Source organism: Spirosoma endophyticum (genome assembly GCF_900112365.1).
Classification (GTDB): Bacteria; Bacteroidota; Bacteroidia; order Cytophagales; family Spirosomataceae; genus Spirosoma; species Spirosoma endophyticum.
This window is the reverse complement of the sequence record NZ_FOLQ01000001.1, coordinates 461,373-576,715: the sequence shown is the minus strand read 5'-3', so window position 1 is coordinate 576,715 and position 115,343 is coordinate 461,373. Positions and strand designations below refer to the sequence as shown.

At 49.5% G+C, this 115,343-nt stretch carries 89 protein-coding genes and 4 riboswitches (2 of these 93 cut by a window edge); of the genes, 48 read left to right on the top strand and 41 right to left on the bottom strand.

All coding sequences use genetic code 11. The annotated features are described in order from the left end of the window. Positions 1–962, bottom strand: partial view of a GntR family transcriptional regulator gene (locus BM202_RS02195; RefSeq protein WP_093822823.1) — the 5' portion only. It extends 55 nt beyond the left edge of the window; 962 of the gene's 1,017 nt are visible here — the first part of the coding sequence; it begins with the start codon at positions 960–962; the stop codon falls past the left edge of the window. Positions 963–1,282: 320 nt separating this feature from the next. Here BM202_RS02195 and BM202_RS02190 point away from each other — a divergent pair, with 320 nt between their 5' ends. From BM202_RS02190 to BM202_RS02130, 13 genes are all read left to right on the top strand, one after another. Beyond that, on the top strand, positions 1,283–3,697 hold the full coding sequence (locus tag BM202_RS02190) for a DUF1549 domain-containing protein (RefSeq protein ID WP_093822822.1): 2,415 nt from the start codon (positions 1,283–1,285) through the stop codon (positions 3,695–3,697). Positions 3,698–3,813: 116 nt separating this feature from the next. Next, complete coding sequence (locus BM202_RS02185) at positions 3,814–5,262, top strand: DUF1501 domain-containing protein (RefSeq protein ID WP_093822821.1); 1,449 nt, start codon at positions 3,814–3,816, stop codon at positions 5,260–5,262. Positions 5,263–5,347: 85 nt separating this feature from the next. After that, a complete protein-coding gene (locus BM202_RS02180) occupies positions 5,348–7,711 on the top strand; it encodes a PSD1 and planctomycete cytochrome C domain-containing protein (RefSeq protein ID WP_093822820.1) in 2,364 nt (787 codons plus the stop codon). A 94-nt stretch (positions 7,712–7,805) separates the two neighbouring features. After that, positions 7,806–9,260, top strand: coding sequence for a DUF1501 domain-containing protein (locus tag BM202_RS02175; RefSeq protein WP_093822819.1), 1,455 nt, complete (start codon positions 7,806–7,808; stop codon positions 9,258–9,260). A 103-nt stretch (positions 9,261–9,363) separates the two neighbouring features. Continuing rightward, on the top strand, positions 9,364–11,592 hold the full coding sequence (locus BM202_RS02170; protein WP_093822818.1) for an FN3 associated domain-containing protein: 2,229 nt from the start codon (positions 9,364–9,366) through the stop codon (positions 11,590–11,592). A gap of 262 nt (positions 11,593–11,854) precedes the next feature. After that, complete coding sequence (locus tag BM202_RS02165; protein ID WP_093822817.1) at positions 11,855–15,100, top strand: SusC/RagA family TonB-linked outer membrane protein; 3,246 nt, start codon at positions 11,855–11,857, stop codon at positions 15,098–15,100. Positions 15,101–15,150: 50 nt separating this feature from the next. After that, entirely contained in the window at positions 15,151–16,668 is a 1,518-nt protein-coding gene (locus BM202_RS02160) for a RagB/SusD family nutrient uptake outer membrane protein (RefSeq protein ID WP_093822816.1), read from the top strand. A 254-nt stretch (positions 16,669–16,922) separates the two neighbouring features. After that, a complete protein-coding gene (locus BM202_RS02155; protein WP_093822815.1) occupies positions 16,923–19,598 on the top strand; it encodes a c-type cytochrome in 2,676 nt (891 codons plus the stop codon). A 78-nt stretch (positions 19,599–19,676) separates the two neighbouring features. Further along, positions 19,677–20,462 carry a 3-keto-disaccharide hydrolase gene (locus BM202_RS02150; protein WP_093822814.1) on the top strand — a complete coding sequence of 262 codons (786 nt, stop codon included), beginning with the start codon at positions 19,677–19,679 and terminating at the stop codon, positions 20,460–20,462. 110 nt (positions 20,463–20,572) lie between these two features. Further along, the gene (locus BM202_RS02145; protein ID WP_093822813.1) at positions 20,573–21,634 is read left to right on the top strand and encodes an aldose 1-epimerase family protein; all 1,062 of its coding nucleotides are present in this window, start codon (positions 20,573–20,575) and stop codon (positions 21,632–21,634) included. Positions 21,635–21,655: 21 nt separating this feature from the next. After that, positions 21,656–22,882 (top strand): cupin domain-containing protein, encoded by a 1,227-nt coding sequence (locus BM202_RS02140; RefSeq protein WP_093822812.1) that lies wholly within the window; start codon positions 21,656–21,658, stop codon positions 22,880–22,882. Between the two features lie 133 nt (positions 22,883–23,015). Continuing rightward, positions 23,016–24,044, top strand: coding sequence for a sugar phosphate isomerase/epimerase family protein (locus tag BM202_RS02135; protein WP_093822811.1), 1,029 nt, complete (start codon positions 23,016–23,018; stop codon positions 24,042–24,044). A gap of 97 nt (positions 24,045–24,141) precedes the next feature. Then, positions 24,142–25,308 (top strand): Gfo/Idh/MocA family protein, encoded by a 1,167-nt coding sequence (locus BM202_RS02130; RefSeq protein WP_093822810.1) that lies wholly within the window; start codon positions 24,142–24,144, stop codon positions 25,306–25,308. An 89-nt stretch (positions 25,309–25,397) separates the two neighbouring features. Here the strand turns inward: BM202_RS02130 and BM202_RS02125 are convergent, their stop codons facing one another. The 10 genes from BM202_RS02125 to BM202_RS02080 all read right to left on the bottom strand — a co-directional run bounded on the left by BM202_RS02125 (position 25,398) and on the right by BM202_RS02080 (position 33,715). Beyond that, entirely contained in the window at positions 25,398–25,853 is a 456-nt protein-coding gene (locus tag BM202_RS02125) for a hypothetical protein (protein ID WP_093822809.1), read from the bottom strand. Positions 25,854–25,862: 9 nt separating this feature from the next. After that, positions 25,863–26,327 carry a hypothetical protein gene (locus BM202_RS02120; RefSeq protein WP_093822808.1) on the bottom strand — a complete coding sequence of 155 codons (465 nt, stop codon included), beginning with the start codon at positions 26,325–26,327 and terminating at the stop codon, positions 25,863–25,865. 73 nt (positions 26,328–26,400) lie between these two features. Next, on the bottom strand, positions 26,401–26,973 hold the full coding sequence (locus tag BM202_RS02115) for an RNA polymerase sigma factor (protein WP_093822807.1): 573 nt from the start codon (positions 26,971–26,973) through the stop codon (positions 26,401–26,403). A gap of 70 nt (positions 26,974–27,043) precedes the next feature. Beyond that, on the bottom strand, positions 27,044–27,997 hold the full coding sequence (locus tag BM202_RS02110) for a transketolase family protein (RefSeq protein ID WP_093822806.1): 954 nt from the start codon (positions 27,995–27,997) through the stop codon (positions 27,044–27,046). A gap of 21 nt (positions 27,998–28,018) precedes the next feature. Continuing rightward, complete coding sequence (locus BM202_RS02105; RefSeq protein WP_245776489.1) at positions 28,019–28,585, bottom strand: DUF4276 family protein; 567 nt, start codon at positions 28,583–28,585, stop codon at positions 28,019–28,021. Beyond that, positions 28,582–29,544, bottom strand: coding sequence for an AAA family ATPase (locus BM202_RS02100; RefSeq protein WP_093822804.1), 963 nt, complete (start codon positions 29,542–29,544; stop codon positions 28,582–28,584). Before BM202_RS02100 ends, BM202_RS02105 begins: the two co-directional genes overlap by 4 nt. A 38-nt stretch (positions 29,545–29,582) precedes the next feature. Then, complete coding sequence (locus BM202_RS02095) at positions 29,583–30,440, bottom strand: transketolase (protein WP_093822803.1); 858 nt, start codon at positions 30,438–30,440, stop codon at positions 29,583–29,585. Between the two features lie 66 nt (positions 30,441–30,506). Beyond that, positions 30,507–30,956, bottom strand: a complete 450-nt coding sequence (gene bcp / locus BM202_RS02090; RefSeq protein WP_093822802.1) for a thioredoxin-dependent thiol peroxidase — start codon at positions 30,954–30,956, stop codon at positions 30,507–30,509. A gap of 71 nt (positions 30,957–31,027) precedes the next feature. Then, positions 31,028–33,070 (bottom strand): M23 family metallopeptidase, encoded by a 2,043-nt coding sequence (locus BM202_RS02085; protein WP_394333771.1) that lies wholly within the window; start codon positions 33,068–33,070, stop codon positions 31,028–31,030. 33 nt (positions 33,071–33,103) lie between these two features. After that, entirely contained in the window at positions 33,104–33,715 is a 612-nt protein-coding gene (locus BM202_RS02080; protein ID WP_093822800.1) for a fumarylacetoacetate hydrolase family protein, read from the bottom strand. A gap of 215 nt (positions 33,716–33,930) precedes the next feature. Here BM202_RS02080 and BM202_RS02075 point away from each other — a divergent pair, with 215 nt between their 5' ends. Next, complete coding sequence (locus BM202_RS02075) at positions 33,931–34,761, top strand: M48 family metallopeptidase (protein ID WP_093822799.1); 831 nt, start codon at positions 33,931–33,933, stop codon at positions 34,759–34,761. Positions 34,762–34,831: 70 nt separating this feature from the next. On the opposite strand, the gene sucC is transcribed toward BM202_RS02075, so the two are convergent. Then, positions 34,832–36,052 (bottom strand): ADP-forming succinate--CoA ligase subunit beta, encoded by a 1,221-nt coding sequence (gene sucC, locus BM202_RS02070; protein WP_093822798.1) that lies wholly within the window; start codon positions 36,050–36,052, stop codon positions 34,832–34,834. A 158-nt stretch (positions 36,053–36,210) separates the two neighbouring features. Between sucC and BM202_RS02065 the strand changes: the two genes are divergently transcribed. Further along, a complete protein-coding gene (locus tag BM202_RS02065) occupies positions 36,211–36,873 on the top strand; it encodes an ABC transporter ATP-binding protein (RefSeq protein WP_093822797.1) in 663 nt (220 codons plus the stop codon). 474 nt (positions 36,874–37,347) lie between these two features. Here the strand turns inward: BM202_RS02065 and groL are convergent, their stop codons facing one another. Further along, complete coding sequence (gene groL, locus BM202_RS02060) at positions 37,348–38,988, bottom strand: chaperonin GroEL (RefSeq protein ID WP_093822796.1); 1,641 nt, start codon at positions 38,986–38,988, stop codon at positions 37,348–37,350. Positions 38,989–39,095: 107 nt separating this feature from the next. Further along, positions 39,096–39,392, bottom strand: a complete 297-nt coding sequence (locus tag BM202_RS02055) for a co-chaperone GroES (RefSeq protein ID WP_012925587.1) — start codon at positions 39,390–39,392, stop codon at positions 39,096–39,098. A 250-nt stretch (positions 39,393–39,642) separates the two neighbouring features. Between BM202_RS02055 and BM202_RS02050 the strand changes: the two genes are divergently transcribed. Beyond that, positions 39,643–40,350, top strand: a complete 708-nt coding sequence (locus BM202_RS02050) for a hypothetical protein (RefSeq protein WP_093822795.1) — start codon at positions 39,643–39,645, stop codon at positions 40,348–40,350. Positions 40,351–40,413: 63 nt separating this feature from the next. Here the strand turns inward: BM202_RS02050 and secG are convergent, their stop codons facing one another. The 6 genes from secG to tamL all read right to left on the bottom strand — a co-directional run bounded on the left by secG (position 40,414) and on the right by tamL (position 48,282). Next, on the bottom strand, positions 40,414–40,803 hold the full coding sequence (gene secG, locus BM202_RS02045) for a preprotein translocase subunit SecG (protein WP_093822794.1): 390 nt from the start codon (positions 40,801–40,803) through the stop codon (positions 40,414–40,416). A 69-nt stretch (positions 40,804–40,872) separates the two neighbouring features. Further along, complete coding sequence (locus BM202_RS02040) at positions 40,873–41,709, bottom strand: hypothetical protein (protein WP_093823589.1); 837 nt, start codon at positions 41,707–41,709, stop codon at positions 40,873–40,875. 96 nt (positions 41,710–41,805) lie between these two features. Beyond that, a complete protein-coding gene (lptE, locus tag BM202_RS02035; RefSeq protein ID WP_093822793.1) occupies positions 41,806–42,363 on the bottom strand; it encodes an LPS assembly lipoprotein LptE in 558 nt (185 codons plus the stop codon). After that, positions 42,353–43,741 carry a sigma-54 interaction domain-containing protein gene (locus BM202_RS02030; RefSeq protein WP_093822792.1) on the bottom strand — a complete coding sequence of 463 codons (1,389 nt, stop codon included), beginning with the start codon at positions 43,739–43,741 and terminating at the stop codon, positions 42,353–42,355. Before BM202_RS02030 ends, lptE begins: the two co-directional genes overlap by 11 nt. A 91-nt stretch (positions 43,742–43,832) precedes the next feature. Beyond that, positions 43,833–45,323: a tRNA (N6-isopentenyl adenosine(37)-C2)-methylthiotransferase MiaB gene (miaB, locus tag BM202_RS02025; RefSeq protein ID WP_093822791.1), complete on the bottom strand. Its 1,491-nt coding sequence runs from the start codon at positions 45,321–45,323 to the stop codon at positions 43,833–43,835. Positions 45,324–45,618: 295 nt separating this feature from the next. Then, positions 45,619–48,282, bottom strand: a complete 2,664-nt coding sequence (gene tamL, locus BM202_RS02020; protein WP_093822790.1) for a translocation and assembly module lipoprotein TamL — start codon at positions 48,280–48,282, stop codon at positions 45,619–45,621. Here tamL and BM202_RS02015 point away from each other — a divergent pair. Together BM202_RS02015 and BM202_RS02010 are read left to right on the top strand one after the other, a co-directional pair. Then, complete coding sequence (locus BM202_RS02015) at positions 48,281–49,045, top strand: TrmH family RNA methyltransferase (RefSeq protein ID WP_093822789.1); 765 nt, start codon at positions 48,281–48,283, stop codon at positions 49,043–49,045. The two genes, tamL and BM202_RS02015, sit on opposite strands and share 2 nt — an antisense overlap. Positions 49,046–49,135: 90 nt before the next feature. Then, entirely contained in the window at positions 49,136–51,013 is a 1,878-nt protein-coding gene (locus BM202_RS02010) for a cytochrome c peroxidase (RefSeq protein ID WP_093822788.1), read from the top strand. A 140-nt stretch (positions 51,014–51,153) separates the two neighbouring features. On the opposite strand, the gene BM202_RS02005 is transcribed toward BM202_RS02010, so the two are convergent. The 3 genes from BM202_RS02005 to BM202_RS01995 all read right to left on the bottom strand — a co-directional run bounded on the left by BM202_RS02005 (position 51,154) and on the right by BM202_RS01995 (position 54,732). Next, positions 51,154–53,334 carry a TonB-dependent receptor gene (locus tag BM202_RS02005; protein WP_093822787.1) on the bottom strand — a complete coding sequence of 727 codons (2,181 nt, stop codon included), beginning with the start codon at positions 53,332–53,334 and terminating at the stop codon, positions 51,154–51,156. Between the two features lie 38 nt (positions 53,335–53,372). Then, the gene (locus BM202_RS02000) at positions 53,373–54,020 is read right to left on the bottom strand and encodes a hypothetical protein (protein ID WP_093822786.1); all 648 of its coding nucleotides are present in this window, start codon (positions 54,018–54,020) and stop codon (positions 53,373–53,375) included. 134 nt (positions 54,021–54,154) lie between these two features. Beyond that, positions 54,155–54,365, bottom strand: a riboswitch (cobalamin riboswitch). A 37-nt stretch (positions 54,366–54,402) separates the two neighbouring features. Continuing rightward, entirely contained in the window at positions 54,403–54,732 is a 330-nt protein-coding gene (locus tag BM202_RS01995; protein ID WP_093822785.1) for an ArsR/SmtB family transcription factor, read from the bottom strand. A 211-nt stretch (positions 54,733–54,943) separates the two neighbouring features. Between BM202_RS01995 and BM202_RS01990 the strand changes: the two genes are divergently transcribed. The 4 genes from BM202_RS01990 (at position 54,944) to BM202_RS01975 (ending at position 61,005) form a co-directional block, all read left to right on the top strand. Next, positions 54,944–56,044, top strand: a complete 1,101-nt coding sequence (locus tag BM202_RS01990) for an efflux RND transporter periplasmic adaptor subunit (RefSeq protein ID WP_093822784.1) — start codon at positions 54,944–54,946, stop codon at positions 56,042–56,044. Positions 56,045–56,080: 36 nt separating this feature from the next. Next, on the top strand, positions 56,081–59,152 hold the full coding sequence (locus tag BM202_RS01985; protein WP_093822783.1) for an efflux RND transporter permease subunit: 3,072 nt from the start codon (positions 56,081–56,083) through the stop codon (positions 59,150–59,152). A 22-nt stretch (positions 59,153–59,174) separates the two neighbouring features. After that, a complete protein-coding gene (locus BM202_RS01980; RefSeq protein ID WP_093822782.1) occupies positions 59,175–60,515 on the top strand; it encodes a TolC family protein in 1,341 nt (446 codons plus the stop codon). Positions 60,516–60,600: 85 nt separating this feature from the next. Next, the gene (locus BM202_RS01975; RefSeq protein ID WP_093822781.1) at positions 60,601–61,005 is read left to right on the top strand and encodes a VOC family protein; all 405 of its coding nucleotides are present in this window, start codon (positions 60,601–60,603) and stop codon (positions 61,003–61,005) included. Between the two features lie 58 nt (positions 61,006–61,063). Here BM202_RS01975 and BM202_RS01970 read toward each other — a convergent pair whose 3' ends face one another. The 3 genes from BM202_RS01970 to BM202_RS01960 form a co-directional block, all read right to left on the bottom strand. Next, the gene (locus BM202_RS01970) at positions 61,064–61,279 is read right to left on the bottom strand and encodes a hypothetical protein (RefSeq protein WP_218160498.1); all 216 of its coding nucleotides are present in this window, start codon (positions 61,277–61,279) and stop codon (positions 61,064–61,066) included. After that, a complete protein-coding gene (locus BM202_RS01965; protein WP_093822780.1) occupies positions 61,263–62,471 on the bottom strand; it encodes a PepSY-associated TM helix domain-containing protein in 1,209 nt (402 codons plus the stop codon). The genes BM202_RS01970 and BM202_RS01965 overlap by 17 nt, the downstream gene beginning before the upstream one ends. 151 nt (positions 62,472–62,622) lie before the next feature. Beyond that, positions 62,623–65,085, bottom strand: a complete 2,463-nt coding sequence (locus BM202_RS01960) for a TonB-dependent receptor (RefSeq protein WP_093822779.1) — start codon at positions 65,083–65,085, stop codon at positions 62,623–62,625. Between the two features lie 302 nt (positions 65,086–65,387). Next, a riboswitch (cobalamin riboswitch) is annotated at positions 65,388–65,592 on the top strand. Between the two features lie 141 nt (positions 65,593–65,733). On the opposite strand from BM202_RS01960, the gene BM202_RS01955 reads away from it, so the two are divergent. From BM202_RS01955 to BM202_RS01935, 5 genes are all read left to right on the top strand, one after another. Beyond that, positions 65,734–67,092, top strand: coding sequence for a cobyrinic acid a,c-diamide synthase CobB (locus BM202_RS01955; protein WP_245776488.1), 1,359 nt, complete (start codon positions 65,734–65,736; stop codon positions 67,090–67,092). A gap of 4 nt (positions 67,093–67,096) precedes the next feature. Continuing rightward, entirely contained in the window at positions 67,097–71,386 is a 4,290-nt protein-coding gene (cobN, locus tag BM202_RS01950) for a cobaltochelatase subunit CobN (RefSeq protein WP_093822778.1), read from the top strand. Between the two features lie 255 nt (positions 71,387–71,641). Beyond that, positions 71,642–71,905 carry a VOC family protein gene (locus BM202_RS01945; RefSeq protein ID WP_143100619.1) on the top strand — a complete coding sequence of 88 codons (264 nt, stop codon included), beginning with the start codon at positions 71,642–71,644 and terminating at the stop codon, positions 71,903–71,905. A 24-nt stretch (positions 71,906–71,929) separates the two neighbouring features. Further along, complete coding sequence (locus BM202_RS01940; protein ID WP_093822776.1) at positions 71,930–72,316, top strand: VOC family protein; 387 nt, start codon at positions 71,930–71,932, stop codon at positions 72,314–72,316. A 36-nt stretch (positions 72,317–72,352) separates the two neighbouring features. After that, positions 72,353–74,290 (top strand): putative cobaltochelatase, encoded by a 1,938-nt coding sequence (locus tag BM202_RS01935; RefSeq protein WP_093822775.1) that lies wholly within the window; start codon positions 72,353–72,355, stop codon positions 74,288–74,290. Here BM202_RS01935 and tenA read toward each other — a convergent pair. The 4 genes from tenA to thiM all read right to left on the bottom strand — a co-directional run bounded on the left by tenA (position 74,287) and on the right by thiM (position 77,307). After that, positions 74,287–74,937 carry a thiaminase II gene (tenA, locus tag BM202_RS01930; protein WP_093822774.1) on the bottom strand — a complete coding sequence of 217 codons (651 nt, stop codon included), beginning with the start codon at positions 74,935–74,937 and terminating at the stop codon, positions 74,287–74,289. The two genes, BM202_RS01935 and tenA, sit on opposite strands and share 4 nt — an antisense overlap. 137 nt (positions 74,938–75,074) lie before the next feature. Then, positions 75,075–75,881, bottom strand: coding sequence for a bifunctional hydroxymethylpyrimidine kinase/phosphomethylpyrimidine kinase (gene thiD, locus BM202_RS01925; protein ID WP_093822773.1), 807 nt, complete (start codon positions 75,879–75,881; stop codon positions 75,075–75,077). Next, positions 75,878–76,504 carry a thiamine phosphate synthase gene (gene thiE, locus BM202_RS01920; protein WP_093822772.1) on the bottom strand — a complete coding sequence of 209 codons (627 nt, stop codon included), beginning with the start codon at positions 76,502–76,504 and terminating at the stop codon, positions 75,878–75,880. Before thiE ends, thiD begins: the two co-directional genes overlap by 4 nt. Then, the gene (gene thiM / locus BM202_RS01915; protein WP_093822771.1) at positions 76,501–77,307 is read right to left on the bottom strand and encodes a hydroxyethylthiazole kinase; all 807 of its coding nucleotides are present in this window, start codon (positions 77,305–77,307) and stop codon (positions 76,501–76,503) included. Before thiM ends, thiE begins: the two co-directional genes overlap by 4 nt. Before the next feature lie 66 nt (positions 77,308–77,373). Beyond that, positions 77,374–77,476, bottom strand: a riboswitch (TPP riboswitch). Between the two features lie 96 nt (positions 77,477–77,572). Here thiM and BM202_RS01910 point away from each other — a divergent pair. The 15 genes from BM202_RS01910 to cobC all read left to right on the top strand — a co-directional run bounded on the left by BM202_RS01910 (position 77,573) and on the right by cobC (position 90,215). Next, positions 77,573–79,045: a cobyric acid synthase gene (locus BM202_RS01910; RefSeq protein WP_093822770.1), complete on the top strand. Its 1,473-nt coding sequence runs from the start codon at positions 77,573–77,575 to the stop codon at positions 79,043–79,045. A 59-nt stretch (positions 79,046–79,104) separates the two neighbouring features. Then, positions 79,105–79,329 carry a hypothetical protein gene (locus BM202_RS01905; RefSeq protein WP_093822769.1) on the top strand — a complete coding sequence of 75 codons (225 nt, stop codon included), beginning with the start codon at positions 79,105–79,107 and terminating at the stop codon, positions 79,327–79,329. Continuing rightward, on the top strand, positions 79,329–79,724 hold the full coding sequence (locus BM202_RS01900; RefSeq protein WP_093822768.1) for a type II toxin-antitoxin system VapC family toxin: 396 nt from the start codon (positions 79,329–79,331) through the stop codon (positions 79,722–79,724). Before BM202_RS01905 ends, BM202_RS01900 begins: the two co-directional genes overlap by 1 nt. Before the next feature lie 12 nt (positions 79,725–79,736). Further along, positions 79,737–80,756, top strand: a complete 1,020-nt coding sequence (locus tag BM202_RS01895) for a pyridoxal phosphate-dependent aminotransferase (protein ID WP_093822767.1) — start codon at positions 79,737–79,739, stop codon at positions 80,754–80,756. Further along, positions 80,738–81,679 carry an adenosylcobinamide-phosphate synthase CbiB gene (gene cbiB, locus BM202_RS01890; RefSeq protein ID WP_093822766.1) on the top strand — a complete coding sequence of 314 codons (942 nt, stop codon included), beginning with the start codon at positions 80,738–80,740 and terminating at the stop codon, positions 81,677–81,679. Before BM202_RS01895 ends, cbiB begins: the two co-directional genes overlap by 19 nt. Beyond that, the gene (locus tag BM202_RS01885) at positions 81,679–82,254 is read left to right on the top strand and encodes an AAA family ATPase (RefSeq protein WP_093822765.1); all 576 of its coding nucleotides are present in this window, start codon (positions 81,679–81,681) and stop codon (positions 82,252–82,254) included. Before cbiB ends, BM202_RS01885 begins: the two co-directional genes overlap by 1 nt. A gap of 129 nt (positions 82,255–82,383) precedes the next feature. Continuing rightward, a complete protein-coding gene (locus BM202_RS01880) occupies positions 82,384–83,124 on the top strand; it encodes an alpha/beta hydrolase (RefSeq protein ID WP_245776487.1) in 741 nt (246 codons plus the stop codon). Positions 83,125–83,177: 53 nt separating this feature from the next. Further along, a riboswitch (cobalamin riboswitch) is annotated at positions 83,178–83,380 on the top strand. A 30-nt stretch (positions 83,381–83,410) separates the two neighbouring features. After that, positions 83,411–84,637, top strand: a complete 1,227-nt coding sequence (locus BM202_RS01875; RefSeq protein ID WP_245776486.1) for an ABC transporter substrate-binding protein — start codon at positions 83,411–83,413, stop codon at positions 84,635–84,637. Between the two features lie 5 nt (positions 84,638–84,642). Continuing rightward, positions 84,643–85,731: an iron ABC transporter permease gene (locus BM202_RS01870; RefSeq protein WP_317039665.1), complete on the top strand. Its 1,089-nt coding sequence runs from the start codon at positions 84,643–84,645 to the stop codon at positions 85,729–85,731. After that, positions 85,728–86,768 carry an ABC transporter ATP-binding protein gene (locus BM202_RS01865; RefSeq protein ID WP_093822763.1) on the top strand — a complete coding sequence of 347 codons (1,041 nt, stop codon included), beginning with the start codon at positions 85,728–85,730 and terminating at the stop codon, positions 86,766–86,768. The genes BM202_RS01870 and BM202_RS01865 overlap by 4 nt, the downstream gene beginning before the upstream one ends. A gap of 26 nt (positions 86,769–86,794) precedes the next feature. After that, the gene (locus BM202_RS01860) at positions 86,795–87,379 is read left to right on the top strand and encodes a cob(I)yrinic acid a,c-diamide adenosyltransferase (protein ID WP_093822762.1); all 585 of its coding nucleotides are present in this window, start codon (positions 86,795–86,797) and stop codon (positions 87,377–87,379) included. Beyond that, a complete protein-coding gene (locus tag BM202_RS01855; protein ID WP_093822761.1) occupies positions 87,376–87,888 on the top strand; it encodes a bifunctional adenosylcobinamide kinase/adenosylcobinamide-phosphate guanylyltransferase in 513 nt (170 codons plus the stop codon). Before BM202_RS01860 ends, BM202_RS01855 begins: the two co-directional genes overlap by 4 nt. After that, positions 87,885–88,916, top strand: coding sequence for a nicotinate-nucleotide--dimethylbenzimidazole phosphoribosyltransferase (cobT, locus tag BM202_RS01850; RefSeq protein WP_093822760.1), 1,032 nt, complete (start codon positions 87,885–87,887; stop codon positions 88,914–88,916). Before BM202_RS01855 ends, cobT begins: the two co-directional genes overlap by 4 nt. 1 nt (position 88,917) lies before the next feature. Further along, entirely contained in the window at positions 88,918–89,709 is a 792-nt protein-coding gene (locus tag BM202_RS01845; protein WP_093822759.1) for an adenosylcobinamide-GDP ribazoletransferase, read from the top strand. Then, positions 89,694–90,215 carry an alpha-ribazole phosphatase gene (gene cobC, locus BM202_RS01840; protein WP_093822758.1) on the top strand — a complete coding sequence of 174 codons (522 nt, stop codon included), beginning with the start codon at positions 89,694–89,696 and terminating at the stop codon, positions 90,213–90,215. Before BM202_RS01845 ends, cobC begins: the two co-directional genes overlap by 16 nt. Positions 90,216–90,254: 39 nt before the next feature. On the opposite strand, the gene BM202_RS01835 is transcribed toward cobC, so the two are convergent. From BM202_RS01835 to BM202_RS01790, 10 genes are all read right to left on the bottom strand, one after another. After that, positions 90,255–90,833 (bottom strand): nitroreductase family protein, encoded by a 579-nt coding sequence (locus BM202_RS01835; RefSeq protein WP_093822757.1) that lies wholly within the window; start codon positions 90,831–90,833, stop codon positions 90,255–90,257. A 340-nt stretch (positions 90,834–91,173) separates the two neighbouring features. Further along, on the bottom strand, positions 91,174–94,722 hold the full coding sequence (locus BM202_RS01830; RefSeq protein WP_177236482.1) for a GEVED domain-containing protein: 3,549 nt from the start codon (positions 94,720–94,722) through the stop codon (positions 91,174–91,176). A 918-nt stretch (positions 94,723–95,640) separates the two neighbouring features. After that, the gene (locus BM202_RS01825) at positions 95,641–96,249 is read right to left on the bottom strand and encodes a LutC/YkgG family protein (protein ID WP_093822755.1); all 609 of its coding nucleotides are present in this window, start codon (positions 96,247–96,249) and stop codon (positions 95,641–95,643) included. Next, complete coding sequence (locus BM202_RS01820; RefSeq protein WP_093822754.1) at positions 96,246–97,625, bottom strand: lactate utilization protein B; 1,380 nt, start codon at positions 97,623–97,625, stop codon at positions 96,246–96,248. The genes BM202_RS01825 and BM202_RS01820 overlap by 4 nt, the downstream gene beginning before the upstream one ends. Further along, complete coding sequence (locus BM202_RS01815) at positions 97,622–98,365, bottom strand: (Fe-S)-binding protein (protein WP_093822753.1); 744 nt, start codon at positions 98,363–98,365, stop codon at positions 97,622–97,624. Before BM202_RS01815 ends, BM202_RS01820 begins: the two co-directional genes overlap by 4 nt. Beyond that, a complete protein-coding gene (locus BM202_RS01810) occupies positions 98,362–99,786 on the bottom strand; it encodes an FGGY-family carbohydrate kinase (protein ID WP_093822752.1) in 1,425 nt (474 codons plus the stop codon). The genes BM202_RS01815 and BM202_RS01810 overlap by 4 nt, the downstream gene beginning before the upstream one ends. A 101-nt stretch (positions 99,787–99,887) precedes the next feature. Beyond that, complete coding sequence (locus BM202_RS01805) at positions 99,888–101,162, bottom strand: sugar isomerase (RefSeq protein WP_093822751.1); 1,275 nt, start codon at positions 101,160–101,162, stop codon at positions 99,888–99,890. Between the two features lie 69 nt (positions 101,163–101,231). After that, a complete protein-coding gene (locus BM202_RS01800) occupies positions 101,232–103,367 on the bottom strand; it encodes a bifunctional aldolase/short-chain dehydrogenase (protein ID WP_093822750.1) in 2,136 nt (711 codons plus the stop codon). Between the two features lie 285 nt (positions 103,368–103,652). Continuing rightward, positions 103,653–104,042 (bottom strand): LytR/AlgR family response regulator transcription factor, encoded by a 390-nt coding sequence (locus tag BM202_RS01795; protein ID WP_093822749.1) that lies wholly within the window; start codon positions 104,040–104,042, stop codon positions 103,653–103,655. A 244-nt stretch (positions 104,043–104,286) separates the two neighbouring features. Further along, positions 104,287–108,315, bottom strand: a complete 4,029-nt coding sequence (locus BM202_RS01790; protein ID WP_093822748.1) for a hybrid sensor histidine kinase/response regulator transcription factor — start codon at positions 108,313–108,315, stop codon at positions 104,287–104,289. Positions 108,316–108,471: 156 nt separating this feature from the next. Between BM202_RS01790 and BM202_RS01785 the strand changes: the two genes are divergently transcribed. From BM202_RS01785 to BM202_RS01775, 3 genes are all read left to right on the top strand, one after another. Beyond that, entirely contained in the window at positions 108,472–108,927 is a 456-nt protein-coding gene (locus BM202_RS01785) for an SRPBCC family protein (RefSeq protein ID WP_093822747.1), read from the top strand. A 191-nt stretch (positions 108,928–109,118) separates the two neighbouring features. Continuing rightward, complete coding sequence (locus tag BM202_RS01780) at positions 109,119–110,366, top strand: dicarboxylate/amino acid:cation symporter (protein WP_093822746.1); 1,248 nt, start codon at positions 109,119–109,121, stop codon at positions 110,364–110,366. A gap of 101 nt (positions 110,367–110,467) precedes the next feature. Next, entirely contained in the window at positions 110,468–110,887 is a 420-nt protein-coding gene (locus BM202_RS01775; RefSeq protein WP_245776485.1) for an RDD family protein, read from the top strand. 128 nt (positions 110,888–111,015) lie between these two features. On the opposite strand, the gene BM202_RS01770 is transcribed toward BM202_RS01775, so the two are convergent. After that, entirely contained in the window at positions 111,016–112,446 is a 1,431-nt protein-coding gene (locus BM202_RS01770) for an aldehyde dehydrogenase family protein (RefSeq protein ID WP_093822744.1), read from the bottom strand. Positions 112,447–112,564: 118 nt separating this feature from the next. Here BM202_RS01770 and BM202_RS01765 point away from each other — a divergent pair, with 118 nt between their 5' ends. From BM202_RS01765 to BM202_RS01755, 3 genes are all read left to right on the top strand, one after another. Then, positions 112,565–113,749 carry a helix-turn-helix domain-containing protein gene (locus BM202_RS01765; RefSeq protein ID WP_093822743.1) on the top strand — a complete coding sequence of 395 codons (1,185 nt, stop codon included), beginning with the start codon at positions 112,565–112,567 and terminating at the stop codon, positions 113,747–113,749. Positions 113,750–114,041: 292 nt separating this feature from the next. Continuing rightward, positions 114,042–114,803 carry a tRNA pseudouridine(38-40) synthase TruA gene (truA, locus tag BM202_RS01760; protein WP_093822742.1) on the top strand — a complete coding sequence of 254 codons (762 nt, stop codon included), beginning with the start codon at positions 114,042–114,044 and terminating at the stop codon, positions 114,801–114,803. A gap of 74 nt (positions 114,804–114,877) precedes the next feature. Then, positions 114,878–115,343, top strand: partial view of a nucleotidyltransferase family protein gene (locus tag BM202_RS01755; RefSeq protein ID WP_093822741.1) — the 5' portion only. It continues 140 nt past the right edge of the window; the window shows 466 of its 606 coding nt (coding positions 1–466); the start codon lies at positions 114,878–114,880; its stop codon lies beyond the right edge, outside the window.

Sequence of the window (115,343 nt, the reverse complement as noted above, 5' to 3'; positions counted from 1 at the left end):
GCGTTAAGCACCAATTGAGCCGCTGTTCGACCCATCTGGGCAAAATCGGTGGACATCACGGTAATACCTTCCAGCAGAAATTCCTTCAGGGGCGTCTCATTATACGACAGAATACCAACCTCCTGACCAACCACATACGGTGTTGTTTTGATCCGCTTGATCAACTCCACCAGATCTTCTTCCATCAGATTGATGTAGGCATGTTGCGCCTGGATCACCTCCTGCTGAATATTATGAATCACGCGGGCGATGAAATTATGTTCGTAGCAGAATTTATAGAATCCATTCAGTATCGCCTTTGGGTGATACGTATAGGACGGGAAAAGCATATTCAACGTTGTGTATTTCTGTAGGAGCGGAAGTGCTTCGGTTAATGCCTGATAGAGATCTTTCTCAAAATTCTGAAAAACGGCCGCGTAGTTGCCGGTTACGCCCTCCAGCAGCTTATCCAGCATAACTAATTTGTGCTTTGGCAAGCTGTTGATAAGCTCGTCCGCTTTTTCCCCCCCCTCATAAAAATGACCAATAATGACGTAGTGCGTGTGGTTGCGGGCCTGGCGCTGAATTAAATCCCGAAACAGTCGGAAGTCATTATTGTAGATAAAAAAATCAATGGCAACACCGGGGCCAAGCCCCTCAACAAAAGAATCATAAATGATTTTCTTGTGTGCACTTAACTTGTTGAACAGCAGGAATATTTTAAGGTTATTGCCTGTCTGCGTATAGTTGATGTAAAAGCCTTTTCCTTTAACCGCCCCGATAATTTCTTTCTCTTTTAAGAGTTCATAGGCGCGTTCAATCGTCCCCTTCGATACGTCGAATTCAGCACATAATTCATGGATAGACGGTAGTTTGTCGCCCGGAAGAATGTCCCGATTTTCAATCCCCTCTACAATAGAATTATAAATCTGCTGATACTTCGGCGTGTTGGAATAGTCATTGATTTTAATGTGGTAAAGCATAATGTAGTACAAGATTCAGAATTGATCACAAAGCAAATCAGTATCAAAACACCAACTTACCCAAGGGTACTTCACTCAGTGCATCTTTTCTGATTTAGATAGCACGAGTCCCCATAAAGCGTGATTCAGTTATTAAAATTTCTAATAAAATTAGTCGAATAATGCCAAAAATAGGAAGGTGTAGGAAAGTTATCAGTCAGTAGATAGTAATATTGGGATACTAGATTGTCTTTTTTGGAGGGACGTTCACCATTTTTTCCTTAACTTGACGTAACGGTATATAACAAACACACTGGATCGACTAGCGCGCTTGTTTATAAATGCTTTCAGGAATCACTCTTGATCGTTTACTGACTTATTTCTTTACCTACACAGTGATAGTAACAGCAGAATCATTTTGGCTTTGGCAGTTTCTAGGACGCTTACATCCGCTGATTGTTCACTTTCCGGTTGGCTTACTTTGCATTGCTTTATTCCTGGAAGTCATTAGCTGGTTTCGCAAATCGACGGAACTAAGAGCGGGTATAAACGCTATGCTCTGGATTGGTGCCATTAGTTCAGTCGTGGCGGCTGTGTTTGGGTTGATGCTGGTCAATCAGGAGGACTATGAAGGCAAGGGCGTTGCTATCCACCAATGGTCTGGACTGGCTACCATGTTACTGGCCATTCTGACAATCATTGCGCTACGTTCGGGTCAGGTCATGCTCTATCGAAGTTTGCTGGTTTTAACAGTCGTTGGTGTGAGTGTAGCGGGTCATTTTGGTGCTTTGCTGACCCACGGCGAAGATTATTTAACTAGTGTGCTACCGGTTGGCGGTAAACCTAACGCGCCCGGTCTGAGCGGTTCCAATTTTGCCTTTGCCAGTATGGGTAGTAATGGGCAGCTCACGACCAAACAAATTCAGGATTTGACTGTAGAAGTTAGATCCATTCTGGCGCACAACTGCTACAGTTGCCACAGTGCCACCAAAACCAAAGGCGACCTGCGGCTCGACCAAAAGGCGCTGGTCATGAAAGGTGGTAAGCATGGTTTTATTCTAAAAGCCGGTCATCCGGAAGCCAGCGAAATAATACGTCGGATTAGGCTGCCAGCCGACGATAAAGAAGCTATGCCGACCAAAGGGAATCGGCTCACAGAAAAAGAAATAGGGCTGCTTTCCTTCTGGATAAAAGCGGGGGCTCCGTGGCCAGGCGGTGCTGAAAAAAGCATTTATCGGGTGGCCGCCCTGGAGCCCCGTTTACCAGTACTTCCAGCCGCTACGGTTGACATTACGAACCCAATTGACCGGCTGGTCAATGTCTATTTTCACAAGAATAAAATTGAGTGGAAGAGCGTGGTAGACGATCGAACCTACATGCGCCGGGTATATCTCGATATCATTGGTTTGCTGCCCACACCCACGCAGATGCAGGCATTTGAGACTAGTGATAAACCTGACAAACGGGAGGCTTTGGTCAAAGAATTACTTAGCCGAAATAGCGATTATGCCCAGCATTGGCTCACCTTCTGGAACGATGCGTTACGTAATGATTATTCTGGGACGGGCTACATCACCGGCGGACGCTACGACATTACGAAATGGCTATACGGATCACTGCGAAAGAATAAACCCTATAACTGGTTTGTCCGAGAACTCATTAGCCCGAACAAAGAATCGGCTGGGTTTATTAAAGGCATAAAATGGCGCGGCACGATCAATTCGAGCCAGCGGACAGAAATGCAGGCGGCTCAGAACGTAGCGCAGGTGCTGCTGGGGCTGAATCTCAAATGTGCTTCCTGCCATGATAGTTTTGTCAGCGACTGGAAACTGGCTGATGCGTACGCGTTTGCGAACGTATTTGCGGATAGTACACTGGAAATAAACCGCTGCGACAAGCCTACCGGAAAGATGGCCGGACGTAGCGTTTTGTACAAAGAACTGGGTACGATCAGTGTGGATGCGCCCACCGAAAAACGCCTTCGTGAACTGGCCGACTTTCTGGTACAACCCAAAGATGGCCGACTTTACCGGACGCTTGTCAACCGGATCTGGGCGCAACTGATGGGTCGCGGCATTGTCGAACCTGTCGATGTGATGGACAACGAACCCTGGAGTCAGGATTTACTGGATTGGCTGGCCTATGATTTTGTGCAAAACGGGTATGATATCAAAAAGCTGATTTACACGATCACTACGTCTAAAACGTATCAATTGCCATCGGTGGGTATTAAGGATGCGGACTTGGTGAAAGCGTCCACTTACGTGTTTGAAGGCATGGTACGTCGGCGGCTCACGGCCGAGCAGTTTGCCGACGCGGTTAGTCTGGCGTTCAATCCCATCTATCAGGATACGTCGGTGGTGAAGATGCTACCGAAGACGATCCAGAAAGAGATTGTCTTCCCACGCGCATCGCTGGTTAAAAACGACCCATTCCTGACCGCCCTGGGTCGCCCGAATCGCGAAACGGTCAGCACCAGCCGAACATCACAAGCCAATCTGTTGCAGGCACTCGAACTGACGAATGGCACTACGTTCAATGAAGCGCTGAAACGGGGCGCGGAGCGCTGGAAGGCAAAATACCCCTCGTCGGATTTGTTGGTGAAAGAGCTTTATCGAAAATCCTTAGGTCGCGATCCGATGCCAAAAGAAATGGCTGTGGCGCAGAAGATTGTAGGGGCTCAACCGAGTGTGGAAGGTATAGAAGATCTGGTTTGGGCGATTGCCCTTCATCCGGAGTTTCAGTTGATTTATTAGCCTGATGTAATGCGGGCGGTCCGCTGTTTCGGTGGAAACCAGCAATTGTATAGTAGCATCGAGGGTTTCCGCTGAAACAGCGGACCGCCCACATTACGAAAAAACGACGTAACGCTATGATAAATAGATGGAATCGAAGGGAGTTTCTACAGAAAACCAGTGCTGCTACGTTGGCGGCTTTAGGGGCTGGGGCACCCATGGCAAGTTTGCTGCAGGGCTGTTCAAGCGCTGACAAAGGCAAGCCAAAACTGGTTGGCCAGCGCGGAACGGCCGATACGGTTATTCTTCTCTGGATGGCGGGTGGCATGGCCCATACCGAAACATTTGACCCCAAACGATACACACCCTTTGAAACGGGGATGGAAGGCAATCGCGTACTCAGTACCTTTAAATCAATGCCGACGGCCCTGGATGGGATTCATTTTTCGGAGGGACTTCAATCCATTGGCAACGTGATGGATAGGGGCACGCTGATCCGCTCCTACGTAGCGGCTGATATGGGCCATATCCTGCACTCGCGCCATCAGTACCACTGGCATACGTGTTACGAACCGCCCCAGACCGTGGCCGCTCCGCACATCGGCTCCTGGATTGCCAGGGAATTAGGGCCAAAAAATCAGGTCATTCCGGCCTTCATCGACATTGGGCAGCGGTTTACGGTAGGGGAGGCCGAAGAGTTAAAAGCCTTCCACACATCGGGTTTTCTGGGCAATGAGTTTGGCCCTTTTTTTATTCCTGATCCTAGCCAGGGATTGGAGAGCGTTCGCCCACCGATTGGTATGGATGCCCGCCGATTTGAGCGCAGGAATCAGCTTTACAATGAGTTGATCAGCAACAGTCCGGTAGGCGAGTTTGGTAGCGATTATCAGAAAGAATCGCTACGTCGGTCGATGGAACAGGCGTATCGGTTATTGAATTCGCCCGAAGCAAAAGCGTTTGACCTGAGCACCGAGCCTGCCCATATCTACGAACGCTATAACACCGGGCGCTTTGGGTTAGGTTGCCTACTGGCCCGCCGACTTACCGAACAGGGCGCGCGGTTTATCAGCGTAACGACTGAATACGAGCCGTTTAAAGGCTGGGATACGCACGAAAATGGACACACACGTCTGGAAGATATGAAATGCCAGATTGATGGCCCGATTGCGCAACTGATTCTGGATTTGGAGAAAACCGGGCATCTGGACCGTACCCTGATCATTCTGGCGAGCGAATTCAGTCGAGACATGATGGTAGAGGGTCGTCCGGATGCGAAAGTGCTGGAACAGGTGAACCAACCCGATATTCTGTCTGACCTGAAGTTCTACGGCATGCACCGTCACTTCACGGATGGCTGCTCGGTTCTGATGTTTGGCGGAGGTATTAAAAAAGGATTCGTGTACGGCAAAACGGCCGATGAACGCCCTTGTAAGACCATTGAAAATCCGGTACGTATTGAGGGAATTCACCAGACGATCTACCACGCGCTGGGTATTGCGCCCGATACACAGTATGAAGTTGAAAAACGGCCCTTTTATACAACACCCGATGGGAAAGGAAAACCCGTAATGGAGTTGTTGGCATAAAACAGCATTTTCTGTCATTCCGACGAAGGAGGAATGACAAAAGCACTAAATTACAGACAGGTTCGCGTTTTTGAAAAGCATTTCGATGAGACAGCCATTCAATACGTTCAGCAAACTCCGATACCTGATCGCTATGATCGTTGGTTTTGTGTGGGTTGTTCAAGCCTGTACGAACCATGCATCTAATACGGCGGACGAAGAGAGTCTGCCGGATGTGGTGAGCTATAATTTTGATATCCGGCCCATTCTGTCAGATAAATGCTCCGCTTGCCACGGTCCGGATGCCAACAAACGAGAAGCGGGGTTGCGGCTCGATGTGCCCGAAAGTGCGTTTAAAGCCCTGAAAGAACATCCCGGAGCACATGCACTAGTCGCCGGGAAACCCGAATTGTCTCAGGTGTTTTTGCGCATTTCATCGCAGGATACATCGACGCTGATGCCGCCCGTTAATTCAGGTCTGAAACTATCCACGCGCGAAATTAAGCTGATTGAAAAGTGGATCAAGCAGGGCGCTACGTATGAAAAGCACTGGGCGTTTGTTGCGCCCAAGAAACCCGCTCTACCTGAGATTAGCCAAAAAGACTGGCCGAAAAATGAGATCGATTATTTCATTTTACAGAAGCAGGAACAGAAGGGAGTAGCTCCGAATGACGAAGCCGACAAAGAACGGTTATTGAAGCGGCTCAGTCTGGACCTGACCGGGTTGCCGCCCAGCTTAGCCATGATGGATCAATTTCTAGCTGACAAAAGCGCCAACGCCTACGAAACGGCTGTTGATAAACTTTTGAAGAATCCGGCTTATGGCGAAAAAATGGCGCTTCACTGGTTGGATCTGGCTCGCTATGCCGATTCGCATGGCTATCAGGACGATGGCTACCGCACACAGTGGCCCTGGCGTGATTGGGTGATTCATGCGTTCAACAAAAACATGCATTACAACGATTTCGTGACCTGGCAACTGGCGGGCGATTTTCTGTCGAGTCCCAAAGGCTGGGGCGGTCCCGGAACGCCTGACAAAGAGCAGCTACTGGCAACGGGCTTCAACCGAAACCATAAAATAACGGAAGAAGGGGGCGTCATTCCCGAAGAATACCGGACGATGTACGTAACAGATCGGACAGATTTATTTGGGAAAGGCTTGCTGGGCGTTACGATGGAATGCGCGCACTGCCACGATCATAAATACGACCCGTTCTCGCAGAAAGAGTATTACAAGCTTTTCGCTTTTTTCAATAACGTAAAAGAAATCGGAATCGAGTCCGTGATTGGCGGACCTGATACGTATGCCAAAAAGCCATTGATGGAAATTTGCGATGAGGACGTAAAGGATCTTTTGTCATTCGTCAATAAGCTGGATACCAATAAATTAATTGTCTCGGTCATGACTGACCTGGACACCGCCCGGAAAACTTTTATCCTAAAACGAGGGGTTTATGACGCTCCCGGTGACGAAGTGCAACCCGGCACACCGAATGCGATTCTGCCGTTCAATGAAAGCTACCCTAAAAACCGGCTAGGGCTGGCCAAGTGGATGTTCGACAAGCAAAATCCGCTGACGGCACGGGTCTATGTTAATCAATTATGGCAGGAATTCTTCGGGAAAGGTATCGTCAAAACCCCCGGCGACTTTGGTATGCAGGGCGAGTTGCCATCCCACCCCGAATTGCTGGACTGGCTGGCGGTCGATTTTATGGAGCACGGCTGGGACATCAAGCGGCTGGTGAAGCAGATGGTCACATCCGCTACGTATCGGCAGTCGGCGGTGATCAGTCAAGAGAAACTGCGAACGGACCCGGATAATAAATACCTGGCTCGTGGTCCGCGCTATCGTATTGAGGCTGAATTTGTTAGAGATCTGATTTTGTCAAGCAGTGGACTCCTGAACCGAACCATTGGCGGGCCTAGCGTAAAACCTTATCAGCCACCGGGTTTGTGGGAAGGCGCTACGTCGGGTCGAGGTTTGTTGTCCATGTACGTGCAGGATCACGGTGACAAACTATATCGACGGGGCATGTATACGCTCATTAAACGTACCGTGCCGCCCCCGTCGATGGCTATTTTCGATGCCAGTAACCGCGATCTCTGTGAAGTACGACGCTTGAAAACCAATACGCCCTTGCAGGCACTGGTGATGCTGAACGACCCAACCGTGCTGGAAGCATCGCGTGTGCTGGCGGCCAATCTGCTACGTGAAAACAGCGGTGTAACCGACAAAATTAACAAAGCGTTTCGGCTGATTGTAAGTCGAAAACCAAGTGAAAAGGAAACAGCTGTTCTGACTACGTATTATGAGAACGAGTTGAAGAAACTCGATAAGGCGCATGCTGAAAAAGCCCTGGCCGTCGGTGAATATCCCATTCCCAAAGAAGTGGATAAGGTGAAACTGGCAGCCATGATGCGGATTGTTTCAACTATTTATAACCTGGAAGAAACAATTACGAAGACATGACGGATCGTAAACCCCTAAATCCCCTGAAGGGGACTTTGTTCATTCTGGACCCAAGTCCCCTTCAGGGGATTTAGGGGTAAAAACTTGATCATTTATGGAAAAGGAAATAGTAGAACACGGACTGAATTTTAACCGGCGTCGCTTCCTGTCCCGACTGAGCCTGGGGCTGGGGAGTGCCGCTTTAGGATCGTTGTTGATACCCGATCTTTTCCGGGGAAGCGGTGCCGAGGAAGACGGTTTTATACCCGGTATTCCGCACTTTGCCCCTAAAGCCAAGCGGGTCATTTATCTATTCCAGAACGGTGCACCTTCGCAGCAGGAATTGTTTGACTATAAGCCCAAACTGCGGGAAATGATGGGGCAGGAGATACCCCCTTCGGTGCGTGGTACCCAGCGTTTAACCGGCATGACGGCCAATCAGAAGGAGTTTCCGCTGGTGGGTTCGTTCGTGGATTTCAAGCAGTACGGTCAGTCAGGGGCCTGGGTGAGTGATCTATTCCCCTACACGGCTAAAATTGTGGATGATCTGTGTATAGTGAAATCCATGTTTACCGAAGCCATCAACCACGATCCCGCTCTTACGTTTTTGCAAACGGGTTCGCAACAGGGAAACCGACCAAGTATGGGTTCCTGGCTGAGTTATGGGCTTGGGAATGAAAACAAAAACCTGCCCAACTTCACGGTGCTGCTTTCGCGCGGCATTGGCAACGGTCAGGGCGTGTATTCTAAGTTATGGTCCAACGGATTTCTGGATTCCATTCACCAGGGCGTTCAGTTCAGCAAGGGCGAAGACCCCGTGCTTTACCTGCGGGACCCTGAAGGCATGAATCGGGAGGAGCGTCGGGCAATGCTCGATAATCTGGCTCAACTGAATGACCTTTCGTATCAGGAGTTTGGTGATCCCGAAATAACGGCCAAAGTTAAGCAGTACGAAATGGCCTACCGGATGCAGACCGCCGTTCCCGAAGTCATGGACCTGTCGAAAGAGCCGGACGACATTATTAAACTCTACGGGCCGGATTGTCTGGTGCCCGGTACGTTTGCTGCTAACTGTCTGCTGGCTCGTAAATTATCGGAAAACGGTGTGCGGTTTGTTCAGTTATATCATCAGGGTTGGGATCAGCATGGGAACCTGCCGTTTGAAATTGCGAAGCAGGCCAAAGACGTCGATCAGGCATCGGCGGCACTCGTCACCGATCTCAAACAACGGGGCTTGCTGGACGATACGTTGGTGATCTGGGGTGGTGAATTCGGACGTACCAGCTACACACAAGGCAAGCTGACCAAAGACAATTATGGTAGAGATCACCACCCTCGCTGCTTTACGATCTGGATGGCAGGCGGTGGCATCAAGCCCGGTATCGTGTATGGCGAAACGGATGAAATGGGCTACAACATCGCCCGGAATCCGGTTCACGTTCATGATTTTCAGGCTACCGTTCTGAACCAGTTAGGGCTCAATCATGAGAAGCTGATTTTCAAGCATCTGGGTCGTCGGTATCGCTTAACGGACGTATCGGGGAAAGTGGTTCACGATATAATTGCTTAAATATATTTACCCCTAAATCCCCTGAAGGGGACTTTGTTTGCAAGCGAGTTAAGTCCCCTTCAGGGGATTTAGGGGTAAGTGCAATCTATTTCCTCTCTTCCAGATGCAAAAAAAGTTAATCGGAATAGCAGAGCAGGGGTTATTTGCTTCGGCGGTATTCATTTCGTTTTTGCTCGTGTTCGAAAGCAAAATCGCTATACCTGTCTGGTTGCAACCCATCGGGCGAATGCATCCATTGATTCTTCATTTTCCGATTGTTATTCTGCTGCTGGCGGTAGTAATGGAAGTTTTTCGCTTCAACAAGGCGAACTCGATGGCCCAATCGGAAGGCCGCACCCCCGAAAGTCCAGCCGTAACCGCCAGCCTACCAGAGTTTTATAGGACTTTTTTGACGAACCTGCTACTCGTTGGTGCTCTTTTGGCTGCCATTACGGTTATTATGGGCTTGTTTTTGTCTAAAGAAGATGGCTACACTGGCTCTGTGGTACAGTGGCATAAGTGGACGGGAATCGGTGTTTTTTACGTAGCAACACTTATTTACTGGAGCCGAAAAAAGTCCTGGTATTCACCAGCAATTGCCCAATTGGGAGCAGCTTTTATGGGGTTGATGCTGATCGTTGCGGGGCACTACGGTTCAGCTATTACGCATGGTTCCGATTTTATTCTTGGACCAATAGCAAAAAACAAAACAACTGAACCCGTCGATCTACAGCAGGCACTCGTTTTCAATGACGTGATCAGGCCCATTTTTGAGCAGAAATGCACCAGTTGCCATAATCCCGACAAACTAAAAGGAGAATTAGCGCTGACAGATGTCGAGTCGATCAGACAGGGTGGTAAAACGGGTAAACTATTCATTGCGGGCCAGCCAGAAATCAGTTTATTGGTAAAACGTATACACCTACCGGTAGAAGACAAAAAACACATGCCTCCGTTGGGAAAAGCTCAGCTTACGGAGGATGAAGCCAAACTTTTATCATTGTGGGTGAAAGGTCGAGCTGAATTCAACAGGAAAGTAATTGAGCTGCCCGTTACCGATTCGCTACGTATCATGGCAGTCGCTATGTTCAAACCGGCAGAACAGGTTGAGCCGGAATACGCGTTTGATGCAGCTGACGAAGAGACGGTTAAAAAACTGAATACGGATTACCGAACCATTGCCCCACTAGCCAAAGAGTCGCCTGCCCTGGCAGTTAACCTGTATAATAAAGCGATGTATTCACCAGAGCAATTGAAGGAGCTGAGCCCAATTAAAGGCCAGATCGTATCCCTGAACCTGAACAAGTTACCCGTAAAAGATGCGGATTTGAGGTACGTTGGCCAGTTGGAAAATCTGCAAAAGCTAGACATTAACTTTACTGACATCACCGGCAAAGGGTTAAGCGAACTAACACCTCTCAAACAACTGCAAAGCCTGGCGCTTTCGGGTACAAAGACAACCTATGCAGATTTACGGAGCCAGATTGGCGGCTTCAAAAACCTGAAAACGCTGGCCCTTTGGGAGACGGAACTAACTGATAATGAGATTCAGCAGTTGAAGAAAGCGAATCCGAATATCCAGTTCCTTGCGGGATTCGACGGCGATAAGAGCGAGCCTATCCGGCTCAATATACCACAGGTAAAAAATAGTTCTACCATTTTTAATCAGTCAATTATACCGCAAATAAAGCACCCGATAAAAGGCGTTGAGATACGGTATACAACTGATGGAACTGAGCCCGACAGCCTTAAATCACCGGTATTTGGTGATAAAATTGTACTGACCGAAAACACCAGAATTAAAGCTAAAGCCTACAAATCGGGTTGGTTGAGCAGCCCTGTTGCTACGTTCAGTTTTTACAAGAGTACCCACAAACCCGACAGTGTCAATCTGTTGATGCCGCTCAATCAGGTTCATCAGGCGGATGGTGCTAATACGTTTTTTGATCACAAATTGGGCACATTTAGCCCCAACAGTCCGGCCTGGGCCAACAATTGGGCGGGTGTCCGAAAAAACGATATGGTGCTGGTTTCGGAGTTTAAAAAGCCAGTCAGTGTTACGTCGGTTGCGGTGCGAACGATGATCGAGCCGGAAACGGGTATCTTTCCGCCGGAAGCTATTGAAATCTGGGGAGGCAATAGCCGGGATCAGATGAAGTTGATTGGTACGACCAAACCCAGTTTGCCCACGAAAAAAAGCGATCCTACCCTGACCGAGATCGAATGTAAGTTCAAGCCTCAGACAGTCTCCTTTCTAAAAATTGTGGCAAAACCAGTAGTAAGGCTTCCCGAATGGCACAGCAATAAAGGGAACCGGGCACTCCTGCTGGTTGACGAGGTGTTCATAAATTAAGCTTCAAATTTTTATAGTTTAATTACATATTGCCATCTTCCTCAGATTGCTGAATAGAGGTAAGGCTGGATTTTATTAGTGGTTGGTATACAGGTACTTATGAGATTGAAGGATTAAAATTTTCAAGAAATTTAATTGAATACTAATAGTGCTGGGTAGGTGTAGGAAAGTTACGGGCCTGTAACTGGTAATATTTGAGTAATGAATTGACTTTTTCTTAAGTCGAGACATACAAAAAGTCCTAATCCTTATTCTGAAATCCATGAAAAGACTCTATCAGGTCGCAGCGCTCAGTATGATAGCAGGCTCTTTTAGCAGCTTTGCTCAGCAGCCCAATCCAATTTTACCCGTAAGGAGCTTATCTGCCAGGGGGCAGTTGATAGCTCTGAATGCGCCAAAACCGGAGCCACTTAAGGCAAACGCCAGTTTGGCAGACGTAACGATATCTGGCAAAGTAGTCGATGAGAAAGGTTCCGGGTTACCGGGCGTAAGTGTGATCGTAAAGGGCTCTACGCAGGGCACGAATACCGATGGTACGGGAAGTTTTAAAATTATAGCACCCAATACCAGTTCAACACTGGTATTTAGCTTCGTTGGCTATGCGAAGCAGGAGGTTGTCATTGGGAATCGAACGTCGCTTAATGTTACACTCGTCCCTGACGATCAAACGCTGAACGAGGTGGTAGTAGTAGGCTATGGTAGCCAGTTGAAAAAAGAAATTACGGGGGCCGTTCAAACGGTAAGTGCGGCCGAAATCAAAGATCTACCTGTTTCGCAGATCGGCCAGAAATTGCAGGGCCGCTTAGCGGGTGTTCAGATAAATCAAACGACGGGTAAGCCGGGTCAGGGAATATCCATCCGGATTCGCGGACAGGTATCGGTTACGGCGGGTAGTGATCCCCTGTACGTTGTCGATGGCTTCCCCATTACGGGAAATATTGCCCAGCTGAACCCCGATGAAATTGAGGATTTGACCGTGCTGAAAGATGCGGCTTCTACGTCGCTCTATGGTTCGCGGGCGGCTAACGGCGTTGTACTGATTACAACCAAAAAAGGCAAACCTGGCCAGACAAACGTGAGCTTCAATACGTATGCGGGTGTGCAGCAGGTGCCGATGAAAGGTCGGGTTAAAATGCTGAATGCCGTTCAGTTTGCGCAGTTCAAGAAAGAGTTTTACGAAGATCAGTTGCAGCCCGTACCGGATATATTTCAAAATCCTGCGCAGTACGAAGGTAAAAACAACGACTGGTACGACGCCTTACTTCGGGTAGCGCCTATTCAGAGCTATAATTTGAGTGTGTCAAATAATACAGAACGGTCGAATACGTCCTTAGTCGCGGGTGTATTTAGTCAGGATGGCGTTGTGCTGAATAACAAGTACAAGCGGTATTCCCTGCGGATGAACTCGAACTATAATTTATCGAAGAGCGTAGCGGTTGGCTTTAACGCAGCGCCATCCTACGTGTTCGATAATACACCCCGAACAGATGGCGACCGGGGAACGGGGATTCTGTTCAACGCGCTGCACACCTGGCCGATCATGCCCATTTATGATGCGAATGGCCAACTGACTAAATACAACACATTGCCAAGCAGCACGGGTAACATCTTCAATTATCCAAACTGGGTACGTGCCGCGAATGAACTGATCAATGAAACCAAGAACACGAATTTGCTGGCAAACGCGTACGTTCAATACCGGCCGATCGATGGGTTGACATTGAAATCGACCATCAACATTGAATACCAGAGCTCCAAGTTCTTTTACTTCAATCCGTCGACCGCTACGAGTTCCATAAACGTTCCCATACCCACAACGGCCTCGTCGACGCGGCAGAGCCTGGAAAATGTATCCTGGCTGAACGAAAACCTGGCGACGTACGCAAAAAGTTTTAACGATCACAATTTTGAACTTCTGGCTGGATTTACCAACCAGAAGTACAGGCAGGAATTTACCCGGATTTCGGCGAATACCTACGCCGATGACCGGCTTCCAACCATTCAGGGTGCGCTTAATATCGATCGCGCGGGCAATCCACCCAATACACGTAACGATATTCAGCAGTGGACCCTGAGGTCTTACCTTTCCCGGTTAACGTATAATTATAAAGGAAAATACCTGTTTACCGCAGCTATACGTAGCGATGGTTCTTCACGTTTTGGGGCTAATAATCAGTATGGTACGTTCCCATCGGCGTCGGTTGGCTGGGTTTTGTCGGATGAAAACTTCCTCAAGCCTATTCAGCAGGTTTCGTTTGCCAAAATCCGGGCGAGCTACGGGGTGATCGGTAACAACAATATCGGTAACTACACCTCATACGCCCTGGTCAATAATACGACGAATGCGGTATTTGGCAGCAACGTAGCTACGGGAGCGGTTGTGACCTCCTTAGCTAATCCTAACTTAGGCTGGGAAACGACCAAGCAATTTGACATGGGCCTTGATCTGGGTTTGTTTAACGATCGTATCCAGTTCATCTATGATTTTTATACAAAGCGTACTACCAACCTGCTCTATAATGTGCAGATTCCGCAGGAGTCCGGGTTTACGTTCTTCTCCGATAACATCGGCGAAATTAAATTCTGGGGCCATGAATTCTCGCTGACGAGCAAAAACACCGTGGGTAAGCTGAAATGGACAACCAATGCCAACATCTCCTTTAACCGGAACCAGGTGGTTGCGCTGGCACCGGGTATTGACCGGGTATATGGTGGTACGGGCTTTCACATTACGCAGGTCGGTAAGCCGTTTGGCCAGTTCTACGGTCTGGTGAAGGAAGGGTATTATCAGAGCGCTGAAGAACTCAAATCATCACCTGTCATTCCAGGACGTTCGGCCATTGGTACGATCAAGTTCAAGGACATAAACGGTGATGGCGTCATTACGAACGGCGGTGATCAGGACGACCGGACTATTCTTGGTAGCCCATTTCCGAAATTTACCTATGGGATTACAAACGACCTGAAATACGGCAATTTCGACTTATCAATCACTGGTTCGGGTTCCTACGGCAACCAGCTATGGGTTCGCCACTTGTATAGCACCGCTAACCTGGATGGTGTTTTCAACATGGTTGAGGGCGTAAAAGACCGCTTCCGGGTTCAGAATGCTATTGTAGACGTTAATGGTGTTAAGACTGGTGTAGCCACCAACGTGATTTCGAAAGGTGCCGGTGTATTCGGGGCAACGAACAATGGGGGAAACTTTACGGGTATCGAGCGCGACTGGCATAGTTCGCAATTCCTGGCCGATGCGTCGTTTTTTACCATTAAAAATATAACCGTCGGCTATAGTTTCGGTCCGTTGAACAAGTTCTTCAAATCGGCCCGGCTCTATGCGTCTATACAGCAGGTATACGTATTTACTAAATACTGGGGTGGACCAAACCCGGAGACCAGTGGTAATGGAGCTGGTGATGGCCCCGGAGACAATTTGAGCCAGGGGGTTGACTTTTCCAACTACCCGGTTCCACGTACGTATACGGCGGGCATCAACCTGAATTTCTAAGCCAGCACGCTAACCAAACTCATTTTCAACATTCTTATTTCCTATATAGAATGAAAACAAGACTTATAGCCACCTGGTTGCTAGGCATTGCGCTGACCGGTTGCCAGAAAGATTTTTTGACCGTAATACCCGAAACGGCGTTGAGTTCGGCTACCTTCTTCAAAACCGAAGCTGACTTTCAGCAGGCCGTCAATGGCGCCTACGTTCCGTTTCGGCAAATGTATAACGAACGCGCCTGGGTGCTGGAGGAAATGCACTCCGACAATACGTATTATGCTCGTAATACGTTGTATGGAGCAGTTGACCCAACGGAGAACGTAGCTGATTTTGCCGTTCCTACAGCAAACGGCGTCACGGCAAATGACAACGTACTCGTGCAGTTTCGACTGAATTATGTGATCATTTCCCGGGCCAATCAAATTCTGGCGCTTGCCGACGGTGCCGGCATAACGTACACGAACGAGGCTACCAAAAATAATATAAAGGGGCAGGCTCAATTTCTCAGAGCGTTTGCCTACTTTGATCTGGTACGTCTGTTCGGAAAAGTACCTCTGCATTTAACGCCAGTTACGGGTCGCGAAGATGCCGCATTACCGTTGTCGACAACGGACGAAATCTATGCACAGATTGAGAAAGATGCGTTGGCTGCCAGTACAAACTTACAGAGCAAAGCCGCACAAGCCGCAACGGACATTGGTCGTGCTACGTCGGGGGCCGCTAAAACACTGCTGGCGAACCTGTACATCACGCAGAAAAAATGGCCTCAGGCTGAAACGGTGCTGAAGTCGATTGATGGTTACTCACTGATGCCGGACTATAACAACGCCTTTTCGTTCACCAGTGACAACAAGAACAATCAGGAGTCGATATTCGAGATTCAGTATATGGAAGGGGCAGCAGGCTACAATGGTAACCAGATTTACCGTTTTCTGCCGTCTCCTATAACCGCTGATGAAATTAAACCAATCGTGGGTACGTCGAATCCGCAGCCTACCTCTCAGGAGAGCAATAACATTCCGACGCCGGATCTTATTGCTGCTTATGAAGCGGGCGATAAACGGAAAGATATTTCGATTGGCACCGTTACGTTGAGTACCAGTCTCCGGGCTGAGAAGAAGTATCCGTATATCAAAAAATACGCCCGGCCGCATTCGCTAAACAACAATACGGGTCAAAACTGGCCAGTGTATCGTTACGCTGAGGTGCTTCTATTTATGGCTGAAGCCTTAAATGAACAAGGCAAAACCGGCGAGGCTGCTACCTACATTAATCAGGTGCGTGCTCGTGCGGGACTGGCCGCTACAACGGCATCTTCACAAGCAACCATGCGCGAAGCGATCTTTAAAGAACGACGTGTTGAACTGGCCTTCGAAAATAAACGCTGGTTCGATCTGACCCGAACGGGACGCGTGAAGGAGATCATTGGAGCCTACGGCGCTAAGGTGAAAGCCGACCCAGCCGCTTACTATTTCCCGGCTGGAGCCGTTCCGCCACCGAACGCATTCACCGTACTGGATGACTACTACGGTCTGCCTTCCGTTGAGTCTGCGTTGACACCTTATTTCTGATTAAATTAAAACCTATAACACAGAGATGCGCTGAGTTTTCTTTGTACATCTCTGTGTTATAATTATTACCTCATCCTTCGTTAGGAGAAAAATACGTAGATCAACTTCGTTAATGGCCTAATCGCTCCGTTTCATCAGTAGAAAATGCTACGTACCCGTCTCTTATTAAGTGAATACAACCAGAAACTGAAAACCGGCTAGCGTCAATCTGACACCTATCGGTAACAATCATCAAACCTTATCTATGAAATACTATGCTTTCTAAATTCAACAAGGCTAAACTCGGATTGGCCGTCTCAGGACTTGTTCTGCTTGGAGCATCCTGGATCAGCCTGAACTATCCGGAAAATAACCGACAGGGCGCTGAAAACCCTAAGGTCGATAAACTAAAACTCCAGCCCGGTTTTAAGGCGGAACATCTGTACAGCATTTCAGAAAATCATGAAGGGTCCTGGGTATCCATGACCTTCGACGATAAGGGACGTATCATTGCTTCCGATCAGTATGGGGGCCTCTATCGGTTGAAAATCCCGGCTATCGGTGCTGGCTCGACTCAGCCTACGGTTGAAAAACTGGTGATCAGCAAGGATACCAGTGCCAAAATGGGCTATGCGCATGGCTTGTTGTATGCATTCAATAGTCTGTACGTAATGGTCAATAACCGGCCCAGCAAGCAGTTTCCCAAGACCAGCGGCTTGTATCGGTTACAGGATACCGATGGTGATGATCAGTTCGATAAAGTAACGATGATCCGGGAACTGAAAGGCGAAGGAGAGCACGGGCCGCACAGTATCGTGCTGTCGCCTGATAAACAATCGCTTTACGTATGCTCGGGTAATCACACCGACGTACCACCGATGGATGCCTATCGGTTGCCATCGAACTGGAAAGAAGATAACCTTTTTCCGCTGATTAAAGACCCACGCGGCCATGCAAACGACCGCTACGCGCCGGGGGGCTGGATTGCTAAAATTGATCCCGAAGGAAAGCGCTGGGAGTTGATGGGAGCAGGCTTTCGAAACGAATTTGATATTGCGTTCAACGAAGCAGGCGATCTGTTTACCTACGATTCGGATATGGAGTGGGACTTTGGTCTTCCCTGGTACCGTCCAACCCGCATTTGCCACGTTCCCAGTGGAGCTGAATTTGGCTGGCGTACGGGCAATAGCAAATGGCTACCCGGTAATCCGGATAACCTGCCGCCCGTCGTGAACATTGGCCAGGGGTCGCCTACGAACGTAATGTCTGGCATGACCGCTAAATTTCCGCAAAAATATCGTCAGTCTATCTTCGCTTTCGACTGGAGTTTTGGGATCATTTATTCCATCCATATGAAGCCCAAAGGTGCTACGTATGAAGGAGAACGCGAAGAGTTTATTTCGGGTACACCACTGCCATTGACCGACGGAGTTATTGGTCCGGATGGAGCGATGTATTTCATGACGGGCGGGCGTCGCCTGGAATCGGACATGTATCGGGTTTATTACACCGGTAACGAAGCGACTACCGCGCCAGCGCCCGCACTCACGGCCGAGCACAAGCTCAGAACCAGCCTGGAAAAATTTCATGAAGGAGCCAATCCTGCCGCTATTGCCGCTGCCTGGCCGAACCTGAATCACCCGGACCGTTTTGTTCGCTATGCAGCCCGGATTGCCGTTGAACATCAGCCGGTGGCGCAATGGCAGGAGAAAGCACTGGCCGAAACCGATCCACAACGGGCAACGCAGGCCATCGTGGCCCTGGCCCGGCAGGGGAGTGCTGATCTGAAAAGTAAAGCCATTGCTACGTTGCTGAAAATTAACTACGACAAATTACCTGAGTCGCAGCAGTTCGATTTGTTACGTGCCTTCGAGCTTATTTTCCTGCGCATGGGTGCGCCTGAAGCGGCTGACAAAGCAAAAATTGTTGCCTATCTGAATCCGCATTATCCGGCAAAAAGTGCGCTGTTGAACCGGGGCCTGAGCAAGGATCTGATTTATCTGGAAGCGCCCGATGTGGTCAATAAAACGCTGGCGCTGATGGATCTGAAAGAAGAGCCCGGCATGAAAAATCTGGGCCTGGAAAACACTACGGCTTCTAGTGACCTTATTCTGCGTAACCCACAGTATGGTATGGATATTGCCAAAATGCTGGCGAAAGTGCCACCACTTCAGCAGACGTATTATGCCGTGATGCTGAGCCGGGCTGATGAGGGATGGACACCCGAACTTCGAACAAAATACTTTAGCTGGTTTGGCAATGCATTCAAATATGAAGGCGGACGTAGCTACGTTGGCTTTATCGACAGAGCCCGTAAGCTGGCGCTTGTTCACGTTCCTAAAGATCAGTTTGAGAAATTCAACAAACTGTCGGGCGCTGATTTGCTGACAAGTAACGGAAACGACATCGCCCAAACGGGTTATACACCTAAAGGTCCTGGCCGACGCTGGACGCTGGACAATGCCGTGGCGGCAGTCGATAGCGGTAAGTCATCGCTCGCTTTCGAGACCGGCAAGAAAATATATGGCGCAATTTTATGCGGCAATTGCCATGCCATGCAGGGATCGGGCGGGGATATCGGACCCGATTTGACCCAGCTCGGAACTCGTTTCTCCAACAAGGATATTCTGGATGCTATCATCAATCCGAGCAGAGTCGTATCTGATCAATATGCGTCAACGGTCTTCGTTTTGAAAAATGGGCAGTCAGTGGTAGGCCGGTTAGTAAACGAGGATAAAGTGAATTACTCGATTTCTCAGAATCCCTTTGCGGCTAATGAAATCCGGAAAATCCCGAAGAAAGACGTTACCGCAAAGCGTTATTCACCCGAGTCAATCATGTATCCCGGCCTGATTAATAGTCTGAATCCTGAAGAACTTAGAGACTTGATGGCTTATCTGAAATCAGGAGGCAACGAGAATAACGAAGTGTACAAAGGGGGCGGAAAATAGGTTTTGGATAAGTTCTTTGTCAGCATGACAAAAAAGCGATCAGTTCAAGACTGCTAATGACCATAAAACAGAATCAAGATGCTGATAAACATAAATAGTAAATTCCTCTCAGCGGGGCTTATGCTGGCGGTCGTATTGGCAGGTGGTATTGAGACATCCTGCTCGGGGCAAGCCAAAAAGGGGAAAGATGGTTATGTGCAGATATTCGACGGTAAAACGCTCAAAGGCTGGGATGGTGATCCTACCTACTGGCGCGTGGAAGATGGCTATCTGACGGGCGAAATCACCCCCGATAAATTATTGAAGACCAACTCGTTCATTATCTGGAAAGGAGGGGAGCCCGCCGACTTTGAGTTTAAAGGAGAGTTCAAGATTACGCAGGCCGGCAATTCGGGTATCAATTACCGGAGCGATCAACTAACCGATGTACCGTTTGCGCTGCGGGGTTATCAGGCCGACATCGACGGTCGGATTATGTATACCGGCCAGAACTACGAAGAGCGCAAACGGACCACGTTGGCGTACCGTGGTCAGAAAACGACAATTGCTCCATATACCGGGGAGAATACGCCGGAAGCCATACGGGCGAAGGTTAGCAAAAATGCCTGGACGGGTATGAACGTAGTGGGCTCATTAGGTAGCTCCGATTCGTTGAAAACATTGATTAAAAGCGAAGACTGGAACACCTTTCATTTAGTCATTAAAGGCAATCACTTACAGCATTACATCAACGATGTATTGATGAGCGACGTGACGGACGATGACACCGTTAACGGAAAATCGAAAGGACTTCTGGGTGTGCAGGTTCACGTTGGCCCACCTATGAAAGTGCAATACCGGAATCTGATGCTGAAGCAGTTATAGTCTCGGTTCACGGTATTCGGTATACGGTGGGCTGACACGAAAATGGCATTGACGCGTAAGCCCACCGTATACTGAAAACTGTAAACCATAAACCTAAAATACAACCAGTCTTGACTCAACAACCCTGGAAAGATAAAATAGGAAATCCAGCGCAAGTAGGAGGGATAGAAACCTCCGTGCTGGACAATGGCACTGGTCGGGGAGCCCGTGTTGCCTGGATCAATACCGGGACGGGACTACGTTATAAAGTGGTCATTGATCGGGCGATGGATATTTTTGACGCTTTTTACAATCAGCATAGTCTGGCCTGGTTGAATCATACGGGTATAACTCCACCCGAACCTTTTTCTGATAAAGGGGCTGACTGGCTTAGAACCTTTGGCGGTGGCTTGCTGACGACTTGCGGACTGTCGCACGTGGGTGGTCCCGAAACGGATGCCTTTGGCGATCGGGGTGCACATGGGAAAATCAGCAACAGTCCGGCTGAGATAGAATCCATCATTCAGCCCGATCCAGTAATGGGTAAACTGGACATGAGCATCACGGGACGTATCAAGGAAACGAAAATATTTGGTCCCAGTCTGGAATTGAAACGGACCATTTCCAGTACACTCGGACAACCCACGATACGTATTCACGACGAAGTGATCAATCGTGGCAATACGTCGGTGCCCCATATGCTACTTTATCATTTCAATTTCGGGTGGCCCTTGGTCGATGAAGGAACCGATATTGTCTGGAAAGGAGCCTGGGAAGCTCGTGAAGGCGGAATCAATGACAGAATTTTTCGGGAGGGCAATGATTTTAAGAAATGCCCGGCACCGTTAGAAGATCATAATGGCACGGGCGAAGCCGTTGCCTCGATTGACGTTACGCCCGATAATTCTGGCCTCTGCACGGTTGGATTGCATAATTCCAGGATAGGTATCGCGCTGGCTATGCGGTTTCATAAAGAACAATTGCCCTGGTTCATTAACTGGCAGCACTGGGGAAAAGGCGAATATGTAACGGGGCTCGAACCGGCCACAAATCCTCTCATTGGGCAGGCTAAAGCCCGCGAAACAAATCAACTTCTATTTCTGGCACCGGGCGAAACCCGAACCTATGATCTGGAACTTGAGATTTTAACCGAAGACGTAGCCATCAAGAATTTTTTGAATACACAAGTTTAGTCGAGTAACAATCAACTCCTTATGGAAACAACCTCAACACTAACTCTGGCCGAGAAGGCACTGGAACAAGGGAAGGGAATCGTACGGCTTACTCCAACCTGGGTACCCCGGTCATTCTGCGTCCCTGGCCGACGTATCAAACTCCATCCCGATGATTATTACGTATTGGGTGGCGAACGGGGTGGCATTGACGAACGCTGGTTCTCATCGACCACACCCGCCAAAAATGGTCCCCTGACTGGTGAAAATGAAGGCTTGAGTCATATCGTTTTTACGGATGAAGACGGAAAAGAACACCAGTTTTTGCTGAAAGACGCTGTTGAGGAGTTGAAAGGCGAACTCATTGGTGACCGCTTGTGGGATGAATACCAGGCATGGCCGATGTACTCCAAGTTTTTTGATAACATGGGGCCATTGCCGCATCACCTGCACCATAACGACGAACAGGCAGCGCTGATTGGTCAGTTGGGTAAACCTGAAGCGTATTATTTTCCTCCTCAGGTCAATAATCATGGTGGCGATTTTCCCTATACGTTTATCGGTATCGCGCCCGGTACTACCAAAGAACAGATTAAAGAGTGCCTTCAGAACTTCACAAAAGGCGATAATAAGATCACGAATTACTCGTCGGCGTATCGGTTAGAGCCGGGCACTGGCTGGGACGTACCACCCGGATTGCTTCACGCACCGGGCAGCCTTTGTACCTACGAACCCCAGAAAGCGTCCGACGTTTTTGCCATGTATCAGTCGCTGGTGAACGAAGCGATCATTCCGGAAGAATTGCTCTGGAACGGTACGCCCAAAGAACGTATCGGTGACTATGATCAATTGATGGAAGCCATCGACTGGGATCTCAACACGGACCCACAAATGATGGCGAATCGGTTCATGCGCCCGAAACCCGTTCGGGACGTAGCGGAAATGGAAGCAGCAGGCTACAGTGAAGTCTGGGTTTGCTATTTAAACGAAGCGTTCAGCGCCAAGGAGTTAACTGTCTTGCCAGGTCAGACCGTAACCATTAAAGACAGTGCCGCTTATGGCCTGATTATGATGCAGGGACACGGTAAAATGGGCGACTGGTCCATTGAGACACCAACTATGATTCGATACGGTCAATTGACTAACGACGAGTTTTTTGTGAGCGAAAAAGCCGCCAGGGAAGGCGTTGTCATCACGAATGAGTCAACGACAGACCCAATCGTGATGCTAAAGCATTTCGGTCCCATGAATCCAGATCTAGTATTGTAAAACGGTTGTGACACAAATCGGACCGCCGAAGCTTCACGGAGAATCTTAATGAAAAACTCTGTGTACCTCCGTCATTTCTCCGTGCATCTCTGTGTTACAATTTTTAAACCAAAACCTTAAACCATACAACTTCATGAACGAGAATAATTATCCGAAACTCCACAACGCCATGTGGCCGGGTGTGGTCGGCAAAGGTGGTGATTCCGAGCCTGTTATCCCATTCGACACCATGCTGGATTTAACCGCAGCTGCCGAGGTTGATGGCGTAAAATTTGATGGCGTCGACCTTGCCCTTTTCGAACACATTGATGTCAACCTGTCGGACGATGAGATCAAAAAGCTGGCGGATAAAGTTGGCGGCTATAATTTGAAAATCGGCTCGCTGGTGGCACCCATTTGGGGCGGCTCGGCTATGGGCTCTAAGGAAGAACGGGCAACGTTTGTCGAAATGGTACGCAAAGCGTGCCACATTGGCCAGAAGCTGACGGAGTTGGGTATTCGGCCGAGTGGCGTTGTCCGGATTGATTCGTCCACTTCGCCGACAGTTTGGGATGCTGATCCAACCGCAAATTCCAAACTGATTGCTCAGACCTTCCGTGAAGCCTGCGACGTAGCGGCTGACTACGGCGAAAAACTAGCCGCCGAAGGTGAAATCTGCTGGGGTGGCATGCACAGTTGGAAAACCATGCTCGAAACATTGGAATTAGTCGATCGCCCGAATATGGGCTTCCAGGCCGATATGGCTCACACATTGCTCTATACGATGGGCTACAACCGTGAGCAGGATCGTATTCTGCCACCCGACTTCGACTGGAGTGATCGCAAAGCGCTGAGCGAAGCATTACGTACTTTAACGAATGCACTACGTCCCTGGACAATCGATTTCCACGTTGCACAGAATGACGGAACGGTATTCGGTTCGGGTTCACACGATAAAACCGGACGCCACTGCCAGGCGCTGGACCCGAACGGCAAACTCGACGTAGTACACGATGCTGGCTACTGGCTGCGCGATGAAAATGGTCAACTCACCAAAGCCTTCAAACACATTTGCTGGGATGGCTGCATGTTCCCAAACAGCGTCATGAATACCCAGCAAACCTGGAACGACATTCTGGCTACCATGATCAAAGTCCGTCAGCAACATGGCTGGTATGAGTAGTAGACGACAGTCGTCAGTCATTAGTCGTTAGTGGCTGACGCGAAAACTTATGCGTCAGCCACTAACGACTAATGACTGACGACTAACTATAACACACATGGCAACAAAAAAAGAAATACGAATTGGCTTGATCGGGACCGGATTTATGGGCCGGACGCATTCCAACGGTTATAATCGGGTACCCAATTTTTTCCCTGATCTGGAATACACCCCTGTCCTGAAAGCGGTTTGTTCACGGAACGCCGAAAAAGTAAAGGCATTTGCCGATCAGTGGGGCTATGAATCTATCGAAACCGATTGGAAAGTCCTCATTGCGCGGGATGATATTGACGCCGTAGATATTTGCACCCCCAACGATACCCACGCTGAAATTGCGATTGCAGCCGCTGCTGCCGGGAAAATGATTCTCTGCGAGAAACCGCTTTCCCGGACATTGGCCGAAGGGCAGCAGATGGTGGATGCGGTTGAAAAAGCGGGTGTAAACACAACGGTTTGGTATAACTACCGACGTATTCCGGCCGTTACGTTAGCCAAACAAATTGTCGATTCGGGTAAGCTTGGGAAAATCTTTCACTATCGGGCGAACTTCCTGCAAGACTGGACCATCAGCGCCGACGTACCGCAGGGCGGCACCGGCACCTGGCGTATGGACGTCGAAGCGGCTGGCTCGGGTGTAACGGGCGATTTACTCGCGCACTGTATCGACACCGCCATGTGGATCAACGGAGCCATTGTCGACGTATCGGCCGTTACAGAAACGTTTGTTAAAGAACGGATGCATCAGCTAACGGGTAAAGTTGAACCGGTCGGGATTGATGATGCCTGTATTTTTCACTGCCACTTCGAAAATGGCTCATTGGGACTTTTTGAATCAACGCGTTACGCTCGTGGCCACAAAGCGCTCTACACCTTTGAGATCAATGGCGAAAATGCGTCCATCCGGTGGGACTTGCACGACCTGAACCGACTTGAGTATTTCGACTATGCCGATGAGTCGATCGTGCGGGGCTGGCGGTCTATTCACGTAACGGATGGCGATCAACCGTATATGGATAAGTGGTGGGTTCCAGGCCTAGGCATTGGCTATGAGCACAGTTTCATTCATCAGGTTGCCGACTTTTTCAAAAGCCTGGAGATGGGTGAAAAGCCCTGTGCGCCAACGTTTAAAGATGCCTTAGAAACCCAAAAAGTCTGTGAAGCCGTACTTGATTCGGCTGCTTCAAGGAGCTGGAAAGACACGGGCGTGGCTGGTAAAATTAATTGAATGTGTGGTAACGGCCTACAGGCCGCTCCACAAATACAAAAGCGCCGGACCTCAGTTGAGGTCCGGCGCTTTTGTTGAAGGCTTTATAGCTAGTTACCCTGGTTGTTTAATCGCTTGAGCAGCATATTATTAAACATCTGCTCGGTCTTATATAATTCAGCTAACTGTGCCGGACTAATAACTTTTAGAAACCGGCTCATATATTCCTCGTCCAGATCGGCAATTTTTTGCTTGGTCGCATTTACCTCCCGCAAACCGTCTAATAACTGATTGTTATTGAGGTTACTACGTGATGGTTCATTGTTCAGTTGTCGAACCCGTCGATTCAACTCCTGTTTTTTAGCATTGTACTCATTATAAACGGCCCAAAACTGGGGTGCTTGATCAGGGGTCAGGTTCAGCCGGTTGGTAATCAGGCCAATCTTGGCCGATTCGATTTTCTGGCGTCCGTTGAGTTCATTCTGTGCGTTGGCTACCTGTGTCATCAAAAACAGGCTAACCAGCCAACCAATCCATACGTATCTCATTGTGGTAAAGTTAACCATTCTAAAAAATCAAGAGCCGACATTCAGATTATCCAGGGTATTTTGGTCTTCAATGTGTTGCTGAATATCAGTTGGCCGCACGTTTAAGAATTGAATTGCCGTGGTATCAGTACCCAACGAGGAATGAAGTTGCTGACTGTCGGCCAGCTCGTCGGCGCTTACTCCCTGTTCGTCCAGATAAGCTGTAATTACCTCATTACTTACACCGGCCAATGCTTCGCTCCCTAATGTTTCCTGGCGTTGCGGTAACGTTTGCCACACGAGCACTGCAATCAGGCTTGCACCCGCCAGCGAAGCTGCTGTCCGTTGCCAGGACCAGCTAATGCTGAAAGCTGGTTTCGCTTTTCGTGCTACGCGAGCCTGAACCCGCGATGGCAACGTATCGAAGTAGCCATCTGGTGCTGCGAATGGCAATTGCCGCAGAGGATGTTCAGGTGGCAGTTCATCAATCCGGAATTGATTCTTATCGTTCATTGCGTTTGATGTGTATCTACTACACGATTCAGGCGTTGTACTTTGAGGTTTGACAGTTAGCTACGTTCGGGGTTTAATCGACTGTATCAGTTTTTGTTAGATAATCCTCAATTTTTTTGACTGCTAAATGATACGATGCTTTCAGCGCCCCCACGGATGTACCGGTAATGTCCGCAATTTCTTCGTATTTCATATCATCGAAGTATTTCATGTTGAACACTAACCGCTGTTTATCGGGCAATTTCAACAGGGCCTTCTGCAATTTCAACTGGATTTCTTCACCACTTGGTTCGTTGCCGGACGTAACATACTCGGAGTTACTTTCCAGCTTTTCCATCAGCTCACCTTCTACATCACCAATCGGTAGAAAAAATCGGCGACGTTTCTTATTCAGGAAGTTAAGGCATTCGTTAGTCGCAATGCGGTATATCCACGTATATAACTGACTATCACCCCGAAACTGTTCCAGGCTGTTCCAGACTTTTATGAATGTTTCCTGCACCAGATCATCGGCATCGTCGTGGTCAATGACCATTTTGCGGATATGCCAATAAATCTTCTGCTGGTACTGGCGCACCATCAGATTAAAGGCATAGTTCCGGCTCGACGGGTCGCGGTATTTAGCGAGGAGTTCTGCGTCAGTCATTCGTTAAGTATTAGTCGGTAGTCGTCAGTGGATAGTGGTTTACTGGCCATTACCCACTGGCGACCATTGACTATTTTCTTGCCATTACTTTCTTCACCTGCTCAATAATTTTATCGGCAGTGAGACCGTATTTCGTCATCAGTTGGTCAGGTGTACCGCTTTCTCCGAACGTATCATGCACACCTACGTATTCGAGCGGAGCTGGATAATGCTGCGCCAGCACTTGCGCTACGCTATCGCCCAAACCACCGTTTAGCATGTGCTCTTCGGCCGAAACAGCACAACCTGTTTTCTTGACGGAGGCCAGAATAGCCTCTTCATCTAACGGTTTAATGGTGTGAATGTTGATAATGTCGGCTTCAATTCCTTCTTCCGCCAGAATTTCACCCGCTTTGATAGCTTCCCAAACGAGGTGACCCGTACAGAAAATTGATACGTCCGATCCTTCATTCACAACCCACGCTTTACCGATCTCGAATTTCTGATCCGCAGGGGTGAAAACCGGAATCACGGGCCGACCGAAACGTAGATAGACCGGACCAACGTGGTCGGCAATGGCGAGCGTAGCGGCTTTGGTCTGATTATAATCGCAGGGATTAATAACGGTCATGTTGGGCAGCATTTTCATCATACCCAGATCTTCCAGAATCTGGTGCGTGGCACCATCTTCGCCGAGGGTTACGCCCGCGTGGGAAGCGCAGATTTTAACGTTCTTATTAGAATACGCCACCGATTGCCGGATCTGGTCATAAACCCGACCCGTAGCAAAGTTGGCAAACGTAGTGGCAAAGGGAATATGTCCGCCAATGGTTAGGCCCGCCGATACGCCAATCATGTTTGCTTCGGCGATACCGCACTGAACGAACCGCTCCGGATTGTCTTTAATAAACGCTTCCAGTTTGAGCGAGCCAGCCAGATCGGCGGTGAGGGCTACGACGTTCGGGTGCGACTTGCCCAATTCGGCCATTCCCGCACCAAAACCTGAACGGGTATCTTTCTTCTCGGTGTACTCGTATTTTTTCATGATCTGTGTAAATGGTCTGTATTAATTCGCCGAAGCGAGGGTTTGCAATTTGGTTAAAAAATAGTGTGCACTAGGGCAATTTGGATGTTGGGCAGCCTTTTCGATGGTGAAGCCGTATTTGAGCATTCGCCGGGCTAACATTGGCTTTGTACCGATGCCTCGTCCTGTCTTACTTAGAAACAATTGCTGAATCTCCCCGAAAGGATCATCCACCAATTCGGGATAGTCAATTTTTGTTTCCGCATTTGTTAAAGTAGATAATGTTAATTCATCTGCTAGAAACCAGGACTCTATCTTTTTTACAGCTACGATAACAACTTGGTCAATAAATTCTCCGATGCGTTGCTTCGTAACACGTACCGATTGATCGTTATCTAAGTCTGTTAGAATGACAATTACATCCGCCTGATAACTAAGCAATTCTATTCGGAGCGGACTAATACGATCGGGTAATAAGTTTCCTGCTCCATCGGCATCAATTACAGCACCGACAGGTTCTATGCCATGCTGTTGCAGCCATTCCTGAAATGAAGCTGACTCCAACAGGATCTGCTCAGTTTTGCCTTCACCAATGAATCCAATTTTCACCACGCTAGACCGCCCCCTAGCACGTTCATAAGTAGGGCCTCGTCCATTCGTAAGCCATGAAAATCACGGCCCTGATATTGAGTTACCTGCGTTTTGCCTTGTTTTTTCTCAACCACCACCATTTCTTCAGGCCTAAGCCGGGAAATCATTGATTGAGAATGTGTATTCAGCCAGATATGATGACCACGTTCTTCACACATAACCCGAAAGAAATCAACCAATTCACGGGCAACCTGAGGATGAAGGCCGTTTTCAGGCTCTTCAATACACAAGAATTGTGGTTTATCGTCGCTCTGGTAAACGGCGGTCAACATTGCTAAAATGTTATATGTACCGTCGGAGATCAAATCTTTAGTGAAGTATTTAGGCGCAAACTCTTCAAACCAATGAAGTTCGTCCCGATCGTCAATCTCAACAGCTTTAAACTCAGGTACAAAAAGCTCTAGCCATTCGAAGATTTCATTCTTCAACGTATCATCTAATAAAATACGTTTTAGTACCTTTTCGAGATTGTTGGCTGAAAGGGATAGGCGTTGATCATCATTAAAAGCCAACTTGACTAATTCATGATTCCTTATGAAGAGTCTAGTAAAGCCGTTAGTGAATTGTAGATAGTTAATGTTTCTTATAGAGTGATCAATCATTGGATCAATGTGGATTGGTCCAGAAACACTCGCAGATGTTATGCCATTTTCATATCTACTTTCAAATGTTTCAGCGTCTATTAAAAAAGAAAATGGAGCATTTTTGTCTTGTATACGAATTAAGGAATTTGGACCACCAAACAGGCTAATTGCGTTAGGTGTTTGCTGACTTAAATTCACAAACTCCAAAGCCTCGAAAATATTCGATTTGCCCGACCCGTTAGGGCCGACAAAGACCGTGAACGGATTGGGCTCAATCAGCTCAATCCGTTCAATGGACTTGAAATTTTCGATGACTAGGCGTTTGATTTTCATTTTTCACGTAGTGACGCAATTATTACGTCTCTACAGAATTAATAATCCGTCATGCCAACCGTCAATGGCAATTCATTGAGGGCTTGCGTTAACTGCTCGGCGTTTGGTGCGGTGCCGTGCCATTTATAGTTGCCTACCATGTAATCGACGCCAAAGCCCATTTCGGTGTGCATCAGAATCATCGTCGGTACGTCAGGATCTTCCTGCGATTTCTTCAGTGTCCGAACTACATCGGCCATGTCGTTACCTTCCATTTCGTCGACGTACCAACCGAAAGCCCGGTATTTGGCCGCGAGGTCACGGTTGCTGTTTACGTTGTCGGTGGTGCCGTCAATCTGCGCGTGGTTGAGGTCGATTATGGCCGTCAGGTTACCAAGTTTCTTGTTTGGCGCAAACTGTGCAGCTTCCCAAACCTGGCCTTCCTGCTGCTCACCATCGCCCATCAGTACGTACACGTGATTTTTGTCGCCATTGAGTTTTTTGGAATAAGCGGCACCGTTCGCTACCGATAAACCCTGTCCCAGCGATCCAGAGGCTATGCGGATACCTGGTAGATGTTCGGCGGTGGTTGGGTGACCCTGCAAGCGACTATCCAGTTTACGGAACGTAGCCAGCTCGGCAACCGGGAAGTAACCGGCACGCGCCAGCACCGAATAAAAGACGGGGGAAATATGCCCGTTCGATAAGAAGAAGATGTCCTCATCGCGACCGTCCATATCGAAAATGGGCGTTCCATCGGCGTTTTTCTTCCGATTCATCACCTCAAAATAGAGAGCGACAAAAAAATCGGTGCAGCCTAAAGATCCGCCTGGGTGACCAGAGTTAACGGCCGCAACCATGCGGAGAATGTCGCGCCGAACGGCGGTGGCAGTGTGTTCGAGTTGTTCGAGTTCCATGTGGTAGGTGGTGCGGGTGGAAGCCCGCTTTTTAATCAGGAATAGCGGGTTTCCACCCGCATTACTTTAGTGTAAAATCTGTTCTGCGTGATTCTTGGTGTCTACCTTGCCAATAATATCGCTGATAATTCCATTTTCATCAATCAGAAACGTAGTCCGGACGGTTCCCATGAAGTTGCGACCGTACATGGATTTCTCTTTCCATACGTCATAGGCTTCTACTACTTGCTTATCGGTGTCGGCCACAAGTGTAAAAGGTAAATCATATTTACTTGTAAATTTCTTGTGAGCCTGCTGATCATCGACGCTTACCCCCAGAACTTCGTAACCAGCCGCTTTTAAGCTGGCATAGTTGTCGCGTAAACTACACGCTTGAGCCGTACAACCTGGCGTATCATCTTTAGGATAAAAATACAGAACGACCTTCTTCCCCCGATAATCGGAAAGTTTGATGGGCTGGCCATTCTGGTCAGTGCTGGTAAAATCAGGAGCTGGGTCGCCAATAGTCAGGCTCATTTAATTTGGGTTTATGATTTTCGGTTTTAAGTTTACGGAAGGCTAACGCAAAACCGAAAACCTATACAGTGTTATCGTCTCTTTCGCTGCTTTTTCGGAGCCGCTTTCCGTCGAACAACTGGTTCGGCAATGAGCGTACTGTCAGAACCAATATTTCCCGCTCGGTCTTTCACCTGCACCAGCACTTCGGCACCAATTTCAAATGGCTCATCCGGGTTTAGTTTATCAGACCAAAGCAACGCCCGTTTATAATCGTACTGCATCAATACCCATTCGCCGTTAACCAATGCCCGAAACTCGGCAATACCTGATAAGTCGTCCCGAATTTTGGCTGAAATACCCTTTGGTGTTGCGGCCAGAATATCCACTTTGGGTGGATTCGCGTCAGTTAGCAATTGAAACCGTCCCAGTGTCTTAGTCTTGAATTCAATTCGTCCTTTGTTCCAGGTTCCCCCCAGGAAACTTTCCCGACCACTGCTCACGGCGTAGGCCTTAGTGCGCAGTGTATCAATGGCAATCGGATAGTTCGGTACGTATTGAACCGTCAGATAATCATTGATTGGGATAATTGACTGATTAATTTCAAGACCACCACCCGGTAACCCTCTCATGGCCAGATGTAACGTATCAAATAAGGTTTTCGGGCCAAATTCAAGCCGGGCAACTTTATCGATAACGACTTCACTACGTCCCGGTACGATGCGTTTTCTGAAATTGGTTCGCACAACGCCCCGGCCGAACTGAACGGAGTCGGGCAATGACTGACGCAAATCTATAAGATAAATGGCTTGGTTGTTACGTATATAGCTAACGGCTTGTTCAGTTACCGTACGTCCGGTGATAAGCTTAGCCACTGGCGGGTTGCTACCAAGATTTCTAACCGCAATTTTCAATACGTTCTCATCAGTGGTGACAGTTGCCGTAGGTTCTGGCGCGTAGCTGGCTGGCTGCACCGTTAGTGAGTCTATCTGGAGTGGATTCGCCGGAGCTACTTCCGGAAGGATCGTGAACGTTAGCTGGGCCGACTGATCAAAAGCGTCATATAGTATGAGCGTAACTTCGTGGGGCTTGCTATCCAGCAGAGGCAGACGTCCCCGGTACGCAGCATTACTTTGTAACTTATAGATATTGAGAATGTTGCCATCCGCAATGTAGCCTCTGTGATACCGTTGTCCACTCATCTGCTCCATTTCATAATTCTCATGGATATTCATGAACCGCGTCTGCTCATTCGGAAAACTATTCATATTATAAGCAAACACCTCCTGCCCATCCAGCCGGATTTCCAGACAACTTATGCCGTTCCGATAGGGGGACCCGCTGGTTTTGTCATAACCCAGTACCTCCATGCCAACCAGACCCGAGGCCGTAATAGGCTGCGTGATCGTATAGGTGCCATCAGCTTTGCGGACGGGTGTGTACGTAACCCGTTGGTATTCCCCATTAATCCGGGAACTCGCGGTCATCGTTTTCAACGCAACGCGCTCAAAATAGGGGGGGACTTCATCCCTGATCTCGGGAAAATCGTATAAGAGGGGGTTGAAAAGATTATCTTTTGAATCGCGAATCTCAAAGTGAAGGTGCGGGCCACCCGATCCGCCGGTATTGCCAGATGCCGCGATTATATCCCCTTTTTTGACCGGAAACTGGCCCGGCGTCGGACGGAGATCAATCTCAAACGTTTTCTTCTGGTATTGCTGCGCCCGCAGATACGTACCAAGTGTATCATTCAGGTTTCTGAGGTGGCCATAAACGGTCGTTAAGCCATTTGGATGCTTTATAAAAACAACATTTCCATACCCCCCCGTGAAGACTGCAATGCGTGATACGTAGCCATCTGCAGCCGCATGTACATCCAGTCCCTCGCGTCCGCCCGTACGTATATCGATGCCTGCATGAAAGTGATTGGGCCGCAGGTCGCCCAAACCGCCCGCCAGTGAATTCGCTGAACCTGGCTGAATGGGAAACATAAAATACCGCTCCGGTCCGACAAGCGCCTGATTTGTGCCCGACTCAAGGGTTGTGTTTGTTGGTGCGGTAGGGGTGCTCTGCCCTTGCACCACACCACAACGTAGCACTACGGCGATCAGACTCGGAATTAGCAAGCGTCTCAAACAATGTGGCATCGAAAAGAGCAAAAAATGAAATTACTTTACGTCGAATGTCAGCATGGGCTTGTCTTCAATATACGCCGTTAGCTGATCCCCGATTTGTACTGGTCCCACGCCTTTAGGTGTGCCCGTAAACAGAATATCACCCTGTTGCAAAAGAAAATACCGGGATACAAACGAAATCAGGTAGTCGATTTTGAATAACATCAGACTCGTATTTCCCAATTGTTTCGTTTCTCCGTTAATATCCAGGTGGAAATTAAGATTCTGTAAATCAGCGAAATCCGTTTTGGGAACGAAGGATGAGATAGGAGCGGAGCCGTTAAACCCTTTTGCCAGTTCCCAGGGCAACCCTTTCGCTTTTAATTTACTTTGTAGATCGCGCGCTGTAAAGTCAATCCCAACTCCGATTTCATCGTAGTATTTGTGCGCAAACTTCTCGTCAATATTCTTTCCAACCCGGTTTATTTTGACCAGAATCTCCACTTCGTAGTGAACATCGTTAGAGAAATCAGGATAGAAAAACGGCTCGTTTTTCAGCGGAATCGCCGTTTCTGGCTTTAGGAAAATGACCGGATCTTCGGGCTGTTCGTTGTTGAGTTCTTTGATGTGTTCAACGTAATTCCGGCCAACGCAAATAATTTTCATATGGAGTAAAGCAGTGGTACGGTATTCTGATGGAACACCCATACGTATTTTATAAACAACGGCAGGTTTCTGCCCGCGTTACATTAAACCTAAACAAATGTTACAAATCTAAGGACTAAAGAAGGGCTGACCGCACTCGTTCAGAAAAATTTGAACAAATCCGGTACCTTGTGGGTCATATAATGTCATAACACCTAGATAACTCACATACACAAATGAGAAAAGTACTAATTATAACATTGCTGGTAGTATTTGCTATCGGTTGCCAGAAAGTTCCTATCACGGGAAGAGCCCAGTTGAAACTGGTGCCGGACAATGATATGCTGTCGATGAGCTTTACTCAGTATAAAGCGTTTTTGGATACAAGCAAGGTCGTTAGTACCAGTAATACTGATGCTGAAATGGTGAATCGGGTTGGGGGGCGTATTCGTCAGGCAGTTGAGAATTATATGAACAGCAATGGCTTTAGCAAACGACTGGAAGGCTTTAAATGGGAATATCACCTGGTACAAAGCAATCAGGTAAATGCCTGGTGTATGCCCGGCGGCAAAATTGTCGTGTACTCAGGTATTTTACCCTATACGCAGAACGAAGCCGGGTTAGCGACCGTGTTAGGGCATGAAGTTTCGCACGCTATCGCTGAGCATGGCAACGAACGTATGAGCGAAGGCTTAGTTGCCAATGGATTACTCCAGGCTGGTCAGGTCGCTACGGGAATTGGTACGTCGAATAAGAGCCCACAAATGCAGGCTATATTTCAACAGGCATTCGGTGTGGTTGGCCCATTAGCCTACCAGTATGGGGTAGGATTGCCACACAGTCGGAAGCAGGAATCGGAAGCCGATCACCTCGGTCTGATTTTTATGGCAATGGCGGGTTATGATCCTAACGAATCCATATCTTTCTGGCAACGGATGGCTAAGGCGGGTGGTGGAAAAGCACCCGCCGAATTTATGTCTGACCACCCATCTGATGCACGTCGGATTGCCGATTTGCAGAAATTACTACCCGACGCCCAGAAATATTACGCTAGCGCCCGTCGATAGAAGAATTCGTTCATAAATAAAAAAGCCGGAGCACAAGCTCCGGCTTTTTTATTTATGAACGAACGTCAGATTACTTCAATGACAATATTACCTGACGTACTTTTTCGGCGGCTTCTTTCAACTCAACAGCTGATTGCACTTTAAGGCCTGAATCGTCGATAATTTTCGCCCCTTCGGCCGCGTTGGTGCCTTGTAAGCGAACAATAATCGGGACAGGGATATCGCCAATGGCTTTATAGGCTTCCACAACACCCGTTGCAACGCGGTCGCAACGTACGATACCACCGAAGATGTTAATCAGAATGGCTTTTACGTTCGGGTCTTTTAGAATAATGCGGAAACCGGCTTCTACCGTTTTAGCGTTCGCTCCACCCCCAACATCCAGAAAGTTAGCCGGTTCGCCACCCGATAGTTTGATGATGTCCATCGTAGCCATGGCCAGTCCAGCTCCATTTACCATACAGCCTACGTTACCATCGAGCTTAACGTAGTTTAGATCATTGGCAGAGGCTTCCACTTCGAGCGGATCTTCTTCGGCCAGATCGCGCATGGCTTTCAGATCGAGGTGTCGGTAGAGGGCATTATCGTCCAGATTAACCTTGGCATCAACGGCTAATATTTTATTATCAGATGTTTTCAAAACCGGGTTAATTTCGAACATGGAGGCATCCGTATCCACATACGCTTTGTACAGCGCGGTTACGAATTTCACCATATCTTTGAAGGCTTCGCCTTCCAGTCCCAGCCCAAAAGCTACCTTGCGGGCTTGAAACGGTTGTAAACCTACGGCTGGATCAATCCATTCCTTCACAATCTTTTCGGGGGTGTGTTCCGCAACTTCCTCAATGTCCATACCGCCTTCGGTGCTGGCCATAATGACGTTGCAGGCTTTAGTACGATCAAGCAGGATACTGATGTACATTTCTTTAGGCTCTGACACACCTGGATAATATACATCTTCGGCGATGAGTACTTTGTTAACCCGCTTACCTTCCGGGCCTGTCTGGTGGGTAACCAGTATGTTGCCAATGAGGTTTTTTGTGATGTCGCGCACGGCATCGACTGATTTGGCCAAAGCGACTCCTCGCTGCTCCGAGCCGACAATCTGGCCCTTACCGCGCCCACCAGCATGGATTTGGGACTTAACTACTACCCACTTCTGGCCTGATTGGGCAATGAGGAGTTTGGCGGCTTCAACGGCCTTCTCGGGTGATTCTGCTACAATGCCCTCCTGAATGCGGACACCGTACTTTTTGAGAATTTCTTTACCCTGATACTCGTGTATATTCATGACAACTGCAACAAGGAGAATGGGAAATCGTATTTTTGTGCGGCAAGTTAACAGGAAATGATGAATGATGAATGAAGAATGATTAACGTAATGGCTGAAATCACCTACTCGTCTTCTTTTCACATTCATCATTCATCATTTTTCATTCATCATTTTTCATGCAACCGCTTCTCCAAACTACTGATATTCGCCGGAACTACGGCAATTTACCCGTTCTTAAAGGAATTGATCTACGGATCGAACCCGGTGAGGTTGTGTCGATTGTCGGCGCGTCGGGAGCTGGTAAAACGACTTTACTTCAAATTCTGGGTACGCTCGATCGACCTGATTCCGGCGAGTTGCACATAGCCGGACAAAATGTATTTACATTGAATGACCGCCAGTTAGCCCAGTTTCGTAATGAGCGAATCGGCTTTGTCTTTCAATTTAATAACTTACTGCCCGAATTTACGGCGCTTGAAAATGTTTGCCTGCCTGGCTTTATTTCGGGAAAGGATGAGCAGGCCGTTCGGCAACGGGCTGAATCATTATTGAACACACTTAGTTTAGGACACCGCCTTAATAATCTACCTTCACAAATGTCGGGTGGAGAGCAACAGCGGACGGCCGTAGCACGGGCCTTGATTAACGAACCTGCGATCGTCTTCGCCGATGAACCCAGTGGCAACCTTGACTCACGTAATGCCGAAGATTTACATCAGTTGTTCTTCCGACTTCGCGATGAACTTGGTCAGACATTCATTATTGTGACGCATAATGAAACGCTGGCGGCTCTGGCTGACCGTACCGTTACTATCCGGGATGGTATTCTGGTTAATTAAGAATAAGCTTGTTGCTAGTAAGAATTATGCTTCTTCAATAAGTAAATTTACCTAAATTTTGAACAAAAATGAATTGTCTTTTATAAGATAAACTGTTGATTGTCAGATATTTGATTTTTTATGTAAAAAATTATTTCATCGAAAAGAATCAAACTTCCTCTTTTTTGTTTTATAATTGTGTCGAAAAGAAAAGTTTTTCATAACGTTGAGTAAATCAGAAAGCCAAGAGAGTGTCTCGCTTGGCTTTTTTCTTTGCCTGAAATTTCCTCTTCTACATAAAACGTTTTTCTGATCTACGTTCCAATACTTTTAACACGATCCTGTCCCATCTGGTAGCTGAATCTTTACCTAGTTCTTATTCCCATATATAGCTTTCAACAAAAATGCCCCCGATCGAAAGATCGGGGGCATTTTGCAAAATCAGGGAAATCTTTTAAATCAAGAAAATCCCGACGGGCGCCGAAGCGGTCAAGATTACATCATGCCGCCCATGCCGCCACCGCCGTGACCGTGTCCACCGCCACCAGCTGGAGCTTCTTCTGGCTCGTCAGCGATTACACACTCGGTCGTTAGCAACAGACCAGCGATCGACGCTGCGTTTTCCAGTGCCAAACGCGTTACTTTTTTCGGGTCAATGATACCAGCTGCAAACAGATCTTCGAACGTATCGTTCTTAGCGTTGTAGCCGAAACCACCGTCGCCATCTTTCACTTTGTTCACGATAACCGAACCTTCGCCACCGGCGTTAGCTACGATCGTACGAAGTGGAGATTCAAGGGCCACACGGATGATGTTGATACCCGTTTTTTCGTCTTCGTTGATGGCCTGGATAGCGTCCAGGGATGAGATCGCACGAATCAGCGCAATACCACCACCGGTTACGATACCTTCTTCAACGGCAGCACGAGTTGCGTGCAGGGCATCGTCAACGCGGTCTTTCTTTTCTTTCATTTCTACTTCGGTAGCCGCACCAATGTAGAGGATAGCCACACCACCCGACAGTTTAGCCAGACGCTCCTGCAATTTCTCGCGGTCGTAGTCGGATGTCGTGTTTTCGATTTGGGCTTTGATTTGGTTTACGCGACCTGTGATATTTTCTTTCTCGCCAACACCATTGACAATAGTTGTATTGTCTTTGTCGATCAGAATTTTTTCGGCCTGACCCAGGTATTCGATCGATGCATTTTCGAGTTTGAAACCGCGTTCTTCGCTGATAACCTGGCCACCCGTCAGAATAGCGATGTCTTCCAGCATAGCTTTCCGGCGATCACCGAAACCAGGCGCTTTTACAGCAGCTACTTTCAGGGCACCCCGAATTTTGTTCACGACCAACGTAGCAAGTGCTTCACCGTCAACATCTTCAGCGATGATCAGCAAGGGACGACCCGTTTGGGCTACCTGCTCCAGAACTGGCAACAGTTCTTTCATCGACGATACTTTCTTCTCCGAAATCAGGATAAATGGACGCTCTAATTCGGCTTCCATTTTTTCCGTGTTCGTTACGAAGTAAGGAGATAGATAACCACGGTCGAACTGCATACCTTCTACGGTTTTAACTTCCGTTTCCGTTCCGCGCGCTTCTTCAACCGTAATAACGCCTTCCTTGCCAACTTTTTTCATGGCTTCGGCGATCATTTTGCCGATTTCCTCGTCGTGGTTAGCCGAGATCGTAGCCACCTGTTGGATTTTACCGAAGTCATCACCAACTGTTTGCGCTTGCGTAGCCAGGTTAGCAACAACGGCCAGCACGGCTTTCTCGATACCACGTTTCAAATCCATTGGATTTGCACCAGCCGCTACGTTTTTAGCGCCAATCGAGTAGATCGCCTGGGCAAGGACAGTAGCTGTAGTTGTACCGTCTCCCGCTGAATCAGCCGTTTTAGACGCTACTTCTTTCACTAACTGAGCGCCCATGTTTTCCATGGCGTCTTTCAGTTCAATTTCTTTAGCCACAGTCACACCATCTTTCGTAATGGTAGGTGAGCCGAATTTTTTGTCAAGAATTACGTTCCGACCTTTAGGTCCGAGTGTCACTTTAACCGCGTCGGCCAGGGTATCAATACCCTTCTTAATACGCTCACGGGCTTCGGTATCAAAGATTATTTTCTTTGCCATGATTGGTATAATGATGAATTATAAATGATGAATTATGAATGATAATGAAAGATGATGGTTCTGGTTTGACCCAATTCATCGTTTATCATTAATCATTCATCATTGGATTACAGGATTGCGAAAATGTCCGATTCACGCATGATGAGGTACTCTTTGCCATCAACGGTTATTTCTGTACCAGCATATTTGCCATACAGAACCGTGTCGCCTACCTGAACCGTTAGGGGTTCATCTTTCTTGCCCGCACCAACGGCTACGACCGTTCCACGCTGGGGTTTTTCCTTTGCTGTATCGGGAATGATGATCCCGAACGAGGTTTTTTCTTCAGCCGGGGCGGCTTCTACCAGCACCCGGTCGGCCAGCGGTTTCACGTTCACTTTAACGCTTTCCGTTTCTGCTACCATGATAATGAGATGATTAAGGTTATTAACTGTTTGTGCAATAGTTTACACGACTCCTCACTTGCGCCAATTTCTATGCCAACACGGTCTGACTGTCAAATTTTCAGGCTTTGGGCTGACATACTGCCATTGGCCACTTTAACTAAATTTCATTCGGTGAACGTAGTAATTGTGGCGTACAGAATTTGGTTCTTTGCCAAAAAGCACTTAGATTAACCTAGTGATACACGGATAAAGTGACTGCCGACGGTTTATGAAAAAATTACAACCTGACTGGTTTACGCAAAACTGGCTTGATGCCGAATATCAGAAGTATGTCGTGATGGCATACTTGCAAGCTGTACAGACGAATTTTACGGAACAAAAACTCTGGCCTGACCTGCCCGAACTACGCAATCACTACGATGCTGGTATTCGTTTTTCGAGGGGCAAAGGTACGTTAAATGCAGCTTTCCCCAAGCGAATAAGTAGAGTTACCGGCCCACCACCCCGAATTGAGTATAAATCCGAGGTGACGGACTCGGCGTTTATGGTGGAGATGGATGCGATTATGGAATTCGCGCTGCCCCGGTTTCAGTCGATGCTGACAGAAGGACAGCAACGTTGGGAAGATATTGCCCGATCGTTGACGCTTACGCCGGTGGGCGTGTTACCACTACGTCCCGAGGAAGGCTATCTGCTGATCCATGCCACGAACCAGTCCGAAACGCAGATTTACTACTTCTCGTTGAGTCTGTATTCGGAACAGGAACCCGGTGGACGAGTTGTGAAACTGAACTTTGTGGAAGCTGTGCGGAAGAGTCTGGTCAATACGTTTGAGAATATCAAACTTGACCTGATCCGGCGGTATAGTCATCTTCCTAACCCGGCAACGTTTATGCTGGAGAGTCAGCGAACCTATCCCGTTCAGGAAACCCTGTTGCCCATTGCCCGACAATTACTGGCGCAGGCAGCCGCGTAAACGGGCATCAAAAAAAGCCATTCCGTTTCAGAAATGGCTTTTTTGATGCTTAAAATCGATACGTTACTTTTTAGGCGTCAGCGCCGAACTTGATGTGCCGGGCGTAGCAGCCGCACCCGGAGTCGCCTGACTAGGTGCTGGAGCTGGTGTTGGAGCAGCCGCACCGGGAAGCGTTTGGGTTTGTGCCCGATCTACGTTTGCGCTGTTGATCCCACCCGCCTGATTGCGATCAATCATGATGTAAGATGCCAGCGAAAGGACCATCACACCGATGCCAAGGCCCCAGGTAATTTGTTCCAGCAGGTCGGTTGTTTTCTTAACGCCCATCAATTGATTCGACCCCAGACCGCCGAATTCACCAGCCAGTCCTCCACCTTTTGAGTTCTGAATAAGTACGATAAGAATAAGCAGAACGGTGAGAATGCAAATGATGACAATGATTGTCGTTACCATGAAGTCTGTTATCACCGGGACGCCGGTGCGTTTTATCTGTAAAGAGTTGTTAGTAATCAGGAAAGGTTTTTAGGATTCAGTTGAGTCACCTTTCGCCCTCGTTAATTCGCTGATTTTTGCCGCAAAGTACGCCTTTTTTTCGGGATTTTTCACCATTAGTTTTCGATAGATTTCGCAGGCTTTATCAATTTTGCCCTGCTTCTCCAGGATTTTAGCAAAACTTTCGGTTACCAATCCACCACCAGCGGCCGATATCGTTCGTTTTGTTAAATCTTCCTGCTCAAGTTGTTCATCTGGCTTGGTACGCACGGGTGAGATGCGCGGCTCTTTCTTGATAAAGCTGTCGATCAGATCAAATTGCCGCTGGCGTTCAATGTCGGCAGCAGAAAGGACAGGTGGCGCTGGTGTTGTTTCGCTAATCTGAGAGAGATCATTCTGTAGATTTATTTCGGTGAGTGTCAGGTCTTCGGGCGTGGGCGTAGTGACGACGGGTTCCAGCTCATCTTGGTTGGGTATATGCAGTAATGAAAATTTAGGAAACCCGTTGCTGAACCCTATTTTTGATTTAAAGAACGCGTAACTCTCCTGCTGGTAATCATCGGGTATGTGGACGTGCTTGGATGACAGTTCGTTCAGCTTCGTCAACAGGTTTTCCGACCACTGAAATTCATTGTCAATCAGCTTACGTAGCGCATTCCGGCTCAGCGCGTGGGCGGCTGCCCGACGAACATACGGAACGGTCTGGCTACGTTGATGCACTGAAGCCGCTTTTGCCATCAGGCTGTGCAGTGACTGACAATACGGGTACGTTGACAGACTTTCCTGCAACTGCACGAAGTCAGTAGGCGTAAGATCGTCGGGATGAGTGACCCAATACGAAAAAGTTTCTTTGTCAAGTGCCAGCATGGGTCGAAAGTAATGATGAATAATGAATGATGAGTGATAAATGGAGAGAAGTTTTTTGTATGAATCATTAATCATTAATGATTAATCATTCCAATTTTACCAGTCGGCGGCCGTTTTGTTGAATATATCAAGGACAATCTGATCCAGAATAATCGGTACTAAACGACTTTCATTTTGGCTGAGTGTCTGATTCTGGGGAAAATCCTTGTAAAATGAGAAGGGTTGCTCGAAATTCTTAGTCTCGTCTTTATTATTGTAGAATCTGGCCAGCACCGTGATTTGTAGCCGGTTAACACCTGCCTGATCAGTGGCCGTTGGCGCTACCGCCACCAAATCATAGCCTGTAATATTGCCTTCCAGTACCATGTCACCATTAGCGGGAACCACTTTCAGGTTCGTATATCGCTGGTAATATTCCTTTAGTTTTTCATTGAACGTCAGCGGTAAGTTAGCTGGGCCACCGGCCGTTGCCAATACGAAGTTATTAACGGTAACCGTCTTGATATCAGGGGATAGGGTTGTACCTGTGAAGGAATAAACCCCGCAGGATTGAATGATGAATGATGAATTAAGAATGATGAATGTTATGACAATGTGTCTCCAATTCTTATTCACCATTCTTAATTCATCATTCTTAAATAACTTACTCTTCATCAATCTCATACTGTTTGATTTTGCGATATAACGTGCGTTCGGAGATGCCGAGTGCCTGAGCTGCATACTTTCGTTTGTTGTTGTTCCGCCGAAGTGCTTTCAGGATCATTTCTTTTTCCTGACGTTCGAGTGAAAGCGAGTCGTCTTCCTCCGTTTCGTGGGTTACGTCTTCCACCGTTACATCATTGATATCTCCGTCTACATCATCAAAAATCTGCACCGGTGGATGACTGCCATACGTTTCTACGGGTGGAGCGGCTGGCCCGTTGGGTCGGTCGCGGGGCACTACGTTTGGCTGCGATGGCGAGCTGTTAACAGCTGGCAAAAAGCGTGTTACGTTAGGGTCCGTCGCTGGTCGAGGGTCACCATCCGACGAAATAGAATCGAACAGGTCTTTGTGTGTATGCAAAATCTGCCGACCATCCTGTTCATTGCCAAGCACATCGCGGACAAGTTTTTTGAGATCATTGACATCCCGGCGCATATCGAACAGCACTTTGTAGAGTAAATCCCGCTCCGAAAAGTTTTCGCCATTACTGCCATTTGCTTGCGGAAACAGGGCTAATGTGCGGTTGGGTTGCTGCGATTGAGGTAGGTATCTGCTTAAGGTCTCGGCATCAATAGGCTTGTTCTGTTCCGATTCGAGTATAGAAATCTGCTCCGCCATATTTTTCAACTGCCGGATATTACCTGGAAATGGAAAACTCATTAGCAGTTGCTTCGCATCGTCGGTGAGTTGCAGCGGTTTAATCCGATACCGTTCGGCGAAATCGGTCGTGAACTTGCGAAATAGCAATTCGATGTCGGTGCCACGCTCGCGGAGGGGGGGCACAAAAATGGGAACCGTGTTGAGCCGGTAGTACAAATCTTCCCGAAACTTACCTTTCTCGACAGCTTCCAGTAGGTTAACATTCGTGGCGGCTACAACACGGACATCGGTTTTCTGGGTCTTGGACGACCCAACGCGAATGAACTCACCGTTTTCAAGAACACGTAGCAGACGAGCCTGTGTACCGAGGGGCATCTCGCCAATTTCGTCCAGGAAAATAGTACCGCCGTTTGTCGTTTCAAAATACCCTTTTCGCGAATCGACGGCGCCTGTAAATGAGCCTTTTTCATGGCCAAATAGCTCAGAATCAATCGTACCTTCGGGAATTGCCCCGCAGTTGATCGCAATAAACTGACCGTGTTTCCGGGCACTCAGGCTGTGAATAATCTTGGAAAATGATTCTTTCCCACTGCCACTTTCACCCGTAATGAGCACGGTCAGGTCGGTAGCCGCTACCTGCATCGCTACGTTGATGGCGTAGTTGAGTGCCGGTGCGTTACCAATTATACCGAAGCGCTGTTTAACGCTTTGAATTTCCTGTTGATTCATAAATGGTTACTGAATTCGGTATTCGGTTTGTGGTTTACGGTGCGCTGCCACAAAACAACAATCGTAAACCATAAACCGAATACCATAAACGCTAAACTACGTCCCCGCGCAACGTTGCCGATGTACATTCGGTTACTAATACGTTGACATACTGGCCTTTCTGGAGATCGCCTTTCGGGAAGACAACCATCTTATTCTGGTCATTCCGGCCGCACAGGAAATCGTCGGAACGTTTGGACGGACCTTCAATAAGTACCCGCTGCACTTGCCCGATATGGCGCTGGTTACGTTTGGCGGAATGCTCCAGTTGTCGGGCGATGATTTCACTCAATCGCCGTTTCTTAACGTCTTCCGGAATATCGTCGGGGTATTTTTTTGCTGCCAGCGTACCGGGGCGTTCTGAATAGGCGAACATGTAGGCATAGTCATACTGTACGAAATCCATAAGTGTCAACGACTCCTGATGTTCGGCTTCGGTCTCGCTGCAAAAGCCTGAAATCATGTCGGTTGAGATACCGCAGTCGTCACCCAGAATCCGGCGGATGCTGTTGATTTTCTCGATATACCAGGGCCGGTCATACGTCCGGTTCATTAACTTCAGGACCCGGCTGTTGCCGCTTTGGGCGGGCAGGTGGATGTAGTTGCAGATGTTGTCATAACGAGCCATCGTGTACAATACGTCGTCCGTAATATCCTTGGGATGGGAGGTCGAAAACCGCACCCGCAGCTCAGGATGGATACGCGCCACCATTTCGAGAAGGCCTGCGAAACTTAATGATGAATGATGAGTGATGGATGATGAAACAGTCTGACTGCCAATCAATTTACCCGCATCGGCGGACCGATTCATCATTCCTAATTCATCATTCCATTTGTAACTATCCACATTCTGACCAAGCAGTGTCACTTCTCGATAACCCCGATCGAAGAGATCCTGTGCTTCACGAACGATGGAGTAGGGATCTCTGCTACGTTCCCGGCCCCGCGTAAAGGGTACAACACAAAAACTGCACATGTTGTCGCAACCGCGCATGATCGATACGAAAGCCGTTACACCGTTGGAATTTAGTCGAATAGGGGAGATGTCGGCGTAAGTTTCTTCGCGCGACAGAAATACGTTGACCGCTTTTTGTCCTGACTCGGCTTCTTCAACCAGTTTGGGAATATCCCGGTAGGCATCGGGACCCGCCACGATGTCGACCACTTTTTCTTCCTCCAGTAACTTGGTTTTCAGACGCTCGGCCATACACCCCAGCATACCGACCAGCAGTTCGGGTTTTTGCCGTTTTAGACCGGTAAGGTGTTTTAACCGATGACGGACTTTTTGTTCGGCATTGTCGCGGATGGCGCAGGTGTTCAGGAAAATGACATCCGCGTCCTCAGCCGTTGAGGTGGTTGCATAACCAGCGTTACGCATGACGGCTGCCACAATCTCACTATCGGCGAAGTTCATCTGGCAGCCGTAACTTTCTATGTATAATCGTTTTTTGCCAATGGCCAATTCATCTTCCAGCGTACGCGGCAGGTCAATGTGCTCCTTATCAGCAGCTTGCAGTATGGTCAGTTCGGGGATGAGCGTCATAATAAGTCGATGGTCGTCGGTCAATAGTCGTCAGTAGCTATCGATCATTGACTGATGGCTATCGACTCTTTTTTGCAAAATTACGAAGAAAGCCCCGATTGTGCTGTCATTTTGGCAGGATCTGTGCGTTAATTTCTCTTAAGAGAGTTTTGAGGGGCTTATGAAAAACAACTTGCGCCACTATTCGTCTCAAATGAATCTACGGTAAGTTGCTAGACTTAACTTTTGCTTACTAGGCGAATATGGCTTTCAATTGAGGAGATGAGTAGGCCAGCGTAAACAACCCCAATACGTTTTAGAAAGGGTAGCCAATCCCGAAATTGATTACCAGTGGATTAGGGCCACTTGACAACCTGTTGAACGAGAATTTGGGTAAAATGAAACGTTGATCGTCAATGCCATCTGGTTTATTATTGTCCGGGATGCGCCGTGCGGGGTCCCAAACTTTAATGCCTCCATCGAAACGGATAACGAAAAATGAGAAATCAAATCGTAAGCCAACACCGGTGCCGACGGCGATCTGCGGAAAGAACGTATCGAACTTAAAGACCGTACCAGGACGATTGATGTTATTGGTTAGTGTCCAGACGTTGCCCGCATCGATGAAAATAGCCCCATTTACATCGGCCCCGAGGTGAAACAGGCGGCCACGTAGTTCCGCAGAGCCTTCGATAATCATGTCACCCGGTTTCTCAATTGCGTAGTTTAATTGTTTTTGGCCAGGATATTTAGGATTGTAGACAGGCTGGTCATCAAGCTTTTGTGGCCATTCGGAACCGGGACCTAACCGCCGGGGTAACCAGGCCCGAATGCTGTTGCTTCCACCAGCGAAAAATAATTTTTCATAGGGGGCGGTTCTGTTGGAGCCGTATCCATAAACTAACCCTGTGTTGAACCGAAACGCCAGCGTAGTGCGGGAACGGAGCGGAATGTAATGCCGGTAATCGACGTTGACACGAAGAAACTTATAGAACTGTAAACCAGTGGTGTCAGTCGTATTGAAAAGATTACGTAGCTGCGCATCGGTAAAAAAATTCAGAGTCGTACCACCCGACTCAACAACCGCACGGAGGAAATTAGCGCGACGATTTTGGCCTGGCGTATTCGTGTTGTACGTATAAGCGAAACTAAAGCTTGAACTAAGTGACCGCCGAAAACTCAAATAGACGGTGCTTCCCTGATTTCTTAATGAATCCAACTGTGCCTGAAATGCATTACTAATTACCTCATTAGTACCTGGATTTGCATTAATCAGATTAATATCCGCAATCAGGAAGCTGAATTGTTTGGCGGCTGTTGTTTGCCAGTTATAAGCCATACTTGCTCGCAAAAGCGAGCGTTTGAAATCGGGCCGATACGTATTGTTATAACTTAAACTTATCTGTGTGCGGGGGGCGTATCGGTTGAACTTAAATCGGATAGGTCCCGGAAATAAAATCTGTGGAAAAATAAGCGAACTGCTGATCCCCAGTTCCTGCGATGTATAAACCGCCCGATTGCTATTGGGGTCTGGTACAAATCCGGTTTGGGCCTCTAAACCGTAGCGGACGGAGGTTTCCAGCGTTTCCAGGCCGCCGAACAGATTACGCACCCGGAAAATCAAACTGCCGAATCCACCGGGAAACCCTTTTCCCTGGTACAACAGACCCGTAGCGCCCCCTTCCGCTGTCGCTTCGTATTTGTCTAAAGGAGTTGCCGTAATAAGCGTTCGCAATAGACGGTTCGTGGTATCAACGAAATTGAGGTTAACGAACTTGAATTGGTTCAAGACGAATAATTGCCGTTGCGTATCGCGATAATCGGTCTGGCTATATAAATAATTTGGCCTGACCTGAATTTTGGCATCCAGTAGCCGGACAGAAATATCGCGCCCACCCAGCAGATACGTAATACCATTGCGTTTGACCGTATCCAGACTAACCCCAGCCACAATAGGTTGAGTCGCATCGGGGCTAATACGTACGTCTACCTCGCCAAAATGGTAAATTGGGTGAGCGGACTTGCCCGGAGGATTCACAATCTGCAAGGCCACATCGACATTGCGCCGGGTGGAGTCGCCCGGTTCGAGCCCATCGCGGAACCGGCGGTCATTTCCCCGCCGAACCGTATCGACGTCGGTCGCCCGGATGTATTGACGGGAAAAGGCATAATATCCCTGATCACGTAGCAACGACTCAATCCGAATCCGCTCGCCCGACATATTATCGAAATCAAATCGTTCACCCACCTTAAGCCGAGACTTATCAAACGATTTACGGACGATGGAATCAACGCGCGGATCGGCGATGTTATAAACAATATTCCGCAGGAAAAACCCTTCATTCTCCGCCACCAGGTAATTGACCCGGATCTGCCGTCGACGTAACGTATCGAGCTTATACGTGGCTTTTGCATTAAAGAACCCCTTGTCCGACAGATATTTCTGCATTTTGGCGGCATTGGCCTTTGCATCGGCTTCGGCAAAATAGGAGGGCGGCTCGCCAAGGCTACGCATGATCCAGTTGCCTTCTTCTGCCTTTACACGAAGGCGCTTTAACTGCCGTCCATATTGTCGGTTTAACTTCTTAAGGGCGTCTGGCTGATTCGCTAGTTGCTGGCTTTGCTGCTCAAATTCGTTAGTTTTGGCCTGAAACTCACGCACGGCGGCTTCGTGATTATACTTGCGCAATCCCAATTGGTAAAACCAGAGCGGAGGGGTGATGGGCAGGGCCAGAATCCGGCGATTGGGTTTTTGGGGAATAAGGCTCTCCAGCGACTCCGTAGAGATCTTCTTGTTGCCCCGCACCGTTTGGGACGTCAGTAAATAGACGTTGTTGCCTAATTGCTTGGAACTCAGACAGCCGGATAGGGAGGTAACTATCAGGAAAAGGCTTATTCTCGATATATGATGTATGGTGTAAGATGTATAGCTCTGGAGCCGATCATACATCATATATTTGACATCATACATCTTTTTCATGCTTTCCAAAAATCAACTTAAATATATTCAGTCGCTGCATCAGAAAAAATTCAGACAGCAACACGGCACATTTTTGGTCGAAGGCGCCAAGAGCGTGCAAGAGGTGCTACAATCCGATTTTCAGACCGAACTAGTCATTGCAACCGAAGCGTTCTACAAAGAAAACGTTCACTTAACAGAACGCCAACGAACACCGGTCGAAATCGTATCGATTGCTGAACTGGAGCGGGCCGGGACGCTCGAAAGTAACAACGCTGCCCTGGCCGTTGTTAAAACGAAAGAGAACCGTCCACTATTGGCCGCCCCTAACGAGATTGCGCTGATTTTAGACGATATCCGTGACCCCGGTAACCTGGGTACCATCCTGCGCATTGCCGACTGGTATGGCGTACGAAAAATTCTCTGTTCCGAAACCACCGCCGACGTCTACAATCCCAAAGTTATTTCGGCCAGCAAAGGCTCGTTCACGCGGGTGAACTGGTGGTATGGCAACGTAGCAGACGTCTTGAAGCAATCCAACGATGAGCCGGTCGGTAAATTAGCCGTGTATGGCGCTTTTTTAGATGGCGAAGACGTGCATACACTGGCGTTCAGCAAATCGGGTTATCTGGTCATGGGCAATGAGTCGAATGGAATCCGGCCAGATACAGCGCAGTATGTTACCCAGCGTGTCACGATCCCTCGGTACGGGGACGCCGAATCGCTGAATGTGGGTATCGCAACGGCCATATTGCTGGATAACATTCGACGGGTCACTCAATAAAGTTTAGTAGCCTGGACGGCCACGTTTGGGTAAACAACACCTGGCTTCACCCCGGACGTAGCCGTCCAGGCTACTATTTCATACTTACCAATGTATCGGTTACTGGGTTTATGTTTCATGGTAGTGTCCATTGCGGCCTTTCTGCCAAAGGATTTCCCGTCCGATAGTAAGGCCGTGTACCGTCAATTCCTGGCTGATAAAACACGCTTTCATCAGCAGGTGCAGCAATTGGCTGCTTACGTACTGGCGGATGCACCCGCCGATTCGCTCAGAGCCGCTTTTGTGCGAAGCCGCCAGGATTACAAACGTATCGAATGGTTGCTGGAATACTACCAGCCGTTTCTGGCCAGTCACGTGAATGGGCCGCCGGTAGTGGAGGTGGAGGAATATGAGCCGGGTCAGACGCCTATTCTGCCTACGGGACTGCAAGTTGTAGAGCCCTATCTGTTCCCCACATATGCCCCCAAACAAAAGGCGGAGTTAACCCGCGAACTGACTGTTTTGATGGCGTACTCATCCCGGTTGGAGCAGGGTATACCGGCCGATCTCATAAATGATACGGACGTCGTAGAAGCCATTCGCCAGCAACTGTTCAGGATAGTAGCTCTGGGCATCACGGGCTATGATGCGCCCGCTGCCCGTACCGGCTTACCCGAAGCGGTCGTATCGCTCAGGAAGCTTCATGATACGTTCCGGCCCTACGCAATGCGGTTAACGCAACCGCTTGGTAATCAACTAGAGCAGCGATGGGCAGAAACCATTCAGGCCATTGAGCAGGCTCCCGGCTTTGATAACTTCGACCGAGTTGCATTTGTAAGAGATAAGCTGTATCCACTCTGCCGATCGTTAAAACAGGCGCGTCTGGAACTGGGTATTCGCACCATCAGCAACGCCCGCTTCCTCTCGCCGAACGTAGCAACGCTGTCCGATTCAGGCGCGTTTCGCCCCGATTATTTGATCAACTTTGGTGATTTTGTTAGTACGCCCCAAAAAGTTGCGTTGGGGAAAGTACTGTTTTTTGATCCGCTGTTGTCGGGAAACAACGCGCGTAGTTGCGCGTCCTGCCACCAGCCCGAGCGGGCGTTCACCGATGGGCGACCGAAAAGCCGGGCGTTTGGTAGTCGTAAATCAGTGATACGTAATGCGCCAACCCTGTTAAATGCGGGCTTGCAAAATGTTCAGTTCTACGACTCACGCGTGTTTTTTCTCGAAGATCAGGCGCACGACGTGCTGAATAATATTCACGAAATGCGTACGTCACCCGATTCGGCAGTCAAAAAGCTGGCCTCCAGCAGCGAGTACAAAAAAATGTTCAGCGAAGCCTTTTCTTCGGGACTTACCGCCCCCAATCTGCGCAATGCACTGGCGAGCTATATCCGCAGCCTCACCAGCCTGAACGCTCGTCCTGACCAATATTTGCGTGGAGAACCGGCAGCACTATCGGAGGATGAACGGAATGGGTTTAACCTGTTTCTAGGCAAAGCCCGTTGTGCCACCTGCCATTTCTTTCCGGTTTATAACGGCTTTGTGCCGCCCATTTACGATAAGAAAATGGATAGTGAAATTATCGGCGTGCCCCGGCGACCAAAAAAACGACGCGCTCGAATTGATAAGGATGAGGGGAAATTTAATACGTATCAAAAAAATATTCACCGGTTTGCCTTCAAAACACCCACCGTTCGTAACGCTGGCCTGACGGGTCCGTATATGCACAATGGTGCGTACAAAACGCTGGATCAGGTGGTTGATTTCTACAATCGGGGTGGTGGTATTGGAATCGGCATTGCCGTAGAAGGGCAAACGTTGGCTGAAGATCCGCTGAATCTGACCCTGAAAGAGCAAAAAGCACTGGTTGCCTTCATGAAGTCCCTAACCGACACAACGGGCCTCACACAACGTCCCAGCCAGTTGCCCGCTATTGAAGGAAACCCAGAACTGAACGCCAGGAGACTGGGCGGGAGGTATTGATCGAGAAATTTACCCCACCACCGGCCCCTCCCCTGAAAAACAGGGGAGGGGTGAGACCTCGTAGTGTTAGTAGCTCCTTCTCTTATTAGTAGCCCCTCCCCTTAGTTCAAGGGGAGGGGTTGGGGTGGGGTAAACTCAACTCAAAATGCCACCGCATACCGAACCGACACCGCTCGTCCCGGAAGGTTATACCCCCTTTTTTCGTAATAATTTTCGTCTGTTAAATTAGTGACCTGCAGGGTCATGGTATGTCGTTTGGCCAGGTTGAACGACGTAGCAAAGTCCAGCACCATGTAGCTTGGATATTCGATTTCGGGGCTGGCGACATCCGTAAAATCAGTGTCTTTTCTGGTACCAACGTAGCGGCCGGATAAGCGCATTCGTAACCAGCTCAGGTTATCGTATTCCAGTCCATAATTGACGTTGGTCTTCGCTACGTTGGCAATGTCACGCTCACTACGCGAGGCATCCGTTCCGACAATAATTTCGGTTGCTCTGAACATCGACGTCGCGTTGGCAAACACCCGCAATGAGTAGCGGTAGTTCTTCAACGCACCAAAATCATAAGCTACTTCTGTCTCCAGACCACTGATGTCGGAGTCGGCGGCATTGACGTAGCTCGTCCGCGACACGATGACATCTTTATTGGGTAACACCTCATTAACAGTCGAGACCACGCGGGCAATGCGGTTTTTGATGTGCGTTGAGAAGTACGTTACGTTCGCCGAAAGTCCCGTTTGGGGTTTGCTGAAACTCAGCCCCAAATCCCACCCCAGGCTGCTTTCGTTCGTTAAATCTGGATTCCCCGCAATGACCGAAATTTTTCCCGCCGTCGTTCGGGTTTCGGAATAACCCGCCACGCTGAAGGCATCTGGTGTCACGAACGCCCGACCAACCGTCCCTTTGACGCGTACTGACTGGAGGAGTTGATAGCTTAACCCAATGCTTGGACTCACAAACGGATTCGTTTTTTTGCCGCCCTGATACGTAGTAAGCAGGGGCGTATTTTTTACGTCAAACGTAATGTTATCGTAGCGAATACCCGGTTGAATAGTCAGCCGGTTGACCGTCAGGAGCAATTGAGCGTAGAAGGCCGACGAGATCAACGCGTAGTTAGGTTGGGTAGGGGCCCGTTCGGTTGTGTCGTTGATCCACCGGCGGCTTTGAGTAGACGCGTTCAAATAGTCGTACCCCACAATCAGCGAATGACGCCCGAGCTGCCAGACGTCTTTGAGTTGAATACCCTGCCAGGCGTTTGTTGTCTGAGTCGAACGGTAGGGGACAGTGGGTTTTCCTGATACGTTGGTGGTGATATTGTTAGTCGCTTCTTCGGCCCTAAAAACGGTTAGACCGGGCCGGTGCTTACCGAGTTCGCCCGTTACTAAAGCTTCTCCTGTATTCCGGTCAACGTCTTTGCTGCTCGCTTCGGTGGAGCCATACGTAATATCGCCCGGCGATTCTACATCGCGTGCCTGGAAGCGTTCGCCCCGCACATCAACGCGCCATTTGTTGCTCAACTGATAGCCCAAACGTAGCGCGCCGGAGTAGTAGTGCATCTGCGTGAAAGGTCGCGTTTGCCCATCGCTTTTGGTCTCATCAACCCTTTCGGCGGGTTTCGCGCTGTAGTTTCGTTGGGACGTAGTGAAGCCAAAGGCATTCCGCAACAGGTTATCTTTCCCAATTTTGTAGTCAGCGGCACGCTCGAAATAGGCGAAGGAAAGATCATAATCCAGTCCTTTGGTAAGGTTTCCTCCCACATTCAGACCCGATTGCACGGTCTTGAAACTACCGTATTCCAGAAAAGCAAGTCCCCGCGTTTCGCCCCTCGACCGGCGGGTTATTATGTTAATAACGCCACCCATCGCCTGCGAACCGTACAAAGATGATGCGGGACCTTTCAGGACTTCTATCCGGTCGACGCCGTTGAGGTTGATGAGTGATAAATTGGTTGCCCCCGCTGGACGGCCATTAATCAGGAGTAACGTACGCTGATTCAGGCCCGAAAACTGTGGTCGAAATCCCCGAATGCCGATGCCCGACGAAAGACTTGGATACTGAATGACGTTTACCGAGGCCGTTTTTTTGACAATATCCGTCAGGTCATAAGCGGGTGTCAGCGCAATATCCTGCTGGGAGATAATGTCCAATTTCTGCGGGATAACTTCTTTGCGCGTTTCGTAGCGAGTTGCTGTCACGACCACCGGATCGAGGGCGCGTTCCCGCGTGGAGTCGGGTGTAATACGCTGTCCGCTTGCTGTTACACAGGTAGAAAATAGGCTAAATGAAGTCAGGACTGGAAGCCAGAGACGGCGTACAGACATTTGGTAAATAGACTGTTGCATGAAAACTGAGGTACTGATTAAGACTGAAAAACTTCGAAGAGGGTATATACGCCAATGGCAATTGAAAAGGCACCCACTACGTAGTTGATGGCGCGCAGGGCCGATTGCCATTTTACGACGACTTTATTCAAGGAGAAAGCCAGCAGACAGCCATAGATGGTCATGGCGACAATAATACCCAGACTTTGTAGCACAATAATCCAGACGGCGGTCGAGGCATCGCGGGCGGCAAGTGTCAGCGCGATCGTGCAGGCCCCACCCGTACCTGCCAGGCCATGCACCATGCCTACCCAAAAAGACCGGCTCAACGTAGTGGATTGAACCGCGTGAGTATGCGGCTTGGACAGCTTGAAATTTCGCCGGATGGCGACAACGCCCAGCCAGATCATGAGTGGACCAACGGCCAGTTCCACTTTGGCGGCAATGTTGAGCGACAGCGTTGATTTGAGCAGTAAAATAAGGCAGGCGAATAGCACCAGCGTAAACGAATGTCCCAACGCCCAATGCGACGACCGCCAGATAACCCGCCATAAATGAAGCCCTGCCGATACGCGATTATTTTTATCTTTTTCGGACGCCAGCACCGACACGGCCGCCATATGATCGGGCTCGAAGGAGTGTTGAACGCCAAGCAGTAGGGAATCCAGTAAAAGAGGGTTAATCATGAAGGTTTCTCGATCTGGGTGTTGCCCGTAGTGAAAAAAGGCCGGGGAGCAGACGAGAAACGACAAATGGAGATAGGGGCTACAAAACGCAGCCTGCCACAGTTCTCCTTTTGCTTTTCTTCCCGAAAGCAAACCGGTTATCATGTCGACAGGCAGGTCTTCTGGCTCGTTCAGTTTTGACGCCTTCCCATCACGCTTGTCGCGTAACAGTGGCATTACGTGTCAAAACCTTTTTGTTAACATACAGCAGCGGGAACTGCTCCGATTAGAACCGCTTACGTGGCTCGACGGATTCCCTTTTAAGTGCTTCGGATAAGGAAGCACACCAATTGACGGGGCAAAAGTAGTCTTTTTAGGCAAAGAGCGCTGAGAAAATCAGTAATTAGGCTTCCTCTGCAATCGAATACGTAGTAGCGGCTTTCAGCACGGAGCCTAACACGCCGGGAAATTTTTCTTCCAGTTCGTGCAGGCGAAGTGACGTCAGGCTTTGGGTGCCTTCGGTACGGATATGAATAATGCCGGCCTCGCGCAACACCCGCAGGTGATGCGACATGGTCGATTTGGCAACGGGTGACGGAATGGCCCCACACGGCGATTCGCTCGTCAGCTTGGCTAAACACTGCACAAAATTGAGTCGCACCGGATCACTCAGCGCGTGTAGTACGCCGGTTAAGGTAATCTGATCCGTTGTGGGGTGCTGGTACGTCTTCATAATCTTATTCCTTCTACTACTTGCCAATCCTGTCTACTAAACCGAAAAAGGAGTAGCTACAGTAATTGCTACCACAACAATCGGGCGAGTTAAAATAATTCAATTGATTTTAATCTTGATGAACCATCCCGCAAGTCGACTTGTTCGATAACCATAAAACAATTAAAGTTCGATAGTTGTAGAACAATAAAATAATACAACCATAAACACAATGAAAACGATCAAAAATCGAACAAAATCAGTTATCGCCGGTGGCATTGCACTGGCCTTCGCGCTTTTCTTCATTACACCAAAACTGTTTTCCAAAAAAGCCGACCCATCGGCAGAGAAAGCCGCAACGGCACCACCATCCGATAATAAAGACGCAACGGATGTTGTCGCTTCGGATGCTTTCGTGGTTAAACGCGAAACGATTACTGACGAGCTTCAGACAACAGGAACCATCGCGGCCAATCAGGAGGTCGATCTGGTGAGTGAAGTAGCCCGCAAACTCGTTCGGGTATATGCCCGGGAAGGCAGCTACGTTAGTCAGGGAACGTTGCTGTATAAACTGGATGACGCCGATTTGCTGGCTAAAAAACACCGTATAGCCCTTCAGGCAAAACTGGCGCAGCTGGACGAAAAACGCTTCCGCGAACTCCTGGCGACCGAAGCGGTCAATCAGCAGGAATATGACAAGGTACTGACAAACCTCAACGTACTGCAAGCCGAAATAGCAATGATCGATGTGGACCTGGCGAAGACCGAAATTCGGGCACCGTTTGCCGGAAAATTGGGCCTGAAACGGGTGGACGTGGGTGCCTACGTAACGCCGTCGACTGTGCTGAGTTCGTTTGATGACGTTAGTCGGGTGGAAGTCAATTTCACGATTCCCGAAAAATACGCGTCCGACGTTCGGCCGGGTCAGGCGATTCAGTTTATGACTGAAAACAGCAATCAGTCGTTCGTTGGCAAGGTAACAGCAACTGAGCCCAAGATGGAATCCAACACGCGGAGTCTGCTGGTAAAAGCCATTAGCGAAAACAAAGGCGGCAAACTCGTGCCGGGTTCATCGGCTAAAATCGCCTTTGCGCTGCACGTAGCGCAAGACGGCATCCTGATTCCGACGGAAGCACTAATTCCCACGGCCAAAGGCTACTCGCTATTCCGGCTCAACCACGGTAAGGCCGAACGTCGTGACGTGAAAACCGGAAGCCGCACCAAAGGAACGGTTCAAATTCTGGACGGTCTCTCCATCGGTGATACGTTGCTGACCACCAATCTACTACGTCTCGATACGGGCGTTCCTGTTACGGTTTCTACGGTCGAATAGTTGACGTCTCTTTTATCGATTTAAAAAATTACACACATGAGTTTAGCGGGAATTAGTATTCAGCGGCCAGTGCTGGCCGGGGTGCTCTCGGTATTGATTATATTATTTGGTTTCGTTGGGCTTACGTATCTGGGCATCCGGGAATATCCCGTCACCGATTCGCCAATCGTCACCGTCACCACGACGCATCCGGGGGCCAGCCCCGACGTGATCGCCTACCAGATCACCAAACCGCTGGAAGAGTCGATTGGAGAAGCCAACGGCATTCGTACCATCTCGTCGGTTTCGCGGGAAGCGGCCAGCGTGATCACGGTTGAGTTCAACCTCGACGCCGATTTAGAAGCGGCCGCCAACGACGTTCGCGATAAAGTTACCAAAGCCCGTCGGTTGTTACCCGGCGATGTCGATCCGCCCATCGTGGAGAAAGCGAACAGTGGCGACATCGTGATTTTCATGGCGGTGGAGAGCAAAACACGTAGCATTCTGGAAGTCAGTAATATCGCGTCTACGGTCATTAAAGAGCGGATGCAGACCATTCCGGGCGTAAAACGGGTGGGTATTGCGGGCGAGAAAAAATACGCGATGCGTCTGCGTATCGACCCGGCCAAACTGGCGGCTTATCAACTAACACCGTCGGATATTGAGCAGGCGCTGCGAAAAGAAAACGTGGATTTACCGTCGGGTCGGATTGAAGGCGACCGGAACGAACTGACCGTTCGGACGCTGGGCCGATTGACGAAGGAGGATGATTTTAATAACATGATTCTCAAGCAGGAGGGGAGCAGTATTATTCGGTTCAAGGATATTGGCTACGCGGAGTTAGGGGCTGAAAATGAACGTACGGCGATTCTGAACAGCCTGAAAGGAAACTCGCCAACGATCGGGGTTTTTGTCGAACCACAGCGGGGTGCCAATGCCGTCGCAATTGCGGATGAATTTTACCGTCGACTCAAAGAATTGCGCAAGGAAATTCCCGCCGATTATCAATTGACGATTGGGAAAGACTTTACGGAACCGATCCGGGATTCGATTTCCGAAGTGGAAGAAACGCTGTTTGTGGCCTTCGGGCTGGTCATCCTGATTTTATTTCTCTTCCTGCGCGACTGGCGCTCGACCATCATTCCGGTGGTGGCGATTCCGGTGTCCATTGTGTCGGCCTTTTTCATCATGTACGTGGCTGGCTATTCCATTAACATCCTGACGTTGTTGGCGTTAGTGCTGGCGATTGGGCTGGTGGTTGATGATGCCATTGTGGTGCTGGAGAATATCTACGCCAAAGTGGAAGAAGGGATGTCGCCGTTGCAGGCTGCGTTCAAGGGGTCGTCGGAGATTTACTTCGCGGTTATTTCAACGACCATTACGTTAGCCGCCGTTTTCCTGCCGATTCTATTTCTGCCGGGCGTGACTGGAAAGCTATTTCAGGAATTCGCCGTGGTGGTGGCCGGTTCGGTGCTCGTCTCAGCGTTTGTCGCGCTGACGCTTTCACCGATGATGAGCGCCTACCTGTTGAAACGGCACACGACCCCAAACTGGCTGTACCGGACAACCGAACCGTATTTTGTAGGGCTGAATCGGGGCTACGAAAAATCCCTGGGTTGGTTTATGAATTATCGTTGGGTCGCTTTCCCAACGCTGGCCGTCACGTTCGGATTGATCTACTTCATTGGCAAGCAGTTACCCTCGGAGCTGGCTCCGTTAGAAGACCGTTCGCAGATTAGTTTAGCGGTGGTTGCACCGGAAGGTTCGTCGTACGAGTACACCGAGAAGTACATGAAGGAGATCGCCAAATTCTCGGTCGATTCCACAAAGGGTTTATTTCAGACGTATTCGATTCTGGCATTGACGTTTGGCCCTCCCGCGCCGGTCAACGTTGCCATTCAAAATACCTTCCTCAAAAAAGCCGATGAACGAACGACCACGCAGGCCGATGTCTTCGCGACCTATTCCAAAAACGCTCAGAATTTCAGGGGTGTGATGGTATTTCCGGTTCAGCCGCCAACCATCGGCAGTCGATTTGGTCAGTCGCAACCCGTTCAATACGTATTGCAGGCGCCAAATCTGGCGGCCATAACGGCGGTGCTTCCTCAATTTATGGCCGAAGCAAGTAAAAGCCCGATTCTCCGATTTGCGGATTCGGATTTGAAAGTGAACAAACCTGAACTGGTCCTTACCATTAACCGCACTAAGTCGGCTGAGCTGGGGATTTCGGTGGCTGAAATCGCTCGCGGATTGCAACTGGCGTTGAGTGGTCAGCGATACGGGTATTTTATCTACAACGACCGTCAATACGAAGTAATTGGTCAGTTGCAGAAGCAGGACCGCGATACGCCTTACGACCTGAAAGCCATGTATGTACGCACCCGAACCGGGGAAGTCGTCTCGCTGGATAATCTGGTCTCGTTCAAAGAGAGCATTAGTCCGGCGGCCATCTACCGCTACGATCAGTCGATTTCGGCGACGGTTTCAGCCGGGTTAGCGCCGGGAAAAACTATTGGCGATGGTGTCGCGGAAATGAATCGGATTGCTCAGAAAGTCTTGCCACCGACCATCAAAACGTCCCTGGCGGGCGAATCGCGCGACTTTGCCGAAAGTTCATCGAGTCTGTTGTTTGCGTTCGTCTTCGCCCTGATCCTGATTTACCTGGTGCTGGCGGCTCAGTTCGAAAGCCTGATCGATCCGTTTATCATCCTGCTCACCGTGCCGATGGCCATGACGGGGGCCTTACTCAGTCTGTGGCTTTTTGGTCAGACACTGAATATTTTCAGCCAGATCGGGATTATCACGCTGATTGGTCTGATCACCAAAAACGGTATCCTGATCGTGGAATTCGCCAACCAGAGCAAAGAACAGGGATTGAGTCCGTTTGAAGCCGCCAAAGCGGCCGCTGCGTCCCGGTTCCGCCCGATTCTGATGACGAGTTTGGCCATGATCTTCGGTACCATTCCGATTGCACTCACGGAAAACAGCCGCAATTCACTCGGCACCGTCATTGTTGGCGGCCTCTTGTTCGCTGGCTTCCTGACACTCTACATCATACCAGCGGTGTATTCCTACTTCTCCAAAGTTCACAAACACGCTGAGGTTGCGGAGTTAGAACTGGCCGAGTAATAACTATCATTTAACAGATTTCATGAAACGTCTTATTTATATGCTCCTCGCTACCCTGTTGATTTGGGGTAGCGCCGGGCGAACGCAGGCCCAGGTGCGCCAGTTAACGATGGAAAATGCCGTTAAGCTGGCCCTGGATAAAAACCGTGATTTGCAGGTTGCTACGTTGGAAACGACCAAATCGGCCCAGAAAGTAGTGGAAGCCCGTAGCTATTCACTGCCGAACGTAGCGGGCTCTGCCCAGTACCTGTACTATTTCAATAAACAGGTTTCGTTTTTGCCGGGGAGTTTCGTGGGTCTTCCCGAAAACCAACTGGCGACGTTCCGCGTGGGTGGATCGAATGCGTTATTGGGTGGCATTGCGGCCACGCAACCCCTTTTTCAGGCTGGCGTTCGGTCGGGTATAAAGGCGGCACAAATTGATGAACTGGCAACGGGTGAAGCCCTGGCCGACGTTCGGGCCAGCATTGTAACGGATGTGAAAAAAGCGTATCTGGACGTACTGATCACGCAGGAACAGCTTCGACTGCAACAACAGAGTATCGCCCGAAATGAGCAGGCGCTGAAAGATGCACGGTCGCTGCTGGCGCAGGGACGGGCCTCCCGCGTCGATACGTTACGCGCCTTCGTTACGGTCGAAAATCTGCGCCCGACGTTGATCCAACTGACGAATCGGATTGGTATCACCAAAACCGTTTTGAAGCGGACAATGGGGCTGGATGAGCAGGAAACCATCGATTTGCAGGATTCACTACGCTACGACGTATCACTTTTTGCCTTGCCGGGTAATGATGCCTATTTCGAGGCCGTTCAGGCCCGACCCGAAGTGCGTCGACTGGAACTGATCGAAAAACTGAATCGGGAACAGGTAGCGATACAAGTAGCCGAGCGCCAACCCAAATTGTCAGCCATTGGGCTGGCTCAGTCGCAATCGCAGGCCAATAATTTTCGGGTCGACGAGTACAGATGGCCAGTTAGTACGTATCTGGGATTGCAATTGAGCGTCCCCATCTTTACCGGCTACCGAACGAATTCCCGCATCCAGCAGGCACAGATTACGCGGCAGCAAACGGAAACGCAGGTGGCGAATTTAAAAGAGATTGTTCGGGCGCAGGTGAAAATTGGGCTGGCGAACGTAGAGGAAGCGCGTTTACGGATCGAAACCCAACGGCAAACCATATCGGTAGCGGAACTAAGTTATCGCATTACCCGCGACCGCTGGAAACAGGGAATCGCTTCTCGGCTGGATATGTCAGACGCCGAACTTTCGCTCACGCAGGCCAAGTCAAATTACCTGCAAGCCGTGTACGATTACCTCACCGCGACGGTCAATCTGGACAAAGTGCTGGGGAGAATCAAGTGACAACGTTCTTTTTCAGGCAGGATGAACTGGATTAAACAGGATGTTTATCTGAATCCAGTTCATCCTGCCTGAAATTAAAAATCTTATGAAAACCACAGTTAAAGAACTCCGCCTTATCCTCACCGTCGATAATCTGGATGAGCTAATCCGTTTCTACCGCGATACAATCGGTTTGGAGACGTCGAAAGAATGGCACGAAGACGCCGGTAATGGCATTATTCTGGACGCTGGTCGGGCATCGCTTGAATTGATTGACAGTAAACATGCCGAGCGCATTGATCAAATCGAAGTAGGGAAGCGCGTGGCGGGTCCGGTCCGGCTGGCGTTGCGGGTTGTTGAGCCGATCGCAGCCGCAACGGAAACGTGGATCGATGGTGGCGCTACGTCGGTGGCACCGCCCACAACCGCGCCCTGGAGTGAGGTTTCGCGGGTTCAGGCACCCGATGGCATGCAAATTACGTTGTTTGCTACGTCGACGCTGGTTGATTAATGCGTTCTATCGCGTGGCAGTCCATTGATTCAGTTCGCCACGCGATAAAACGTAAACTCTATTTTGCTGTTGTTCTGCGCTTCCCGTTCTTCTTGAAAGCAATCACGACAAACCACGTAATGACGGCGAGGGGAATTGTGAGGGTGATCCAGGAAAGTAAATCCAGAAAATCGTCGCCCACCAATGCGGAGATCAGCCCGAAAAGACTCACGACGGCCAATAGGGTTGGGATGGCCCAGACATGCCAGAAACTGTTCTTAATTTTCTTGTTCATTCTCTACGCTAAGGCTTACGATTTCGGACTCTTCCAGTTGCTGACGATTTACTTTTTGCCGACTGATTTCCATCCGGGTAATTTGTGCTTTGGTCGCTTTATTTCGGGCAAACCACAAATACAGGCCGCTACCTAGAACCACAATCGTAATCAGATCGAAAATTGCCCAGATGATTTTGAGTGGCAATCCGCCGTAATCCCCAAAATGCAGCGGTTCCGAAATGAACAGTGCATTAACGTACCAGGGCATATCCCGCATGTCGGTCAGCTTGCCGGTTTTCGCATCCACCAAAGCGGGTTTAATCAACTTCTCGGTCAGGGGCGTGTTGCCTTTCATAAAAATAGCGTAGTGGTGCTGGCTGGAAAATAACGTACCCGGATAGGCGATCAGCGAGGGTGTCATGTCGGGGGCTGCTTTTCGGGCGATGGCCACTGCCTGATCGAGCGAACTGAGTTTGCCGCTGAGGGGAGCGGCATTTTTATACGGAGCCACCATTTCGGCCAGCTGACCTTGCTGCCACAACCCCAGCACCACTTCCGACAACGTATTGATGACGCCCGTAAAGCCAACTACTACGGCCCAGGCCACGGTCACAACGCCAAGTAGGTTATGTAAGTCGAGCCATTTCAGGCGAGTCGATTTCTCGGTGCGTACCAGTCCAAAATCAAAGCGTTTCATGATCGGGCTGTACAGCATCAGGCCGGAAACGATAGCTACGATAAACAACAACCCCATCAGGCCCAGAAAGAGCTTGCCGCCAATGCCCATGAACATGTCCACGTGCAGTTGCAGCATCACATACATGAACCCTTCGTCGTATTTAGGTTCGTCAAGTACTTTCGCCGTGCGGTCATCGAGGATGACGTTCTTGAAGTTGTCTGGCGGGGCGGTTAAGGAATCGGTCAGGCCAAAAGTCGTCGTATTGGGCTCATGTTCATCCCAGAATACGTAGCGCGTGACCTTATTCGGGAAGGCGGTTTTTACGGTTTTGGCCAATCGATCGAGCCCCACATTTGGTGTTCCCGCGGGCATGGCGGGAGCCAGCTTTGCCGCGCCATCCAGGTGTTCAATCTCTTCGGAAAAGATCAACGGCAAGCCCGTCAGGCACAGCATGAGCAGAAAAGCCGTGCAAATCAGGCTAGTCCATTTATGAATCTGAAACCACGTCTTAACTCCCTTTGTCGTACTCATGGCGCTGTTGGTTTTGTTTCGCTTGTATAATGTCAAAACCCCTAAACCGCATCGGCGGACCGCCCCTGAAGGGGACTTTGCTTGCGAATAGATAAAGTCCCCTTCAGGGGTGGTCCGCCGATGCGGTTTAGGGGTTTTGACAGGCACTTACTTAAAATTTATAACTGATGCTACCGACAATACTTCTCAGTTTTTGCGGATTCATCGTCGTGTACCCAATCCAGTAATGTTGATTGGTGAGATTATCCACCTTGGCCGAAATACGGAATTTTCTCTGCTCATAAAAAGCGGTCGCGTTCAGAACGGTGTAGGCGGGCAGGATAAAGACGCCCTGGCTGACACTGTTCAGGATTTTGTTGTCGCTGGCGTAGTTGCCGCCGAAACCGAAGCCTAAACCTTTGATCAGGTAATCAGGCAACCGGTAGCTGAGCCACAGGTTAGCCAGATAAGGTGACGAAGCGGTAGTCGGCCGACGACCCTCTACATCGGCATCGGCGTTCACCAGTTTGGAATCATTGTAGCTGAATCCGGCAATGACATTGAATCCGTTAAACGGGTTGGCAATGACGTCAAATTCAACCCCTTTACTCAACTGCGTTCCGTCCTGCGTCTGGGCAAATCGGGCGGCTGCCAGCGGGTTGGGATCGGTGCGGAGAATGTCTTTTACTTTGATGTTGTAATAGCTGATCGTAGTCGTCAATTTACCACTGAACGCATCGAGTTTGACACCCGCTTCAAACTGGTTCGCCTGTTCCAGCTTAGCAACCTTTCGGGCAATACTGTCCGGTGCCGTTACGTCGTAAGCGTTATATACGCCCTTGTTATTGAAGCTGTTCTGGTAATTGGCAAACAGCGAAACGCGATCTTTAATCGGCTGAAAGACAAGCCCGAACTTGGGCGACAGGGCGGTCTGGTTGTATGACATAACATTGTCGCTGCCCACCGATCCGCCTTTGTTGTCGAATTGGTCGACCCGTAAGGCGGCCAGTACGCTTAAGCGATCCGTCAGGTTCAGCACATCCGATACAAACGCGCTATACGTATTGGATTTGTTGATAAGGGGATACGTAAACTGGGGTGGGCCGCTGGCGTAAAGCGAGTCCATCCGGGGGCCATTGAACCGGCTGTAATCATAACCCGGCACATTGAGAGGCACGACGTCGAGCTGGCTACCAAAAAAGTGCTGATCCGAATTGATACGTAGGTAATCCAGCCCTAAAACAATACGGTTACGCATCGCGCCGATTTTGAAATCGCCATTGAAATTCTGCTGGATTTCAAAAACCCGATTGGTGCTGTGGTTCGTCGATTGATCGGCTCGGGCCAGGTAATTCGCTTTTCCGGCATCAGCTGCATTGCCGGTGATAGCCGCATCGGGCATCAGATAGAAATAAGGACCAAAGCCGTTCGAGAAACTGCTGCTATGGGTAAAATTGGTTGTCGATGTGAAGGCTGACGACATCTTGTAGGTCACTTTGCCAAACAAATTGACGCTTCTTGAGGTCTGCTCAAGTCCGCTTCCCATGTACGAATTTCGATAATCGACGTTCAACTGGTCAGCTCGTGAAGCACCCAGTGCGGCTGCGGGATAATAAAAGAAGAGAATTTGCTTGCCTACGTTACGACCCTGAAACAATTCGGCGTCGACCAGGACAGATAAGCGGTCGTTGACTTTATACGAGAGGCTTGGCGCAACGGCGAAGGTTCTGGAAAAGCCCTGCGTCTGGAACGTACCTTCGTAATTGAACGCTGTATTCAGACGGAAAAGCAACTGCTTCGCTTTGTCGAGCGGGGTGTTGATATCGGCACTCACCCGGTTAAATCCGTAGCTGCCGCCCGCGTAGGAAATTTCTCCGCCAAAGGTCTCGTATGGTTTTTTGGTAACCCGGTTAATCAAGCCACCGTATGACGTCAACGTGCTCCCAAACAACGTAGCCGATGGGCCTTTGATGACTTCCAGCTTTTCCAGATTGGCCGCATCGATGGTGCTCGTTACGTTACCGGCAAGGCCATTTCTGAGCTGGCTCTGCACAATGAACCCACGCGTATTGTAAAAGCTGCCACCGTCGCCAGCGCGGCCCGTTGCGTCCCACATTTTCTGAAGACCGGGGGCGTTTCGCATGGCGTCATCCACTGAAAAGACCAGCTGTTCGGCCAGTAATTCTTTACCGATGGTGTTGTAAACCTGCGGATTTTCCAGGTTTTTCAACGGCATTTTACCGACATCGTCGCTGCTTTTAGCCGAAAAGCGGTTCAGTTTACCCGCCCGGATAATGACTTCCGTCAACTGCGCCGTGTTCTCCGATAAGGTAAAATCAACCGTTGACGTCTCCCTTCCGGAAACCGTAACGGTTTTCTCCTCAGAGCGCAGGCCAATGGCCGAAACCAGTACTGTATACGAACCATCTTTTACCCTGGTAATTGCATATTCGCCTTTGCTATTGGTAATGGCACCCTGGCCTTTTCCTTTCAGAACGACTGTAACATACTCCGCCGGATTGCCATCAGACGTCAATACTTTCCCCCGAACCGTAGCCATTTGCTGGGCGTTCGTGAGCAAAGGAAGGGCAACGAAAGTGGCAATGATCAACAGGAATTGTAAATTCTTAAACATTTTCACTCTTATTTAGACTAATTATAAAAATGCAAATGACTATATAAACAAGAAACCGCGCAAGTAGTTTGCGTGATTTTCAGGTAAAGTGATACGGAAAGTTTGTATTGTCTTGTTTCTCCTAACAGGAAAGTTGACGACCCAATTGTTTAAATAGCTATGAAACTTCCTATTTCCGTTAGGCAATTCCTTGAAAGCGTTGGCTGATATGATGACTAACTTTATGAGGGTTGTTTACGCCTTACTACGTTTTGCTGAGTGGATAGCGCCAAAAGTGGTATCTTCGCCCCGTAGTTATATTTGTTTCTCCAACAGAGAAGGGTTTGCTTCGCTGCAATTAATAGGGAATCGTGTGTGAGTCACGAGCTGTCGCGCAACTGTAAGTAACGCTGAAATTTCTGCCGGGGCGAGTCATCGCCGGGTACGTCCACTGGTCCGATTTGCCGGGCTGGGAAGGTTGGCAGAGATGTTACAAGCCAGGAGACCTGCCTTTTTTTGTTGACAATGCTTTCGCGTTTTGAGGCATGGTCAAGTTGGGCGGTTTAGTCTTCAGGGATCATCTTAGCCTGTTGGTACGCTTGTCCTGTCCGTCCTCTCACTCGTTGGTGCTGGAAACAACCCAGATTCAGCCTAAACCAGCTTATTGAGGTGACAAGCGATCAACCCATTTTCAAATCCCACTTCCTGATTGCGGCTCCGTCCAGCGGTTCCGGTAAGACCACGCTTACGCTGGGATTGCTACGTGCTCTGAAAAGCCGGGGCCTGCGCGTACAGCCGTTTAAATGCGGGCCGGATTATATTGATACGTTACATCATACCACAGCGGCAGGCACCCCGAGCATCAATCTCGATGCGTTCATGGCGGCCGAACAACACGTAGCGGAAGTTTACGCGCAGTACGCTGGTTCTGCCGATGTGGCGGTGACGGAAGGGGTGATGGGTTTGTTCGATGGATCGGATCGCATGCAGGGAAGCAGTGCTGCCATTGCTGAGTTACTGAATAGTCCGGTTGTGCTGGTTATCAACGCCAAAGCGATGGCCTATTCAGTCGCACCGTTGCTGTACGGATTCAAGAATTTTTACAAAGGCATCAACCTGGTCGGCGCAATTTTCAACTTCGTCAGTACCGAATCGCATTATCGCTTTTTAGCCGAAGCCTGCGCCGATGTGGGCGTCGAAGCGTTAGGCTATTTCCCGTCCAATCCCGCATTTGCCATTCCGTCGCGGCATCTGGGCCTACATATTTCGGACGAGACACACTACGAAACCATTATCCAGACCATTGCCGAAGCCATTCCCAAAACCATTGATATTGATCGGCTTCTGGAGGTAACCCACACGGAGCCGACTCCAATTCGATACGTACCTCGTTCGTTGCCCAGCGCTGCGCCTATCAGGATTTCCATTGCTCGTGATGAAGCATTTACGTTTATGTACCACCAAAATATAGACGTGCTGACTCGGTTTGGCGAGGTTACTTTTTTCAGTCCGTTACACGATGCGGTTCTTCCCCATACGGATTTTCTGTACCTACCCGGCGGCTACCCCGAACTTTATGCCGAAGCCCTGAGCCAGAATGTTTCCATGCAGGAGAGCATTCGAGCGTATTGTCAGTCGGACGGGTTGGCCTATGCCGAATGCGGTGGGTTGATGTACCTGGGCCAGTCGATTACAGATGCCGGTGGATATGAATGTCCAATGGTTGGTATGCTGGATACCACTACGTCGATGCTCGCGCCCAGAATGACACTTGGCTATCGGATTATTCAGTGGGATGAACTAACGGTGAAAGGCCATGAATTTCACTATTCAATCTTAGAGGAACGTAGCGCGCAACCGTCCGTCGCGTCGGTGACGAACGCGAAAGGAATACCAGTGGAGACGAAGTTATACCGAGTGCAAAACACCTTTGCCTCCTACCTGCATGTGTACTGGGGCGATAAACCGGAATTTATCCGACAGTTGCTCTCGGCCAGATCCGTTGATAAACGTTACGTTACGATTTAAAAGTATGACTGAAATCAAACGCCAGCGGGTGATGCGGCCCGATGGAAAAGCCATCAATCTTGTTCAGCGACGGGGGCATTTGTCGTATTGCTACAACGCCTGTTGCTGCGGCCGCACCGATCGGGGCTTTGCCGCCGTACCCGTCGATTTGTACAAAACCGAGTGGCTTCGGCGCAAAATCCGGAACGTAGTACACATGACCAAAGGTGGTTGCCTCGGTCCGTGCACGCTGGCCAATGTCGTTACGTTGCTGTTCGACGGCAACTCTGTCTGGTTCCATTCGATCAACAGCGACTGGCAGGTAATCGCGATTTTCGACTACATCGAAAGCATGATTGCTGCCGATGGATTTCTGGTTCCCCCCGCCGAATTGTCGGAATACGTCTTTCAATTCTATACCTGGAAAGGTTCGGAAATAGCCACGCAACTTGGTCAGACGGCCACGCCATCGGGCGGCATCGTTTTTCTGACCCACGCCGACACTGATCTGCTAACGTTGAGTCTTGTTCTGCAATCCCTGCCAGACGACTTTCCGAAAACATCGGGCATTAGTTTATTGGCGATCAAAAGTGAAGCGCAGATGGCGCAGCTGCTGGACCGGGAAATTGGCGCAGCCCAGATCATCGTGCTACGTATTCACGGTCGGCCGAGCAGCGTGCCGGGTTTTCACGAACTGGTCCGTCGGGCGAACGAGAAGGGCCAGCACCTGATCGTGATCAGCGGTACGGGCGATCTGAACCCCGAGTTTGCGGCTGCTTCGACGGTATCGCCTGCTATTCTGCACGATACGCTGGCCTACGTTCAGGCGGGTGGTTACCAGAACCTTAGCTCACTACTGTACTTCCTGTCCGATCATTTGTTAATGACGGGCTTCGGGTCGGATGCGCCTATTCAGTTACCTGAGCACGGTATCTACCACCCTGATCTACCCGAAAACGCAGACTTGTCGGATTGGGTGCAACGGCATAATTCCGACTGGCCAACCGTTGGCATTACGTTCTATCGCTCGCACTGGATTAGCGGTAATACGGCCTTTATTGACGCGCTAGTTCGATCGCTGGAGGATAAAGATGTCAACGCACTGCCAGTTTTTACATCCTCGCTCAAAACCGTCGATCCCGAAACAAACGAACCGTTCGCCTTTCAGTTCTTCAAGCCCGAACGGGGCGGCATTGTCATTGATAATCTGATCAATACCATCTCGTTTGCCATGACAGACGTCAAGCCAACGGGCGAAGATACCGGTTCGTCAGCCGCATTGACGCGGTTGAATGTGCCTATCTTTCAGGCCATTACCAGCGGCATGGGACGCGGCCCCTGGGAATCATCGAGTCGGGGACTGAATTCACTGGACACGGCTATGAACGTAGCGATTCCCGAATTTGACGGACGGATTATCACCGTACCGATTTCATTCAAGGAGAAAGGCCGGGAGACAAAGGGCTACGAACCCGTAGACGACCGGATTGAGCGCGTAACCGGACTGGCGGTACGTTTCGCCCGCTTGCGACGCTTGCCGAATAGTCAGAAACGTATCGCGTTCATTTTTACGAATTCCAATGCAAAAGCCTCGCAGATTGGCAACGCGGTAGGGCTGGACGCACCGGCGTCGCTGATGAACATGCTGCACGCCATGCAGGCTGAAGGGTATCAGATCGAAAATCTGCCGGTGAGCGGTACCGCCCTTATTCACGAACTCATCGACCGCTGTTCCTACGACCAAACGTACCTGACACCTGAACAACTGGCGAATGCCGCCGGACACGTATCGACGGCTCAATATGCCCGCTGGTTTGCGGATTTGCCCGATGCTTTGCAGGCCAGAATTCAGAAGCAGTGGGGGCCACCTCCCGGCGAAACTTATGTGCACAATGGCAATATTGCGCTGGCAGGACTGGACCTGGGGAATGCGTTCGTTGCCTTGCAGCCGCCCCGTGGCTACGGCATGGACCCCGACGCTATTTACCATCAACCCGATTTGCCACCGACCCATCACTATTACGCGCTATATCGCTGGCTGCGAGACGACTGGAAAGCCGACGCGATTGTCCATGTTGGTAAGCATGGGACGCTCGAATGGTTACCGGGGAAAGGAATCGGTTTGTCATCGACTTGTTTTCCGGACGCATTTCTGGGCGATTTACCCTTATTTTATCCGTTTATCATCAACGATCCGGGCGAAGGCGCACAGGCGAAACGGCGGGCGCATGCAGTCGTGATCGATCACCTGACGCCACCTATGACATCGGCCGACAGCTACGGCGAACTGGCGCAACTGACGCAGTTGGTAGACGAATACTATCAGGTCGAAACACTTGATCCGGCCAAGCTACCCCTGTTGCAACGACAGATATGGACGCTCATTAAGCAAACCAATCTGGATAAAGATCTGTCGGTCATGCTGCAACGTGATCATGGCGACCATAAACACGATTGGGACGACGACATGACGCCCGACGGTGTGCCCGTGAGCCTGACTGAAATGGACGGCAAAGACATTGCCCACCTGATCGAAGACATCGACGGTTACCTCTGCGAATTGGGTGCCGCCCAGATACGTAACGGTTTGCACACGCTCGGCGAGATGCCTACCGATGATGCGCTGGTCGATATGTTACAATCGCTGACTCGCCTGCCGAACATATCAGTGCCTGGATTGCAGACGGAAATGGCCACCTTTTTTAGCTTTGATTTGCCAACGCTGCAAACGCAGAAAGGCCAGCGGATAAGCCAGATACCACAGCAATTTATCGATTTGGCCGGTCGACCGGTCGTGACTGGGGCTGACGCGCTGGAAGTTATTGATGAGTTAAGCAATCATCTGTTTCGGGTGCTGCAACAGCATCGTTTTCAGGCACAACGTATCGATCAGGTCTTGTTTGAGACGTTTAACGTAGTACCGATAGGGGAAGGGCTGGCAGGAATTCGACAGGTGTTGGCATTTGTTTGTGAGCAACTCCTGCCCAATCTGGCCCGCACTGATGAGGAAATTACGAATCTTCTGCACGGGCTTTCGGGTGGGTATATACCTGCCGGGCCAAGTGGTGCACCCACGCGCGGCATGGCGCACATTCTGCCAACGGGGCGTAACTTCTATGCGGTCGATCCGCGTGCGTTGCCGTCGCAGGCCGCCTGGGAAGTGGGGCAACAACTCGCCCGCGAAGTGCTCGCCCGGCATGTGAAAGAAACCGGTACATATCCCGAAAGCGTTGGCATCAGCATTTGGGGAACCAGCGCCATGCGCACCAATGGCGATGACGTAGCGGAAATTCTGGCTTTGCTGGGCGTTCGTCCGGTGTGGCAGGTCGAAAGTCGCCGGGTGATCGACGTGGAGGTGATTTCGCTGGAGGAGTTAGGTCGCCCCCGGATCGACGTAACAACGCGCATCAGTGGCTTTTTTCGGGATGCTTTCCCGCATCTGATTGATTTGCTGGATGACGCTGTCCAGCGCGTGCTGGCCCTTGACGAGCCACTGGAGCAGAATTTCGTCCGCAAGCATTACCTGAATGATCTCGCTGAGTTACGAGCACAGGACATGCCCATTGAAGAAGCCGAAGAGCGAGCGAGTTACCGGATTTTCGGCGCGGCTCCCGGTAGTTATGGGGCTGGAATTCTGCCTCTTATCAACGAAAAAAACTGGCATGCCGATGCCGATTTTGCCCAGGCCTACGTCAACTGGGGCGGTTACGCGTACTCAAGAACGGCGCAGGGTGTGGATGCCCGGTCGGAATTCAAACAGCGGCTTTCGGGCGTGGAAGTGGCCTTACACAATCAGGATAATCGGGAGCATGACATTTTCGACAGTGACGATTACCTGCAATTCCACGGCGGAATGATCGCCACGATACGTAGCCTGACCGGGCAGCAACCGAAGCATTATTTTGGCGATTCGCAAAATCCCGCCCAACCCGTTGTGCGGGATTTGAAAGAAGAAGCGTTGCGTGTGTTCCGGTCGCGGGTTGTCAATCCGAAATGGCTGGAAAGCATCAAAAAACATGGCTACAAAGGTGGTCTGGAACTTACGGCTACGGTCGATTATTTGTTTGGTTATGATGCTACAGCCCAGGTTGTTGACGATTGGATGTACCAGAAAGTAAGCGAAACGTATGCGCTCGACCCGGCCATGCAGCAGTTCTTTGCCGACAGTAATCCGTGGGCACTGAACGCCATTGCCGAACGACTTCTCGAAGCTGCCCAACGGGGCATGTGGGCCGAGCCATCGCCCGAAACACTACGTGCCTTGCAGGCCGTTTATTTACAAAGTGAAGAATTACTGGAAGTGCGAAGCGAATGAGGTTAAGCCGGACGTAGTAAAGTCAGTTGGCAGGAATAAAAAATGCGTCGAAGAATCTACGGAAAGATCAACGTAAATCTATTACGTTGAGCAGCTACTTTATTTGTACGTAATACCAACTGTAGGGAAATCATTCACTTTAAACGACGCACAGATGAAATTTACCAAACTAGTTCCGAACCTATTCTACACGGACATTCAAGTAGGATTGACCCTTTTTGTGGACTGCCTTGACTAAAAATTGGGTACGAAGAATTGGCATCACAACAACCTTTTTGTGTCGTAGAAAAAGATGGGTTGGCTATTCACTTAATTCAAAATAAGGAATACGCTGAAAAAGACAGACCAGAACTCAGACTTGTTACAACGGATATTGAGGAAGTTTATACGAAAATAAAATCGTCACATCCAGAATTAGTACACCCTAACGCAAAGGTGGTATCGATGAGGCCGTGGGGAGCAAGAGAGTTTGCCTTGAAAGATGAGTCCGATGTTTGTGTAATTATTCAGCAGTGGTAATGACAGTAACTAAAATTGACTGCTATGAAAAAAGTAACGGGCCTGGGCGGCATATTTTTCAAATGCAATGACCCGCAGGGCATGAACGATTGGTATGCCAAAAACCTGGGATTGACGACCGGCGAATACGGGACGACATTTGAGTGGCGGCAGGCCGATGATCCGTCGAAAAAAGGATCTACCGCCTGGTGTGCGTTTCCCAACGACACGACCTATTTCAATCCGTCGACTAAGCCGTTTATGATCAACTACCGGGTGGAAAATATAGCTGCGTTGGTTGATGAATTGAAGCGGGACAATGTGACCATTGTGGATGACATAACAGCGTATGATTATGGCAAATTCGTGCATATTCTCGACCCGGAAGGCAACATTATTGAGCTTTGGGAGCCCAATGATGATTTTGAGTGACAGTGAATCCACAGAATCTATTCAGAAAAGACGCTCATGACGTACCCGTTCTCAGCCCTTGTTGCTCAACAAAAACTCAAACAGGCGCTCCTGCTTTGCGCGGTGAATCCCGGCATTGGCGGTGTGCTGATTCGGGGGGAAAAGGGGACGGCGAAAAGTACGGCGGCTCGTGGTCTTGCCGACATTATGCCGCCTATTCCGCGGGTGGCAGGGTCGCGCTTCAACTGTCCGCCCGAAGAGCCGCTGGATCTGTGCGAAGCCTGTCAACAACTCGATTGGCAGGTGGAAGACGTAGCCGTTCCCTTTGTCAATCTGCCGCTGGGTGCTACAGAAGACCGAGTTGTAGGGAGTCTGGATCTGGAGGGGGTGTTAGTGGAGCGGAAAAAGAAACTGCAACCCGGTTTGCTGGCGACCGCCCATCGGGGTATTCTGTACATCGACGAGGTTAATCTATTGCCCGACCATCTGGTTGATGTGCTGCTGGACGTAGCGGCTATGGGTGTCAATACGATTCAGCGGGAAGGACTATCCATGAGTCACCCCGCACGCTTCACACTCATCGGAACCATGAATCCCGAAGAAGGAAACCTGCGCCCGCAATTTCTTGACCGGTTCGGGCTGATGGTGGATGTTGACGCTCCGCGCGACGTAGCCGAACGTACTGAAGTTGTCCGCCGACGTATTGCTTTCGATTCTGACCCAACTGCATTTGCTGCGAAATGGGCTGACCAACAACAGGCATTACACAATCAGATTCAAAAAGCTCGAAAATTACTGCCTTCCGTTACGTTAGCCGATGGCTTATTAACGCTGATTAGCCAGCTTTGTACCGAACTGAACGTAACCAGTTTGCGAGCCGATATTGTTATGTATAAAACGGCCCTGACGCTGGCGGCCCTGGCAGGACGTACCGACGTAACCGCGGATGACATTCGCCAGGCCGCCGAATTAGCCCTCGTGCATCGACAGCGTAAAAAGCCGTTTGAGGAAAGCCGATTACCTGACAATAAATTGGATGAACTGATGCAGCAAGCTCCTCCGCCGAATCAGTCACAAACTGAAAATGAATCGAATCAGCCTTCCGAAACCACACAGAATTCGGTAGGTGATTCACCTGCGGAAAGTGATGGTGAACCCGCCGAGTCGCCCCAACAAGAGCAGGTTTTTGGGGTAATGCCTTTGTCTGTTGTTGCACCAATTTCGATTGAATCCAATACGTTCCGGCAACAAGTACCCGTAGGACGCCGGAGTCCGGTGATGAATCCCCAACGAGGCACTACGATTCGCGCCGTACCGGATAAATCCCCGACGAACGTAGCTATTTCGGCAACCGTGCAACACGCCCTGCTTCGGGATGCCGACGATTGGGGAATTATTCGGGATGACCTGCATCAGAACCTGCGTATCGGCAAAACGGGTAATCTTATCCTGTTCGTCGTGGATGCGTCGGGGTCGATGGCCGCGAGCCGACGCATGGAAGCCGTAAAAGGCAGTGTTCTCAGCCTATTGACAAATGCTTATCAGCGTCGGGATAGCGTGGGAGTGATTGCTTTTCGCGGTGTCGAAGCCCAACTCTTGCTGGAACCTACCCATAGTATTGAACTGGCCGAACAGGCGATGCGAAACCTACCGACGGGTGGTCGTACGCCCTTGCCCCACGCGTTGCAGCTGGCTTCTCAGGTAGTTAGTCATCTGAAACATCAGGATTTACAGCCTTTGCTGATCATTCTCAGCGATGGGAAAGCGAATGTAGCCCTTCCCGGCGGGGGCGACGCGTGGCAACAGACATTGGGCATCGCCGATCAGCTCCGCGAACGGCAAATTCCAGCGTTGGTGCTCGATACTGACAATGATTATCTGCGATTGGGTCGGGCGGCTGACCTGGCGAAAGCGCTGGGTGCCGATTGCCTGTCGCTCGATGAGCTATCGGCCGAGACCATTACGCAGACTGTTTCAGGAAGGATTCGAGTTTAAACCGACCATTGATTGAGGATGTAGGCATCATTCCAGAAGTACCATTCCAACCGGCTGGATTGGTAGAAAGCATCCGCCATTTTGTTCCGATCTTTGGGACTGACTTCACCGGCCAGTCGGTTGGTCAGTTCCAGCATCTGCGTAACAACTTCGTCGAACGCATCGCCCGCATACGTATCAATCCAGGCCTGGTACGGATTCTGGGAAACAGTTTGTTGATAAATTGCCTTGCCCACCTCCCGATAAATCCAGAAACAGGGCAATACGGCAGCCGCCCCCACGGCCAAAGACTGCACCGACGTAGTGGCCAGCATAAAGTTGGTGTAGGCAAAGCAGGCCGGCATTTTAACCGTTTCGGGCTGAATGTCATACAGCGAGAAATACGTTTCGTGCAACACCCGTTCCACCCGAATGGCGTTTTCTGCAAACTGCGTCAGGAGCAGCATATCGTCGGGTGTATCGGCTTTAACGGCCAATTGGGCCAGCGCCCGGCTGAAATCAATCAGGTAGAGAGCATCCTGTTGAATGTAGTACTGAAACGTAGCGGACGGCAAGGTTCCAGTGGCTAATTCACGGACAAAACCGTGCGTTAAAATGGATTCGTATATGGGCGTAATCTGCTGCCAGAGTTGATCGGTAAAACGCATGAATTGAAAGAGTTAATAGGTGGATCACCCCACCCCCGGCCCCTCCCCTTGAACTAAGGGGGAGGGGAGAAAATTCGACAATTTTTCAGCCCCTCTCCTGGTTTTCAGGAGAGGGGCTGGGGTGAGGTAAATTATGATTACGACCAATAGTTAAAGAAATGATGAACAGGCCCATGTCCGTGCCCGAGTGAATAATCAGCCCCGGCTTGCAACGCGTTGGTCAAATAAATCTTTGCCGAACCAACAGCCTCACGCATGGGAAGCCCTTTTGCCAGTCCAGCCGCGATGGCCGATGAAAGGGTGCAGCCTGTTCCGTGAGAATTCTGCGTATCGATACGCTGCGTTGGAAACCAGTACGTTTCTTTCGACGATTCGTAAAGCAAATCTGAACTTGCCTGAGATGCCAGATGCCCACCTTTCACCAGAATAGCACTGGGAAATAATTCTGATAAATCGTGGGCGGCTCGCTCCATATCTGCCAGCGTTTCGACGGAATACCCTAATAAAACACTGGCTTCGGGAAGGTTTGGGGTGATAAGTGCAGCAAGAGGAAGCAGTTCGGTTTTGAGTGCATCGATGGCTTCATCCTGCAACAGCTTGTCTCCGCTTTTGGCCACCATCACCGGATCAATCACTACGTTGGTTACGCTAAATTCGACCAGCGTTTTAGCTACGGCGGCAATCACTTCGGGCGAGTGCAGCATACCGATTTTAACCGCATCGGTGCCAATGTCGCTCAGAACTGCTTTCAATTGTTCCGCGATAAATGCGGGCGGTACCGGATGAATGGCCGTGACTTTTTGGGTGTTCTGGGCCGTTAAGGCCGTCAGGACCGACATGCCGTAGCAGCCCAAGGCGGCAAACGTTTTCAGGTCGGCCTGAATACCCGCGCCACCGCCACTATCAGAACCGGCAATGGTCAGGACTCTGGTGTATGTTTTCATAGCGGTTGAGAAAGTAAATGGATCAATTCGCGGCTAGCTTCGTAAGGCGATGGCTGGCCGCAAATGGCGGAAACAACGGCAACGCCCGTTACGCCCGACTGCATGACCGCCTGAATGTTCGATGCCTTGATCCCACCAATCGCGAACGCCGGGAGCCGGGTTTGTGCACAGATACGTTGCAAGCCATCGATGCCTAAAATACTGGCTGTATCCTGTTTGGTGCCCGTTGGGAAGATCGTTGCGATGCCCAGGTAATCAACATGCCAATGTCGAGTGGCCTGAAGTTCAGCTTCATTATTAATGGATAAGCCAATGAGTTTGTCGGGCCCGATTAGCGAACGTACCATTGTAAACGGCATATCATCCTGACCAATGTGCACACCATCAGCATCAATGGCAAGCGCCACATCGATCCGGTCGTTGATGATTAGTTTGGCTCCGTAGTGTTGCGTAATCTGTTTCAGCTCAAGACCTAACTCGATAAACGCCCGGGTTGACAACTGCTTTTCGCGCAATTGAATCCATCGGACACCCGCCCGACAGGCTTCGGCGACCACGAACGGCAACGAATGACCCGCCTGTTGGCTGATGGCACTGTCCGTAACCAGATACAGTTGATTCACAGGTACGTTAGTTTGAGCGTATCGGCAATGGTCTGATACGTAAGCTGATATAGAAGGTCGAGGAAATTCAGTTGCAGGCTACCGGGGCCGGGCGATTGGTTGGCCGCTAGTTCGCCCGCGATACCCATCACCGCCATGCTGTGCACACTGGCTGCAAATGGATCGGGGTTTATGGCGGCAAAGGCGGCTGTTAGTGCTGTTGCTGTACATCCCATACCCGTTACTTTCGTCATCATAGGATGCCCGTTCGCGATGACCGCCACTCGTTCACCGTGAACGACATAATCTTCGGCTCCACTAATGACCACTACACTACCCAGGCCCGTACTCAACTGGCGCGCACCATCCAGAGCCGCCGATGAGCCATGCGTACTATCGACCCCTTTGGTATATGCATTAAGACCCGCCAGCGCCATAATCTCGGAGGCATTCCCCCGGATGATCGTGGGCGCGGCAATTGCCAGCAGTTCCCGGCTTACCTGATTTCGATACGTAGTAGCACCGACGCCTACTGGATCAAATACAATCGGTTTGCCGAGTTCATGCGCCTTCTTCATGGCTAGTTTCATGCCCGCCACAAAGTTTGCGTCTAGGGTTCCGATGTTGATAACCAGTGCATTGGCGATAAAAACGAATTCCTCTACTTCGTCTACAGCGTGGACCATAGCGGGCGAAGCACCCAGCGCCAGCAACGCGTTGGCGGTGTTGTTCATGACCACAAAATTGGTAATGCTCTGAACAAGTGGAGCCACGGAGCGAATTTGCTCCACATCATTCCAGATAGATTGGGCTGATAAAGACATAGTGCTGTTTAGATGAATGAAAAACAGCAACTTCAAGGGCGAAAAGACAGCGGCCTGACGAAAATGGGAGGAGAGCTAACTTTTCCCTACGGCCGTACAAACGGCATCAGGTTGTGAGGGTATTATCTCAGTCAGTTCAGTACCCGAACCGACACCCCTAAAGTTGTTTCCCAAAGGTAGGCGATTTGGGAATACATTAAAGGCTTACCTTCGTAGTTTCTTACGCTAATGAGTCTATCGGTGCCGTAACGGTCTGGTACGTAATATGCCCACACTTCGTCCTATAATGTTTGTCGGTACGGCCTCCGACGTTGGTAAAAGTGTCATTACGGCTGGTTTTTGCCGTATTTTCAAACAGGATGGCTACCAGCCAGCCCCGTTCAAGGCGCAAAATATGTCGCTGAACAGCTACGCAACACCCGACGGGTTGGAGATTGGCCGGGCGCAGGCCGTGCAGGCCGAAGCGGCTGGTATTCCCTGCCATACCGATATGAATCCGGTGTTGCTCAAACCGACAACGGACAAATCGTCGCAGGTGATTCTGAACGGCAAACCCATTGGTACACAGTCGGCTTACGAGTATTTTATGGCCAATGACCGGAATGAATTGTTCACTTCTGTGAAACAGGCGTTCGACCGGTTGGCGAGTCGCTATTCGCCCGTCGTGATGGAGGGAGCGGGGAGCATTTCGGAGCTAAATCTGAAGCACCGCGACATTACGAACCTGCGCATGGCCGCCCACGCGGGAGCTGCTACGTACCTGATTGGCGACATCGACCGGGGTGGACTGTTCGGGAGTGTATACGGCACTATTGCATTGCTAACACCCGAAGAGCGGGCGTGCATCAAAGGCATTATCGTCAATAAGTTTCGGGGAGATGCCCGACTGTTTGAGGACGGTAAACGAATGCTGGAAGAATTAACGGGCCTGCCCGTGGTGGGAATTTTGCCCTACTTTCGGGATATTTTCATTGAGCAGGAAGACTCCGTATCACTGGAAGCCAAGTTCCGGTCGGCGGTGGTGGGGAAGGTGAACGTAGCAGTGATTTTATTGAAACGCCTGTCCAACTTCACCGACTTCGACCAGTTGGAACGTGATCCCCGCGTCAATCTTTTTTATACCAATCAGCCCGACGAAATTGAAAAGGCCGATATTGTAATTCTACCGGGGAGCAAAAATACCATTGAAGACTTACTGGCGATTAAAAACAGCGGGGTTGCTCAGGCGATTTATACCGTATATAAAAAAGGTAAAACGGTTATCGGCATCTGCGGAGGTTATCAGATGCTGGGCGAAACCATCGAAGACCCCGATCACCTGGAAGGTACCATCGAAGCCATGCCCGGTTTAGGCTTGCTGCCCGTTCAGACGATACTTCAACCGATAAAGACAACGGAGCAACGACAGTTTACATACCGCGAGACGTTGGCGTCCTGCATGGGCTACGAAATTCATATGGGAGAAACCACTACGTCTGGCGAATCCCGACCCGTTACCCATTTGTCTGACGGCCGGCCGGAGGGTTATTTCCTGAACCGAAAATGCTGGGGTACGTATCTGCACGGCATTCTGGACAATGCCGTTGTGATCGACGATCTACTGGCTGATTATACCACAGAATCCGGTGGGCAAGCTATTGATTTTCAGAATTTTAAGGCGCAACAATACGACCGGCTAGCCGATGTAATTCGGGCGCACGTAGACATGGACCAGATTTACGCTAGTTTGCGGTGCTGAAACGGATACCCGACTCAAATCGTTATCTTTGGAAATCGTACTAGAACACGGTAATCACTATGTACACGGCAGTAAACGGTATCTACGAAGACGGAAACCTTATTTTGACCGAGAATCCACCAATCACCGGAAAGTCAAAAGTGGTCGTTTTGTTTCTGGGAGAGCAAGACGAGACTCCTCGTCTTGAGCCATCTAAAGGGGTTAAATTGGGTAGTTTGGCGGGACAGTATACTATTCCTGATAACTTTAATGATCCTCTTGACGATCTTAGAGAATACATGTAATGAGTTATTTAATTGATACACAAGTTTTTATTTGGGCTATCATAAGTCCAGGTAAGATAGAAGATAATGCCCGCACAATTCTTGAAAATAATACTATCTGGGTTAGTCAGATAAGCCTTTTTGAAATTGCGATTAAACAAAAGATTGGTAAACTTCCTGAGCTCACCTTATCAATTGAAGCCTTGGTTAATCAGTTGTATAAGGATGGATTTCAACTACTCCCAATCAGAAATACCCACATTGCCGCTTACAATTCTATACCCTTGATTACTGATCATCGCGATCCCTTTGATCGCTTAATTTTGGCCGCAGCCTTTGCTGAAAAAATGCCGATCATTTCGGCAGATGCACGTTTTAGTGACTATATCCCTCAAATTCAATTGATCGAAGCTTAGACGTCGAGCCATATGCTACAGGGACATGGCGACGATGGCTATCGCTACGCAAATGAAATAAAAGCCGATTTCAGCACGAACGTCTGGTATGGTGGCGAGCCAATTGGGTTGAAAGAATACCTCTTCAATCAGTGGGGACGTATCAATCGCTACCCGGAAGTGCTGGCCGAATCCCTGGCTAAACAGACTGCTGAACATCACCAGGTTTTGAGTGAACAGGTATTGGTTAATAGTGGCACAACCGAAAGTATTTACCTGATTGCGCAGGCATTTTCCGGCAGGAAAACTACCATTGTGGTACCAGCTTTTGCGGAGTACGAAGACGCCTGCCAGATGCACGGCCATCAGCTTTCGTTTCTTGACTGGGATACACTGGCGACGCTGCCCCAACTTGCGAGCGATCTGGTTTTTATCTGTAATCCAAACAACCCAACGGGAGCTGTTTTTAAGCGATTGGACAAGTGGATTACGCAGAATCCGCAAACACTTTTTGTGGTTGACGAAGCCTTTATTGATTTCACCAACAGCCTGACAACAGCCATCCCGTTGCTGAATCGCCACGCCAATCTGCTGGTTATGCGCTCATTGACGAAGACCTACGCCATTCCGGGTTTGCGGCTGGGCTACGTAGTGAGTTCGCCACCTATCATCGACCAGTTGAAAGCTGTCAAGCAACCGTGGACCGTTAATACGTTGGCGCTGGAAGCCGGGCGATTCATCTTCGATCATTTTGACCACATCCAGTTGCCTTTACCCAACTTACTGGCCGACAAAGAAACCTTCGTCCGAAACCTGCACCAGAACGATTCCATTCGCGTTTATGACAGCCAAACCCATTTCTTTATCGCCGAAACGTTGGTGAGAACAGCGGCTGATTTGAAACGTTTTTTAGTGGAGAAGCATGGCCTTCTAATTCGGGATGCAAGTAATTTTCGAGGGCTAAACAAACGTCATTTCCGGGTGGCAACGCTCACGCCCGATAAAAACGATCTGCTGATTAATGCCCTGACCGAATGGAAAAAACAATGTTAGTTGTGTTGCCATTGGTCATTGGCTACGTACTGGATTTGCTGATTGGCGACCCCGAAAACTGGCCCCATCCCGTTCGGGTTTTCGGTACGCTGATCGCCAACGGCGAGCGTTTGTTGAATCAAGGAACAGTTCGTTTTTTAAAGGGCGCGTTACTAACGGTTGGGCTTTGCATTGGTATCTATCTCTTCTTTGCTACGTTGAATCGGCTGATCCTTTCCATTCATCCCTGGCTGTATATTGCCATGAATGGCGTATGGATTTGGTATGGATTGGCTAACAAAGGTCTGATAACGGAAGGGCAAAAGGTATTTTCGGTCTTGCAGGCTGACGGACTCGACGCCGGGCGGGCGCAACTTTCCCGCATTGTGGGGCGTGATACGTCCCGATTAAGTGCGCAGCAAATTCGCATTGCTGTCCTGGAAACGATGTCCGAAAATCTCAGCGACGGCGTTATTGCCCCCCTGTTTTTTTACGCATTGGCGGGTGTTCCGGGTATGATGGCCTACAAATTAATCAATACGATGGACTCGATGGTAGGCTATCGAAGCGACCGATACGAACAGTTTGGTAAGTTTGCTGCCCGGCTGGATGACGTAGTGAATTTTATCCCCGCCCGACTGACGGCGCTATTAATGGTGCTCGTGACGGGTAGCGCTCGTGGATTTCAATTTATACTTCGCTATGGAAGTCGGCATAAAAGCCCGAACGCAGGGTATCCCGAAGCGGCTTTGGCGGGCATTCTCAACTGTCGGTTTGGTGGACCCAATGTCTACCACGGCATTCTGGTAGAAAAGCCATTCATCGGCGAGTGGGAGCGACGAATTGAGCCGCAGGAAATCAATCGGGCCAGCACCATCAACCAGTTAAGCTGTTTCTGTATGGTGCTTGGGATTTGTGGCCTCTATCTTTTACTACGTGCCTGATGCTTAAGTTTATTATTTCTGGCGGGCCGGGTGCTGGTAAGAGTACGTTGCTGGAAGCGTTGCGAGACAAGGCGTTTTGTTGTGTAGGCGAAGTATCGCGGCAGTTGATTCAGCAGGAAGTAGCTGCTGGTAGTCATTGTCTTCCGTGGCTGGATCTTTCCTGTTTTGCCCGAAGGACACTGGATCGTATGATTCTTGATTTTAAGAAGGCATCAGATAACGAGAAGGTTACGTTTTTTGACCGGGCTATTCCAGATATTATTGCCTATTTGGAAACTGGAGGGCTGCCCGTTGATGAAATCTATTATAAGGCCGTTAAGCGGTATGCCTATCATCCACGGGTGTTCATGGCTCCGCCCTGGGAGGCTATTTATGTTAATGATAACGAACGCTGGCAGACTTTTACCGAAGCCACTACGTTACATCAGGCATTGGTGGCAACGTATCGATCACTCGGGTTTGAGATCATCGAACTTCCCCTTGTGTCGGTTAACAAACGGGTTGAGTTTGTAGAGAAGGCGATTGCACCGTGGGTTGAACGTAGCAACCAGGAAGATTTAACGTTTCTTAAGTAATGGCTTGTCTATCATTGTCTTACTTTTGAGTTTCGCCATATCAGACGTAAGGAAATGAATAAAATAAATCGGAGAAGATGGCTATGGACCGGGCTGATGCTATTTATTTTTTGTTACGCAGGAAGTTACTTGTTCTTATACTCCGCTAGGCCAGAGCAGGCAAATCGCTATCGATCCAGTTCGCTTCCTTCAGATTACAAATTTAGTTTTGGGCAACCGTTTGAGGAACTGACCATTAAAACGCCACAGGCAGGATTGTTGAATGCACTTCTTTTCAAAGCTTCCCAGTCGAAAGGCGTGGTCTGTTTTTGGAAAGGTAATGGTGGCACGCTGGAAAATTGGGGGAAAATGGCAACTGCGTTTCTCAGACTTCATTACGATGTGCTCATCACAGATTACCGGCAACATGGTAAAAGTAGAGGAGCCATTACGTTAGCAAACTTTTACAGTGATGCACAAGCTGTTTATGACTCGCTGAAACAGCGTTATCCGGAAGACAAGATCGTTATCATTGGTTATTCGCTGGGTGGACGGGTGGCGGCTCATTTGGCGGCCAATAACAGGCCGAAGTTGACCTTATTGATCGACCCTGCTTCGCAGGGGGGCGACTTCAGCGACCGAGTTGCCGATGTTGTCTATTTCCCATTCCCCTCCGTCACGGATTTTCTGTTTCCAACAGAAAAGGACGTGCAACAGACCCGGCGGCCGGTTGTCGTGGTGAGCACCGAAAATAAGCATAGTCTGGCCTATCAATTGAACCATTCGCTGACCAAAAAAGACCAATTTGTAGTCATCCCCGGTGCCAGTCACCAAACCATTTTGACGCATCGGCTAACAGAGCGACTTATTGCTCAACTGCTGAAATCCTAACCAAGCGCAGCGGCCAATATTATCTCCACTTTTTTAAGCCCGCAAATCGGAGTAATTTTGACGGCTATAAAGGTAGTAATACAGACCAGGGTTGGTCTGTTTGCTCGAAAAGGGAATGCCGGTGTAAGTCCGGAACAGTCTCCGCTGCTGTAACTCCGTAGAAATGACCGACATACATGCGCCACTGTTTCTTTGGAAATGGGAAGGTCGTCGGTTATGGGGAAGTCAGAAGACCTGCCTTTATAAACATACACAAACAGCTTTCGGAGGAAAAGCTCGTATACTAATGACGATACAAACAATCCCCTTTCCACGGGCGGAGCAGAAAAGCCGTATCTGGCCGATGTTACGTTCCTCTCTTTTCTTTTTAGCTGTTCACTGGCTTTTTTTTGGCTGTAGTGCATCGGCTACACTAACAGAACAGGCCGAGTCTCCCCAAACCCAGAAAGAATACGTGGGCGAGAAAGCTGTCATTCATTACGCCAAAGGCTTTTCAATCAAGTACTTCACGAATTATAAAGTTGTTACGATTGTCAGTCCCTTTGAAAAAACAGCCGACACAGTTCGCTACGCCCTCGTTCAGCGCGGTACCGCCCATCCGAAAGGATTTTCCAGCCATCAGATCATCGAAATTCCAATACGTAACCTAGTAGCCATGTCGTCTATGCACGTAGGCTTGGTCGGCTTTCTGGATGCTGAGGACGTACTGGTTGGGTTAGGCGACCTGAAATACGTTTCGTCGCCGAAGGTGATCGAGCGTATTAAGGCGGGTAAAATTGCCGAGCTAGGCAAAGGACAGTCCATTAACGAGGAAAAGCTAATCACGATGCATCCCGATTTGCTGATGGCAATGGGGAGCCCCGTTGCCCGGATGGATCGATATGCAACGGTGAACGAAGCGGGCGTGCCTGTCCTGATCAACTCGGAATGGGTCGAGACGACACCGTTGGGCCGGGCCGAGTGGGTTAAATTAATGGCAGCTTTGCTCAACAAAGAGAAAGAAGTCAATCAGAAATTCGCCCAGGTCGAGAAGGAATACAACCGACTAACGGCGCTGACACGTACTATTTCGCCAAAACCCAGCCTGATTAGCGGCATTAATTCCAAAGATGCCTGGTTCGTACCCGACGGTGACAGCTACATGACGAAATTTTTTCAGGATGCAGGCGGTACGTATCACTGGAGCAAAACCAAAGCCACCGGGAGTTTGCCGCTGAACTTTGAAGCTGTTTATCCCATCGCCTTAAATGCTGATTTCTGGCTCAATGTGGGGATTGGTAACTTGGAATCCAAACAGGATATTCTGGCAAAAGATGCTCGCTACGCTGATTTCAAGGCTTTTAAAGCCGGACGGATCTACAGCTATGGTAAACAGATAAACGAGCGCGGCTCCAATGCGTTCTGGGAGTCCGGCGCGGTGAATCCGCAACTCGTTTTGGCCGATCTGATAAAAATCCTGCATCCTGATCTGCTGCCAAAGCACGAACTGGTCTATTACAAGCAAATCAAGTGATGGGCGTGTCGATTTCTTCCCCAACCGATGCGCAGAAACCCCGGTCGTTCTGGCCCCAGCGTAATCGGATCGTCATTATGGTACTTTTTGGTTTTGTCATCCTATTTTTTCTGTTGGATATCACGCTAGGTTCGGTACGTATTCCACTGAAAGAAGTAGCCAGGATCGTTTTCGAAGGTGAGTCCGAGAATCGGGCGTGGCTGTACATCGTCCAGAAAATACGACTGCCCAAAGCCATAACGGCTATTTTGGTCGGTTGTGGCCTGTCGGTGAGTGGGTTACAGATGCAAACGTTGTTCCGAAATCCGCTGTCGGGGCCGGCCGAGCTGGGCATAACAGCTGGAGCGGGCCTGGGCGTGGCCGTTGTGATGCTGGGCGGGGGTGGCAGTGCGAGTTTGTACGCCATCCGGGAGTTGGGCGTTTCGGGCAGTTGGCTACTGGTACTCATGGCCTCGCTGGGTGCTGCGCTGGTTTTGCTGCTGGTGCTGCTCATTGCCGGACGATTGCGGGATAACGTAGTGCTCCTGATTGTGGGCGTCATGGTGGGCACCATTACCGTTTCGCTGATCAGCATCTGGCAGTATTTCAGTCAACCCGAACAACTTCAGGAATATTTACTCTGGACGTTTGGGTCGTTGGGGGGAGTCGTGCAGTCTCATCTTTACGTTCTTTCGGGGGTCGTCATCGTCGGCTTGTTGCTGGCGTTTGTATCTTCCAAAGCGCTTAATGCCCTGCTGTTGGGCGAAAATTACGCCCGTAGCATGGGCCTGACAGTAGGCCGATCGAGGCTGATTATCCTGCTTAGTACCAGCTTGTTAACCGGAAGCATTACGGCGTTTTGCGGACCGATTGGCTTTGTGGGTATTGCCGTTCCGCACATCACCCGATCCCTGCTTGGTACGTCCGACCACCGGATTCTGATTCCCACTACGTGTCTGGTCGGCACAATACTGCTACTGGTTTGTGACAGCATTGCACAATTGCCGGGCACCGGCGCTGTCTTGCCGATCAATATTGTTACGTCGCTGCTGGGGGCTCCGGTCGTTATCTGGATCATCGTTAGTCGAAACAACCTTCGGTCCTCATTCTCATGAACGAAACGCTGCCGTTGCTCTCCGCCCGTGCGCTGACGATCGGGTATTCGTCCAGTAATCAGCCGGTTACTCCTATTTCACATTCGCTGGACCTGGACCTGTGGCCGGGAAAACTGGTGTGTTTGCTTGGACCCAATGGGGCGGGAAAATCAACGCTGATGCGAACCCTGGCCGGGCTTCAGCCGACACTGGCCGGCGTGATTACGATTGCCGGAAAACCGATGCAGACGTTAGCGCCGGTCGAATTGGCACAGCAGTTAAGCCTGGTCCTGACCGAACGGGTTGAAGCGGGTAACCTAACTGTTTCAGAACTGGTTGCGTTGGGTCGTACACCCTATACGGGCTGGTTGGGAGCCTTAACTCAACAGGATAAAGAGCAGGTGAACTGGGCAATGGACGTGACGGAAACGGTGAATTTCCGACAACGACGGTTGCATCAGTTGAGCGACGGTGAACGGCAGAAAGTGATGCTGGCCCGGGCGCTGGCTCAGGATACACCCCTGATTTTGCTGGACGAACCAACTGCCCATCTGGACTTGCCTAATCGGGTGGAAATGATGCGGTTACTACACCAACTGGCCCGACAAACAGGCAAAGCCATTCTCCTGTCAACTCACGAACTTGACCTGGCCCTGCAAGCCGCCGATCAGTTGTGGCTCATTCGGCAGACTGGCGAGATGAACATGGGCGTTCCCGAAGATCTGGTTCTGAACGGCACGTTTGAAGCTGCTTTTGCCAAAAACGGGTTCCACTTTGACCGGACAACGGGCACATTTGCCATACACAACGAAGCTAGTGGGCCTTCAGTTTCCCTTGATGGCACGGGAAGTCTGGCGTTCTGGACAGGCCGGGCGTTGCAGCGTGAAGGCTTTGTGATCGGCGCATCGGATAACGCCATTTGCCTAATTGAAACGCTGGATGTAGCGGGAAAACCACACTGGGTCGTTACCCGAGATAAGATACGTACTGACTATACCACCTTGGCCGACGTACTGACTTCATTGCAGGAGTTGAAACACGTTTCGGCTGATTTATAGCTTATTACCTTACAATCATTGATCTGATGAAAATATACACGAAGAAAGGAGACAAAGGAACCACGGGCTTGTTTGGCGGGAGCCGGGTCGATAAAGACGACGTACGCGTGGAATGCATTGGTACGCTGGACGAAGCCAACTCGACGATTGGATTGCTACGGGTCAAGCTGGGGAATGACCATGAATGGCAGGCGAATCTGCACAAAGTTCAGAAAGACATGATGGACATGATGTCGCACCTGGCCCGGCCGTCTGACGCCAAAAAGGAAAACAAGAATCCGATGCCCGAAGATGGTGCCGAATTCTGCGAAACCTGGATTGACGACCTCGAAGCCGCCATGTCGTCGCCATCGGATTATTTTCTGTTGCCGGGCGGGAATGAAATTTCGGCCTTGTGCCATGTCGTGCGGACGCAGATGCGCCGGGGCGAACGGCGATTGACGTCACTACGTAAAACGGATGCGGTTTACGAAGCCATTCCAGCCTACATAAACCGGTTGTCGGACCTGTTCTTTACACTGGCCCGCGCCGAAATGGATAAAGCCGGAGTCGCAGAAGAAAAATGGCAACTGTTTCTATACAAGCGATTTAAGCAGGAAAGCGTCGGATGATTATTTATATTTCGGGGGGCGCACGTAGCGGCAAAAGTCGGTTCGCGCAGGAGCGGGCGCTGCAACTAAGCGCGGAGCCCGTCTACGTAGCAACGGCCAAAATCTGGGACGACGATTTCGCGGAACGGGTGCAACAACACAGAAATGAACGAGGCCCGGAATGGACGACCTACGAAGCGGAGTGCGATTTATACCAGCTTCCGTTAGAAAATAGAGTCGTCGTCATTGACTGCGTGACGCTCTGGCTGACGAATTTGTTTATGGCGTTCGATAGTACAATTGATTTATCCCTGGCCGCTTTCAAAGCAGAAATCGACGCGCTTCGGGCATTGTCGGGCACGTTTATTATCATTTCCAACGAGATTGGGATGGGTCTTCATGCCGAGACGGCCATTGGGCGGAAATTCACCGACCTGCAGGGGTGGGCCAATCAATACGTAGCAACCCAGGCCGACGAAGCCATATTTATGGTTTCCGGATTGCCTGTATACCTGAAAAATAACGCATGAACGTACCCATACAACCCATCCTCCGGCAGCAAATTCAGGACAAGATCAATAACAAAACAAAACCATTGGGCGCTTTGGGTAAACTGGAAGAATTGGCGCTGCAAGTTGCCCTCATTCAGCAAACGGCATCACCTCAACTGGTTAATCCTCATTTGGTTGTGTTTGCTGCCAGCCATGGAATTGCCCGCGAAGGTGTCAGTGCGTATCCATCCGAAGTGACGTATCAAATGGTGCTAAACTTCCTGCATGGCGGGGCCGCCATCAATGTGTTCACCCGGCAGCACGGCATCGATCTTTGGCTGGTTGACGCGGGCGTCGATCATGATTTTGAGCCTACAGATACGTTGATCAATGCGAAAATCAACTACGGCACCCAAAGCTTTTTAAGCCAGCCAGCCATGACGGCCGACGAATGCCAGCGATGTATCGAAAAAGGTCGGGAGCTGGTGCGGCAAATTCAGCAAACGGGTTGTAATGTTGTTGGCTTCGGCGAAATGGGCATTGGCAATACGTCGTCGGCTTCGGTTCTGATGAGCAAACTGCTGAATATTCCTATCGACGAATGCGTCGGCAGAGGGACGGGGCTGACTGACGAACAATATGATTATAAAGTATCACTACTTGGTCAGGCATTAGCGTATCACCATAACGTGGGTAGCAGCGATGTTACGCAAATCTTGCAAACGTTTGGGGGCTTTGACATTGCGATGATGTGCGGGGCCTTTCTGGAAGCCGCCGAGCAGCAAATGGTGGTGATGGTTGATGGATTTATTGCATCCGTTGCTTTTCTGTGTGCGCTCAGGTTAAATCCAGCGATAAAAGAAAACGCTGTTTTCTGCCATCAATCCGGCGAAAAAGGCCACGCCCGGCTATTGGCCGAATTAGGTGCTGAACCACTTTTGCAGTTGGCTATGCGACTGGGCGAGGGAACGGGTTGCGCAGTGGCGTATCCATTGTTACAAAGTGCGGTGGCGTTTCTTAACGAAATGGCTTCGTTCGAGAGTGCCAGCGTGAGCCGCAACGACTGACATGAAACACGAACTCCGGTTATTTTTCACGGCTCTCCAGTTTTATACGCGGCTGCCCGTTCCGCAATGGGTCGGCTATTCGGAAACAGCGCTGAATCAGGCGACGCGCTATTTCCCTCTGATTGGTTGGTTGGTCGGATTACTGGCCGGAGCAATGTGGCTGATTGGTACGTATCTGGTTGATGCGCCAACTGGATTGCTACTTTCCATGATTGCATCTGTTTTACTTACCGGCTCTTTCCACGAGGACGGTTTTGCCGATGTATGCGACGGTTTCGGGGGTGGCTGGACGAAAGAAAAAATCCTGGAAATCATGAAGGACAGCCGCATCGGTACCTACGGTATGGTGGGACTTTTGTTGCTGTTAGGTCTGAAATTCTGCCTGTTAATGAACGTTGCTCCGTACCTGTTGAATCAGCCACTGGTGCTCTTTTTGTTCCTGATAAGCGGCCATTCTTTAAGCCGGTTTATGGCCGCTACGTTCATTTTTACACATACCTACGCCCGCGATTCGGCGGATAGTAAAGCCAAGCCGGTTGCACAGGCGGGTAACATCACTACGTTGCTGATTGCGGGTTTTATTGCGATTATCCCACTTTTGGGTTTGGCATTCGTCCTTAAAACACCCATCCTTTCGGTCGTTGTCTTGCCAATGTATGGCCTGAAAGTCTATTTGGGCTGGTATTTTACGAAGTGGATTGGCGGCTATACCGGCGACTGTATGGGGGCTACACAACAAGTCTGTGAAGTCGGTTTTTACCTTTTCGTCGCCATTCTGTGGAAGTCTATCTGATCCGGCACACAACCCCAGCCATCACACCGGGATTGATTTATGGCCACCTGGACGTTGATTTGACCGATAGCTTTCTGGACGAATTGGAAACCGTAAAACAAAAACTCCCGCTCACTTTCGAGGCTGTTTATTCGAGTCCGTCACTACGTTGCACACGATTAGCTGAGCGACTCGCTTCTGTTTTTATCATTGATGACCGCCTGCGTGAATTAGACTTCGGTAATTGGGAAGGCAAAACCTGGGATACTATCGACCAGAGGGACTCACAAGCCTGGATGGATGATTTTGTGAATGTATCCACACCCGGTGGCGAAAGCATGGCGCAGATGCACGAACGGGTGATTCATTTCTGGCAGGATTTGCTAAAAACAAGCCATCAGCGCGTAGCGGTTGTCACACACGGAGGTGTCATTCGGCTTTTACTGGCGGAAGAAAAACAAATGCCGCTCGCGTCGGCGTTTGAGATTAAGGTAGCCTATGGGGACGTAGTGGTAATAAGGAATTGACCTCAATAAGGTCTTGGAGACCTCATTGAGGTCATCGTTTTAGGCCTCAACCCATGTTAATTTTTCTTCGATGGGTTTGCGGATGGCGGGTTTTTCTTTCGCAGTATGGTAGCCCATATAGAACAGACCGACGCATTTTTGATGTTCACCTAATCCCAAAAAATCACTCAAGGCGGGTAAGTTTCCCGGTGTGCTCCAATAGGCCCCAACGTCTAAAGCCGTAGCGGTCAGCCACATATTTTCAACCGCACAAGCTACTGCCGCCAGTTCTTCCCATTCCGGTATTTTTTCGGGGTGTAGTTCCATATTGATGGCCAGCACGCAGGAGGATTTCAGTACTTTGCTACGTAGTCCTTCAAATTTAGTCGTTGTGAAACTCTCCGCGGGGGTTTGCGAACGATACGTTTCGCCTAAAAAATCGGCGAGTTTTGCCAGGCCTGCACCCCGGAAAATAGTAAACCGCCAGGGTTGCGTCAGGCGATGGGTAGGAGCGAAGTTGGCATTCTCAAGTATCGCTTCAATAACCTCGCGGGGAATTTCTTTTTCGATATAATCGGGTGGAAAAATGCTTCGGCGGCTGCGAATAAGCTGATTTATAACCTCTACTGATTGGTTCATGCGTGTTTTTATTAGGTCAATTTTGCTTTTGTCCCACTACTGTAAACCCTTTCTAAAGATAGTGACCGATACCGTTGGCACTACTGTTGCAAGATCACCATTTTTGCCAGAATATGGGTATAGTTTTCGAGCTTAACTGTATTCCTAAAGGCTCTTCTTTTCAACTTCGGTAAAATCAAAAAAAGCTACTAGTAAAACCAGTAGCTTTTAAAAAATCCCATAAACAAATCTACTTCACACACTTTTATTGAATCTCATCGACATCGTAAACAGAAATAATTGTTTACGATGTCGATGTACCGTTTGTACAATCGGTTTGTTTAAATCCGATTGTAGTCGGTTAATTTTTGATAAAACGTTGACGATACACCGTTCCCACCTCTGTTTTTACTTCGATCACATACATTCCCGTTGGTAAGCGCTGCACATCTACCAAGGGCGTACTACCTACCTGATGCAGCACCTGCTCACCGGTCAGGGTATACAGGTTCATTTCCGTAATAACCTGGTTAGGGAGTGTTAGACGAAGCTTGTCTGATGTTGGATTTGGATAAGCGACCAGGGAATTCTCGACTGCACCCCGGCGAACACCGATAATGGGTGAGTAGCTAATGCTACCATCCAGATCAACTTGCTTCAGGCGGTAGTAGGTCAGTTCTGCCAGTGGTTGTGCATCGACAAACGTGTAAGTCTGAAGGGCGTTGGTCGTGCCTTTTCCGGTAATCCGGCCAATCGATTCAAACGACTTGGCGGTCGAGCTGCTTTGCAAGTCGAAGTGGTCATTATTTTTCTCCCAGGAAGTAACCCAACTTAGCTCATTGCCCGAACCTTCAACCCACTTGCCCTGGAAACTGACCAGATGAACCGGCATAGCAGGGGGTATAAAATTCAACGTAGCGGTACCGATATTGGTTGATTCCTTGCCAGCATTGTCAATGGCCTTGTATGGAATAATGACCGGATTCGCATCGACTGTCGGGTCTACCGCAATCGCTACCGTCGGATTGCCACTACCGTCGGTCGGAATCACTACGCCAGTTGGAGTAGCCCCCGAAAACTCGGGCGAAGAAGCCGTATACACCGTGCCATTAATAGTCAAACTCGTGGTATTACTGGGGAACGCCGAGATGCGAATGCTGGTCACCATGCCCGGCGTTACATCGCTGGAGAGCGTAGTATTCGTGAACGTATTGGCGGGCGCGACTACTGGACTCATCCCCCCGGCGTTGCTTACCGTATTGGCCCCTTTACCAGCGGTTGGCAGTTGTTCGATACCAAAATCGGCATTGGTCAGCGTCGTGTTCACGACGCCCAAAGGCAGTATCCCATTCACAGTGCCATCATTGCCGGTACCCGTGCCCAGGTGCTCTCCTGTGCTTACCCAGCCAGTTGGCAAGGCAACTGTCGGAACCGTTGTTGATCCTACGGTCGCGGTATTGGTCGTGACGTAGACGCTGTAGTTATCGCTGGCCGTGGCCGTAAAGCTATACGTACCATCGGCGGCAACGGGTACTATGGCGGCTACCTGACCCGTTGTGTTATCATATAATATGGCATTGAGGCCACCCGCATTGGTTCCCGTACCAGACACCGTATTATCGGTCAGGCCATTCGCATCATTATAAACCATACCACTAATGTTCAGACTGATAGCCAGGCTGTAATCTTCGACTTCCCCATTGTCGGCCGCGCCGGTCGGTAAGGCAACATCGGAAGCTAACGTAGCCAGGCGCAGGCGGGCATACGTGAGACCTGCCGAAAGCCCGCTGAGTCCTGTCCAATGTAGGGTTACACTCGTCGCGTTGCTGGCCACAATAGCCTGAGCCCGTTCGCCCGCGTCAAATGTACCGTTACGGTTGAAGTCGATCCAGCCCGATAGGGTGGCCTCTGTCCCGATCGTATTATTTACCGTTACGGTCAGGTCGTAACTAGTCGTGTTGACATTAATGGCTGGAAAGGAAGCCACCCCATCTTCGTCATCGCTGCCATTCTGATCATCGCCCAGTGCCGTAGAGCCTGGAATACCATCGGGTTCCTGATCAACGGTAGCGCCAATGGTGAGGGAGGGTGTAATGATATGACCTACGCCAAGATTCGCATTGGTTGTGCCATAACTGGCGGGCGCATCACCGTGGTCGCAGGTCAGGCCAAACGAAATATCATCAATTACCAGGTCATTGCCATCGCCCCCAATATTATTATTGCGTAGAACAATGTAAATGTCGGGCGTGGTGGGCGTAAAGGGCAAGTGAAAGTTGAACCAGGTATTGTCCGTCGTGATATCTCCCGTAGCGGTTGAGGCTAACAGGGAGTTATCTGCCGAATTATACACCTCCATATTGATATTAGGGTTAAGTCCGCCACTCACACTACCGGCCCAAAGGCTGAGGTCATAGCTGGCCCCGATGACCATGCCGGTGAACTGTCGGATATAAAAAATATCTTTGGCGTACGATGCATTGACCAGGAGCAGTCGTCCGGTACCATCTCCACTGGTATGGTCAAACATGGACCCGTAGCTGGCATCCTGCGATCGGCTGATGATCGAATATTCGCCGTCCTGAACCTGTCGAACGGACGTAGCGCGGTGATAGGAGGTAAGACCCGTAAGCGGTGCGCCAACGGTACCCACTGCCCCCGTGCCGAATGTCTCGGTAAAGGTATTCCCACAGTTTGAGGCCACTGTCGTGATCTGAAAGAGCGTATTTTCCATGACGACGTGGACAACTTCGTCCGCTGACACTTTGATACTGGCCGTACCGTCGGTCACATTGGATGTCGAGTTGTTAGAAGGATCGTAGATCGTTATATTCGTCACATCCCAACCCGATGGAATGGATTCGGCCAATGAATAAGTGCCCGGTGCCACCGGAATCATCAAGGAGTTGTCATTATGGCTCGTGCGTACTCGTTCGTCATCGATCCAAAAAGCCGAGGCTGCACTACTTGGTCCCGTGCCCGTGTAGGTACGGGTAAGAATGGTATTCGGTTTGCCACTAAGGGAAAAACCGCCCCACATCTGCCCGGCGGGTCCCCCAGTCAGCGCGTTCATCCCTCTGGATTCGGGTTCCAGTACCCACGTGCTGCCGGTGTACCGATAAGCAGTAAAAAAGCCGGCAAAAGTAGATTCCTGAAGGAGTATACTCCCGTCATCCGATACGGCCAGGTCGCCCGTGCTTGCTAAACCACCGGTAGCGTAGGGAGTAAATGCACCGGAAGGCGTCAGTTTGGAAACCTGATTTGCATTCAGGCTCGTCGATTTTTCCCGGAGGTAAACATTCCCTGCTACATCTACATCAACGTACGTTGCCTGAACGCCTGTGGGTAAAGCTACCGGTACAAAAGCGCCTGAATTGACCTGATACAACAATCCATTTGCATCCGAGACGATCGTATTTGGACCATTGCTGGCAACATCAGTCACGTCTACCCCGCCTGGTTTGCCAATTAATGTAGAACTCGTACCATCAAAATAATAAACTGAATTAGCTTGTATATAATAGCATGTACCAGCTAGTCCACCATCTACCCGTTGTACGTTGCCCGCTACTTTTTGGGTCCAGGTGGGGCTACCGGCCGGGCGAAAATACAGACCATTACTACCGGCAGCTGCCCACAATCCCCCCGCCCGATCGGCCCCCAGATCAATAGGAGCTACATTAGCTGGCTGATCATTTAATGTAAAGGCGGGTACGGTGGTGGGTCCACCGGATAGTGTGAACGGGAAATCAAGGCTGGACTCTTCATTCAGCGTTTTCTTGTGTACGTAAATGTAACCGGTTTGTGCGAACGAGGTGTTTCCTAGTGCCAGGGCTAGTAAAATAACATAAAATCTGCTGATATTCAGATGTTTATGATTAATTTTTTTTGTTGTAAACAATAAATGCATACACTTGGATGATAGACTAGTGAGAGGGTTGAACTGTGTTGTCCTGCTTCTGGCAAAGCGGGAGTTGATACCAGTTGACAAAACTGGCTTTCGAGTAAGCTTGATTGGCATACGTAGTAAGTTGAAAATTTCTATACAGAGAATATGTGGAACATATATCAATGACACATTTGAGTAAAAACAGGTGAAGTCGAGGTATTGGCGTCTTATCACTTTATGAGGGAGTCGATAAGAGGCAAAGACTCGTTTCGGTAGCTGGCCAGCCTAGATGTTTTTAATCTTTTCTAGGACTAAAGAATATTAGTTAAGTAACAGATAATTTTAAATTAATTTATTTACAGAGAAGTTAATTTAAAGCTATAGTATAAAAACATATATACTTATATTCTTCTTAGAGTAGATATAAACTAATACTTTTTTATGTAAGACTTTAACTGCCTATTAGTTAGAGACCTAACATAAATATCTATTTAGTTAAAATAAATCGTACTTACTCACTGTATAGTATTAAATATTACTTTCATGATAGTTGTATATAGGCATGCTATATACAACTATCATAAACTAGTATGTCCTTGATTGCTTTGACTGAAACTTGGGGGAAATTGAATTTTTAGGCGAAGAAGATCTACTCAATATACAGAAAGATGGAACGAACCAGATTGTAAACGACAATTCGTTTACCCGTAAATAACTGAAAGATCAGGCACTAGAAGAGCTTGGCCACCCTCGATTCCGGAAGCGGGCATCGTACCGAAAATCTCCACGAATTTTGTAATAAAGTGAATTTCAATCTCACTACAGACAGTATTAGGCGGGCAATTGCCCGCCTAATACTGTCTGTAGCTTTTTAAGAATCAAAAGCACCCAAGCGTGAAAGGAGTGCCTGTATCGAATGGGGGTAATGTTGTTTCTGTTTTATACCATCAAAAACAATGTCATCGTTTTGGGGCCGTGGGCGCCCATGACTAGTGACTGCTCGATGTCGGCGCTTTTGGAGGGTCCCGCCATAAACAAACCGAAACCGTACTCAGCATCACCGATACGTTCATAGGCGTCATGCATGGTTGGAACGATGTTGCTGGCATTCAGCACAACAGCCAGATGTTGACAGATGAAAGGAGCCGCACGGTGTCCCAACAGCGATTCGGTGAGCCAGACGGCTCCATTTTCGGCGACGCCAAAATGGGCACCGATAATAGCCAGATCGGCATCGGCCAGCAGGTGCGGAGAGAGCCCGGACCAGCCAACCTCTGCCACCGCCGAGAGTTCGGGTAACGTAGTGACGATGCGATGCGCAGGCGAAATGGACACCTGCCGATACGTTTGCTCAATGTGCTGAATAATATCGAGCCAGTCTGTTACACGCACGACCTGCCCGCCAACGCCGGTCAGCGTTTCGCTGAATCGCTCGATAAGGCGGTCGTTGAACGTGTCACTTGTCGGGATTTGGGGCAGGGGAGATGGCTCCCGATCATTTCGTTTTGTTTTGCCGATGGCAGCCAATATGTTGTCGCGACTGCTCATGGGTTCTTTCGGTTTTGAGCGTACCATTCCTGAAACGATTGCTCGGGAGGAGTCGGCATCTCGCGGTGTTTATACCACGGATTCAACTTGTTACTCACTAAGCCTGGAAACCATTGCATAAATTTCCGACCGATACTGCCGCCGAATTTATAAATCCAGTGATTAGACAGTACAGTACTCATTACCTGCATACTCGCCGATTTTGCGGCACTTGCCTCACCTTCCTGCGTGATGACCTGCCGCCATTTATACAACTGCTGGTGAATGTCGATTTTTACCGGACAAACATTACTGCATGACCCGCAAAGCGTGGAGGCAAAGGGGAGGTCAGCATGTTTTTTCATGTCGAGGTTTGGCGCCAGAATCGCGCCAATGGGCCCGCTGATGGCGCTGTGGTAACTATGCCCACCGCTACGTCGGTAAACCGGGCAGGTGTTCATGCAGGCACCACACCGAATGCATTTAAGTGAGTTGCGGAAATCCTCCCGACCAAGATGTACCGACCGACCATTGTCCACCAGAATCAGGTGCATCGTCTGGCCCGCGCGTGGTCGCTTGAAATGGCTCGAATAGGCTGTAATGGGTTGACCCGTTGCCGAGCGGGTCAGTAAGCGTAGAAAAACGCCAAGATGTTTGCGCTGGGGAATAATTTTTTCAATACCCATGCTGGCAATGTGTACATCGGCCAGGTGAGCGCCCATATCAGCGTTTCCTTCGTTGGTGCAGACGACAAATTCACCCGTTTCGGCGATGGCGAAGTTCACGCCCGTTAACGCCACCCGACGGGTCAGAAAACGCTCGCGCAGGTCGGTACGGGCCAGTCCCGCCAGCATTTGCGGGTCAGATAAGCCCGCAGGTGTACCCATATGCTGATGGAATATTTCACCGATTTCTTCTTTCTTCTTGTGAATACAGGGCAACACAATGTGGCTGGGTGGTTCACCGGCCAGTTGAACGATACGTTCCCCCAGATCGGTATCCACGACGTCGATGCCGTGATGGCCCAGGTATTCGTTCAGGTGACATTCTTCGGTGAGCATGGATTTGCTCTTCACCATCTGACTTACCTGATTGTCAATCAGAATCTTATGAACGATCTGGTTATGCTCGGCCGCATCGGCGGCCCAGTGCACAATGATTCCGTTGCTCAGTGCATTAGCTTCAAACTGAACCAGGTACTCGTCTAAATTATCCAGTACGTTGAGCTTAATCCGTGAAGCGGCTTCGCGCAACGCTTCCCATTCGGGTAAGGTATGAGCCGCTTTATCCCGTTTCTGGCGAATCCACCATAGCGTCTGATCATGCCAGTCTACGCGTTCTTCGTCGCGGTTGAAGCGTTCGGCCAACTCGGGATGATCGAGGGTTTTGGTGTTCATGATACGTTACTGTTGAGTATTTCGGCAATGTGAACCACCTTCGTTTCACTTTTTTGCCGTCGTAGCAGCCCTTCGAGGTGCATTAGACACGACATATCGGCACTGGTAATGTACTCGGCCCCATTCCGTAGATGATCGGCTACGCGGTCTTTTCCCATTTTGGACGAGACTGCTTCTTCCACTACACAAAACGTACCACCAAAACCACAACATTCGTCGGGGCGGTCCAGATTGATTAACTCCAGATCATCGACCAGATTTAGTAAATGAACCGGCTTGGAAAACGGCGGGGCCACCAGTTCGGTCATCTGCGAGATGTGCAGTCCCCGCTGGCCGTGGCAACTCTGGTGCAAGCCAACCCGATGTGGAAAGCGGGCGTTTAACTGCTTTATTTTCAGTACGTCGGTCAGGAATTCAGTCAATTCGTAAATGCGGCTTCGTAAAATGGTTGCTTCGGCTTCGTGACGGTCGTTGGTATGCAGGTGCTCTTTCAGGTGCAACACGCAACTACCCGACGGTGACACTACATAATCGACACCACCAAACTGCTTCACGAATTTTTCATTCACTGTGTGGGTCAAATGCTCGAAACCGGAGTTGGCCATGGGTTGGCCACAGCACGTTTGGCCCGCCGGAAAAACGACCGACACGCCTAGTTTTTCCAGCAATTCGAGAGTGGCAATAGCCGCTCCTGGGTAAAACTGATCGACGTAACAGGGAATGAATAGACCCACTTTCATAACGTTGTCCGTTCTAACGCGGCATAATGTTTCAGCTCAATACAATCGCCTGGTACGGGGCGCGTATTCCAATGGTGATGAATGGCTAAAGCCGCTCCCAGCGCGGTAGCCTGTGCAACCGAAGCCGCGAATACCTCTATCTCGGGGAAAGCAGCGGCCAGCAGATGCATGTAAATGGTATTTTTTCCGAATCCACCGTCCACAAAAATTCGTTTCACCGCAGTTCGATGGGTCGACGAGTTGGCCAGTACCAGATTCGTTGAGATCAATTGCTGGGCCATAATGTCCAGAATCAGCTGATGATAGGCTTCTTCATACGTACTGAAATCGGCAAGATTCCGGTAAGCAAACAATGATTCCTGCAAGGGTGGTGCTTTTACACCGTGAAAATCGCCACCCATTCGCTGCGAACGCAGGTGATGGATGATGTCTGGCTCATACGCAACGGTGAAGTAATAATTGACGTCTACCTGAAAATGCTCCGCCAGTCGTTTCACCTGTTGCTCATGTTCGTATCCGGCAAACAAGCGGGATGCCTTGACAGGACGCCCTTTGTAATGCATAAAGCGCAGACAATCGTACTGTAATTCTTCGACGGTCAATGGGCTGTCGTTGAACGGGTTCAAGCTGATACACCAGGTTCCGGTTGAAATCAGGACAAAGGGTTCCTGAAACGAGGCCAGATAAGGAATTAAAGCCGCTGAGCTATCGTGTAAACCTACCCCCACTTTCATCGGGTGGTTTAACCATGTAGCATTCATCACATTGTCTGACGTAGATAATGGCCCCAGAATGTTATCGATTCCTTCCGCTGTTACCCAATGATGGTACTGGTTCTGGTCAAAGTCCCATAGCATGGTGTGGCAACCGATACTGGTTACGTCGGACAGGACCTGGCGCGTAACGATAAAGCTCACGTACTGTGGAAGATGCAAGGCATACCAGATTCGCCGAAACAGCTTGGGCTTATCGTATTTAATGCGGTACAACATCAAACCGGAGTTCAGACTGTCCAGCGCGGGCGACGCTGTTTGTAGCGACAGGGTGGCTTCGTCGCCGTAGCTATCGTAAAACTTCTTCCTGATGTCAGTCGGGAAGGGTTTCAGGTAGTTATACAGATACCCAATTGGGCGGCTTTCCCGGTCCAGATAGACAAGGCTGGCTCCGTAGGTAGAAAAGTTTAGTGCCCGTATATCAAAATCCGGGAGTGCCATAACTATTTCGAGGGAGGCCGTGATCCAGCGGGTGAGTTTTTTTAGATTCTCGCACGGATACCCATCGTCATCGACACCTTCGGCAAATTGCTCCGTTTTCTGCCAGACAATTTCATACCGTTCGTTGAAAAGAAACAGCTTTTTGTTGGTCTTCCCAATGTCAAAAATGGCGATAACTGGGGTTGGGGCCGCGTTCGGGTTGGACATACGGTTGATGTATGGTAGGAGAGAGAAAGGTTGATATATGACGTATGATATAGGATGTATGTCTTTCTACCATATAGCCTATATCATACGTCATATATCATTTACAGTCCGGTTGCTACGGCTTTGGCACCGCGTTCGCCAATTAACTGTTGGCGCATGTTCAACGAGCGGTAAAGCGCTAATGGTTGCAAAGCGCCACCAACCCGCAGCCGGGCTTCGGCGACTAATGGGCGGACGTCGGTGCGGAACGCATCCTGTAAAATTTCCTGCGCCTGTGCTACGTCGTTTGCTTCCCGAGCTTCTTCCAGTGCGACACGATCGACCAACAAGGCCTGTGCATACGCCAGCTGAATCGCTTCCACCGATTGGAGCAAATCTTCCAGCGGATCTTTTACGTTGTGGCTGGCATCAATCATCCAGCCTAAACTGCTGGCGTGATTCATCCCACGCGCATCCATTCCTTCAATCAATTCGTTGAAGATCAGGAATAACTGGTAGGGTTTAATGCTACCTGCGGTCAAGTCGTCATCGCCGTATTTGGAGTCATTGAAATGGAAACCGCCGAGTTTACCTTCGTTTAGCAGGATGGCAACAATCTGTTCGATGTTGGCATTGGGCAGATGGTGACCCAGATCGACCAGGGTATAGGCTTTTGGTCCGAGTTTGCTGGCGTAGAGGAATGAACTGCCCCAATCGCCAACGGTCATGGAATAGAAATTAGGTTCGAACGCTTTATACTCCACAAACATTTTCCAATCGCTGGGTAGGGCTGCATAGATTTCACCCAGGCTGTCGAGCGTGCGCTGAAACGCCTTGCGGAAATTTAACTGGCCGGGAAAGCTGGAGCCATCTGAAAGCCACACCGTCAATGCTTTCGAGCCGAGTGCTTCGCCGTGACGAATGACCTCAATATTATGATCGATAGCCTGTTGGCGCACGGCCGCGTCTGTATGTTGTAGCGACCCGAATTTATAACTCAGCGATTGATCGGATTGATCCTGGAACGTATTGGAGTTAACCGCATCGAACGCCAGACCATATTGGCCCGCCAATTCCTGAATCGCTTTCGGATCGGTTGGGATGTCCCAGGGAATGTGCAGTGAAATAGCCCCGCTGGAGCGATTCAAGGCATGAAGCAACCCTACATCAGCAATTTTTTCTTCCAGATTTCGAGGTTCTCCCCCGCCTGCGAATCGACCAAAGCGAGTGCCGCCCGTGCCGAGCGCCCAACTGGGAATCGCAATCTGGAAATCGATTAATTTCTGAATGGTTGCTTCGGCTTTTTCAACCTCGTCGGCCCAGTACGACAGCTTGTTTTTGTGAGCGTTTAACCGGGATTGATTATGATTGTCAATGGAATTGGTGTCGAGTTGCATAAGAGTAGGAGCTTTAAGGCGTGAAGAATGAAAACGGGATGGCCCCGTCTTCATTCTTCACTCAATTACTTATCGAACAAAGGCCATCGCTACACCACCGTCTACGTTCAGTACGTTGCCGGTTGACTTATTGAGAAGGCCACCGACGAAAGCGAAGCAGGCATTGGCAATGTCATCCGGTAAGATGACCTCATTCAGTAATGTCCGTTTTGCGTAGTAAGCTGGAAGTTCGGCTACGGTAATGCCATAGGCTTTCGCCCGACCTTCGGCCCAACCACCGGCCCAGATGTTCGAATCGGAGATAACGGCATCGGGATTAACCGTATTAACCCGGATATGATCTGCGCCAAGTTCAGCTGCATTCAAACGGCTCAGGTGAAGTTGAGCGGCTTTGGCTGACCCGTAGCCTGCATTGTTCGGACCGGCTACCAAAGCGTTTTTAGAAACGATGTTGATTACGTCACCCCCCAGATCCTGCTTGCGCATCACCTCAACGGCCGCTTTTGTCACCATAAACTGGCCTTTCACCAGAATGTCATACAACCGGTCCCATTCTTCAATCGTGTGCTCGGCAATGGGTTTCGAGATGCTGATTCCCGCATTATTGATGACGATATCGACCCCACCAAACGCTAAACTAGCTGCTTTGAAGGCTTCTTCGATGCTTGCCCAGTCGGTTACGTTTAACGTAGTGGTTGATACGGTATCTTTCCCGAACGTGCTAACAAATTCGGCTTTGGCGCTGTCCAGGCGTTCCTGATTAATGTCGTTCAGCACTACGCAGGCGCCTTCCTGAGCAAATTTCTTGGCAATCGCTTTGCCAATGCCGCCTGCGCTGCCCGTGATCAGGGCAATTTTACCCGACAGGGACTTTGGTTTTGGCATCCGCTGAAGTTTGGCTTCTTCCAGGAGCCAGTATTCAATATTAAACGCTTCCTGACGTGGGAGGGAGGTGTATTCCGAAATGGCTTCGGCCCCCTTCATTACGTTGATAGCGTTGATGTAAAATTCAGCCGCTACCCGCGCCGTTTGTTTATCCTTGGCAAAAGTGAACATCCCAACACCGGGATACAGAATCACCACCGGATTGGCATCGCGGATGGCTGGACTGTTGGGGTGTTTACAGGTTTCGTAATAAGCCGTGTACATGGCCCGGTAGTCGGCAAACGCGGGATTTAGTTTGTCTTTTAATGCGGCTAAATTGGTCAGGTCCTCGTTGGGAGCCAGTTCCAGTACTAACGGGCTGATTTTAGTACGCAGGAAGTGATCCGGGCAGGAGGTCCCCATTGGGGCCAGCCGCTCCAGATCGTTGGAGTTAATGTATTCCAGCACCCGCGCATCGTCGGTGAAGTGACCAATCATCCGGTTCTGACCCGATGCCAGACCACGTAGCACCGGCGCCAGCGCTGCTGCCTGCGACAAGCGGTCGGCCTGGGGTAGGCTTTCCAGTTTCTGGCCGCCAAAAGTCGGGCCTTTTTTGCCGTAGTTTTCTTCGAGATATTCAGCGCAGCGCTCAATCACTTCCAGCGTATTGACGTAACTCTCATAGGCCGTGTCACCCCAGGTAAACAGCCCGTGCGAGCCGAGCATAATACCCCGAATACCCGGATTCTCATTCAGGCATTGTTCCAGTTGCAGGCCCAGATCGAAGCCTGGTTTCTGCCACTCGACCCAACCAATCTGACCGTCGAATAACTCCTGGGTGATCCGCTTACCATCTTTGGCAGCCGCAATCGCGATGGCTGCGTCAGGATGAAGGTGATCAATATGTTTGAATGGCAGAAAGCCATGCAGTGGCGTGTCAATTGACGGCGCTTTAGACGCTAAATCATAGATACAGTGGTTGAATAATTCCACCATTTCGTCTTCGAACTCCAGCCCCCGATACCGGTTTTTGAGCGCTCGCAACCGATCGACATACAATGCGGCCAGACCACTCCGCTTAAGTGTACCAATATCGCCCCCAGACCCTTTTACCCACATCACTTCGGTAAGTTGACCCGTGAGCGGATCTTCGGCCATTGCCTTGCAGGACGTATTGCCACCACCATAATTGGTTAGGCGCAGATCGGCTCCGAGCAAATTTGACCGGTAGATTAATAAGCCTACTTCATCGCCTTCCAGTTCGGCGGCCTTGGCATCGTCCCAGAGGTAGCTAACGTGCCGAAATGATTCAGCTTTGGGGGTATTAGATGTGCTAAGCATATGGTTAAGTTATGTTGGAGTCTTGTTTAAATGCCATTATTTTTAAATTTCTTAACAAAAATAAGCAGATCAACACTATATACTTTCATCTACTTACCCTGTCCAGCTAACAACGATAATGAATAGCTCTGGATGTCAGTACATTGACGAAAAATAAGCGTGAAATTTTGTGCCCAGTTGAGTTTAAAGTGGTTCGTGAATGGGGTAAAAACAAAAACGCTATGGTCGATGGTGGCCACAGCGTTTTTTTAATGAAGTGAAAAGATAGAAGCGAATGCGCGTTGACTAATTCAGATGGGTTCTGTTGTTGATCAGTTGGCGACGTACCATACTCCATCGCCGACGGGAAACGGGCAGTGTTTCACCTGTTGTCAAATGGACAAGCCCACCCGTTTCGGTACGTTCGAGACGCTCAACGAATGAGCGGTTAACAACGCAGTTCCGGTGGAGTCGGATAAATAGCTCCGTTGGTAGTTTGGGTGAATAATATTTCAGGGTACGGGGCATTAACATGCGTCGGCCGTCTACCCAGTTTAGCCAGCTGTAATTAGCTACGGCCTGTAGGTAAACCAAATCGTCAACAGGAAAAACCTGCCGACCCGTTTCACGTAAATAGAGATTAAGAGGGGGCCATTCTGCCGGAGCAGTACGGACTGAAAACGAGAGAAAGGTCATAAGCTTTGATTGTGGAGGTTACTTCAATAATTCATTATTGAATGATGACACAATACTAAAGCCAATGTCTGCCTAAGGCTTGCTCGTACGTAACAAGGGCTATAAAATTTGTAACATGAGGTGTGAATAAGTTGTCTAAACGAACATATGTTGCCTAAAGCACATGAATAATGGCTTTTGACGTTTTTGTGAAGAGTATACAGGGAAGATTTAGGCCTGAAAAATAGGGAGGGAATCGTGCGGCCTAAACCATCTCGTGGCGGTTCTTTTCAACGTATTCGGAAGGGGTCAGGTGGTACTGGTCCTTGAATACTTTTGAGAAGTAGGCCGGCGTATCGAACCCAACCCGGTCAGCTACTTCGGAGATGGATGCGCCGGTCAGAAGCAACTCTGCCGCCCGATTTAGGCGCACTACACGAATGAGTTCGTTGGGAGTTAAGCCGGTCATGGCTTTCACTTTTCGATTCAGGTGCATGCGACTCATGCCAATGTCCGTTGCCAACGGTTCGACCCCGAATGTCGTATCGTCCAGTCGACTTTCCAGTACGTTATAGACCCGATTCATGAACTCGTCGGCGGGTGCCTGACTAGCCATCGGCAGATGACCTTCTCCCAGCAGCTGAGTTCGGTAATACTGACGCATGCGATGTTGATGCGCCAGCCGATTCCGAATACGCCCACGCAGTTCATTCACCTGAAAAGGCTTCGCTAAATAATCGTCGGCTCCGGCAGTTAATCCCTCAAGCCGACTTTCGACAGCGACTTTGGCCGTTAGTAGCAGGATGGGTATGTGGCTCGTGATGGGATTATTTTTGAGTTGGCGACAAAGTTCGTACCCATCCATTTCGGGCATCAGCACGTCGCTAATAATCATATCCGGTCCATCGGCAATGGCGGCTGCCAGTCCTAATCGCCCGTTGTTGACCCGCTGGATAGTCCATTCCGTATTCAGGGTAGAGATTACGTAGTCAGCAATCTCGTCATCATCTTCTACCAGCAGTAATCGAGCCGTATTTTCAGCATCGGTTGGTTGGTTCGTGAGGGTATAGCTGCCGTTCGACGTGGAGTCAAACACAGGCGTCGTGGCGGTCGGTGCAGGGGGGGCGTTGACCTGACGGCAGGGCAATTCGACAACGAACGTAGTACCCTCCAAAGGGCTACTTGTCACGGAAATTGTGCCCTGCATGATCTCAACAAGCTCTTTTACCAGGGCTAATCCAATACCTGACCCGTTCATGGCGCTGTCGGAAGTTGGGTCGACCTGATAAAACCGGTCAAATACATTGGCGAGTTTATTCGCTGGAATGCTGGCTCCGGTGTTGTGAACGGTAAGACAAATCAGATCCGTGTTGGATACAATGGCTGATAGAGCCTCAACGGGATGAACCTGCGTAGTAACCGTTACCGAACCATGGTCATTCGTGAATTTAAGGGCATTCGACAGCAGATTGGTCAGTATTTTCTCGACTTTATCGGCATCGAACCAATAATGATGGTGTCTGATGTGGTGAGTAAGTTGTAACAAAATGTGCTTACGCTCAGCTTCTTCAGCGAACACAAGTACTGTTCGGTCGATAAATTCCGGTAAATTACCCGGTGTCGGCGTAACGGTTAAATTTCCGGCATCAAGCTTGGCCAGATCGAGTAACTCGTTAATCAGTCGCAGTAGCCGATTCGCATTTCGATAAATTATCGTCAGCCGGTGGTGAACCGGTGAGTTAAGTGTTTCCGTCAATACCTGCTCTAGTGGGCTGATAATGAGTGTTAACGGTGTGCGGAGTTCATGAGTAATATTAGCAAAGAAGCGCGTTTTTACTTCGTCCAGATGTTTAAGCTGGACCGCTTCCTGCTCCCGCAATTCCATCTCACTCTGTTGACGTAACCGGCGGATGCGTATTCTGACATAGGAGACAAGGGCGCCGAGTAAAAGCAGCGCATACCCCAGATACGCCCACCAGGTTGCCCATAAAGGAGGCTCAATAACGATGGTTAACGAGTGGACATGGGAACTCCAGATGCCTGATGTATTCGATGCGTTTACCAGGAATGTGTACGTTTTCGGCGGCAGGTTTGTATACGTAGCGGTAGCCTGATTCCCGCTGGAAATCCAGTTATCTTCTAGTCCAATGAGCCTATATCGATACTGATTTTTGCGGCTTTGGTTAAACTGAAGTGCTGAAAAGTCAATAGAAAGAAAGTTCTGCTGATGATCCAGAACAATCTCTTTCGTTTCGTCAATATCCCGCTGAATGGGTGAGTCCGGTGTGGTTGTGCTTATTAGTTGATTGTTGATACGTAGTGCCGTTAGCGCTACGACGGGTTTAAAGTGATCTTCACGAACTAGTTGCGGATCGAAACTAGTGTAACCGCTAATACCACCGAAAATCAATCGTCCGTCGGGAAGTGCTACGTCCTGAAACAGGTTAAACTCATCACTTGGCAACCCATCGTCGGCGGTGTAGCTTCTGGCTTCGAACGTTCGGGTATCGAACCGGCAGAGACCTCGGTTAGTACTGAGCCAGAGGTGGCCATTTTTATCCGGATGGATCGCATAGATCACATTATTGGGCAAACCCTGGGCCATGGTAAACTGGCGAATTCGACCGGTCAACTTATCAAGCAGGCAAAGTCCTCGACCAAATGTGCCAATCCACAGATAATTATAATGAACAGGGTCCTGTGTCAGGCATAAAAGCGAATTACCCGGCAGCGATTGAGGATTTTTCTCGCCAACCTGCCAGCGAATCAGTCGTTTTGTTGATAAGTCGGCCCGAAGTAGTCCGTGATTTTCGGTAGCTAAATATACACGTCCACCATCGACCATCATGGCCCGAATAACGTACGGATGACGGTCTGGCAGGGGCAGCGGAAAGGCGGTAAACGTTCGCTTATCGGCATTGTAGCGAACGACGGCCTGATTATGAGGGGCCAGCAGCCCCCAGATATCTCCCTGTGTTCCGGCCGAAATGGCTGTCAAACGGAAATTGGCGGGTGATGGTAACCAGCGGGCTTCAATACCCGTTGGCTGAACGGGAGCAAATAGCTTTTGGCTGGCAATGTATTGATAGGGAGGGGTTTTCGTGCTGCTGATCCATAACGTTTTAGTATTGTCAAATTGATACCGGATATCACTGGCGGCTTGCTGTCTGATTAGCTCTGGAATGGCAGCTGGTGGCACGCCAAACTGTTGCGTTAGCCAGTCAGTCTGAAATTTATGGACGTAGGGCCAGGTTTGAAACGAACGTTTGTTGAGGTCATACTTAATTACGCCATCGCCATCGAGGCCAAGCCAAAGAACATTGGTTCGGTCAACCAGCAGCGACAGGGGCGAAAAGTGAGCTAATTTGGGCGAGCGATACGTTCCCGCCGATGGATTATTCGAGTCGGTGAGCAACGGAACCAAGCCCTCCTTATCCGTATAGCGGCCCTGGTTAATGTAATCGATCCCTTTTGCGTCCCCTGTAAATAAAGGCAAGCTGGTTGGGTCGGCGGGTAGCGGGATCACTTTGCGGACACGCCCGCCTGTTGGATTTAGGATTGCCACCTGGCCCGGAAACCCAAGCATCAACTCACCGTTGGCCCGCTCATGCAGCCCATACACATCGTTACCGGGCAATCCCTGCGCCGTCCGAAAGCCGGTGAATTTACCCGTCGCTATATCATACCGAAATAAACCATCCTGGGCGGACAACCAAAGGTGGTTGTGGCGATCGAATAACATCGAATGGAGTGTCCGTTGAACCGTATCGCCCTGCATTCCCCAGAATTTGTGTGAAATGGAGCCGTTTGCATTGAGCCGAAAAAAACCATTTGTTTTCGTTGCCACCCAGACATTGCCCGACTTGTCAGGCCAGATACCAATGAGCTGGTCGCGACCAAGTGCCTGCCGATAGGGATGAGAATTGGAAATTCGATTGGATTTTTCGGTAACCGGGTCAAAACAATCGATACCATTCGTTTCTGTGCGAATCCACAAGCGGCCTTTGCGGTCTTCCTTTATCTCATATAAGCTGCTGAAGGACAGAGAGTACTGTTGCTGAGGATCGTTCGTGTAAATGCGAAACCGAACGCCATCGTAGCGACATAGACCATCGCGCGTGGATAGCCAGATAAAGCCGCGCCGATCCTGAATTATTGAGTTGACAAATCCCTGTGGTAAGCCGCTACGTACGGTAAGGTACTCCGGTTCGGGAAAACTAGCCCTGGCTGGAATGACTCGACCGAGTAAACCAATGACCCAAAAACAAGCTACCCACCAACTGAACCTGTGCATACACTGACGGAAAAATTGCCCTATCCGGTTCATTGGAAACCTGGAAAGGAAAGACAAATTCGTCTTCTTCACCATAATTATCAATGTTACGGCAGTTTTTTTAGTAAAAGGTAAGGCTTTTGTTTCACAATTTGATCAACAACTTGTTTACCTTTTATGCATCTTCGTCTTGTTACTCAGGTTCGCCAGTCACTGCCCATTGTCTGGGCCGGGTTTAATCTTGCTCTATTTGAACGACTTAATCCCCCGTTTCCACCCGTTAAGGTAATTCGTTTCGATGGTTGCCTCCGAGGTGATGTCGTTCATTTACGGCTGAATTTTTTTCTGTTTCAGCAGGACTGGGTAAGTCACATTGTTGATCAGCAACAGACCGACACTGAGATATTCTTTGTTGATAAAGGCATTCAGCTCCCTTTTTTCCTGAGCTTCTGGCAGCATCACCATGGACTGCTACGTGTGCTCGATGAAAAAAACGGCAATCAAACTAGCATTGTCGATGACATTACGTTTAAAACGCCATTCCTGCTGACAGATTATATTCTTTACCCGCTGCTTTGGCTTCAGTTTGCTTATCGCCGTCCGATTTACCGGCGAGTCTTTGGCCAACAGTGATACGGTCATCAGCAAATCTATGAAGCAATAAATGATACTGTCTTACTGGAAATTGACGAATATAAAGTATCTATTTCCTCATAAAATGCCGTACTATACTTGGCCGGGAGGGCTCATTCTATATAAACCGGCTTTCTGAACTGCTCAGATTCCTATATATTTGTTCACTACCGTATTTTTAATCTTAGTGCATGAAACTTCCAAATCTGACGACCCGTATTTTTCTGGGCATGTTGCTCGGCATTGCAATCGGTTATTTTTTTCCGGCCACTACCTCGGGTTTTTCGGGAACGGACCTCAATATTCTGTCCAAAATTTTTCTGAGGCTCATCAAAATGATTATTGGGCCACTCGTTTTCGCTACGTTGGTTGTAGGCATTGCCAAACTCGGTGACTTTGGTACGGTTGGACGTATTGGCCTCAAAACATTAGCTTATTTCTATTTCGCTACGATTCTATCATTAATTGTTGGGCTGCTGGTCGTTAATATCATGCGGCCGGGTGAAGTAATGAATATCACCCAATTGCCTGCCAAAGGCACTGATGTTGGGGTTGAGGTTCAGAAAATGTCGTTCGAGAATTTCATTACCCATATTGTCCCAACGAGTTTCATCGAAGCGTTGGCTACTAATGAAATCCTCCAGATCGTGGTGTTCAGTATCTTTTTCGGGATTGCCGTTGGCGCTGTTGGGGAACAGGGGAAGATCATGATAAAGGCCCTGGATGCACTTTCGCATATTATGTTCAAGATCACCAGCTACGTAATGTCCTTTGCTCCTTTTGGCGTATTGGGGGCCATTGCCGCTATTGTAGCCCAGCAGGGATTAGGAATTTTAGGTGGTTACGTCTACCTGATTCTTTGCTTTTTTGGTGGATTATTGTTCTTTATTTTCGTCGTACTGGCCGCAATTTGTTTAGTCGTCGGGATTCCCTACATCGCCTTATTGAAAGAAATTCGCTCGGCGGTTATCCTGTCGTTTAGTACGGCCAGCTCAGAAGCCTCATTTCCGCAAACTATTGAAGCACTACGTCGATTCGGCTGCTCCGAGCGTATTATTTCGTTCGTGCTGCCACTGGGTTATTCGTTTAACCTAGACGGTTCAATGCTGTACATGACATTTGCGACGGCATTTATTGCCCAGGCCTATCATGTGCCGCTCAGCATCGAACAACAAATCACCATGATGCTAACGCTGATGATTACCTCCAAAGGGATTGCCGGTGTCCCAAGGGCCTCACTGGTGGTGATTGCCGGTACAATGTCGTTGTTCAATCTGCCGATTGAAGGACTGGCGCTTTTGCTGGGTATCGATCAAGTGCTGGACATGGGGCGTTCGGCTACGAGTGTGGCAGGTAATGCCGTTGCAACCTGTGTTATTTCCAAGTGGGAGGGGGAATTCAGAACGCAGCCTATTGAGACTGACGAAGTTGCCGTTTAATAAATCCTTACCGGTTTGTAAGAGATTGCATTGGTGTTCCCTGTCGATTTCGTAAGTTGGGCAGGTGATATTGATTCGTTTCACTCTAAACCCAAAAGATTGTGCAACCCTCTTACGTTCCCGTGACTGCTTATATAAAGGCAACTCCGTTACAGCGTTTTATCGCTGCATTTATTGACGGTGTAATTGGTAATCTAGCTGTCTGGTTGTTAATGATTGTATCCTACAACCTGATTACCGTAGGTTATATAATTACCATTGGCTATCTGCTTACAAAAGATGCCTTACCCGAAATGGGAGGTTATTTAGGCGGCCAAAGCATAGGTAAAAAACTGATGGGCATTAAGGTCATTAAGGAAGATACCGGCGGAAGCCTGGTTGGTGATTATGGTACAGCTATTACCCGTCAGGTATCCTTATTAATTCCTTTCTTCAATATTATCGATGCTTTGATGGTGTTTAGCGCCGATAGCAAACGATTCGGTGATAAATGGGCGAAAACCATTGTTATAAAGGCATAATCATCCTCATTTTTTTATTGATTTGGGCCACGATCTAAACAGGTTGTGGCCTTTTTTTGTGACGGCCTGGCGAGATTAAGTAATACGTTGATTGTCAGATCTGTGTGTGATTTGATGCTCACTATCACTCATAAATACGTGACAAGGAAGTTTATCAGCTTCTTAACCTTCTCTGTATAAGGAGGATAAATGAATTTCATGGTGCCAAAATCGCGCTGCATGACGCCCCGCTGATTGGAAAATTCCTGGAAACTGAAGAAGCCGTTCGATTTTCCCAAGCCGCTGTTATTGACTCCGCCAAAGGGTAGTTCTACATTGCCGAATTGAACTAACGTATCGTTAATGACCGTGTCGCCCGCTGACGTGCGATCCAGGATGTACTGCGTGTTTTTGCGATTTCGGCTGTGGATGTACAGCGCCAGCGGTTTCTCGCGCTGGTTCACGATGTGTAAGGCATCGTCGAGGTTAGTATAGGTCAGGACGGGCAGCACCGGGCCGAAAATCTCGTCCTGCATCACCCGCATATCGTCGGTAGTTCCTTCCAGAACGGTCGGTTCAATAAAATTCTGATCGGCGTTCATCCTGCCACCGTATGTAATCGTTGCGCCCTTGTTGACCGCATCGTCTACCAGATTTTTAATCCGTTGAAAATGGGGCTGGTTCACAATGCGGGCGTAACTATCCGACGCTTCGACGGGCTTCCCGTCCGGGCGGTACATGCCGGTTAACGTATCATGCAGCGCTTGCATGAACGGTTGCTTAATAGATTGATGGACAAGTAGATAATCTGGGGCAATGCAGGTCTGCCCATTGTTCAGGCATTTGCCCCAGGCTAACTGCCCGGCTGCTTGTTTAATATCGGCTGTCTCATCGACAATCGCCGGTGACTTGCCGCCTAATTCGAGCGTAACCGACGCTAAATGGTTGGCGGCAGCGGCCATCACGATGCGTCCAACGGCTGGGCTACCCGTGAAGAAAATATGGTTAAACGGCAGTTCGAGTAGCGCTTTCGATACGTCGGCATCGCCTTCAAAAACAGCTACTTCCTCCGGTGGAAACAGCGCTGTAATCATTTTATTGATCAAGCCAGCCGTGTGGGGCGTCAGCTCGGAAGGTTTAAGGATCGCTACGTTCCCGGCGGCAATGGCAGAAACCAACGGCCTGATCGTTAACACAAATGGGTAATTCCAGGGAGCAATGATGAGCACATTGCCTTTTGGCTCGTGGCGAAAGTAACTTCTAGTACCAATGAGAGCCATGGGCGTTGGCAAGGATTGGGGCTTCATCCACTGCTTTAAATGCCCGATGGTGTGCTTGATTTCAGCATGTAGCGCCATTAATTCGCCTAGCAAAACTTCCGCCGACGGCTTCCGAAAATCATCGTACATGACCTGCTGAATGTCAGATTGATGGATTTTTATCCATGTCTGAATGCGCCTGATACGTTCGATACGCTGGTCGGCACTGGTTAGCGCCATCTTGGAAGCATGTCGACGTTGGGCATCGAACGTAGTTCGCATTGGCGTATGCAGGTCAGCTTTGGGCGGTAGAGTAGTCATGCGAGCTAAAGTCAAAATAATACGTTAAAAGTACAAAAAAGGTGAGGTACTGTTGGGTATTGGCATTTAAAACGTGAATCGTCTATCTTAGCTGAAACTTTAGCAAATTTTATAACGGATGACGCTCGTTAGTGATAACATCCGCTACCTGCGCAAACTTAACGGTCTGACACAGGAGCAATTTTCTCGTAAAATAAGCATAAAACGTTCGTTACTAGGGGCCTATGAGGAAGGCCGTGCAAACCCGAACCAGGAAAATATACAGGCGATTGCTAAAGCGTTCAATACAACGGTTGAACTGCTGACGCGGCAGGACCTCCGAAAACTTCGCGAAACGCCCAATCTTAGCATTCCACTCGGCCAGTCGGGCAAGCCAGCGGATACGTATCGAAGCGCCGAAACTGGATCGGCCATTCGGTCTGATGGGAAACTGGTGTCGGATGATGACCCTTTTCAGCATCCCGATTTTCCCGATATTTTTGCTTCACCTACACCGCCGGCACCCGAACCTCAACCGTTGTCGTCGGTTCTGAACAAATATTACCAGACGAAAGAGGAACCCCGACGGAGTTCAGATCATCCGATTCCGCCCCAAATCACGTCCCCGGTACGTCCTGTTCAGGAACGAACAGCCGCTGAGCGCCAGCAGTCGAATGGATTTCAGTCCGTTGATAATCTGTTTAATCCCCAACCTGACTTGCGCGCTGGTCAGTCTCGCCCTGTACCGACGCGGCAGCCTGAATCGCTGTCGTTCAATAATGTATACGAGGGTTCGGCATCGTCGGCTCGCCCGAGTCAATCAACACAGTCGGTTGCGCCTGCGATTCCGGTTGTGATGCAGCGGCAATTTATGGAGTACGGGCAACGGCACCAGCAGGCCGATTTCCTGCATCGGCTTCCGGCTATGCATCTGCCGACGTTACCCGAAGGTCATTATCGGGCTTTTGAAGCGGGCGACGATTTTACATTTCCGAGGGCCCTGCTGGTTGGAACGTTCGTTCGGAACTGGTTCGACATTGCCGATGGCAAAATGTACGTACTACTCATTCAGCCCCAGCGGGCCGACAACATGACTTCGGGTGTTTATTGCCGTCGGGTATATAATCAGGTAAAAGTAAAAGGTAGCCTGCTGCTGACAGCCGACCGAGCCGATATTCCCAATCGGGAGATCGCGTTAAAAGATGTGCTCGAAGTATGGGAAATCTGCGCGTTTGTGAGCCAGCAAATGCCACAACCAGCCCCGAACACAGATCGACTTCGGCAATTAGTCGATGAGCTAAAATTCGAAGTGGAGCGCCTATAACCAGGGAGACCGTCTTCAGGGATGTAGCAACCAGACACCGTCTACTAAATTTTGATGTTTATAGGAAACTCTGTTCATTTCAGGTAGTTACAAAACAAGATAGCAGGCTTATCGTCGATGTTCAATAAGGACGATAACGTTCCCGGAAGCAAAACAGGTTTTAGGGCCTGGTTATGTTAAGGGTTTTCCTTTCTCTTTTGATAGGGGCTTTGGCATTAGGGAATAGTTTTCCTGAAACCAAAGTCCCTTACCGTTTTTATCCCGCTGACCAACCTGTACTTTTGCGGCCATTATGCGTTATTTTCTTCAACTGGCCTATCGGGGAACGAACTATCACGGCTGGCAGCGGCAACCCAATGGCCTGAGCATACAGGAAGTTCTCGAAACAGCACTAACGACGGTATTACGCCAGCCTATTGCGCTTACAGGCAGCGGCCGAACCGATGCGGGCGTTCATGCGGGCGAGCAATTTGCTCATTTTGAGACAGACGCTACGTTATCTGACCACCTGATTCGGTCATTGAATAGCTTGATCCCATCGGACATTGCCGTCTATGATTGCTTTCCGGTTAGGGCCGATGATCATGCCCGTTACACCGCTACGTTTCGTTACTATCAGTACCAGATCAGCCGCCGGAAAGACCCGTTTCGGGATGGGTTAGTCTATGTGTTTTCGCTACCATTGCGTGTAGATTTGATGAACGAAGCGGCTGAACGATTACTCCATTATATTGATTTTGAAAGCTTTAGTAAAGTGAAAACTGACGTTAAGACATTTAACTGCCGAATTGATAAAGCCTACTGGGAACAGAAAAATAACGGTGATTTAGTGTTTCACATCCGCGCCGACCGCTTTTTGAGAGGCATGGTGCGTGCCATTGTCGGCACGTTACTGGCCGTGGGACAGGAGCGGCTCAGTGTTGCTGAATTTGAGGGAATTATTCAGGCTAAAGACCGGAAACGGGCGGGTCATGCTGCTCCCGCCGATGGGTTGTCGTTGGTCGAAGTTGGCTATCCGGCCGAGGTATTTGCCCAACGAACGAGTGAAAAATAGTTTATGCCAACGTTCCACTCATTCACTCGTTCACTATTTCTTTAGTATCTTTCTTCTTTCTAAAAAGATTTCACTTGAAAATAGGAACAATCATATTAGCCGCTGGCGACTCGTCGCGAATGGGCGGTGAACCGAAGCAACTGCTTACCTATAAAGGGCAGTCGCTATTACGTCGAATAACCGAAAGTGCGCTGGCGTTGCAATGCGGCCCGGTAGTGGTGGTGCTGGGTGCCTATCGTGCCCAAATTGTGCCCGAGTTAACGGGATTGCCTGTTACGCTGGTTGATAATCCAAGCTGGCCGACGGGGCAGGCATCATCGCTGAAAACGGGATTAGCCGCTTTATACCTGACGCATAAAGACATTGACGCTGTGCTGGTGCTTCATACCGATCAGCCAATGGTGTCGTTAGGCTTGCTCCTGCACATGCTCGAAGTACGGAACGAGGAAGCTAAAGGCATTGTGGCTTGCCGCTACGATACGCAGCTGAGTGTACCGGCCCTGTTCGATCGCGACTACATTGCCGAACTCCTTAAGCTGG

Coding starts and splice junctions, on each gene's coding strand:
- BM202_RS02190 (WP_093822822.1), top strand. CDS start 1,283: ATGCTTTCAGGAATCACTCTTGATCGTTTACTGACTTATTTCTTTACC.
- BM202_RS02185 (WP_093822821.1), top strand. CDS start 3,814: ATGATAAATAGATGGAATCGAAGGGAGTTTCTACAGAAAACCAGTGCT.
- BM202_RS02180 (WP_093822820.1), top strand. CDS start 5,348: ATGAGACAGCCATTCAATACGTTCAGCAAACTCCGATACCTGATCGCT.
- BM202_RS02175 (WP_093822819.1), top strand. CDS start 7,806: ATGGAAAAGGAAATAGTAGAACACGGACTGAATTTTAACCGGCGTCGC.
- BM202_RS02170 (WP_093822818.1), top strand. CDS start 9,364: ATGCAAAAAAAGTTAATCGGAATAGCAGAGCAGGGGTTATTTGCTTCG.
- BM202_RS02165 (WP_093822817.1), top strand. CDS start 11,855: ATGAAAAGACTCTATCAGGTCGCAGCGCTCAGTATGATAGCAGGCTCT.
- BM202_RS02160 (WP_093822816.1), top strand. CDS start 15,151: ATGAAAACAAGACTTATAGCCACCTGGTTGCTAGGCATTGCGCTGACC.
- BM202_RS02155 (WP_093822815.1), top strand. CDS start 16,923: ATGCTTTCTAAATTCAACAAGGCTAAACTCGGATTGGCCGTCTCAGGA.
- BM202_RS02150 (WP_093822814.1), top strand. CDS start 19,677: ATGCTGATAAACATAAATAGTAAATTCCTCTCAGCGGGGCTTATGCTG.
- BM202_RS02140 (WP_093822812.1), top strand. CDS start 21,656: ATGGAAACAACCTCAACACTAACTCTGGCCGAGAAGGCACTGGAACAA.
- BM202_RS02135 (WP_093822811.1), top strand. CDS start 23,016: ATGAACGAGAATAATTATCCGAAACTCCACAACGCCATGTGGCCGGGT.
- BM202_RS02130 (WP_093822810.1), top strand. CDS start 24,142: ATGGCAACAAAAAAAGAAATACGAATTGGCTTGATCGGGACCGGATTT.
- BM202_RS02125 (WP_093822809.1), bottom strand. CDS start 25,853: ATGGTTAACTTTACCACAATGAGATACGTATGGATTGGTTGGCTGGTT.
- BM202_RS02120 (WP_093822808.1), bottom strand. CDS start 26,327: ATGAACGATAAGAATCAATTCCGGATTGATGAACTGCCACCTGAACAT.
- BM202_RS02115 (WP_093822807.1), bottom strand. CDS start 26,973: ATGACTGACGCAGAACTCCTCGCTAAATACCGCGACCCGTCGAGCCGG.
- BM202_RS02110 (WP_093822806.1), bottom strand. CDS start 27,997: ATGAAAAAATACGAGTACACCGAGAAGAAAGATACCCGTTCAGGTTTT.
- BM202_RS02100 (WP_093822804.1), bottom strand. CDS start 29,544: ATGAAAATCAAACGCCTAGTCATCGAAAATTTCAAGTCCATTGAACGG.
- BM202_RS02095 (WP_093822803.1), bottom strand. CDS start 30,440: ATGGAACTCGAACAACTCGAACACACTGCCACCGCCGTTCGGCGCGAC.
- bcp (WP_093822802.1), bottom strand. CDS start 30,956: ATGAGCCTGACTATTGGCGACCCAGCTCCTGATTTTACCAGCACTGAC.
- BM202_RS02080 (WP_093822800.1), bottom strand. CDS start 33,715: ATGAAAATTATTTGCGTTGGCCGGAATTACGTTGAACACATCAAAGAA.
- BM202_RS02075 (WP_093822799.1), top strand. CDS start 33,931: ATGAGAAAAGTACTAATTATAACATTGCTGGTAGTATTTGCTATCGGT.
- sucC (WP_093822798.1), bottom strand. CDS start 36,052: ATGAATATACACGAGTATCAGGGTAAAGAAATTCTCAAAAAGTACGGT.
- BM202_RS02065 (WP_093822797.1), top strand. CDS start 36,211: ATGCAACCGCTTCTCCAAACTACTGATATTCGCCGGAACTACGGCAAT.
- groL (WP_093822796.1), bottom strand. CDS start 38,988: ATGGCAAAGAAAATAATCTTTGATACCGAAGCCCGTGAGCGTATTAAG.
- BM202_RS02055 (WP_012925587.1), bottom strand. CDS start 39,392: ATGGTAGCAGAAACGGAAAGCGTTAAAGTGAACGTGAAACCGCTGGCC.
- BM202_RS02050 (WP_093822795.1), top strand. CDS start 39,643: ATGAAAAAATTACAACCTGACTGGTTTACGCAAAACTGGCTTGATGCC.
- secG (WP_093822794.1), bottom strand. CDS start 40,803: ATGGTAACGACAATCATTGTCATCATTTGCATTCTCACCGTTCTGCTT.
- BM202_RS02040 (WP_093823589.1), bottom strand. CDS start 41,709: ATGCTGGCACTTGACAAAGAAACTTTTTCGTATTGGGTCACTCATCCC.
- lptE (WP_093822793.1), bottom strand. CDS start 42,363: ATGAAGAGTAAGTTATTTAAGAATGATGAATTAAGAATGGTGAATAAG.
- BM202_RS02030 (WP_093822792.1), bottom strand. CDS start 43,741: ATGAATCAACAGGAAATTCAAAGCGTTAAACAGCGCTTCGGTATAATT.
- miaB (WP_093822791.1), bottom strand. CDS start 45,323: ATGACGCTCATCCCCGAACTGACCATACTGCAAGCTGCTGATAAGGAG.
- BM202_RS02015 (WP_093822789.1), top strand. CDS start 48,281: ATGCTTTCCAAAAATCAACTTAAATATATTCAGTCGCTGCATCAGAAA.
- tamL (WP_093822790.1), bottom strand. CDS start 48,282: ATGAAAAAGATGTATGATGTCAAATATATGATGTATGATCGGCTCCAG.
- BM202_RS02010 (WP_093822788.1), top strand. CDS start 49,136: ATGTATCGGTTACTGGGTTTATGTTTCATGGTAGTGTCCATTGCGGCC.
- BM202_RS02005 (WP_093822787.1), bottom strand. CDS start 53,334: ATGTCTGTACGCCGTCTCTGGCTTCCAGTCCTGACTTCATTTAGCCTA.
- BM202_RS02000 (WP_093822786.1), bottom strand. CDS start 54,020: ATGATTAACCCTCTTTTACTGGATTCCCTACTGCTTGGCGTTCAACAC.
- BM202_RS01995 (WP_093822785.1), bottom strand. CDS start 54,732: ATGAAGACGTACCAGCACCCCACAACGGATCAGATTACCTTAACCGGC.
- BM202_RS01990 (WP_093822784.1), top strand. CDS start 54,944: ATGAAAACGATCAAAAATCGAACAAAATCAGTTATCGCCGGTGGCATT.
- BM202_RS01985 (WP_093822783.1), top strand. CDS start 56,081: ATGAGTTTAGCGGGAATTAGTATTCAGCGGCCAGTGCTGGCCGGGGTG.
- BM202_RS01980 (WP_093822782.1), top strand. CDS start 59,175: ATGAAACGTCTTATTTATATGCTCCTCGCTACCCTGTTGATTTGGGGT.
- BM202_RS01975 (WP_093822781.1), top strand. CDS start 60,601: ATGAAAACCACAGTTAAAGAACTCCGCCTTATCCTCACCGTCGATAAT.
- BM202_RS01970 (WP_218160498.1), bottom strand. CDS start 61,279: ATGAACAAGAAAATTAAGAACAGTTTCTGGCATGTCTGGGCCATCCCA.
- BM202_RS01965 (WP_093822780.1), bottom strand. CDS start 62,471: ATGAGTACGACAAAGGGAGTTAAGACGTGGTTTCAGATTCATAAATGG.
- BM202_RS01960 (WP_093822779.1), bottom strand. CDS start 65,085: ATGTTTAAGAATTTACAATTCCTGTTGATCATTGCCACTTTCGTTGCC.
- cobN (WP_093822778.1), top strand. CDS start 67,097: ATGACTGAAATCAAACGCCAGCGGGTGATGCGGCCCGATGGAAAAGCC.
- BM202_RS01940 (WP_093822776.1), top strand. CDS start 71,930: ATGAAAAAAGTAACGGGCCTGGGCGGCATATTTTTCAAATGCAATGAC.
- BM202_RS01935 (WP_093822775.1), top strand. CDS start 72,353: ATGACGTACCCGTTCTCAGCCCTTGTTGCTCAACAAAAACTCAAACAG.
- tenA (WP_093822774.1), bottom strand. CDS start 74,937: ATGCGTTTTACCGATCAACTCTGGCAGCAGATTACGCCCATATACGAA.
- thiD (WP_093822773.1), bottom strand. CDS start 75,881: ATGAAAACATACACCAGAGTCCTGACCATTGCCGGTTCTGATAGTGGC.
- thiM (WP_093822771.1), bottom strand. CDS start 77,307: ATGTCTTTATCAGCCCAATCTATCTGGAATGATGTGGAGCAAATTCGC.
- BM202_RS01910 (WP_093822770.1), top strand. CDS start 77,573: ATGCCCACACTTCGTCCTATAATGTTTGTCGGTACGGCCTCCGACGTT.
- BM202_RS01905 (WP_093822769.1), top strand. CDS start 79,105: ATGTACACGGCAGTAAACGGTATCTACGAAGACGGAAACCTTATTTTG.
- BM202_RS01900 (WP_093822768.1), top strand. CDS start 79,329: ATGAGTTATTTAATTGATACACAAGTTTTTATTTGGGCTATCATAAGT.
- BM202_RS01895 (WP_093822767.1), top strand. CDS start 79,737: ATGCTACAGGGACATGGCGACGATGGCTATCGCTACGCAAATGAAATA.
- cbiB (WP_093822766.1), top strand. CDS start 80,738: ATGGAAAAAACAATGTTAGTTGTGTTGCCATTGGTCATTGGCTACGTA.
- BM202_RS01885 (WP_093822765.1), top strand. CDS start 81,679: ATGCTTAAGTTTATTATTTCTGGCGGGCCGGGTGCTGGTAAGAGTACG.
- BM202_RS01875 (WP_245776486.1), top strand. CDS start 83,411: ATGACGATACAAACAATCCCCTTTCCACGGGCGGAGCAGAAAAGCCGT.
- BM202_RS01865 (WP_093822763.1), top strand. CDS start 85,728: ATGAACGAAACGCTGCCGTTGCTCTCCGCCCGTGCGCTGACGATCGGG.
- BM202_RS01860 (WP_093822762.1), top strand. CDS start 86,795: ATGAAAATATACACGAAGAAAGGAGACAAAGGAACCACGGGCTTGTTT.
- BM202_RS01855 (WP_093822761.1), top strand. CDS start 87,376: ATGATTATTTATATTTCGGGGGGCGCACGTAGCGGCAAAAGTCGGTTC.
- cobT (WP_093822760.1), top strand. CDS start 87,885: ATGAACGTACCCATACAACCCATCCTCCGGCAGCAAATTCAGGACAAG.
- BM202_RS01845 (WP_093822759.1), top strand. CDS start 88,918: ATGAAACACGAACTCCGGTTATTTTTCACGGCTCTCCAGTTTTATACG.
- BM202_RS01835 (WP_093822757.1), bottom strand. CDS start 90,833: ATGAACCAATCAGTAGAGGTTATAAATCAGCTTATTCGCAGCCGCCGA.
- BM202_RS01830 (WP_177236482.1), bottom strand. CDS start 94,722: ATGCATTTATTGTTTACAACAAAAAAAATTAATCATAAACATCTGAAT.
- BM202_RS01825 (WP_093822755.1), bottom strand. CDS start 96,249: ATGAGCAGTCGCGACAACATATTGGCTGCCATCGGCAAAACAAAACGA.
- BM202_RS01820 (WP_093822754.1), bottom strand. CDS start 97,625: ATGAACACCAAAACCCTCGATCATCCCGAGTTGGCCGAACGCTTCAAC.
- BM202_RS01815 (WP_093822753.1), bottom strand. CDS start 98,365: ATGAAAGTGGGTCTATTCATTCCCTGTTACGTCGATCAGTTTTACCCA.
- BM202_RS01810 (WP_093822752.1), bottom strand. CDS start 99,786: ATGTCCAACCCGAACGCGGCCCCAACCCCAGTTATCGCCATTTTTGAC.
- BM202_RS01805 (WP_093822751.1), bottom strand. CDS start 101,162: ATGCAACTCGACACCAATTCCATTGACAATCATAATCAATCCCGGTTA.
- BM202_RS01800 (WP_093822750.1), bottom strand. CDS start 103,367: ATGCTTAGCACATCTAATACCCCCAAAGCTGAATCATTTCGGCACGTT.
- BM202_RS01795 (WP_093822749.1), bottom strand. CDS start 104,042: ATGACCTTTCTCTCGTTTTCAGTCCGTACTGCTCCGGCAGAATGGCCC.
- BM202_RS01790 (WP_093822748.1), bottom strand. CDS start 108,315: ATGCACAGGTTCAGTTGGTGGGTAGCTTGTTTTTGGGTCATTGGTTTA.
- BM202_RS01785 (WP_093822747.1), top strand. CDS start 108,472: ATGCATCTTCGTCTTGTTACTCAGGTTCGCCAGTCACTGCCCATTGTC.
- BM202_RS01780 (WP_093822746.1), top strand. CDS start 109,119: ATGAAACTTCCAAATCTGACGACCCGTATTTTTCTGGGCATGTTGCTC.
- BM202_RS01770 (WP_093822744.1), bottom strand. CDS start 112,446: ATGACTACTCTACCGCCCAAAGCTGACCTGCATACGCCAATGCGAACT.
- BM202_RS01765 (WP_093822743.1), top strand. CDS start 112,565: ATGACGCTCGTTAGTGATAACATCCGCTACCTGCGCAAACTTAACGGT.
- truA (WP_093822742.1), top strand. CDS start 114,042: ATGCGTTATTTTCTTCAACTGGCCTATCGGGGAACGAACTATCACGGC.